General features: G+C 34.2%; 87 protein-coding genes, 1 tRNA gene and 2 pseudogenes. 54 read left to right on the top strand and 36 right to left on the bottom strand.

Going from position 1 to position 107750, the window contains the following annotated elements:
- Nucleotides 1-334 precede the first annotated feature (334 nt).
- From nirB to ACFSR1_RS23235, 5 genes are read left to right on the top strand one after another with little or no spacing between them, the layout of a single operon-like run.
- Nucleotides 335-2854, top strand: coding sequence for a nitrite reductase large subunit NirB (gene nirB / locus ACFSR1_RS23255; RefSeq protein ID WP_378295419.1), 2520 nt, complete (start codon nt 335-337; stop codon nt 2852-2854).
- A 26-nt stretch (nt 2855-2880) separates the two neighbouring features.
- Nucleotides 2881-3258, top strand: coding sequence for a nitrite reductase small subunit NirD (gene nirD / locus ACFSR1_RS23250; RefSeq protein ID WP_378295418.1), 378 nt, complete (start codon nt 2881-2883; stop codon nt 3256-3258).
- Between the two features lie 55 nt (nt 3259-3313).
- The gene (locus tag ACFSR1_RS23245; protein WP_378295417.1) at nt 3314-3898 is read left to right on the top strand and encodes a DUF4202 domain-containing protein; all 585 of its coding nucleotides are present in this window, start codon (nt 3314-3316) and stop codon (nt 3896-3898) included.
- Between the two features lie 10 nt (nt 3899-3908).
- Complete coding sequence (locus tag ACFSR1_RS23240; protein ID WP_378295416.1) at nt 3909-5729, top strand: PAS domain-containing sensor histidine kinase; 1821 nt, start codon at nt 3909-3911, stop codon at nt 5727-5729.
- Nucleotides 5730-5773: 44 nt separating this feature from the next.
- Complete coding sequence (locus ACFSR1_RS23235) at nt 5774-6148, top strand: hypothetical protein (RefSeq protein WP_378295415.1); 375 nt, start codon at nt 5774-5776, stop codon at nt 6146-6148.
- 20 nt (nt 6149-6168) lie between these two features.
- Here ACFSR1_RS23235 and ACFSR1_RS23230 read toward each other — a convergent pair whose 3' ends face one another.
- The 9 genes from ACFSR1_RS23230 to ACFSR1_RS23190 form a co-directional block, all read right to left on the bottom strand.
- Nucleotides 6169-7038, bottom strand: a complete 870-nt coding sequence (locus ACFSR1_RS23230) for a BadF/BadG/BcrA/BcrD ATPase family protein (RefSeq protein ID WP_378295414.1) — start codon at nt 7036-7038, stop codon at nt 6169-6171.
- Nucleotides 7039-7121: 83 nt separating this feature from the next.
- A complete protein-coding gene (gene gap, locus ACFSR1_RS23225; protein ID WP_378295413.1) occupies nt 7122-8123 on the bottom strand; it encodes a type I glyceraldehyde-3-phosphate dehydrogenase in 1002 nt (333 codons plus the stop codon).
- 43 nt (nt 8124-8166) lie between these two features.
- A complete protein-coding gene (pfkA, locus tag ACFSR1_RS23220) occupies nt 8167-9153 on the bottom strand; it encodes a 6-phosphofructokinase (protein ID WP_378295412.1) in 987 nt (328 codons plus the stop codon).
- A gap of 253 nt (nt 9154-9406) precedes the next feature.
- Nucleotides 9407-10792 (bottom strand): alpha-amylase family glycosyl hydrolase, encoded by a 1386-nt coding sequence (locus tag ACFSR1_RS23215; RefSeq protein WP_378295411.1) that lies wholly within the window; start codon nt 10790-10792, stop codon nt 9407-9409.
- A 24-nt stretch (nt 10793-10816) separates the two neighbouring features.
- The gene (locus ACFSR1_RS23210; protein WP_378295410.1) at nt 10817-12679 is read right to left on the bottom strand and encodes a glycoside hydrolase family 13 protein; all 1863 of its coding nucleotides are present in this window, start codon (nt 12677-12679) and stop codon (nt 10817-10819) included.
- A 113-nt stretch (nt 12680-12792) separates the two neighbouring features.
- Complete coding sequence (locus tag ACFSR1_RS23205) at nt 12793-15099, bottom strand: glycoside hydrolase family 65 protein (protein WP_378295409.1); 2307 nt, start codon at nt 15097-15099, stop codon at nt 12793-12795.
- Between the two features lie 80 nt (nt 15100-15179).
- Entirely contained in the window at nt 15180-15845 is a 666-nt protein-coding gene (gene pgmB / locus ACFSR1_RS23200) for a beta-phosphoglucomutase (protein WP_378295408.1), read from the bottom strand.
- 1 nt (nt 15846) lies between these two features.
- Nucleotides 15847-17223 carry an MFS transporter gene (locus ACFSR1_RS23195; RefSeq protein WP_378295407.1) on the bottom strand — a complete coding sequence of 459 codons (1377 nt, stop codon included), beginning with the start codon at nt 17221-17223 and terminating at the stop codon, nt 15847-15849.
- Between the two features lie 133 nt (nt 17224-17356).
- Entirely contained in the window at nt 17357-18379 is a 1023-nt protein-coding gene (locus ACFSR1_RS23190) for a LacI family DNA-binding transcriptional regulator (protein ID WP_378295406.1), read from the bottom strand.
- Nucleotides 18380-18605: 226 nt separating this feature from the next.
- On the opposite strand from ACFSR1_RS23190, the gene ACFSR1_RS23185 reads away from it, so the two are divergent.
- The 9 genes from ACFSR1_RS23185 to ACFSR1_RS23145 all read left to right on the top strand — a co-directional run bounded on the left by ACFSR1_RS23185 (nt 18606) and on the right by ACFSR1_RS23145 (nt 33401).
- A complete protein-coding gene (locus tag ACFSR1_RS23185; protein ID WP_378295405.1) occupies nt 18606-21557 on the top strand; it encodes a SusC/RagA family TonB-linked outer membrane protein in 2952 nt (983 codons plus the stop codon).
- 12 nt (nt 21558-21569) lie between these two features.
- On the top strand, nt 21570-23417 hold the full coding sequence (locus ACFSR1_RS23180; protein WP_378295404.1) for a RagB/SusD family nutrient uptake outer membrane protein: 1848 nt from the start codon (nt 21570-21572) through the stop codon (nt 23415-23417).
- 13 nt (nt 23418-23430) lie between these two features.
- Nucleotides 23431-24522, top strand: a complete 1092-nt coding sequence (locus ACFSR1_RS23175; protein WP_378176468.1) for a SusE domain-containing protein — start codon at nt 23431-23433, stop codon at nt 24520-24522.
- A 68-nt stretch (nt 24523-24590) separates the two neighbouring features.
- Nucleotides 24591-27374: an alpha-amylase family glycosyl hydrolase gene (locus tag ACFSR1_RS23170; protein ID WP_378295403.1), complete on the top strand. Its 2784-nt coding sequence runs from the start codon at nt 24591-24593 to the stop codon at nt 27372-27374.
- A gap of 360 nt (nt 27375-27734) precedes the next feature.
- The gene (locus tag ACFSR1_RS23165) at nt 27735-27938 is read left to right on the top strand and encodes a hypothetical protein (RefSeq protein ID WP_378295402.1); all 204 of its coding nucleotides are present in this window, start codon (nt 27735-27737) and stop codon (nt 27936-27938) included.
- 67 nt (nt 27939-28005) lie between these two features.
- Nucleotides 28006-29304 carry a DUF6734 family protein gene (locus ACFSR1_RS23160; protein WP_378295401.1) on the top strand — a complete coding sequence of 433 codons (1299 nt, stop codon included), beginning with the start codon at nt 28006-28008 and terminating at the stop codon, nt 29302-29304.
- Between the two features lie 179 nt (nt 29305-29483).
- A complete protein-coding gene (locus tag ACFSR1_RS23155) occupies nt 29484-31688 on the top strand; it encodes a peptidase domain-containing ABC transporter (RefSeq protein WP_378295400.1) in 2205 nt (734 codons plus the stop codon).
- Nucleotides 31689-31727: 39 nt separating this feature from the next.
- Entirely contained in the window at nt 31728-32093 is a 366-nt protein-coding gene (locus ACFSR1_RS23150; protein ID WP_378295399.1) for a four helix bundle protein, read from the top strand.
- 9 nt (nt 32094-32102) lie between these two features.
- Nucleotides 32103-33401 (top strand): HlyD family secretion protein, encoded by a 1299-nt coding sequence (locus tag ACFSR1_RS23145; RefSeq protein ID WP_378295398.1) that lies wholly within the window; start codon nt 32103-32105, stop codon nt 33399-33401.
- A 4-nt stretch (nt 33402-33405) separates the two neighbouring features.
- On the opposite strand, the gene ACFSR1_RS23140 is transcribed toward ACFSR1_RS23145, so the two are convergent.
- The 6 genes from ACFSR1_RS23140 to tilS form a co-directional block, all read right to left on the bottom strand.
- Nucleotides 33406-35382 carry a tetratricopeptide repeat-containing sensor histidine kinase gene (locus tag ACFSR1_RS23140; protein ID WP_378295397.1) on the bottom strand — a complete coding sequence of 659 codons (1977 nt, stop codon included), beginning with the start codon at nt 35380-35382 and terminating at the stop codon, nt 33406-33408.
- Between the two features lie 119 nt (nt 35383-35501).
- Nucleotides 35502-37475 (bottom strand): tetratricopeptide repeat-containing sensor histidine kinase, encoded by a 1974-nt coding sequence (locus ACFSR1_RS23135; protein ID WP_378295396.1) that lies wholly within the window; start codon nt 37473-37475, stop codon nt 35502-35504.
- A gap of 201 nt (nt 37476-37676) precedes the next feature.
- Complete coding sequence (locus ACFSR1_RS23130; protein ID WP_378295395.1) at nt 37677-39545, bottom strand: DUF885 domain-containing protein; 1869 nt, start codon at nt 39543-39545, stop codon at nt 37677-37679.
- A 34-nt stretch (nt 39546-39579) separates the two neighbouring features.
- Nucleotides 39580-41481: a CocE/NonD family hydrolase gene (locus tag ACFSR1_RS23125; protein WP_378295394.1), complete on the bottom strand. Its 1902-nt coding sequence runs from the start codon at nt 41479-41481 to the stop codon at nt 39580-39582.
- Between the two features lie 177 nt (nt 41482-41658).
- Complete coding sequence (locus tag ACFSR1_RS23120; protein ID WP_378295393.1) at nt 41659-43644, bottom strand: protein-disulfide reductase DsbD family protein; 1986 nt, start codon at nt 43642-43644, stop codon at nt 41659-41661.
- The gene (gene tilS, locus ACFSR1_RS23115; RefSeq protein ID WP_378295392.1) at nt 43644-44957 is read right to left on the bottom strand and encodes a tRNA lysidine(34) synthetase TilS; all 1314 of its coding nucleotides are present in this window, start codon (nt 44955-44957) and stop codon (nt 43644-43646) included. Before tilS ends, ACFSR1_RS23120 begins: the two co-directional genes overlap by 1 nt.
- Nucleotides 44958-45117: 160 nt before the next feature.
- On the opposite strand from tilS, the gene ACFSR1_RS23110 reads away from it, so the two are divergent.
- Nucleotides 45118-45822, top strand: a complete 705-nt coding sequence (locus ACFSR1_RS23110) for a hypothetical protein (protein WP_378295391.1) — start codon at nt 45118-45120, stop codon at nt 45820-45822.
- An 86-nt stretch (nt 45823-45908) separates the two neighbouring features.
- On the opposite strand, the gene pabB is transcribed toward ACFSR1_RS23110, so the two are convergent.
- Both pabB and ACFSR1_RS23100 read right to left on the bottom strand, forming a co-directional pair.
- The gene (gene pabB, locus ACFSR1_RS23105) at nt 45909-47219 is read right to left on the bottom strand and encodes an aminodeoxychorismate synthase component I (RefSeq protein WP_378295390.1); all 1311 of its coding nucleotides are present in this window, start codon (nt 47217-47219) and stop codon (nt 45909-45911) included.
- A gap of 3 nt (nt 47220-47222) precedes the next feature.
- Entirely contained in the window at nt 47223-47762 is a 540-nt protein-coding gene (locus tag ACFSR1_RS23100; protein ID WP_378295389.1) for an NADPH-dependent FMN reductase, read from the bottom strand.
- Between the two features lie 484 nt (nt 47763-48246).
- Here ACFSR1_RS23100 and ACFSR1_RS23095 point away from each other — a divergent pair, with 484 nt between their 5' ends.
- From ACFSR1_RS23095 to ACFSR1_RS23085, 3 genes are all read left to right on the top strand, one after another.
- On the top strand, nt 48247-50112 hold the full coding sequence (locus ACFSR1_RS23095) for a tetratricopeptide repeat protein (protein WP_378295388.1): 1866 nt from the start codon (nt 48247-48249) through the stop codon (nt 50110-50112).
- Between the two features lie 220 nt (nt 50113-50332).
- Nucleotides 50333-52021 carry a hypothetical protein gene (locus ACFSR1_RS23090; protein WP_378295387.1) on the top strand — a complete coding sequence of 563 codons (1689 nt, stop codon included), beginning with the start codon at nt 50333-50335 and terminating at the stop codon, nt 52019-52021.
- Nucleotides 52022-52080: 59 nt separating this feature from the next.
- Nucleotides 52081-53541: a BspA family leucine-rich repeat surface protein gene (locus tag ACFSR1_RS23085; RefSeq protein WP_378295386.1), complete on the top strand. Its 1461-nt coding sequence runs from the start codon at nt 52081-52083 to the stop codon at nt 53539-53541.
- A gap of 39 nt (nt 53542-53580) precedes the next feature.
- On the opposite strand, the pseudogene ACFSR1_RS23835 reads toward ACFSR1_RS23085, so the two are convergent.
- The 3 genes and pseudogenes from ACFSR1_RS23835 to ACFSR1_RS23075 all read right to left on the bottom strand — a co-directional run.
- Nucleotides 53581-53709, bottom strand: a pseudogene (locus ACFSR1_RS23835) (hypothetical protein); the annotation flags it as partial.
- Between the two features lie 320 nt (nt 53710-54029).
- Nucleotides 54030-54107: transfer RNA gene (locus tag ACFSR1_RS23080), tRNA-Pro, on the bottom strand.
- Nucleotides 54108-54182: 75 nt separating this feature from the next.
- Entirely contained in the window at nt 54183-54797 is a 615-nt protein-coding gene (locus tag ACFSR1_RS23075) for a hypothetical protein (protein WP_378295385.1), read from the bottom strand.
- 106 nt (nt 54798-54903) lie between these two features.
- Here ACFSR1_RS23075 and ACFSR1_RS23070 point away from each other — a divergent pair, with 106 nt between their 5' ends.
- From ACFSR1_RS23070 to ACFSR1_RS22960, 23 genes are all read left to right on the top strand, one after another.
- Nucleotides 54904-57186: a TonB-dependent receptor domain-containing protein gene (locus ACFSR1_RS23070; RefSeq protein ID WP_378295384.1), complete on the top strand. Its 2283-nt coding sequence runs from the start codon at nt 54904-54906 to the stop codon at nt 57184-57186.
- A gap of 44 nt (nt 57187-57230) precedes the next feature.
- The gene (locus ACFSR1_RS23065; protein WP_378295383.1) at nt 57231-58352 is read left to right on the top strand and encodes a PQQ-dependent sugar dehydrogenase; all 1122 of its coding nucleotides are present in this window, start codon (nt 57231-57233) and stop codon (nt 58350-58352) included.
- A gap of 21 nt (nt 58353-58373) precedes the next feature.
- Nucleotides 58374-58838: a c-type cytochrome gene (locus tag ACFSR1_RS23060; RefSeq protein WP_378295382.1), complete on the top strand. Its 465-nt coding sequence runs from the start codon at nt 58374-58376 to the stop codon at nt 58836-58838.
- Between the two features lie 127 nt (nt 58839-58965).
- A complete protein-coding gene (locus tag ACFSR1_RS23055; protein WP_378295381.1) occupies nt 58966-59718 on the top strand; it encodes a hypothetical protein in 753 nt (250 codons plus the stop codon).
- A gap of 43 nt (nt 59719-59761) precedes the next feature.
- Nucleotides 59762-60847, top strand: a complete 1086-nt coding sequence (locus ACFSR1_RS23050; protein WP_378295380.1) for an anhydro-N-acetylmuramic acid kinase — start codon at nt 59762-59764, stop codon at nt 60845-60847.
- A gap of 95 nt (nt 60848-60942) precedes the next feature.
- Nucleotides 60943-61551 carry a uridine kinase gene (gene udk / locus ACFSR1_RS23045; RefSeq protein ID WP_378295379.1) on the top strand — a complete coding sequence of 203 codons (609 nt, stop codon included), beginning with the start codon at nt 60943-60945 and terminating at the stop codon, nt 61549-61551.
- Nucleotides 61552-61587: 36 nt separating this feature from the next.
- Nucleotides 61588-61947 (top strand): FtsB family cell division protein, encoded by a 360-nt coding sequence (locus tag ACFSR1_RS23040; protein ID WP_378295378.1) that lies wholly within the window; start codon nt 61588-61590, stop codon nt 61945-61947.
- Nucleotides 61940-63307: a methylmalonyl-CoA mutase subunit beta gene (locus tag ACFSR1_RS23035; RefSeq protein ID WP_378295377.1), complete on the top strand. Its 1368-nt coding sequence runs from the start codon at nt 61940-61942 to the stop codon at nt 63305-63307. Before ACFSR1_RS23040 ends, ACFSR1_RS23035 begins: the two co-directional genes overlap by 8 nt.
- Before the next feature lie 93 nt (nt 63308-63400).
- Entirely contained in the window at nt 63401-64021 is a 621-nt protein-coding gene (locus ACFSR1_RS23030) for a hypothetical protein (RefSeq protein WP_378295376.1), read from the top strand.
- Nucleotides 64022-64124: 103 nt separating this feature from the next.
- Entirely contained in the window at nt 64125-64766 is a 642-nt protein-coding gene (locus ACFSR1_RS23025) for a hypothetical protein (protein WP_378295375.1), read from the top strand.
- 1 nt (nt 64767) lies between these two features.
- A complete protein-coding gene (scpA, locus tag ACFSR1_RS23020) occupies nt 64768-66897 on the top strand; it encodes a methylmalonyl-CoA mutase (RefSeq protein WP_378295374.1) in 2130 nt (709 codons plus the stop codon).
- An 85-nt stretch (nt 66898-66982) separates the two neighbouring features.
- Nucleotides 66983-67864: an SDR family oxidoreductase gene (locus ACFSR1_RS23015; protein ID WP_378295373.1), complete on the top strand. Its 882-nt coding sequence runs from the start codon at nt 66983-66985 to the stop codon at nt 67862-67864.
- A gap of 295 nt (nt 67865-68159) precedes the next feature.
- Nucleotides 68160-71027, top strand: coding sequence for a M16 family metallopeptidase (locus tag ACFSR1_RS23010; RefSeq protein WP_378295372.1), 2868 nt, complete (start codon nt 68160-68162; stop codon nt 71025-71027).
- 147 nt (nt 71028-71174) lie between these two features.
- Nucleotides 71175-72386 (top strand): hypothetical protein, encoded by a 1212-nt coding sequence (locus tag ACFSR1_RS23005; protein ID WP_378295371.1) that lies wholly within the window; start codon nt 71175-71177, stop codon nt 72384-72386.
- Between the two features lie 137 nt (nt 72387-72523).
- Nucleotides 72524-73288, top strand: coding sequence for a ParA family protein (locus ACFSR1_RS23000; RefSeq protein WP_378295370.1), 765 nt, complete (start codon nt 72524-72526; stop codon nt 73286-73288).
- Nucleotides 73289-73294: 6 nt separating this feature from the next.
- On the top strand, nt 73295-74200 hold the full coding sequence (locus ACFSR1_RS22995; RefSeq protein WP_378295369.1) for a ParB/RepB/Spo0J family partition protein: 906 nt from the start codon (nt 73295-73297) through the stop codon (nt 74198-74200).
- Nucleotides 74190-74792 carry a DUF5683 domain-containing protein gene (locus tag ACFSR1_RS22990; protein ID WP_378295368.1) on the top strand — a complete coding sequence of 201 codons (603 nt, stop codon included), beginning with the start codon at nt 74190-74192 and terminating at the stop codon, nt 74790-74792. Before ACFSR1_RS22995 ends, ACFSR1_RS22990 begins: the two co-directional genes overlap by 11 nt.
- A 28-nt stretch (nt 74793-74820) precedes the next feature.
- Complete coding sequence (dapB, locus tag ACFSR1_RS22985; RefSeq protein WP_378295367.1) at nt 74821-75519, top strand: 4-hydroxy-tetrahydrodipicolinate reductase; 699 nt, start codon at nt 74821-74823, stop codon at nt 75517-75519.
- A 63-nt stretch (nt 75520-75582) separates the two neighbouring features.
- Nucleotides 75583-77151, top strand: a complete 1569-nt coding sequence (lepB, locus tag ACFSR1_RS22980) for a signal peptidase I (protein WP_378295366.1) — start codon at nt 75583-75585, stop codon at nt 77149-77151.
- Between the two features lie 3 nt (nt 77152-77154).
- Nucleotides 77155-77841 carry a signal peptidase I gene (lepB, locus tag ACFSR1_RS22975; protein WP_378295365.1) on the top strand — a complete coding sequence of 229 codons (687 nt, stop codon included), beginning with the start codon at nt 77155-77157 and terminating at the stop codon, nt 77839-77841.
- Nucleotide 77842: 1 nt separating this feature from the next.
- Nucleotides 77843-78466, top strand: coding sequence for a WbqC family protein (locus ACFSR1_RS22970; protein WP_378295364.1), 624 nt, complete (start codon nt 77843-77845; stop codon nt 78464-78466).
- On the top strand, nt 78466-78774 hold the full coding sequence (locus tag ACFSR1_RS22965) for a DUF6122 family protein (protein WP_378295363.1): 309 nt from the start codon (nt 78466-78468) through the stop codon (nt 78772-78774). The genes ACFSR1_RS22970 and ACFSR1_RS22965 overlap by 1 nt, the downstream gene beginning before the upstream one ends.
- A gap of 77 nt (nt 78775-78851) precedes the next feature.
- Entirely contained in the window at nt 78852-79625 is a 774-nt protein-coding gene (locus tag ACFSR1_RS22960; RefSeq protein WP_378295362.1) for a M949_RS01915 family surface polysaccharide biosynthesis protein, read from the top strand.
- 61 nt (nt 79626-79686) lie between these two features.
- Here the strand turns inward: ACFSR1_RS22960 and ACFSR1_RS22955 are convergent, their stop codons facing one another.
- The 7 genes from ACFSR1_RS22955 to ACFSR1_RS22925 all read right to left on the bottom strand — a co-directional run bounded on the left by ACFSR1_RS22955 (nt 79687) and on the right by ACFSR1_RS22925 (nt 86012).
- Nucleotides 79687-80703: an endonuclease/exonuclease/phosphatase family protein gene (locus ACFSR1_RS22955; RefSeq protein WP_378295361.1), complete on the bottom strand. Its 1017-nt coding sequence runs from the start codon at nt 80701-80703 to the stop codon at nt 79687-79689.
- Between the two features lie 2 nt (nt 80704-80705).
- The gene (locus ACFSR1_RS22950) at nt 80706-81596 is read right to left on the bottom strand and encodes a rhomboid family intramembrane serine protease (RefSeq protein ID WP_378295360.1); all 891 of its coding nucleotides are present in this window, start codon (nt 81594-81596) and stop codon (nt 80706-80708) included.
- A complete protein-coding gene (locus tag ACFSR1_RS22945) occupies nt 81596-82348 on the bottom strand; it encodes a rhomboid family intramembrane serine protease (RefSeq protein WP_378295359.1) in 753 nt (250 codons plus the stop codon). The genes ACFSR1_RS22950 and ACFSR1_RS22945 overlap by 1 nt, the downstream gene beginning before the upstream one ends.
- A 6-nt stretch (nt 82349-82354) precedes the next feature.
- Nucleotides 82355-84232: a DNA mismatch repair endonuclease MutL gene (gene mutL / locus ACFSR1_RS22940; RefSeq protein WP_378295358.1), complete on the bottom strand. Its 1878-nt coding sequence runs from the start codon at nt 84230-84232 to the stop codon at nt 82355-82357.
- Entirely contained in the window at nt 84233-84526 is a 294-nt protein-coding gene (locus ACFSR1_RS22935) for a hypothetical protein (protein ID WP_378295357.1), read from the bottom strand.
- 165 nt (nt 84527-84691) lie between these two features.
- The gene (gene ribH / locus ACFSR1_RS22930) at nt 84692-85189 is read right to left on the bottom strand and encodes a 6,7-dimethyl-8-ribityllumazine synthase (protein WP_378295356.1); all 498 of its coding nucleotides are present in this window, start codon (nt 85187-85189) and stop codon (nt 84692-84694) included.
- 49 nt (nt 85190-85238) lie between these two features.
- The gene (locus tag ACFSR1_RS22925; RefSeq protein ID WP_378295355.1) at nt 85239-86012 is read right to left on the bottom strand and encodes a tetratricopeptide repeat protein; all 774 of its coding nucleotides are present in this window, start codon (nt 86010-86012) and stop codon (nt 85239-85241) included.
- A gap of 136 nt (nt 86013-86148) precedes the next feature.
- Between ACFSR1_RS22925 and recF the strand changes: the two genes are divergently transcribed.
- Genes recF through ACFSR1_RS22910 form a run of 3 tightly spaced genes read left to right on the top strand, consistent with a single transcriptional unit; the run spans nt 86149 to nt 87958 of the window.
- The gene (gene recF / locus ACFSR1_RS22920) at nt 86149-87237 is read left to right on the top strand and encodes a DNA replication/repair protein RecF (RefSeq protein ID WP_378295354.1); all 1089 of its coding nucleotides are present in this window, start codon (nt 86149-86151) and stop codon (nt 87235-87237) included.
- Between the two features lie 11 nt (nt 87238-87248).
- Entirely contained in the window at nt 87249-87662 is a 414-nt protein-coding gene (locus ACFSR1_RS22915; protein ID WP_378295353.1) for a lipocalin family protein, read from the top strand.
- Nucleotides 87662-87958 (top strand): DUF721 domain-containing protein, encoded by a 297-nt coding sequence (locus ACFSR1_RS22910; protein WP_378295352.1) that lies wholly within the window; start codon nt 87662-87664, stop codon nt 87956-87958. The genes ACFSR1_RS22915 and ACFSR1_RS22910 overlap by 1 nt, the downstream gene beginning before the upstream one ends.
- On the opposite strand, the gene ACFSR1_RS22905 is transcribed toward ACFSR1_RS22910, so the two are convergent.
- The 3 genes from ACFSR1_RS22905 to ACFSR1_RS22895 form a co-directional block, all read right to left on the bottom strand.
- Nucleotides 87944-88336 (bottom strand): acyl-CoA thioesterase, encoded by a 393-nt coding sequence (locus ACFSR1_RS22905; protein WP_378295351.1) that lies wholly within the window; start codon nt 88334-88336, stop codon nt 87944-87946. The two genes, ACFSR1_RS22910 and ACFSR1_RS22905, sit on opposite strands and share 15 nt — an antisense overlap.
- A 180-nt stretch (nt 88337-88516) precedes the next feature.
- Nucleotides 88517-89977, bottom strand: coding sequence for a hypothetical protein (locus ACFSR1_RS22900; RefSeq protein ID WP_378295350.1), 1461 nt, complete (start codon nt 89975-89977; stop codon nt 88517-88519).
- Between the two features lie 185 nt (nt 89978-90162).
- Entirely contained in the window at nt 90163-91860 is a 1698-nt protein-coding gene (locus tag ACFSR1_RS22895; protein WP_378295349.1) for a hypothetical protein, read from the bottom strand.
- Between the two features lie 174 nt (nt 91861-92034).
- Here ACFSR1_RS22895 and ACFSR1_RS22890 point away from each other — a divergent pair, with 174 nt between their 5' ends.
- The 4 genes and pseudogenes from ACFSR1_RS22890 to ACFSR1_RS22875 all read left to right on the top strand — a co-directional run bounded on the left by ACFSR1_RS22890 (nt 92035) and on the right by ACFSR1_RS22875 (nt 96611).
- Nucleotides 92035-92556 (top strand): RNA polymerase sigma factor, encoded by a 522-nt coding sequence (locus ACFSR1_RS22890; RefSeq protein ID WP_378295348.1) that lies wholly within the window; start codon nt 92035-92037, stop codon nt 92554-92556.
- An 80-nt stretch (nt 92557-92636) separates the two neighbouring features.
- A pseudogene (locus ACFSR1_RS22885) lies at nt 92637-92990 on the top strand (four helix bundle protein).
- 152 nt (nt 92991-93142) lie between these two features.
- Entirely contained in the window at nt 93143-94057 is a 915-nt protein-coding gene (locus ACFSR1_RS22880; protein ID WP_378295347.1) for a FecR family protein, read from the top strand.
- A 22-nt stretch (nt 94058-94079) separates the two neighbouring features.
- Entirely contained in the window at nt 94080-96611 is a 2532-nt protein-coding gene (locus ACFSR1_RS22875) for a TonB-dependent receptor domain-containing protein (RefSeq protein WP_378295346.1), read from the top strand.
- Nucleotides 96612-96697: 86 nt separating this feature from the next.
- On the opposite strand, the gene ACFSR1_RS22870 is transcribed toward ACFSR1_RS22875, so the two are convergent.
- Both ACFSR1_RS22870 and ACFSR1_RS22865 read right to left on the bottom strand, forming a co-directional pair.
- Nucleotides 96698-97117: a nucleoside-diphosphate kinase gene (locus ACFSR1_RS22870; RefSeq protein ID WP_027395629.1), complete on the bottom strand. Its 420-nt coding sequence runs from the start codon at nt 97115-97117 to the stop codon at nt 96698-96700.
- Nucleotides 97118-97258: 141 nt separating this feature from the next.
- A complete protein-coding gene (locus ACFSR1_RS22865; RefSeq protein ID WP_378295345.1) occupies nt 97259-98290 on the bottom strand; it encodes an alkaline phosphatase D family protein in 1032 nt (343 codons plus the stop codon).
- Nucleotides 98291-98370: 80 nt separating this feature from the next.
- Here ACFSR1_RS22865 and ACFSR1_RS22860 point away from each other — a divergent pair, with 80 nt between their 5' ends.
- Genes ACFSR1_RS22860 through ACFSR1_RS22850 form a run of 3 tightly spaced genes read left to right on the top strand, consistent with a single transcriptional unit; the run spans nt 98371 to nt 101120 of the window.
- A complete protein-coding gene (locus ACFSR1_RS22860) occupies nt 98371-99387 on the top strand; it encodes a DHH family phosphoesterase (protein WP_378295344.1) in 1017 nt (338 codons plus the stop codon).
- Nucleotides 99384-99935, top strand: a complete 552-nt coding sequence (gldI, locus tag ACFSR1_RS22855) for a gliding motility-associated peptidyl-prolyl isomerase GldI (protein WP_378295343.1) — start codon at nt 99384-99386, stop codon at nt 99933-99935. The genes ACFSR1_RS22860 and gldI overlap by 4 nt, the downstream gene beginning before the upstream one ends.
- A gap of 15 nt (nt 99936-99950) precedes the next feature.
- On the top strand, nt 99951-101120 hold the full coding sequence (locus ACFSR1_RS22850) for a peptidylprolyl isomerase (protein WP_378295342.1): 1170 nt from the start codon (nt 99951-99953) through the stop codon (nt 101118-101120).
- A 331-nt stretch (nt 101121-101451) separates the two neighbouring features.
- Here the strand turns inward: ACFSR1_RS22850 and ACFSR1_RS22845 are convergent, their stop codons facing one another.
- Nucleotides 101452-102912 (bottom strand): aminoacyl-histidine dipeptidase, encoded by a 1461-nt coding sequence (locus tag ACFSR1_RS22845; protein WP_378295341.1) that lies wholly within the window; start codon nt 102910-102912, stop codon nt 101452-101454.
- 93 nt (nt 102913-103005) lie between these two features.
- On the opposite strand from ACFSR1_RS22845, the gene ACFSR1_RS22840 reads away from it, so the two are divergent.
- Nucleotides 103006-104103 carry a DUF3810 domain-containing protein gene (locus ACFSR1_RS22840; protein WP_378295340.1) on the top strand — a complete coding sequence of 366 codons (1098 nt, stop codon included), beginning with the start codon at nt 103006-103008 and terminating at the stop codon, nt 104101-104103.
- Nucleotides 104104-104353: 250 nt separating this feature from the next.
- On the opposite strand, the gene ACFSR1_RS22835 is transcribed toward ACFSR1_RS22840, so the two are convergent.
- Nucleotides 104354-104779 carry a DUF2262 domain-containing protein gene (locus ACFSR1_RS22835; protein WP_378295339.1) on the bottom strand — a complete coding sequence of 142 codons (426 nt, stop codon included), beginning with the start codon at nt 104777-104779 and terminating at the stop codon, nt 104354-104356.
- A 126-nt stretch (nt 104780-104905) separates the two neighbouring features.
- On the bottom strand, nt 104906-105355 hold the full coding sequence (locus ACFSR1_RS22830; protein WP_378295338.1) for an SMI1/KNR4 family protein: 450 nt from the start codon (nt 105353-105355) through the stop codon (nt 104906-104908).
- Nucleotides 105356-105580: 225 nt separating this feature from the next.
- Between ACFSR1_RS22830 and ACFSR1_RS22825 the strand changes: the two genes are divergently transcribed.
- On the top strand, nt 105581-105703 hold the full coding sequence (locus tag ACFSR1_RS22825) for a hypothetical protein (protein WP_378295337.1): 123 nt from the start codon (nt 105581-105583) through the stop codon (nt 105701-105703).
- A gap of 144 nt (nt 105704-105847) precedes the next feature.
- A complete protein-coding gene (locus tag ACFSR1_RS22820) occupies nt 105848-106492 on the top strand; it encodes a hypothetical protein (protein WP_378295336.1) in 645 nt (214 codons plus the stop codon).
- A gap of 363 nt (nt 106493-106855) precedes the next feature.
- Here ACFSR1_RS22820 and ACFSR1_RS22815 read toward each other — a convergent pair whose 3' ends face one another.
- On the bottom strand, nt 106856-107581 hold the full coding sequence (locus ACFSR1_RS22815) for a hypothetical protein (protein ID WP_378295335.1): 726 nt from the start codon (nt 107579-107581) through the stop codon (nt 106856-106858).
- Between the last annotated feature and the right edge of the window lie 169 nt (nt 107582-107750).

The raw sequence follows: 107750 nt of genomic DNA, 5'->3' as shown, positions 1-107750 counted from the left end.
ACAAAAATTACTTCCTTATGCTTCTGTAAAAGTTGGATACTCACAAATGTTTGCCGGAGAAGGAATGGAGTTCCTAAAAAACCAGCCAAATCCAAGTGGATTACAAAACTGGGGATGGGTACAATTGGTAATCAAGCCCAACTTCCTAAAATGGAGCCCTACTAAGTCGTAAACAGAAACATTAATAACATATTTATAAAACCTGCGAAATAAATTTCGCAGGTTTTTTTATGAATTATTTTAGGATTCTCAATTTCCAATAGCCATAATTACGTAATTCTTATGAATTAAATACGTATTAATACTTAATTTTGAGTTCATAAATACGTAACTAATGAAGAAGGTAGTAGTAATAGGTAACGGAATGGTAGGTTATAAATTCTGTGAGAAGTTTGTAGCCTCAGAGAAGTTTACTGATTATAAGCTAATCGTTTTTGGCGAAGAACCAAGACGAGCTTATGACAGAGTACATTTAAGCGAATTTTATGACGGCAAAACTGCAGAAGACTTAAGTATGTCTACTGCTAGTTGGTATGAAGACAATAATATCGATCTTCATATTTCAGAAATGATTACTGAGATTAATCGAGAAAATAAAACTGTAGCAAATCATCGTGGTGATACGTATTCATATGATTATTTAGTGTTAGCAACAGGATCTTCTGCATTTGTGCCACCTATTCAAGGCGTTGATAAAGAAGGTGTTTTTGTTTATAGAACAATTGAAGATTTGGAAGCTACCGAAGCATACGCAAAAAAGCTAAAAGCCCAAGGAAAAACAGAAGCAGCAGTACTTGGAGGTGGATTGTTAGGTTTGGAAGCTGCAAACGCAGTTAAAAACTTAGGGTTAAACGCACATATCGTAGAATTCGCTCCGCGTTTAATGCCGAGACAGCTTGATAAAGGTGCTAGTGACATGCTTCAATCTAAAATTGAAAGTATGGGTTTAAAGGTTCATCTTTCAAAACAAACACAATTTATTCAGGGTGATAAAGCCATTGAAGGTTTACAATATATCGACAATACCGAATTAAAGATAGATATGCTGGTAGTTTCGGCTGGAATTCGTCCTCGTGATGAAGTAGCAAAAGAATGTGGATTAGACGTTGGAACTCGTGGAGGCATTCTAGTCAATCAACAAATGCAAACCTCTGATAAAAGTATTTATGCTATAGGAGAATGTGCTTTACTAAATAGCATGATTTATGGTTTAGTCGCTCCCGGATATGATATGGCCGAAGTTGCTGTACAACAAATTACCGGTGGTGATGCTGAAATGCCTGAGGCCATCGATATGTCAACGCAATTAAAACTAATTGGTACCGAAGTTGCAAGTTTTGGTGATGCACTGAATGAAGCCAAAAAAGAGATAGATGAAATCACCTATGAAAATAAGCGTAGTGGAATTTATAAAAAAATAAATGTTTCAAAAGATGGTAAAAAACTTTTAGGTGGAATTTTAATTGGTGACTCATCAGATTACAACTCTTTGTTCCAAATTTATATTAACGGAATGAAACTTCCTGAAGAGCCGGAAGACCTTATACTAGGTAGTCGAGGTGGTGATGGAGCCGGACTTCTCGGTGATGTGATGGATCTGCCCGATGGTGCTCAAATATGCTCTTGTGAAAGTGTTACCAAAGGACAAATTTGTGGTGCTATTGAAAACGGAGAAGCTACAGACGTGGCAGGAGTTATTGGTTGTACCAAAGCAGGCACCGGATGTGGTGGTTGTAAACCTATGGTTGCTGATTTAACAAATGCTACGCTAAAATCCTTGGGTATTGAAATTAAAGATGGGGTTTGTGAACATTTTGAACTAAGTAGACAAGATTTATATAAAATCATTCAGGTAAAAGGATACACAAAATTTGATGAAGTATTAGACAATCACGGAAATGGAGGTCATGGATGCGAATTGTGTAAACCGCTTATCGCTTCCTTAATGGCTACCATTCATGCTGATACTGCTAATAAAGAATATGCAATTCAGGATTCTAATGATCGCTTCTTAGCTAATATCCAGCGTAACGGAACTTATTCTGTAGTTCCTAGAGTTCCAGGAGGAGAAATTACACCTGATAAATTAATTGCACTTGGAGAAATTGCTAAAAAGTACGATTTATATACAAAGGTTACCGGTGGTGTACGTATCGATTTATTTGGTGCAACATTAAATCAATTGCCTTTAATTTGGAAAGATCTAATTGACCACGGTTTTGAAAGTGGTCACGCGTACGGTAAATCTTTACGTACTGTTAAAACCTGCGTAGGCTCTACCTGGTGTCGTTACGGAATGGATGAAAGTGTAAGCTTTGGTATTGAACTTGAAAATCGATACAGAGGAATTCGCGCACCCCATAAAATCAAAGGAGGAGTTTCAGGATGTATCCGTGAATGTGCCGAAGCCCGTGGAAAAGATTTTGGCTTAATTGCTGTCGAAGGCGGATGGAACTTATATGTTGGCGGAAACGGCGGGGCAACACCAAGGCACGCAGAATTATTTGCCGAACAAATTGATAATGAAACGGTAATTAAATACTTAGATCGTTATCTAATGTTCTACATGCGAACTGCAAAACCATTACAAAGAACGGCAGCTTGGCAAGAACGTTTAGAAGGCGGATTGGAATATTTAAAAGAAGTTATTATTGATGACAAATTAGATATTGCTGAAGATTTAGAAAAAGAAATGCAAACTTTAGTTAACAAGTTTGAGTGTGAGTGGACACAGGCTATCAATGACCCTGAAATAATGAAACGTTTTAATCATTTTGTTAACAGTGATGAAGAGGATGACAATATTGTTTTTGTTCCTATGAGGGAACAAAAAATGCCAGAACCGTGGAAATAATAAAACATCTTATAATTTAAATTAAAATGGAAGAAGTTCTAATAAAATATAAAACGACCAAATTAGAAGATGTAAAAGTTTGGTTTAAAGCTGCATCGGTTAATGCTTTCCCAAAAGATGGAGGAGCTTGCGTAAAATATAAAGAAAAGCAAATTGCTGTTTTTAATTTTGAAAGAAAAAACACCTGGTACGCTTGCCAAAATGTATGCCCTCATAAAATGGAAATGGTACTAAGTAGGGGAATGATCGGTGATCATAATGAAATACCCAAAGTTGCTTGTCCTCTACATAAAAAAACATTCTCCCTTTCAACTGGAGTAAACTTAAATGGAGACCTCGCTCCTATTGCTACCTATCCGGTTAAAATAGAAGATGGAATCGTGTTTATAGGATTTGAAGAGTGATGCTTTTTAACACTAAAAGCATTAAATTAGCAGGCATTATAACATCATTACTTTTATGCCAACCACAAAACTAACTGAAGCATTCTCTCTTTTCGACAAAGCCAATGGAAACGATCCCAACAAAGAAATCGTTAACGGACAACCTATTGCCAAAGAATTGATATACGGTCAGCGTATGACCCAAACCCTAAACAGTTTCATTTCTGACGCATCAGAAGCGTTACAGCTTGCAGCCCGAGCCCAACATATATGTCGTTGGGAAATTCCGAGAAATAGCTATCCAATGGATCGCGTAGGATATTTAAAATGGAGAGAAGAACTTAAAAAATTCCATGCTAAAAAAGCTGTAGAAATACTTGAAAAAGTAGGTTATGACAAGGAAACTATAGACAGAGTATCATTTTTAATACAAAAGAAAAAACTAAAAAAAGACGAAGACACCCAGATACTAGAAGACGTAATTTGTCTTGTTTTCCTTGAGTTTTATTACTCAGAATTTTACGAAAAACATACTTCAGAAAAAGTGATAGACATCCTACAAAAAACCTGGAAAAAAATGTCTGAAAAAGGTCATCAGGCTGCTCTAAATTTATCATATCCCGAAAAAGGGTTAGATTTGATTAAAGAAGCTATCGCATAATTCATTTATATTGAACAAATTAGAATCACTAGACCACCAAACATTTAATCGCCTAAGTAAAATTTATATCATTGCCTTAGGTGCTATCGCCCTATTTACCATCGGCGGACAATTTTTTATTCAACGGTATCTTAATTCCCAAATTGACGATTCTAAAATTATTAATATTTCGGGAAGACAGCGAATGCTTAGCCAGAAATTGAGCAAAGAGATTTTATTACTTTCCTATATTCGAAATAACAAATCAAAACAACAATACGTAGAAGAATTAGAAGCAACTATTCAGCTTTGGAAAATATCTCATGAAAGACTTAGGAGATATAATGATTCTATCCCCAAGGGAAAGAGTGATAGTACCGAAATAAAACGAATGTTTTTGGTTTTACAACCCTATTTCGAGACTATATATGAAAATAGTCTTAAGGCTTTAGAAATCGTAAAAAATGATTCTGCCGTTAATCCCGAAACACTAAAACCTTATCTGGATAGTGTAATCTTTAACGAACCTTTTTTTCTTAAACAAATGGATGCCATTGTATTTCGATATGAAAAGGAAGCTAAAGACAAAATATCCAGTCTTAAAAAAATCGAATACACGCTCTTTGGTCTCATCATTTTGATCTTGATTTTTGAGTTCTTCCTTTTATTCAGACCAGTTGCATTAAGCATAAAAAACACGATATCAGAGCTTCTTATATCCCAAAAAGATGCTACCGATATGGCAGAGAATGCTGAAAAATTAAGAAGAATCCAAAATGAGAATGTACAGGAACTGATATCCCTTACCAAAGCATTAGACCAAACTTTATTATATGCAAGAGTTAATGAAGTTGGCTTGATAAAAAGTCTGGGAGAACGATTTAGAAAAGTTTTAAATATCGATCAAGGTTATGAGCAAAAAAACCTCGCTGAACTTATGAATTTAAGCGAATTACAAGCAAACCGACTACTGCGGCTTATTGCTGATAACAAAGGGGGTGTTTTTAATGAGGAATTTGAATTTACCACTAATAATGACAAAAAAATATGGTTAGACATTTCAATACTAAATGTCTTTAAAGAATCAGGTACTACAGAAAGATTAGTGCTTTGTTCTGATATTTCTAAAAGAAAAGAAGCACAATTGGAGATAGAAAGGTTAAACGACTTAGAATACCAACAAAAAGAGGAATTACAAAAGTCTAATGCTAGCCAGATTGTAGAAGCACAGGAAGAAGAAAGAAAACGAATCGCAAAAGAAATCCACGATAGTATAGGGCAAATGTTAACTGCTCTGAAATTCAATATTGAATCTATAAATACTGACAATATTGAAAAGACAAATCAAAAAATTGAAGGACTTAAACAACTATCCAAAGATCTGATACTTGGTATTAGAACGGCTACGTTTAACCTTACGCCACCAGAATTAAAGGATTACGGGATTAGTATTGCGCTTCAGAAAATGGCAAATGAACTGTCTAAGTTAACAGGCAAAAACATTATTTTCGAAAACAAATCAAACGCAGAATTACGCTTTAATTCCCTCATAGAAACTAATCTGTATCGGGTTACGCAAGAAGCGGTAAACAATGCAATAAAATATGCAAAATCAGATTACATTCTTATTACTATTAACAACTCAGAATCCATACTAAGTATCACTATAGATGATAATGGTCAAGGGTTTGATCTTACTAAGATTCCTAAGAAACCAAAAAACAATGCAGAAGGAGGAATGGGTTTGTTTTTTATGAAAGAAAGAATGAACTATATAGATGGAAGAATCTTTATTAGTTCTACTCCCGGAAAAGGAACAAGAATTACCCTAAATTATAATTTTAATAAATAAAATTATATACTTTTGCCCGGTAAAATATTCCCCAAATAAAGAACGTGAAAGAAGAAAAGGAAAACACAAAATATCTAATGAACTGGGATTCCAAAAAAATCTGGAAAGAAGAGATCATTAGTAAAAAATTCATCAAATACTTAAAAGAACCAGAGGTCAAGGAGTTTATCAGCGAAGAAGGCTGTCAACTCGGAGTTATTTCGGAACGGGATATTATAGATTGGGTTGATAAGGAAGAAAACCTAAATTTCTGGAATAGCAAAATGAAGGATCACATCTGTGAAAAAATCATCAAAGATGATGATGATTATTTTGTAGGTTGTGACTACGAAGATTTCAAAAATGGCTACTTTTTTGTAGCCAGTTTATGGAAAACAAAAAAAGGAGAAAACCTGATCATACTAGAATATTACCATTAATTCCTCCTTTGTTATTGTATTCAAACGCTGTTTGGTTTCTTTTTTATTACATCATTTCTATAGTAATCAATAATACCATCTATTGGTCTTCTTACTATATTTCCAACCGTTAAATGATAAGGCCAAACGGCTGCTCTTATGATATCCTCGCTAAAATGTGCTATCGATCCTATAAAATGAACCGGAACATTTTGTGCTTCTGGAAAGCATAATACTCTGGTCTCCACAAACTCCTGAATACCTTCAGTAATGATTTTATAAAAGTACCCGTTACGCTCACTTGTAAAAATAAACTCCGCAAAAGAAGCTAAATATGTATTCGGGTTGTCTTTTTTGTATAAGTTCTCCTTAATTACATCAGAACTAAGATCAAAGCGTTTCTCAAATTCTGCTGCTACTTCCGGAGGCATTCTTTTATAATAGTAATCTCTAATTAGTCTTTTCCCAAAGTAATTACCACTTGCTTCATCCATAAGAATGTAACCCAAAGAATCTACGGCCATATGGATATCATCGCCATCAAAATAACAACTGTTAGACCCTGTACCTAAAATACATACGATTCCGGGTTCTGTAGTCGCTGCGTATACTGCTGCGACCATGTCTTCCCTAACAACCACATCTGCATTTGTAAAAAAGTCTTCAAATATTTTTTTAAGCATAGCTGCAGGTTTTGGTGTACCACATCCGGCTCCGTAAAAGTGTACTGCTCCAATTGACGCACTATATGAAGTTAGTTCGGCATTCGCTCGAACTCTTTTTTCCAGTAAGGACTTTTCAAATACAGCTGGATTTAATCCCTCTGTTCGGGTTTTAAACACGATTTCTCCAGATTCATCTAAGAGAATCCAATCGCATTTAGTAGAACCACCGTCAGCTATTAAAATCATTTAAAAGTTTATTTGTTGTGTGTGTTAGCTAAAGAAAAAAGCCTCAATATCATATTAATTGAGGCTATATTGTTTTATACCCCTTAAAGGTTTCCTACATAAGCTGACAAATCAACCAATTTTGTAGAATATCCATATTCATTGTCATACCAAGCGATTAACTTAAAGAAGTTGTCATTTAACGCAATACCAGCATTAGCATCAAAAGTAGAGGTATGAGATTCTCCAACAAAATCCTGTGATACTACAGCTTCTTCAGTATACGCAAGAACTCCTTTTAATTCATTCTCTGCAGCTTTCTTTACGGCCGCTTTAACCTCATCATAAGATACAGATTTTTTTGTTTTTACTGTTAAGTCAACAACAGAGACATCTGCAGTTGGCACTCTAAAAGCCATACCTGTAAGTTTACCATTCAATTTAGGAATCACTTTGCCAACTGCCTTAGCAGCTCCCGTGGACGATGGTATGATATTATTTAAAGCAGAACGCCCTAATCTATAATTTTTTCTTGAAGGTGAATCTACCACAGCTTGTGTAGCTGTTCCTGCATGGACTGTAGTCATAAGTCCTTCTTCGATTCCGAAGTTATCATCAATAACCTTCGCTAAAGGAGCTAAACAATTCGTAGTACAAGAAGCATTAGAGACGATAGTATCTGTCGCCTTAGCCTCAGTATGGTTAACTCCCATAACAAACATTGGAGCATCTGCAGAAGGCGCAGAGATCACTACTTTCTTAGCACCTGCTTTTAGGTGAGCATCCGCAGTTCCTAATGTTGTAAAGATACCTGTACAATCCATAACTACTTCTACTCCGGCATCATCCCACTTTAATTCTTCTGGGTTTCTTTCTGCAGTTACACGTATCTCTTTTCCGTTAACTATAAGATTTCCGTTTTTTACAGCTATGGTACCATCAAATTTTCCGTGTACGGAATCGTACTCTAATAGATAAGCTAAATGTTCTACATCCAATAAATCGTTGATTGCTACAATTTCCACATTATCACGCTTAGAAGCTATTCTAAAAGCAATTCTTCCAATTCTACCGAAACCGTTAATTCCAATTTTTAACGTACTCATATTTAATAATTTAGTTGTTTTTGATTTAAAAACGTGGTTATATTTATACTGAAGTTATATCAGCAACTTTAATTAATCGATCGTGTTTGTGGGTTCTTTTGCCTAGAGCTGTGGTTAAAGGAACAATAGTTACCGTTTTATGAACAATACCAATCATTACCTCACTTTTACCTTCTAGCAAAGTTTCTACCGCTCCCACTCCCAGTTTACTGGCCAACACTCTATCATAACAGCTTGGTGCTCCTCCTCTTTGTATGTGACCTAAAACAGATACTCTTACTTCATAATCCTCAAGGTGTTCTTCTACATACTCTCCTAATTCAAAAATATTCTTACCGGATTTATCACCTTCAGCAACCACAATAATACTAGAGGTTTTTCCTGTCTTTTTACTTTTCTTAAGAGACTCTATAAGTCGGTCAACTCCCATATCTTCTTCGGGAATCAAAATTTCTTCTGCTCCTGCCCCGATTCCTGCATTTAAAGCGATATCCCCAGCATCTCTTCCCATTACTTCTATAAGAAATAAGCGATTATGAGAACTAGCTGTATCTCTTATTTTATCTATAGCCTCGACTACTGTGTTTAATGCGGTATCATAGCCAATCGTATAATCAGTTCCATTAATATCGTTATCAATGGTCCCTGGGATTCCGACTACCGGAAAATCAAATTCTTCAGAAAGCTTTAATGCTCCTGTAAAACTTCCATCTCCCCCAATCACAATCAGTGCATCAATATTATTTTTGACTAAATTATCGTATGCTTTTTTTCTTCCTTCTTCAGTACGAAATTCTTTAGAACGAGCTGATTTAAGAAAAGTTCCTCCTTTATTTATGATATTTCTTACCGATCGCGCATTTAATTCTTCCATTTCATTGTGTATAAGGCCTTCATAGCCTTTATAAACACCAAAGCAATGTATCTGATAATAACTACATGCCCGAACTACTGCTCTTATTGCAGCATTCATTCCAGGAGCATCTCCTCCTGAGGTAAGTACGGCGATATTTTTAACTTTTTTTGTCATTGAAGTCAAATCTATTGTTATTGACCACAATAACCTAATTTACTCAAAATCTAAAACGTTTTCGGTTAATAAATTCAGTAATTACTGACAAAAAAGGTATGGTTTTAACACATTTTCATGGATTGTGTTAAGGAATAAGTAAAATTTCAAAACTCCTATGTAGATCATTTTATATTCTTTATAAAATTATATAAAATGCAAAAACGACTTATTTTCATAAGTCGTTTTTGTAAATTTTACTCTGAAATAATAACTATTCCTGAATCAATATCAAATACTGCCACGGATCCAGTTCATATTCTTGATCCTTGGTTCCTTCAATATATTCACCTGAAAGGTACTCCTTAAACTTTCCTTCATATTCTGCTGCGAACTTTACAGATTCTTTGGTCATATTAGCAACAAAAACTACTTTGTTACCTTCTTTCTCTCTTTTGAATACTAAAACTTTATCATCTTCTGATGTTTTAATTCTTGTATAAGACGCTGCATTCTTTCCTCCGTTTAATGCAGGATTTTCATTTTTAAGCTTTCCTAATTTCTCATATAATGGGTAGAATACTCCTTTCTTTTTGATAATTGTGTCTTTTTCGAAGAAAAGTAATCGCTTATCCATATCATATTCTTGTCCGGAATAGATTAATGGCATTCCCGGTGCTACATAGGATAACGCTGCAAACATTTCTTTAGCGTCTCCCATTCTTTCCTGAACCGTTCCATTCCAGGAGTTTTCATCGTGGTTAGAGGTAAAATTCATTAAGATATCATCATCAGCATACATAGAATCTACCTGAACCATTCTTTTATCCCAGGCCTCTACAGTATTTTCGCCTTTTGCAATATGATTCATCGCGTGATGCGTATCCCATCCATATCCCATATCAAAGGCATTTTCCATTAATTCTGGTTCCCAACCTTCAGCTAACATAAAAACAGGTTTTATCTTCTTCAACTCTGCAACTGTCGTATCCCAAAAATCAACCGGCACCATTCCAGCTACATCACAACGAAATCCATCCACTCCTTCTTCTTTTACCCAGTACTTCATTGCTTTAAGCATTTCTGCTCTCATCTCTTTATTATCATAATTAAGATCCGCTACATCTGTCCAGTCAGTTCCTACAGTGTGTGTGATTTCTCCTTTATCATTCTTAGTATAAAACTCAGGATGCTCTTTTAGCCAAACATGATCCCATCCTGTATGATTTGCCACCCAATCCAGCACTACATAAATTCCATTTTCGTGAGCTGTTTTTACTAAATCTCTAAAATCTTCTATAGTTCCGAATTCGGGGTTGACCTTGGTATAATCCGATATCGCGTAATAACTACCTAAGGACCCTTTACTTTTGGTCGTAGAAATAGGATATATCGGCATTACCCAAAGTACTTTTACTCCAAGATTCTTAAGTATTGGAATATCCTTTGTAAATGCTTTAAATGAACCTTCTTCAGAATACTGACGGATGTTTGCTTCATAAATGACCGCATTCTCCATCATAGCATCACTAACAGGAGCTAATTCTTTACTTACTTCTTCAGTAACTGCTTCTACCTTTGCTACTGTGTCTTCTTTTTTCGTCTTTCCGCAGGAAAATATAATACCTGCTATAGCAAGACCTAAAATTATTTTCTTCATATATAAATAATCTGTTTTTGGGTTTTATTTTAATGTGATAATCATTGACGTTCTGGCCGGAATCGATAGGTTTTCTGTTACATCAATAGTATTGTCTGTGATGATATCTTTTCCTGTTTTAAATTCCTTTAAACCTTCTTTAAAACGACCAACCTCAAGCTCCTGATTCTCCGAATTATTGTTGATGACAACCATCACGCTTTCTTTTTCTGTATATCTAAAAAATACATATACATTATTATAGGGGATGTACTGTAATAACTTTCCGTTATGAACCGCATCGCTATTCTTCCTCCAATTCAATACTTTTTTAGTAAATGCGTGAAAAGCTTCCTGATCCTGTGTTCTTCCAGCTACTTCACCAGAAGTCCCTTCTGCAATAAAAGCACTTCTTTTATCATCAGGCCATCCACCAGGAAAGTCTCTACGAATATCCCCATCGCCTTTTTTATCGCGATTTCCTAACATTCCGATTTCATCTCCATAATAGATTTGTGGAATCCCTCTGGTTGTAAATATCAAAGTCATTGCCATTTTATATTTATTGATATCGCTTTGATAAATTTCATTAATCCTATTTGTATCGTGATTACCGGCAAATAGCAATATATTATTGATATCCGGATATAAGAAGTCATTCGTAAAGTTTTCATAAGCTCTAATCATCCCTTTATCCCAGGAATTTCCTTCTTCAAGAAACATCACCATCACAGCATCATGAAGGGTGAAATCCATCACTGATGGCAAATGAGAGTTATAATTATCAATAGCACCAATTTTACTGTCTTTTTGCCAATATGCCATTTGTGCCTGATCATGCATCCATACTTCTCCAACTATATTAAAATTTGGATATTCATCCATAATAGCTTTTGTCCATTTTGCAATTCCTTCTTTATCATTATATGAATAGGTATCCACTCTGAAACCATCAAGATCCGCATATTCTATCCACCAGATTGCATTTTGGGTAATGTAGTTAAGTAATAAAGGATTGCTCTGGTTCATATCAGGCATGGTAGTATCAAACCATCCATCCATACATCCTTTTGCATCTACTGCTGATGCATTTGTATCGAACTGGGTTGTCATACGGTAGTTACTTCTTCTAAATCCCTCTGGCCACTGATGAATCCAATCTTTTGTTGGTAAATCCTCAATCATCCAATGTTTAGAACCCCAATGGTTGGTTACATAATCCATAATCAGCTTCATATCTAGCTTATGCATTTCTGAAGCTAATCTTTTATAATCCTCATTGGTACCGTATCTGGGGTCTATTTTATAAAGATCACTTTGTGCATAGGTGTGATACGAGTAGACAGGTTCATTATCTTCTAATAAAGGAGTACTCCAAAGTGCAGTTGCTCCTAAATCATTAAGGTAATCCAGATGATCAATGACACCTTGAATATCACCGCCGTGACGTCCACCAGGATTGGATCGATCGGCTTTTTCTAATGTATCCTTATGAGAATCATTAGTTGTATCGCCATTAGCAAAACGATCCGGCATAATTAAATATATAACATCACTGCTATCAAACCCTTTTCGTTGTGCAGAACCTTCTCTTCTTGCTTTAAATTCATACGGTTGTGAAAAGGCTACTTTATCATTTTCTTTGAAATTAATAACTACTTTTCCGGGTTGCACAGCCTTAGTGTCAATAGTAACAAAAACATAATTAGGGTTTTCAGTTTTGGTGATATCGATTATTGGTATACTATCCATTTCTATGTCATACTTGGCTATTTCTTTACCATAACACATCAATTGCAATTGACCAGATTGCATACCACTCCACCAAAATGGAGGTTCTATTTTTTCTATTTGCCCAAAGGTTAACGAAACGATTAACCCAAAAAGCACGGTTAATATATTTTTCATTGATTTAATTTTGATTTGTATAATTCGTGTATTGAATTCTGTTATCAGAATTGAACTAAATACCCCAAAAACAAAAGCTTTTGGGGTATTTGCATTTTCATTTAAATAATGAATTAAACGGTCATTAAACTATTTGGAGAAATGGTAAATTCTTTACCATCCACATAAATAACCAACTCATTCTCGCCTTCGAGAGTAAAAGTAGTTCCTTCTTGAGAAATATTCACTTTTAGGATACTGTCTCTAAAATTCACATTAAACGTATACCCTTTCCATTCTTTAGGAATTTTTGGAGTAAATGATAAGGTATCATTTTTAACGCGTAAACCTCCAAAACCTTCAACAATACTCATCCAGGTTCCGGCCATACTTGTTATATGAAGTCCTTCTTCTACTTCTTTATTGTAATCATCCAGATCTAATCTAGATGTTCTTAAATAGAACGTATATGCCTGATCCATTCTATCCAATGTTGCTGCTTGAATACTATGTACACAAGGAGAAAGCGAAGACTCGTGAACCGTGAATGGTTCATAAAAATCAAAATGACGTTCTAATTCTTCTTTGGTGAAGTGATCTTCGAACATATAGAATCCCTGAAGCGTATCTGCTTGTTTGATGTAAGGAGATCTTAGAATTCTATCCCAACTCCATTTTTGATTAATTGGGCGCTGAGATTTATCAAGGTTTTCTACAGTAATTAATTCTTTATCTAAGAAACCATCTTGCTGCAGATACACCTGATGTTTTTCGGAATATGGGAAATACATCTTTTCTGCAACCTCCAGCATGGCTTTAATTTCTTTTTGATCTAGTTTAGTCTTATCTATAATCCTATCGTAATCCGCTTTATACTCTGACTTAACTTTATCAATATTTTCAACACAATACTCAATACACCATTTTGCTAAGTAGTTAGTATACCAGTTATTATTGATATTATTTTCATATTCATTAGGCCCTGTAACTCCTAGAATCACGTACTTTTCTTTATCTGTAGAGAATGTAGCTCTTTGATGCCAGAAACGTGCTACAGCGATCATAACTTCTAATCCCATTTCAGGAATATAACTATAATCACCTGTGTAACGTAGATAATTATAAATAGCGAATGTCATGGCTCCATTTCGGTGAATTTCTTCGAAGGTAATCTCCCACTCGTTATGACATTCTTCTCCATTCATTGTTACCATCGGATATAATGCTGCTCCATTAGTAAATCCTAGTTTTTCAGCATTTTCTATTGCTTTATCCAGGTGATTATAACGATACTGAAGTAGATTTCTCGCTACATTTTGATCTTTGGTAGCCATGTAGAAAGGTATACAATAGGCTTCTGTATCCCAATAGGTGCTTCCTCCGTACTTTTCTCCGGTAAATCCTTTTGGCCCAATATTTAATCTGGCATCTTTACCTAAATAGGTTTGATTTAATTGGAAAATATTAAAACGAATACCTTGCTGTGCTTTCACGTCTCCGTCAATAGCAATGTCCGCCATTTCCCATATCTTTGACCAAGCTTTCTTCTGAAGATCTAATAGTGCGTCAAAACCAGAATCAGACGCCTGTTTTAGGACTGCAGCACTAGCAGATGCAATATCTTCTTCTTTATGGTTTAGAGAAACAGTATAGCCTCCAAATTTATGTAACGCTGCAGTTTTACCTTTTGCGACTTCTGCAGTATAACTTAGACCTGCGTATGTTTTGTTAGTTTCTACAGTAGGATAAACATCCTGTAACGTATTGTCTAAAAACAACTGATTGAGCATTCCGGTACACACATGAAATTCTGTTTTCATGGTTTTAGAAGAGATGTATGCTGAATTCCCTTTGTGTGATACTTCATAGGTATCCCAGAACTTATCATCCCAGTTGGTGTCTTCATTAGTAATACCAGAATCCAAATACGGTGTAAAACGAATAGTTACATCTTTATTTACTGGTGTTACTTCATACTTTATAGCTCCCACCTCATCTAAGTCCAGGCTTAGAAATCTGGTAGACATAACCTCTACTTCTATATTGTTTTGTAAAACTGCGTGAAAAGATCGCTGATACCAGCCTTCTTTCATGTTTAATTCTCTTCGGAAATTTGAAACCGTTTTGCATTTATACAGATTCAATTTTTCTCCATTGACCTCTACATTAATTCCGATCCAGTTAGGAGCATTCAATACCTTAGCGAAATATTCGGGATACCCATTTTTCCACCAACCTACTTTGGTTTTATCAGGATAATATACTCCTGCGATGTAACTCCCCTGAAAAGTCGGGCCTGTATAGGTCTCTTCAAAATTTGCACGCTGCCCCATAGCACCGTTCCCAATACTAAAAAGACTTTCTGAGGACTTAACTCGTTCAACATCAAACCCTTCTTCAATTATAGACCAGTTATCTGGTTTAATATAATCCTGATTCATCGTTCTCTTTTTTATTTTTAGTTGTAGGGAATTACCTAAGTATAAATATAACTTTTACTTAGGTTATCCCCATATTATTCTCAAACTTTTTCGGTTGTAACTAATTGGTTTATAAATTCTTCTTTAATTTCTGTAAAATCTTTAAAAATATAATCTGCTTCGTGTAATACTTTGGGATCACCAATTCCTATGCTTATCATATTAGCCACATTGGCTGCCTGAATACCAGCGACTGAATCTTCAAAAACCACACAATCTTTGGGATCTACTCCTAATTTTTGCGCTCCTATTAAAAAAACTTCAGGATCCGGTTTTGCCTTTGAGACATCAGTACCGTCCACAATGGCGTGAAACTTCTCTTTTAGTAAAACTTTATCTAAAATTATACGAGCATTTTTACTAGCCGATCCTAATGCAATAGCTTGTTCTTTGGTTATAAGATAGTCTAGTACTCTAGGAACATCGGGGAGAATCTCTGAAGTATCCATCGTCTCAATATAATTCAGATATTCCTCATTTTTTTTAGCCATTAAGGTTGTAAATTCTTCTTCTGAGATAGTTTTGTTCCCCCATTCCAAAATTTTCTCTAAAGATCGTACTCGGCTAACTCCTTTTAGTTGTTCATTTTGTGCTGAAGTAAAAGATATCCCAAGACTATTGGCTAAATTTTGCCACGCTAGAAAATGGTATTTTGCGGTGTCTACAATAACACCATCTAGATCAAATATGAATGCTTTTTTTGTCATTCTAAACTTCTTTTGGATTATAAGTAATAGCATCCTTGTTAGTTATCAACAAGTTACAGAAACCTGCTACAATTAAACTTATTCCGGCTACTATCATTGCATTAATTGTTTCTTCACCTATTAACTTATATGCAAAATTAACTCCTCCTATCGCTGCTATAATTTGAGGGATTACTATAAACATGTTAAAGATCCCCATAATAACGCCCATTTTTTTAGGATCTACAGAACTAGACAACATAGCATAAGGCATAGACAGAATGCTTCCCCAGGCAAAACCTACTAAGGTAAAAGAAAGCGCTAGCCATTCTGGAGAAGGAACATAATACATAGAAATAAATCCAATACCTCCTAAAATGAGTGATCCCATGTGCACAAACTTTCTGTTTATTCTCTTTCGAGATGTATAAAAAGTTAATATTAATGCAAAAGCCATTGATGATAGTCCATATGTTCCCATATACCTACCGACATCATTAGATGATTTTTGAAAAGCAGTACTCGCCAACTTAAAAGCTTCTTCTGATTCTGCTAACTCCATATCATAAGAAGCTTCAACAGGAACCGGAGTCTTAAATACATGCTCAGTAAGTGCAGGATTTGCCAAACTCCACATAGTAAAGAAAGCAAACCAGCTAAAAAATTGAATAAGACCCAATTTCTTCATAGTTAGAGGCATATTGCCAATATTATTTAGAATATCAGGAATAAATTGATTTTTCTTTTGTTTTTCTCTTTCAAACTCTTCCATATCCTCAGGAGGGTATTCTGTAGTTGTAAAAACGGTGTACAGAATACTTACTAAAAATACAAATGCCCCAATTGCAAAAGCTACTTTTACCGACATAGGTACTACTCCGCTTGGTGCAGCGTCACTAATCCCCATTTGAGAAACCATCCAAGGTAAATTACTCGCCACCCAAGTACCTATTCCAATAATTAGCGTTTGAGTAACAAATCCATATGATCTCTGAGATTCCGGTAATTTATCAGCTACCAATGCTCTAAAAGGTTCCATTGAAACGTTAATAGAAGCATCGAGAATCCATAAAAACCCAGCCGCAACCCACAAAGCAGGTGAATGCGGAACAATAAATAAAGCTATAGAACTAAGAATAGCTCCAATTAAAAAATACGGTCTTCTTCTTCCCCACCTAGTACTCCAAGTTCTATCACTTAGGTAACCAATGACAGGCTGTACTAATAACCCAGTAAGAGGAGCCGCAATCCACAATAAGGGAATCGCATCTTTTTCTGCTCCTAAAGTTTGAAATATTCTAGACATAAATCCGCCTTGCAATGCAAAACCGAATTGTATTCCCAGGAAACCGAAACTCATGTTCCAAATTTCCCAGAAACTTAGCTTACGCTTGTTCATTAAGTAAATCTTTAAATAATTACTATGATAAGCGCGTACACTTATCAAAACTTATGTTAGTAGAAAGTGAAAATATAAGTTCTGATAGGGATCAAATATATTATATTATTTCAAATAAAATAATATTACTATGTTATTTTTTTGTGGATTGCCTTTGAATCAGGCTTGTGTCAATAATAACGGTTTTATATTCTTCTGGAACATCTTCATCTCCTTCCAGCTTATCGATAAGTAACTTTGCCGCACGTATTCCCATTTCTTCTCCATGCTGGCTGATCGTTGTTAGACTTGGAATAAAATGTTTGGATAAAATACCATCTGTAAAACCAACAATTGACACATCATCAGGTACTTTTTTACCTTGTCCATTTAAGACTCTGGCCGCAGTTACCGCAAACAATTCATTTACTGCAAATATGGCATCTACATCTTTATCTTTCAGAAAATCCGCAATCTCAGACTCACAATTATCAATATCCTCTATTTTAAGAATATAATCTTCTCTTGCAGTAATATCATAAGCTCGTAACGCTCTTAGATACCCATTGGTTCTAAGCTTACCAACACTAATATAATCTACCGTTGTAAGAATAGCAATCTTTTTACAACCCAAAGATAACAAATGGTTTGTTGCTGTCTGAGCACCTTTTCCATCATCAATAATAACCTTATCACATACTAGTTCATCAATAATCCTATCAAAAAGAACCACCGGCATTCCCTGGCTCATGGTTTCTTCGATATGATGATAATCTTTTTTTTGCTGTGTTTCTTTCGCAACAGATAAAATAAAACCATCTGCACTGCCGCTAGCTAACATCTCTAGGTTAATTACCTCTTTATCAAAAGAATTATTAGAAGAACAGATAATAACATTATACCCTTTTTCATTAGCCACTTTCTCCACTCCTCCAATTACGGTGGTAAAAAAGTGATGCACAATCTCCGGAATAATCACCCCAATGGTCTTGGTTTTCCGGTTTTTAAGGCTAAGTGCAATATTGTTGGGTTTATAATTATACAACTTAGCGAAAGCTTTTACCTTTTGTCGAGTATCTAAACTAATCTCTACACTATCTTTCAATGCTTTGGACACTGTTGAGATCGATACATCTAATTCTTTTGCTATTTGTTTTAACGTAACTTTTTGCTTCATTTCCCTTTGAATTTTTATTAAAAGTTAAAGTTTGACGCGAAAATATGCGATATGATCACAATTTGCCTTAAAATTTTAACAGAATTTTAAAAGTTATCCACACGCAAACGTTTTCGTGAGGTTACGGCTACACCGTAGCTGAAATTTAACATAGAATTTACATACATTGGCTTTCAGAAAGTGAAAATATAAGGCTAAAAACAATTAAAAACTAATTTAAATTTGTATGAAAACATTTACTAAAAGCGCATTGTTTTTATTGTGGTTGATACCAATGAGCTTTTTCGCACAGTCTTCAGTCAATGGTACTGTAACTGATGCTACAAATGGTCAACCGATTCCCGGTGTCAATATCATTGTAAAAGGAACAACAAACGGAACTTCATCAGACTTTGATGGAAATTACACATTGAGCGGAATAAACAACGGAGATATTATTGAGTTTTCTTATGTAGGGTTTGTATCCCAGGAATTCACATATTCCGGGAATGCTAGAATCGACGTGGTGCTACAAGAAGATGCTGCAGAACTAGAACAAGTAGTAGTAATCGGTTATGGTTCTGTTCGAAAGAAGGATCTAACCGGATCTGTAAGTACAGTGACAGCAGACGACTTTAACCAGGGTGTTAACACTTCTCCTGATCAATTGATCAAAGGGCGTACTGCGGGGGTTACTGTAATTGATAATGGAGGAGCACCTGGGGAGGGTTCTACTATTAGAATTAGAGGGGGTTCATCTCTTAATGCTTCTAACAATCCATTGATTATTGTAGATGGTGTGCCTTTAGATCCAGGTCCAGGAGGTACGAGAAATAACCTAAACTCAATAAATCCTAATGATATAGAATCATTTACAGTACTAAAAGATGCTTCTGCCACGGCAATTTATGGTTTTAGAGCATCTAATGGTGTAATCATCATTACAACAAAAAAAGGATCTAACACTGACGGTAAGTTAAAATTTAACTATAACGGTAATGTTACTTTTTCTGAAATTGTAGACAAGATTGAAGCTTTAAATGGAGATCAATTCAGAGAGTATGTTACTGCTAATGGATCACAAGCTCAGATTGATTTATTAGGAACAGAAAATACGGATTGGCAAGATGAGATTCTACAAAATGCAGTTTCTACAAACCACAACATTAGTCTTTCTAGTGGATGGGACTGGATCAACTACAGAGTTTCTCTTGGATTATTAAGTGAAGAAGGATTGATTAAAACCGATCATTTGGACAGAACTTCTTTATCTGCTAATATAAGAACCAAATTCTTTGATAATCATTTACGAATTAACACCAATATTAAAACAGCAGTTGAGGATTATACATACGCAACTACAAATATTGGAGCAGCATTAGGATTTGATCCAACACAACCAGTTTTCCAGGAAAACAACTTCGGAAACTTTTTCCAATGGTTAGACGGCAGCGGTAATGCTATTGCATTGGCAGGACAAAATCCTGTTGCTGCATTAGAACAAAGTGATAGTAATGGACTTATATTTAGAAGTCTAGGTAATTTAGAGCTTGATTATAAATTCCACTTTTTACCGGAGCTAAGAGCTAATGTAAATGTTGGATATGAAATAGCTAGTGCAAAAACAGAAAACACTACTTCTGCAGAATCCGTTGCAAATGCAGCTAGAACTGGTAACGATAGTTTTAGTAGATCTTTACAAAAAAGAGAAAACTTATTGTTTGATTTCTATTTGAATTATAGAAACGATGTAGAAAGCCTTAATACCATATTTGATGTAACAGCTGGTTATTCTTATCAGAAATTTTTAGATAGTGGAAGTAATTTTAGCAGAGGATTTGATCTTGTAGAAATCGACAATCCATTTAACAATCCAAGAGAGGTATTGTTAGGATTCTTTGGTAGAGCAACAATTTCTATTGCGGATAAATATATTTTTACAGGAAGTTTTAGACGTGATGCTACTTCTCGATTTTCTGGCCTTGAAAATCAATGGACAAACAGTCCATCAGGTGCATTTTCTTGGAACGCGCACAACGAAAATTTCCTAAAAGATTCCAATTTAATTTCACAACTTAAGTTTAGAGCGAGTTATGGTGTAACACCACAACAAAGTATCGGTGATGCTACACCTTCTTTACCAAGAATATTAACAAGTGGACCAGGTTCTCAATATCAAATCGGTCAGGAACCGGATGGAACTCCGATCTTTATTTCTACAGGATTAGCACTTCCATACAATCCAGATTTAACTTGGGAAACAACTACGCAGTACAACGTTGGTTTAGACTTTGGACTTTATAATGGTAGAGTATCTGGTACGGTAGATTTATATAGAAAAGAAACTGATGACCTATTATTTGTTGCTTCACTTCCTAGTGGTAGTTTGGCAAATGCCGATGACGTGAATTTAGGAAACCTAACCAACGAAGGTTTAGAACTTTCGTTAAGCGTAGTTCCAGTTCAAACTGATGATCTAAAATGGACTGTAGGAGGTAATATCACTTTTCAAAGAGGAGAAGTTACAGAACTATTTGCTGTAGACAATCCTAATTTCGAAGGTTTCTTCGGGTCAGGATTTGTAGGTAGTAATATCAATATCCAAACGGTTGGTTTTGCACCTAGTTCATATTGGGTTTTTGAACAAATTTATGATGCGAATGGAAGACCTGTTGAAGGAGCCTATGTGGATAGAAATAACGATAACGTTATCAACGAAAAAGATAAGTATATCTACAGAAAACCAGCAGCGGACTTTTTCTATGGTTTTAATACCACTTTAGATTATAAGAACTGGAACTTTAGTATGTTCTGGAGAGGTAGTGTAGGAAACTATAATTATAATTTTGTAGATGCAGGAAGTAACGGTAGAAGAATTTTAAATTTCCAAAATACTTTATCTAATACGACAACAGACTTATTGGATACAGGATTTTTTGACGGTGGTGTAGATAGATTCTCTTCTGACTACTACATCCAGGATGCTTCATTCTTAAAATTAGACAATATCTCTTTAGGATACACCTTCAAAAATTTCTTAAATTATAAGAATATTGATATGAAATTGTACGGTACGGTAAATAATGTTCTAATCATCACTGATTACACGGGTATCGACCCTGAAATTAGTAGTGGTTTTGACAGCACTATTTATCCTAGACCGAGAACGTACCAGTTTGGAGTTAATTTAGACTTTTAAAAAATGAATGCAATGAAGATAAATTTTAAAAACTTAGCAAACATTGGTGTATGTGCACTCCTATTATCCATAGGATCTTGTACCGATGATTTAGACGTAGCGGTTAATGATGATCAGAATCAAACTACAGATGAATTCTACAGTTCTGATCAAGCATATTTACAGGCACTTGGTAAGCTATACTCAGGATTAGCTGTTAGTGGACAAGATGGTCCGGGAAGTAGTGATATTGATGGTATTGATGCCGGTTTTGGACAGTATCTAAGAGGTTTCTGGCAATTACAGGAATTGCCTACAGATGAAGCAGTAATTGCTTGGGGAGATCCGGATTTACCGGTATTAAACTTTGGTCAATGGACATCAAGTAATGCTTTTGTAAGAGCATTTTATGACAGAGCGAACTTTCAGGTTTCTTCTGCAAATGAATATTTGAGACAAACTTCTGATGCAAAACTAAATGACAGAGGAGTTTCTGCAGCTTTAAAAGCAGAGATTCAAGGATTCAGAGCTGAAGCCAGATTCTTAAGAGCTTTAAGTCATTATCATTTAATTGATATGTTCGGTAACATCGCTTTCTTTACAGAAGATGATCCGGTAGTTGGATATATTCCACCACAAGTCTCAAGAAAAGTAGCTTTTGATTTTGTAGTATCAGAATTACTGGCAATTGAGGATGCAATGCCTGATCCAAGAACTAACTCTTACCCAAGAGCAGATAAAGCAGCTGTCTGGATGTTATTATCTAAACTATATCTTAATGCGGAGGTATATACGGGTACAGCGATGTATACTGAGAGTTTGACATATACTAACAAAATACTTGATGCAGGTTTCAGTTTAGTGGATGATTATCAGAAACTTTTCTTGGCAGATAATAACTTTAACGGTTCTCAGAATGAAAGTATTTTTAGCATTGCATTCGACGGAATCAATACGCAATCTTTTGGTGGTACAACTTTCTTAACACACGCTCCTGTTGGTGGAAATATCCGCCCAAGAGCTTTTGGAATAGATGGTGGATGGTTCGGAATCAGAACCACAGAAGCTTTTGTAGATTTATTTGGAAGTAGCAACGGATCATTTACAATCTATGAGTACGATAATGACTTACGATTATTGGCTCAGGATGGAGATGTTTTAAAAGCATTTGATGCAGATGGTGATTTCGAATATTTAGGGTCTGATCAAAATAACACAAACCCAGCTTTCGATGCTGATCAAGTTTACCGCTATAACTTCTTAAACGGAGTGATCACGAACAATGGAACAGAAGTACCTGCTCCTGCAATGGCTGTGTCTATTGCTTCTCAACCTGTTTGGAATGATTCGAGAGGAAAATTCTATACAAATCAACAAACGCTAAAAATTGAAACACTATCTAATTACCAAGATGGGTATGCAATACAGAAATGGAGAAATGTTGGTGTTGACTTAGAGCCTGGTTCTGATGGAACTGGTACTCATGTAGATGCTGATTTTCATATGTTTAGACTTGGTGAAGTATTCTTAAATTATGCTGAAGCTGTAGTAAGAGGTGGAAATGGTGGTACTCCAACAGATGCCGTAGGATATATCAACCAACTTAGAGAACGTGCTTACGGAAATGCTAATGCTAACATCAATGCAGGAAACTTAACTCTGGATTTCTTACTAGATGAAAGAGGAAGAGAACTTTATTGGGAAGGACAAAGAAGAACAGATCTTATAAGATTTGACAAATTTACAGGAGGTAGCTATTTATGGCCATTTAAGAACGGAGCGACAAACGGTTCTCCATTGCCACCTCACGTAAGTCTTTTCCCAATTCCTTCTACTGAATTAGTAGCAAACCCTAACATTAATCAAAACTCAGGTTATTAAAAAATTATATAAAATGAAAAAAATATTTTTAACATTAGCTATACTTAGTACCCTATTTATTGGATGTACAGCAGACGACAACATAGAAGATAGACCAGTTTTTGAATTAGCAGAGGCTCCTGTAATCACTGCACCAGAGGCAGGTACTTCCTATGTATTTACTTTTGAAACCAAAGATCTTCTTGCAGAAAGATTCACGTTTACCGATGCAGATTTTAATTTTGATTCAGCTACCAATTATTCGGTAGAGGTAGATGTAGAAGGAAATAACTTTGCTGCTCCACAAGAACTTGGAAGCAGTAACTCTTTACAAATTCCTGTATCTGTAGATTCTTTCAACAATGCAGCTCTAGCATTAGGATTGACTCCTGGTGAGCCTGCAAATGTTGAAATTAGAATAGTTGCAAACGTAGGCGCTGGAGAACCTCAGTTTTCTGAGTCTAGAGTTGTTGCAGTAACTCCGTTTACAACAGAAGCTCCTAAGTTTTTTATTATAGGTAATTTCCTGAATGCAAGTGGATATGGCGATAACTGGACTCCTGCCGGTACCTTACCGACCATTGAGGCTGCTGAGTTTGGTGCTACGGCTTTTCAAGGATATGTTTTCTTAAACGATCCAAGTCCTGAATTCAAAGTTTTACCCACAAATACTAGTTTTGATGGAGATTACGGAGATGCAGACGGAAGCGGTTCTTCTGGAATTTTGGTACAAGACGGAGAATCAAATATGAGAGTTGCTGAAGCTGGATATTATAAGATTGATGCCGATTTTTCAGATCCTGAAAATATTACTTGGACAGCAAGAAAACAAGTATGGGGAATTATTGGAGCTGCTACACCAACTGGTTGGGATAGTGACACTGATTTAACATACGATCCGGCTTCTAAAACATGGATGATTACCATCGCATTAACTCCAGGAAGTTTTAAGTTTAGAGCTAACGATAGTTGGGATGATCCACAGGATAACTTTGGTACCGGAGCAGAAGATGGGCAATTAGCTTTTGGTGCTGGTGATCTTAGTGTTGATACTGCAGGAACTTACTTAGTGACTTTAGATCTAAGCAATCCTAACAATTATACATATACTTTGACTCCACAATAGTCAAAAATATACATAGAAAAGGCTGTTATTTCTGATAACAGCCTTTTTACTTTAAAAACAAAAGCGTCATGAAAAAATTTACTTTAACCTTAATTTGCTTTCTTAGTTTTATTTGGTCCCAAGCACAAGTACAGAATGCAACTTTTACTATAGATCCTCCCGCATTTAATGAGGATGATGAAATTACAATCACCGTCTCTGGAGTAGATCCTAGTATTTGGGGAGTAACCGATTTATACCTTTGGGCGTGGTATTTTAATAGTCCAACGGCTACAGCATCTATAAACTCCCCTAATAACGGTCAATGGACCGATTCATCTGATGCTACGAATCCACAAATTTTGACTAATAATGGTAATGGAACCTACTCTATAACATTAACTCCAACTACTTTTTACGGAGCTACCGGAATAGATCGCATAGGAATGTTGGTAAAAGCTGTAGACGGAACTGGAGATAAGAAGACACAGGACAATGTGGTTAATGTAGGAATCTTTCAGCTTTCGCTAGATGCGCCTACAGATGCAGTAAGTATCATAGATAGCGGAAATGACTTAACCATTACTGCCACCTCAACAGTAACCGCAGATTTTGAACTTTTTGCTAATAGTGTCTCTGTAAACACGCAGACCAACATCACTAGCTATACCTTTGATTACACCATTACTGAAGGAGTAAGTTTTGAACTGGTAGCGACAGAATCAGGAACAACCAACACTTTATCAGAAACTTTTTCTGCCATCACGACTCCTGTTAATACAGAAGTTCCGGTACCAGCAGGAATGAAAGACGGATTAAATCTAAATGGAACATCTGCTACTTTTGTACTATATGCTCCAGAGAAAGACTACGTGCATTTAAAGGGGAATTTTAACAACAACGACTGGACTCTTGACAACACCTACTTATTGAATAAGGACAGTGCTCAAGATCGTTTTTGGATTACCTTAAACAACCTGCCAAATAATGCCGATATCTTGTATCAATATGTTATTGATGCGTCTATCTCTGTAGCAGACCCCTACTCTACTTTAATATTATCAGAATTTAATGATGGATTTATTGATAATGTGACTTTTCCAAACCTTCCTAGTTATCCAACAGGAAAAACGAATGATGCCGTAACGTGGTTTAAAACCGGTGAAGCCGAATATGTTTGGCAAACCACCGATTTTCAAAGACCCGAAGTTACTGATTTAGTTATTTATGAATTATTAATTCGTGATTTTGATAACCTACATTCTTTTGATGCAGTAAAGGCAAGACTTGATTATTTACAAGATCTTGGAATCAATGCCATAGAACTGATGCCGGTTTCTGAGTTTGACGGAAACATTAGTTGGGGATACAACCCTTCTTTCCATATGGCGTTGGACAAATATTACGGAACTCCCACTGCATTTAAAGAATTTGTGGACGAATGTCATGCCAGGGGAATTGCGGTAATACTAGATGTAGTGTATAACCACGCTACAGGTCAAAATCCATATTATAGAATGTGGAACGATTGTAATGGTTGTTATAACGGACAAGCAACCGCAGAGAATCCAATATTCAGAGAAACTGATTCTAATCCTACTTTTTCATTCTTTAACGATATCGATCACGAATCTCCAGCTACAGAAGATTATATAGACCGATTAAATGAATACTGGCTAACTGAGTATAATATAGATGGGTTTAGATTTGATTTTACCAAAGGATTTACAAATACTCCAGGAGATGGAGGTGCTTTTGACCAAAGTCGTATCGATATTCTTACTCGAATGAATACAGCTATCAAAGCCGTTGACCCTAATGCCTATGTAATCTTAGAACATTTCGCTCCGAATTCTGAAGAAACTTTATTAATCAATGAAGGAATGCTTGTTTGGGGAAATAGCAACTACCATTATAATCAGGCTACTATGGGGTATGGAGATTCTAATTTCCAATCTGTATCTTACTTAACACGTGGTTGGACTACTCCTTCTAACATTAGTTATATGGAAAGCCACGATGAAGAGCGATTAATGTACAAAAATGTTCAATTTGGTAATGATACAAACTCGCCAGTTTATGATGTAACCGATTTATCCACTGCATTGGATAGGCAAGAATTGGCTGGAGCATTTTACTTTACCGTTCCAGGACCAAAAATGATTTGGCAATTCGGTGAATTAGGATATGGATTTAGTATCAATCGATGCGAAAACGGAACTGTTGAAGAATCTTGCAGAACAAGTCCCAAACCTATCCGTTGGGATTACCTAAATGTTACTGACAGAACTGACATATATGATGCGTATACTAAGTTAATTAGCTTAAAACTAAACGAAAAGATATTTAAAACAAATGATTTTACATTATCTGTATCTTCTGCAACATCTAAAAAAATTCAACTTACTGATGCTTCTGCCACTGGAGATGAAATTAAGTATGTAACCATCATAGGAAATTTTGGTGTTAACACTATTACTATTGATCCTGATTTTCAAGAAACAGGTACTTGGTATGATTTACTAAGTGATACCAATGAAACTATTACCGTAACCGATGTTAATGCTCCAATTAGCTTACAGCCCGGTGAATTTAAAGTATATGGAAACGAACAACGTAATTTAAGTACACAAGAGTTTATCAATGGCGCTAGCTTTAACGCGTACCCTAATCCGGCAAGAACGGCTTTTAGTATTGATGAGTCTGTACAAAAAGTATCTGTATATACGATCACTGGATTCTTGGCAAAAAAGTTTGAAGGTAACTTTGCTCCTGGAACCAATTTTGAAATAGGAGAATTGTCCAGAGGGTTATATCTGGTTCAGATTGAAAATGAAAAAGGAATAGCCACTACAAAGTTAAGTTTACGCTAAAGACTGAAACATAATTTTATCTTTAAAGGGAGTGTTTTTGAAACACTCCCTTTTTGTTTTAATAGTATATTGAATAATAAAGTATACAAAGATTCTCCTCTTCTTTTCATTATATGCACATCACTAAACTTTAGTTGAAATTTATTCACTTAGTTAAGACAAAGCCAATATAATTATCACTAAAAAAATAACATTTTAATACTATTTCATTTTGAAATTATGTTAAAAAACAAGGAGATAACACAACTTATTAACACTATAACGTTTAAGTATATTTTCCCATAGTAACATTTCTCCATTTGATCGTATTATATAGTAATAGTATACTATCAAATCATTATTAATTTAAATTCATTAAAGATGAAAAAATCAGAAATTTTAAAGAAAATCAAAGGTGAAATCTTAGACAGAAAAGAAGCTAAGCAGATTACCGGTGGTTATGAATATGGGTCTTTCCCTAATTGTCCATCTGGTAAATTATACCCTCCTCACGGATCTTGGATCAACGGTCAATACATGTATTATGATAGTGATATACAAAGTTGGTGTAAACCAAATTACTAAATCTCTTCATATTACATTATTTATAGAGGATGTTATCTAACATCCTCTATTTTAAACTTATATCATTATGAAAATAATTCAAAGTTTTTGGACCAAACCTACATATCATAATTCCGATGATGCTAATGCGAGGTTCAACGGAGGTTGGCCTAATCAAAAATACGCTTTTTATAGCTTCGCTTTGAGCGCACTTACCATAAACAGGTTTTATAATCAAAATGAACTACATACAGACGATAGAGGAAAAGAATTATTTAATAATCTATTAGAATTACCATACTCTGATATTCACACTAATCTGGAAAAAATCAACAATTATCATCCAAAATTATGGGCTTTTGGTAAACTGGTTAGTTGTGCAGATCAAAATGAGCCCTTTATGCACTTAGATAATGATATTTTCATTTGGAACAAAATTCCATATGACATCAACCAATATGATATAATTGCTCAAAATATTGAGGTAAACTTTCCAGGGTATGCAAAAACTTTTAAATACATGCTTACGAACTTTGACTCTGTTCCCAATGAACTTATCAAAAACTATTATAAAAATGGTAAAATCCTGGCTCATAATGCGGGCTGTATAGGCGGAAAAAACAATGATTTTTTTAAAGAATTATATAAAACTGCTCAAGACTTAATCGAAAATAATCAACACCATTTCCCAAATATAGATGTTGGAATTTTTAATACTATTTTCGAACAACAATTGGGATTCGCAATTGCAGAGAAAAACAATTTGAAAGTCCAATATCTATTCGAGAATATAGAACCAAATTTTGCAGAAATCATTGATTTAAGCACTGTACCTCTATTTTCTAAATTTATTCATTGTATTGGCTTTGCCAAAAAATCCATATTTGCCTGTGAACAAATAGAAGCCAGGCTCCAATATCACTTTCCAGAATATTTTAAGAACATAAATACTAAACTTCATAGGCTTTTTCCAGATCAGGGTTTCGACATAAAAATTGAGCCATCCAGATTACAAAATATATTTAATTTTTATGATTTTGTGGAAAACATAACCGTTGAGAAATTATTAAACACCAAATTCGTGATACAAAAAGACTGTATCATAGATTTTAACGCAGAGCCGGTTACAATTCAATTTACTATTCCTTACAATAGAAAAGTTGATAAAAAAGACCTCGTTGGATGGCATAGTATTTTGCTCTATTTCTTGGAACCTGTCTCTGTTCAGGAACTCTATGATGAATTATCACAAGATGAAGATTTCATAAAACGTTTTGGTGAAAACATTACAAATTTTAAGACAAAGATGTTGTCTTTTGTGCTTGAAAAAACACTACTGCTAGAAATACTACAACCAGAACCTATAAAGGTTTTACAATCAATATGAATACAAACATCTATAAAAATTTAAAAATGATTAAAAAACACTCCTTTTTTGGGTAACAAATCCATCTAAATATGAACTAATAAATACGAATCATATAGGATCTAATCAATAGGATAGTAAAATCGAAAAGAATTACTTTTCTTTGTAACTGATCACAAGACACAAAATTAAAACTCTTAATGCCAAAATTTCCTTTTTATAAACAAGCTGAATCTAAAGATTGCGGACCTACTTGTATTAAAATCATTGCCAAACATTACGGAAAAGTACTGAATACTCAAAAGCTTAGGTCTCTAAGTGAAACCACCAGAGAAGGAAGTTCTTTACTTGGTTTAAGTGAAGCAGTAGAAAGTATTGGATTCAGGTCTCTGGGTGTAAAATTATCCTTGGATCAGTTACTGGAGGTTCCACTTCCGTGTATTGTACATTGGAATAAGGTGCATTATGTTGTAGTTTACAAAATCAAAACCAACCGAAAAGGTGGGATGACGATTTATGTATCTGATCCTGCTCATGGTTTGATCACTTATACAAAAGAAGAATTTATTAAAGCCTGGATCGGTAACAATGCAGATCAAACCACAGAAGAAGGTGTTGCGTTATTAGTAGAGCCTACACCCAAATTCTATAACGATAACGTTGATGAAAAAGATGAAGAATTTGGTTTTAAATTTATTTCTAAGTATGTTTTTAAGTATAAGAAATTCATTTTTCAACTTATATTAGGTTTAACGGCTGGTAGTTTATTACAACTTATTACTCCATTCCTTACACAAAGTATTGTTGATGTAGGTATAGAAAATGAAGATATTGATTTTGTTTACCTTGTATTAATTGCACAATTATCCTTATTTGTGGGTCGAACATTGATTGATGTTTTAAGAAGCTGGATTTTATTACATCTAAGCACAAGGATTAATATTTCTTTGATTTCAGATTTCTTTATCAAACTCATGAACCTGCCTATCTCCTACTTTGATGTAAAAATGACAGGAGATTTATTACAGCGAATTAATGATCATAAGAGAATTGAGCAAATACTCACCATGTCTTCGCTAAACGTGTTATTTTCGATGGTTAATCTTATCGTATTTAGTATTGTTCTGATCTATTATAGCTTCTCTATATTCACAGTTTTTGCAATTGGTAGCGCATTCTACTTTGCCTGGATTTTGATATTCTTCAAAAAGCGTAAAAAATTAGATTATAAACGTTTCTCTCAAATCAGTGAGGAACAAAGTAAAGTGATCGAGTTGGTAAATGGTATGCAGGAGATTAAACTTCATAATGCCGAAAAAAGAAAAAGATGGAACTGGGAGTTTGTACAGGCAAAACTTTTCAAAATTTCAATAGAGAATCTGGCATTAGAGCAATATCAAAGTGTTGGTTCTGCATTTATCAATGAGTTAAAAAACATATTGATCACTGTTCTTTCTGCGGTATTAGTAATTGATGGAGAGATCACACTGGGTATGATGCTGGCAATCACCTCTATTGTTGGGCAGTTAAATGCACCGATTACCCAATTGATCAATTTCTTAAGAGAATTACAAGATGCACAGATTTCATTAGAACGTCTTGGAGAGATTCATAATAAAGAAGATGAAGAAAAAGCTGGTGATGAAAAACTTAGGGATGTCCCGGAAAATTCAGGTTTTGAGATCAAAAACCTAAGTTTTAGATACGTAGGGTCTGATAAACCAGTATTACAAAATCTGGATTTGTCTATTCCTGCTAACAAAATTACAGCTGTTGTAGGTGTTAGTGGTAGCGGAAAAACAACGCTGATGAAGCTTTTATTGAAGTTCTATGAGCCCGACGATGGTCAAATATTTATTGGTTCACACGATCTACAACATGTGTCTCAGAAAGCCTGGAGAGATCAGTTTGGTGTGGTAATGCAAGAAGGATATATTTTTAACGATACCATTGCTAATAATATTGCAGTTGGTGAAGACTATGTGGATAAGAAAAAATTAGCACATGCTGTTGACGTAGCTAACATAAAAGAATTTGTAGAGTCCTTACCTTTGTCTTATAATACCAAGATTGGAATGGAAGGTGTAGGATTAAGTACAGGGCAAAAACAGCGACTGTTCATTGCTAGAGCGGTATATAAAAACCCTAAGTTTTTATTCTTTGATGAAGCTACCTCTGCATTAGATGCCAATAATGAGAAAGTTATTATGGAGAAACTAGACACCTTCTTCAAAGACAAAACTGTAATGGTTATCGCTCATAGACTTAGTACTGTAAAAAATGCTGATCAGATTGTAGTATTAGATAAAGGAGAAATTATTGAAGTTGGGAATCACGAGTCTTTGATCAAAGAAAAAGGAAGCTATTATAATTTGGTTAAGAATCAATTAGAACTGGGTAAATAATGTTTAATGAAGAATTAGTAATTACGAATTATCGCCTAAATGAAAAAAGAGAATATTATTCAGACAAAAAGTTATGATTTTGCTTTATCGTGCATTAAATTATTTAAAAAATTAACACAAGAACAACACGAATATATTTTATCAAAACAAGTATTAAGAAGCGGTACTTCCATAGGTGCTAATATTGAAGAAGCTATTGGAGGACAAAGTACTAAAGATTTTTTATCAAAAATGGCTATTTCATATAAAGAAGCAAGAGAAACACATTACTGGTTAAGGCTATTAAGAGATAGTAATTACATTTGTAAAGAGGAAAGTGAAAGTTTAATAAAAAATTGTGAAGAATTGCTTAGGATTATTGGTTCAATACAAAAAACTACCAAATTAAAAATTCGTAATTCGTAATTAAAAAACATGCCAGATAATTTAGACGACATACAACTAAGAAGTGAAGAGGTTCAGGAAATTCTCACTCGTGTACCGCATTGGATGATTCGATGGGGGAATTTATTGATATTAGCACTGATATTGCTTTTATTATTTCTTTCCTGGATGCTAAAATATCCTGACACCATTCCCGCACAGGCTATCATAACTACTGAGCTTCCTCTACAGAAAGAACAAGCAAATGTTAGCGAAAAGATTGAAGCCATTTTAGTAAAAGAAGGAGATACAGTTCCAGAAGGAACTCCTTTAGCTATTTTAAGAAATACTGCAAATTATTTGGATGTCTTTACTTTAGAAAGAGTCATTGATACCATAACCATAAACAATAGACAAATTGATTTCCCTTTTGATCAATTGCCACCTATCTTAGAGCTTGGAGATATCCAAACAAGCTATGCAACTTTTGAAAACAGTTATATAGAATATAGTTTAAATAAGGAATTACAACCTTATTCTGATGAAAATTTGGCCAATCAAATATCCTTATCAGAACAGTATAGGAGGCAAGAAAGTATCCTAAGTCAAAAAAAGAGAGAAAAGAATGCGTTAAATTTTAAGAAAAAGGATTTTGACAGGCAACAAGAGTTATATGATAAAGGTAGTATTTCTCAGCAAGAATATGAACAAGCTAAAATTGAGTATATACAATTCGAAAATCAATATAAAAACTACGATACGCAACTTTCTCAAATTAAAGAGAATATAAGCAGTGCAAAAAAAACATCAAAAGGCGCAGAGTTTAATCAACAAAGAGAAGAAATTAGTTTACGTAATAAAGTGATTCAATCTTTTGATCAATTGAAAAAAAGTATCAAAGACTGGGAACTGAGATATTTGCTTCAATCCGATATAGAAGGACGGGTTTCTTTTTCTAATTATCGTTTTGAAAATCAAAATGTTACCGCCGGAGATATTGTTTTTATAGTAATCCCTATCCAGGAATCCTCTTCGTATGTGGCAAAAATTAAAGCACCTACTCAGAATTCCGGAAAAATAAAACTAGGCCAAAAAGCCAATATCAAATTAGAAAACTTTCCAGATGATGAATTTGGTATGCTTCAAGGTACAGTAGACTACATTTCTATGTTACCGGATAAAGACGGATTATATCTTGTTGATGTAAAATTACCAAAAAAATTAATTACAACTTATAACAAAGAAATACCCTTTAAGCAAGAAATGCGAGGCTCTGTAGAGATTATAACGGAAGATCTAAGGCTTATAGAGCGATTCTTTTATCAGTTTAGAAGTTTAATGGACAAGTAAAAAGTTAAGCCGCCTTTGGTAAGGATACTGAAAAAACACTTCCCTTTCCAGGTTCGCTTTCTACGCTTATTCTACCCTGATTAAGTTCTATTAGCTCTTTGCAAATTTTAAGCCCAAGACCGGTTCCCGTTTCATTTTCTGTACCATTGGTAGTAAATGTGTCTTCTGCAAACAATTTCTGAAGATTGGCAGGATCAATACCAATACCGGTATCTTCGAAACAGATCTCGTAATGGTCTTCTTTTTCTTTAGATACTAATGCAATAGAATCTCCGGGATTACAAAATTTAATGGCATTGGCAATCAGATTTTGCGCTACGATCCCAAACATATCTTTGTCTGCAAAGATTATGGTAGAGTCCAACTTGTTAATCAGTTTAATATCTTTTTTGTCGGCTTTTGGTTTAAAGAAAGTAAACTTGTTACCGATTACTTCTGCTATATCAAAAGTAGTTGGATTCGCATTTAATTCTTTCATTTGTGATTTTGACCAGTTTAGCAAGTTATTTAGTAAAATCGAAGTTTGATGTGTTCTATTAGCTAATAATGGAACTATTTCTCTAAACTCTTCAGTAGAAATAATATCTTCCTTCATTAGATTCAAACTACCTTCTAGTCCGTGTATTTCATTTTTTAGATCGTGAGAGATGATAGAAAATAATTTATTTTTTACCTCATTTGACTCGTTTAGTTCTTTTATATATCTTTTTCTTTCTCTTCTTGTTTTTATAAAAAGAACTAAAAAAACTAATATAACAGCGATGACACCCAAACTAATAAAAGTAAACACCCTATATCTAAACAATTCTTCTTTTGTTCTTTGCTCTCTTTCCTCCTGTTCATCAATTAGCTTTAGTTGTTTCAATTCTGCTTCATAACGTGACTTTGCATTTTCAACTTTCTGAGCGGTACTTTCATACATTCTTTTATCAGATAGTTGTTGATACTCTTTCTGCCATTTTATGGCTTCCAGAAGATTACCTCTTGTAGAATCCAACTTAAAGGAGTATTTATAATTTTTCAATATCAAAGATGTCACATTGGACTTTATAAGATCTTCTCTAGCAGTTTTTAATAACTCATCCGCTTTTCGATACTCACCTTCTTCTAATGCAATAATTCCGAGTTGCTGTTTAGCGTTTACCACAATTAGCTTATAATTTGCTTGTGTACCCACGCACGTTGTCGTATCATAATATTTTTTTGCTGCCTCGTATTCTTTACCATACATAGACGCCTTGGCCATAATACTATACGATTGAGCGGTATGTCTTAGATCATTTTCGGCTTTGTTAATTTTTAACGCTTCAGGTAAAAGTTTCTTTGCTTCAGAGAGCTTGCCACCTTCTGTATATAACAAAGCAAGATTATTCATTACCATACCCACACCTTTAATATTTAAGTTTTTACGGGTGTTAATGGATTTTAAATAGAATTTTTCGGCGTTTGGAATATCTTTAAGCTCTTTATAGATAATAGCTAAATTGTTGTAAACTCCTGATAGCCCAATACTATCTTTTAATTGTTCTCTATACAATTTAGCTTCCATTAGATAATCTGCGGCTTTTTCCAGATTTCCTTTATTTTGTTCGACAATAAATCGATCATTGCTTACAGTTGCTAATCCATCTTTATCATTGACTTTCTTAAAATAGTGAATCGCTTTTTCAAAATTTTTATCGGATTCTATATTTCTTTTAGCTTCATTATAAATAATTGCTTTTAGTCGATAGGCAAGTCCAGCTCCTCTTTCATACTTTATCTCCTTTGCTAAACTAATCAATTGGTCAGCCAAAGGTTCTGCCCTATCAAATTGATCTTCGTTCACAAACTGTTGTACATCTCTAACCGATTTATTAAACAATGTTGAGTCTTTTAAGGTCCTTATTTGGGAAAGGTCAACTCCGGTTAGTTGGTTTTGGGAAAAACCATAAAAGTTGGTTATATAGAGCGCTAACACTATAAAGATTGTTTTATTCATACTGTTTATTTTGGGGCTAAAATCAAATAAAAAGACAAGTATACATCCTTATCTAGTATCTGATTTTCAAAACATTAACCATATTTTATTTTTTGATCTCTCTTTAACTCCTAACAAGATCAAGCTGCTTTAGGCAACGTAACATAAAAAGTACTTCCTTTTCCGGGAATACTTTCTACCTTTATATTACCTTTATTAAGTTCTATTAATTCTTTACAAATTCTTAGTCCAAGGCCTGTACCAGTTTCGTTTTGAGTTCCAGTAGTAGTAAAAGTATCTTCTGCAAACAATTTCTTAAGATTAGAAGGCTCTATACCGATGCCCGTGTCTTCAAAACAGATCTCGTAATGATCTTCTTTTTCTCTGGATACTAATGCAATAGAATCCCCCGGATTACAAAATTTAATAGCATTTGCAATTAAATTTTGAGCTACAATACTTACCATATCCTTATCTGCGAATATATTTGTAGCATCCAATTTATTGATCAGTTTAATATTTTTCTGGATAGCTTTGGGCATAAAAAAAGCAAATTTATTAGATATAACTTCTGTTATATCAAAGGTGACAGGTCTGGCATTTAGTTCTTTCATTTGTGATTTTGACCAGTTCAATAAGTTATTTAACAAAATTGAAGTTTGATGTGTTCTGTTTGCCAATAGGGGTATAATCTCTTGAAACTCTTCTGTAGAAATTTCATTCTCCTTCATTAAATTCAGGCTTCCTTCTAAACCGTGAATCTCATTTTTGAGGTCATGTGATATGATAGAGAATAATTTGTTTTTAACCTGATTAGATTCATTTAGCTTAGTGATCAGTCTTTTTCTCTCCTTTCTTGTTCGTACAATCATAAGTATGAATACCAAAAAGATTACTAACAATCCTAACGCAATAAAAGTTAAAACTCGATATCTAAACAATTCTTCTTTAGTTCTTTGTTCTCTTTTTTCTTGAGCATCAATCATTCTTAAGTTTTCAAGTTCGGCTTTATATCTTGTCGCTGCCCTCTCCATCTTCTTCGTAGACAATTCGGTCATTCTCTTATCCGAAAGCTTTTGATGTTCTTTTTGCCAAGTCAAAGCTCCTGACAGATTACCTCGTGCGGAATCTAATTTGGAGGAAAATTGATAATTTTTTAGTAATAATTGCACCGCTCCCAGATCTGTAGATTCGTTTCGGGCCATCTCCAACAATTTTTCTGCTTCTTTGTAATTCTTTGATATAATTGCCAAATATCCGAGTTGTTGTTTGTTGTCTACCGTAAGAAGTTCATAATTGGTGTTAACAGAGATGGATAATGATGTTTCATAGTATTCTTTGGCTTTTTCGTAATTTTTTTCATACAATTCAACTTCGGCCATAATACTATAAGAATGCGCGATAGAAGCATTAATACTATCTTTTTTATTAATCGATAAAGCTTCCGGTAACATAGCTCTAGCTTTATCCGGTTTACCATTTTGCAAATAAATGAATGCTAAATTATTCATCACCATTCCAATATTGCGAAGCATTCCTATTTTTTTTCGAGTCGTAATCGCTTTATCAAAGTATCTTTCTGACTCATCCAGGTTATCCAAACCTGCATAATGACTAGCTAGATTATTATATGTAATTACCAAACCTGCGCTGTCTCTTAATTTTTCATTATACATTTTTGCCTCCAACAAATAGTCGATACTCTTTTCTACATTACCACGATGACTTTCTAGTATAGACCAAGTATTAAAAACATTTGCTAATCCTTTTAAGTTATTGCTCTTTCTATAACTTTTCTCCGCATTTTCATAGCTTCTAATGGCCTTCAGATATTTTTTATTTCTCTTAAAAAACCTACCTTGAATTACATATAATTCCCCGAGGCCATTATGATAGTTTAGTTCTTTTCCTTTTTTAATCAAGATGTTGGAAAAATTTTCAGCCTTATCTGTATGATTATCTTTGATAAGTTCTTTAAGTGAAAGTAATTGCTGTTTAAATTGCAGTGTATCCGTAATATGGTCAAAACTTTGAGATGTCACTAAAACTTTATCTTGAGCAAAAGTTTGCCCTAATAACAGCATTGCGGTGATACATAAAAATACTCTTCTCATATTTATGAATTTTGGGGATAATCAGATAAAAAATCTAATTTAATCCACAAAATACATAATTTAACCTAAACCAAACACAAAAAGTAGTCCTATTCTTACAATTATTTATGGATTTACCATAAAAGTTATCTATTAAAGATAAAAAATGCCTTTCAGGTGATGAAAGGCATTTAGTTTATTACTACTTAATTGAAGTTATATTTAAGAACTCTCGTCTAACTCGGTGGACTTACTCTTCAACACCACCCATTCATTTACCAAGTCCTCTAACACTGTAAGCGGAACAGCTCCGTTTGTTAATATCACGTCGTGGAATTCTTTAATATCGAACAATTCATTACCAAGTTTCAATCTCGCTTTTTCTCTCAATTCAAGAATCTTATTCATTCCTATTTTATAAGCTGTAGCCTGACCTGGCATTACAATATGTCTTTCTACCATTTTAATAGCATCACTTTCTGCGTTTGGTGTATTGTCAGTATAATATTTAATTCCTTCTTCTCTGGTCCATTTTTTAGCGTGTATTCCGGTATCAACAACAAGTCTGCATGCTCTCCATAATTCCATGGCTAATCGCCCAAAATCAGAATACGGATCGTTATATAATCCGATTTCTTTTGGTAAAAACTCGTTATACAATCCCCAACCTTCTACATAAGCTTGATATCCGCCAAATTTTCTAAACTTTGGAATATCCTCTAACTCCTGCGCAATAGAAATCTGCATATGATGTCCGGGAATGCCTTCGTGATACGCCAAAGCTTCCATTTGGTATTTTGGCATAGCTTCCATATCATACAAATTAGCATAATAGGTTCCCGGTCTGGAACCATCAGGAGTTCCTTGTTGATAAAAAGCTTTTCCTGCACTCTTTTCTCTAAAAGGCTCTACAGCTTTTACCACGATATCTGCTTTAGGTTTTGTGATAAAAAGCTCATCCAGTCTTGATTTCATATTATCAATTAAACCTATCGCTCTTTTTAGATACCCAGCTCTTCCTTCTTCATCATTACTGTAATAGAATCTCTCATCCTCTTTCATGAATTTAAAAAAATCCTGCAATGTACCTTCATACTTAAGCTGCGTCATGATGTCCTTCATTTCTTTATGAATTCTGGCTACCTCATCCAACCCTAATTGATGAATTTCTTCTGCAGTCATATTGGTAGTGGTAGTACGCTTTAAAGCATTCTCATAAAATGCTTTTCCTTTAGGGAATTTCCAGGCTCCGTCATCTACTGTGGCCCGTTGCTGCTGATCTTCCAGCATAGTAACAAGCTCTACATATGCCGGCTTAACATTATCCAATAAAGCTTTTTCGACTGTAGTTATTAATGAATCTTTTTCTTCTTCAGAAAGTTCCAATTTTTCAATTTTTCCTTTAAAATCAGAAAGTAGTGTACTTTCCTCATTAGATGCATCAAAAGGTTTTCCTGTTATTAAATTTCTACTATCATTCAATACTTTAGCAAATACAAATTTTGGAGGAATGATACCATTTTTCTCTCTGATTTTTATATTATCAATCAGTTGAGTAAACAATTCATCCATTTCTGATAATCTAGATATATATGCCTCTGCATCACTCTTATCTTCGATACGATGCATATTGATCAAAAATGCAGGAATCTCTGCTTGCATTCCGTGCAATTGGTTTACAGGATAATTATAAAAACGATATTGAAAATCCTCTATCGTTTTCTCCAAATCCATTTTCATCAATTTGTAACTTAGTAATGTTTCTTTATTAAGTATAGAAACATCTACAGAATCCTTTAGATACTTCAGTCTGTTTTTAGCCTTCTCCAGGTCTTCTACTTCTTTTTTGGATGAAATATTATCCCATTTGGCATAATCTTCTGTCTTTATCCCTAAATAGGTCTGCATCATAGGAGAGTCTGCAACTTCTTCCTGAAACTGACTTTCGAACCAAGCATTAAGTTTCTTTGAATGTTCTTCTATTTGCTCTTCTGTATTTACAATAACTTCGGTTTCTTTATTTTCCTCTTTACAGCTAAAAGTTAAAAACAAAAAAGAAGCAATTATGAGATAGAATTTTGACTTATTCATCTTTTTCAGGGTATTAATGGTTCGTTAGTTTAGTTTACTTTAAAACAGAAAATTCGATGGAAGAGTCCCCAAATACTGTATGCGTCTGCTTTTTAAAATCAGAGGCCTTTGCTTTGAAAATATTAGGGACAAAAGTTTGTGGGTTCAAATCTATATAAGGAAACCAGGTACTCTGCACCTGAATTTGAATTTTATGCCCTTTCATGAATGTATGATGTACATCCTGCAGTTTTATGTTTACCGCTGTTTTCTGATTTGGTACGAAAGGCTCAGGTTTACTAAAGCTATTTCTAAATCTTCCACGTATCACCTCGCTCCGAACCATCATATGGTAATTAGACATTTTAAGATATGCTTGGGTTTCTTCTGTATCTTCTGCATCGGGAGGATATACATCAATTAACTTTACCACCCAATCTGCAGCAGTTCCGGTTGTAGCAACTTTTAATTGAGCCAAAACTTCACCAGAAAGTGTCATATCCTCTGTGAGTACCGGAGTTTCATAAACCAGTACATCTGGACGTCTCGCAGCAAAACGCTGATCATCGGTCATATATTTTCTCGGAGTAAACACCATTTTAATATCCTCAGAATACGGAACCGGCTTTTTAGGATCGCTAATAAACTCTGAAAACTCTTTGCCTGCAGTTTCAGCTAGTGCACCATCTGACAAATACATCGTTTTTTTCTTTGTATTCTTTGGTGGCCAACTATCATATGTATTCCATTCTTTTTTCCCGGTATCAAAAATCTGAATTTCGGATAAACCTGTGGACTGGTCCCCTTCCCCTTTTAGAAAATGATTGAAGAATTTTGTTTCTACGTTTTTTTGAAAATTGAGTGAAATGTCATCTCCAAAATATACGTTACCAATAGCCTGACGCTTTTTATTTCTCGCCCAATCACCGTGACTCCAAGGACCGAAAACCATGATATTATAATTATCGCTATTATCTTCGATTTTCTCGTATGTCTCAAAAGGACCATACAGATCTTCTGCATCAAACAATCCTCCCACTACCATTACCGCAGGTTTAATATCTTTAAGATGTTGAATAATTCCTCTTTTCTGCCAGAAATCATCATAATTAGGATGCTCCTTTAGCTGAGTCCAAAAAACATTATCTTCCTTATAATATTGATCCAATGTACTAAGCGGACCAGCATCTAGGAAAAACTGATATTGATCTTTAGTTTTCAACTCCGGAAAGGTATACCAACTTTCTTTTACTGGTTCTGTTTTTTCATAACCAAATACTGCTGTAGCTCTCCAATAACTTAACAAATATGCTCCGTTGTGATGAAAATCATCAAAAAAGAAATCTCCAATACACGCTTGTGGAGAGACAGCTTTTAATGCAGGATGTGAATCTAGTAAAGAGTAGGTTGCATAAAAACCTGGATACGAAATACCCCAAACCCCAACTTTTCCGTTATTATTTTCTACATTATTCACCAGCCATTCGATTGTATCGTAAGTATCACTTGCCTCATCAAACTGCTTATCCTTTTTGTTAGGAATATAAGCGCGCATATTGTCATACACTCCTTCACTCATCCATCGCCCTCTTACATCTTGATAAACTATTATATTACCTTCTTTCATCAGAAATTCGTTAGGTCCTATCTTCGATCTAAATTCTGTTTCGCCATAAGGTCTGGAACTGTATGGAGTTCTTTGCATTAAAATTGGATACTTTTTACTGGTATCTTTAGGAGAATATATAGTGGTATGGAGTTTAGCCCCATCTCTCATGACAATATCTACTTCTTGTTTAGAATAATACTCTTTTACATCGTACGCATCTTTTTCTTCAGTAGTTTTAATTTCTTTTTGTACGTCCGTTTCATTTATATTATCCGTCTTTTTGTTACAGGATGAAATAAAAAGTAAAAAACCTAGTAAAGATAATAGTGTTAATTTAGTGAATCGCATTGGTGTTAGTTTAGTTGAGTGCTGAAGATAAAAAATGGAATGCTGACAAGCTTCCTTTTAAGGAGATTTTAACAATCTTATAATCTACAACAAAAACAAAAAAATAACCTTCAGGATGAACTGAAGGTTACTAGAATGTATTCGATTATTAGTATGTAAAATATTTACTATCTATTACTATAATTGCTTTTTAGTAAAATTCTTTAAGCCTTTTTTTAACCATTTTAGATACTCATTCTCATTAGGCGTATAGGCTGTGGTTGTATTCAAAAGATTCATTTCAGAATCTATCAGGACATAATATGGTTGAGAATTATTTTCAAAATTTAATGTTTGAAAAGTAGCCCATTTGTCACCAACAGTTTTGATGGATTTTATTGTACCCGAAGACTTCAGGAATTTAAATTGATCTTCTTCTTTAAGCTTTTCTCGATCATCCACATAAAGTGAGATCAAAATGTAATCGTTTTTTAAAATTTTAGTAATGTCTGGATTACTCCAAACTTGTTCTTCCATCTTTCTACAATTGACACAAGCCCAACCAGTAAAATCGATCATTATTGGTTTGTTTTCCTTCTTTGCCGCTTTTACACCTTTCTCAAAATCGGTGTACGCATTTAGTCCTAATGGTCCGTGTGTTTCTTTTTCGTAAATACTATAAAATAATGGAGGTGGAAAACCACTTAACAACTTTAGATTTGCGTATGCTGTATTGGTAAGGCCCGGAATTAAGTAGATCACAAAAGCAAGTGTCAGAACTCCAGTAGTGATTCTTACTTTACCCAACTTTTTAATCGGGCTATCGTGTGGAAAACGAATTTTTCCAAAGAGATACAGCGTTAATCCTATTCCAATAACAATCCAAATTCCAATAAATATTTCACGTTTCAGAACTCCCCAATGCTCGACTAAATCTGCATTAGATAAGAATTTAAACGCCAATGCTAATTCAATAAATCCTAAAACAACTTTTACCGTATTCAGCCATCCACCACTTTTAGGTAGGTTATTTAACCAATTAGGAAATAAAGCAAAAAGCCCAAAAGGTAATGCTAATGCCAAACCAAATCCTCCCATACCAAAACTTAATTGCATTGCTCCACCATCGCTACTTAGTGAACCTCCCAGTAAAGAACCCAAAATCGGACCTGTACAGGAAAATGAAACTAGAGCTAAGGTCAATGCCATAAAAAAGACTCCTAAAATTCCTCCTACACTTGTTGCTTTACTATCCATTTTATTGCTCCAGGAAGCAGGTAAAGTGATCTCAAAATATCCAAAAAAGGATATTGCAAATACTATAAATACAACAAAAAAGATGATATTCAGTGTTACATTAGTCGATATATTATTAAGAATTTCGGGATCCAAAGAATCCAATAGGTGAAAAGGAAGACTTAACAACAAATAAATCACAAAAATGAAAAAGCCATAAAGTATGGCATTCATCATTCCTTTTTTACGATCCTTGACGCCTTTAGTAAAAAAAGATACTGTAAGTGGGATCATTGGGAATACACAAGGTGTTAACAATGCTATTAAACCACCTAAAAAGCCTAACACAAATATTTTTAGATAGCTTTGATCTTTTACATCTTCCTTCGGAAATTCATCCCAACCTTTAATTCCAGCATTCAAAGTTTTAGACTTATTAATATCTTCTGGAGTAACCCCTAAGTCAGCTGTTTGATTTACATTTCCACCGGATAATTTTAAATTAAACTCAACAATATCCGGTGCTAAGCATTTTTCATCGTCACATACTCCAAAAAACACCTCAGCTTTAATAGTCTCGAGAGAAGAATTTAATCGCTTTACTTTTTGTGTAAATACCACATTATCCTCAAAATATTTGATATCCATTTCAAATACTTTATCGAACTTCTGGATCCCTTCTGGTTCTGTAGTTTGACCTACAAGTTCATACGCCTTATCTTCATTATAAAAAGTAAATTCTGTAGCCGTTGGTGCTATCTCATCTGTCTCCACCTCCTGCTGAGAATAAATGTGCCAACCTTTTTCTAAGGTTGCCTCAAAATATAGTGTATATACATTTTCGGACTCCTCTTTAACGCTACTTTTCCATTTTATGGGCTCAAATATCTGCGAAAACAGTGTTGTAGAAAACAATAACGTTGTTGCTAGTACTAGAATATTCCTCATTAGGTAATCGTTACTTTTAATATGTTTTTTGTTTCGGGGCTTATCTTAAACCTATTATCTGCTCTATAATTTATGATCCATACAATTTCATCACCAGAACATAAGAGCCAGACTCTTTCTTTGGCCAGCAAAGATAGCTTTTCATCCTTAAAATACTTACTCAACTTCTTTTTGCCTTTCATGCCTAAAGGATAAAAATAGTCGCCTTCTTTCCATTTTCTTACAATTAATGGATACTTTAACTTTTCTTTATCTAGGTATATTGTTTTTAGATCCGTGTTGGACACATCTGAAACTTCTTTCAGTTTAATCATCCCAGACGGAATTATAATCATATTCTCTTCTTCCGGAATTTTGTAAATACGATCAGAAACATCTTCAATAATTGGGCATAATAATAAATATCCCCTATTCTTTACCAGTCTATGGGTCGGAGAAAAAACCTGCTTACCGGATTGTGCAGTTAGTATTTGAAAAATGTCATCCCAGGCAGTAAAACCAAAATCTTTTAACAAAAAGTATAAGTACGTTTTGGGATCATCATATTGTTGTAGTTTATGGATTGGAATCCTGATCGTACCTAACTCTGAATATTCAAACACATCATTTCTTACACGATCAACCTGGTTTTTGACAAACGTATTGGTTTGTTTTAAATTATTAAGAGTCGTTTCGAAATTCTGTAAAAAATTAGGATTTATCGCCAAAAGCTCAGGAATTACTTGATGTCTGAGTTTATTTCTTAGATATTTTGTATTCTGATTGCTACTATCTTCTCGCCAGGTAATCTTATTTTTCTTTGCAAATTCTAAAATCTGATTTCTGGAAAAAGGCAATAGTGGACGAACATATGGTTTATTGATTTCAGGAATACCTGTAAGTCCGTCAATTCCGGTTCCTCTTGAAAGATTTATCAAAAAAGTCTCTAAGTTATCATCCTTGTGATGCGCTGTTAAGACATAATCATATTGATACTCCATTACGATCTCCTGAAACCAATTATACCTAAGTTCTCTCGCTGCCATTTGGATAGAAAGTTTATGATCTTTGGCATATTTCTCCGTTTCAAAATTTGTAACAAAATAAGGAACTCTTAATCTGTTTGCTATTTCTAAAACAAATTTTTCATCTTCATCACTTTCTTTTCCTCGTAATTTAAAATTGCAATGTGCAATCCCAATTTCTAAATCAAGTACATCACAGATATGGGTTAGTACTATACTATCTAATCCTCCACTGCAGGCAATCAGTAATTTCCTTTCTTTAAGAAATGATAAATGACCCTCAATATGAGCTTTAAATTTCTGTACCAATGTGTTTTATTATTTGTCTTCAGATAGATTTCAAATATACGATTTTGTGTACGTAGATCAACTTTTCCTTTAGCAGTCTTTATGTTTTGATTTTCAGGTTTTTAACACAAAAATCCAATCCTTTTTGTTATTTTTAAGCAACTCTTAAAATTTTGATATTATGAATAGGATAGATGAAATACCAAAATATTATGAAAATAATCATAAAAAAGAGTTCAGTAAAAAACTACTCTCTGTAGTTCCACATCTACATCCTTATGTAAAGCATCGAATATATATTGCAGAGAGCACAGGTATTCTACCAAGAAATATGTATTGCTCTAACGGTATTATAGATGATGCTATTGTAAAGTTATATAATGAAGAGCCATTAGATATTAGTATGGATACGCTTTCATTAGAATTAAAACTTTTTAGAATCGCAGATCACTTGATAGATGAGTTGTACATTAGTGAAGGCTGGCATCAACGATCTATCAGTACAAATTATTTTTTAAGAGAAGAACTTAATAAGTTGGAAGAAAACTATACTTCTGAAGCGGATAATGAATTGATTATGAATGAAGATTTAAATGATATCTCTTATCATCAAAACTCAGAAAACAAGCAGTTATTTATTTACGATGATGCCGATTCTGCTATTCTTAAAGTGATTGAATCAGAAGAATCATCAGAAAACAAAAAACAGAAATTATTAGGTAAATTTTATAGTTGGCTACCTCTGGAAACTTCTAAAATCATTGATTTATTTGTTTTTGGCAAGTTAAATTTTGAAGAGATTGCCAGAATTAAAGATATTACCGCCCAAGAAGTAAAAGAAACCATTATAGATGTAAGAAAGAGTTTTAGAAAGAATCTGATTTAATTGAATAGTGATTAGTTAGTAGTGAGTAATGAAAAAATTGATTTTACAGTTAAAAAATGAAAACCTAACACAATAAACTAAAACTTCTACTGGGCTCCTTCTAGCACTTCTCGCATTGCTTTTGCTTTAATCAAACATTCTTCATATTCTTTATCCGGATCTGATTTGGCTGTAATAGCGCCACCTACAGTATATGATATGTACTGTTTGATTTCATTATACAAAATGCTTCTAATCACTACATTAAAATCAAAATCTCCTGCTGGAGTAAAATACCCAACTGCTCCGCTATACAAACCTCTTTTAGACGCTTCTAAATCTTCTATAATCTCCATAGCAGAAATTTTAGGAGCACCAGTCATACTTCCCATTGGAAAAGTGGTTCTAACAATATCAACCGGCGAAGTTTCTGGATCAATCTTAGACGTCACTGTCGAAATCATCTGATGAACCTGTTTAAAAGTATAGACTTTACACAATTCTTCTACCTTAACAGAACCTTTTACGGCAGTTTTTGAAAGATCATTTCTAACCAAGTCCACAATCATTACATTCTCTGAGCGTTCTTTTGGGTCTAGTCTTAGAGTAGTAACCAATTCTTCGTCATCTTTCTTAACCTCTGATCGTTTCGCTGTTCCTTTTATGGGTTGAGAGATGATTTTATTTCCTTCTTTTCGTAAATACCTTTCTGGAGAAGCTGATAGTAAATAATGTTGATTACTTCTAAAAAAAGCTGCAAATGGTGTTTCAGATATTTGATTAAGATGATGATAAGTTTCTAAAGGTGCAAGACAACTATTTTCTGCAAAAAACTCCTGACAAAAATTTGCTTCATAGATATCTCCTCGATGTATATGAGAAAGCATTTGCTCGATTTTTTGCTTATATACATCTTTAGTGATTCGTAAACTTATCTTTACTTTACCACAAGGAGAATCTTCACTAGAAACCTCTATTGAAGACGGAAAAGTTCCAATCAACCGGTAATCTTCTTCTATTTCATCATCTACCATTCTTAGATACTGAACTTCTACTATGTTATCCTTAAGAAGAAATATTTTCTTTGGCTGAAAAAAATACAAATCCGGAAAATCAAGATGATCAGGATTTCTAGAAACCAATTTTTCAGTATCGTTTTTAAGGTCATACGATAAATATCCAAAAATCCAGTCTGCTGTCTGTTGCTGATATTCTTTTAGCTTGTCAAAACCAGAATGATAATCCGTTTTTATAGAAGTAAAAGCATCCACTGCTAAGATTGCATCGTAGCTAGAATATTGTTGAGAATATTCATTAGAATCCAGCCACATAATATCCTCAAATTGCTGTGCCCATTGCAATAATCTGATTTTAAATTCTGAAGAATTATCTATAGTGTATGTTTCGGTACTCCGCACTGCTTATTTAATCTGATGGGCAAAAGTACTCAGAACTTCTTTCAATCCCAACAAAAGAGTTTCGTCAGTAACCTCATTATTTTCTACAGAAAAATTTGCGTGAAATGAAGGGAAACTAAAACTTTCTATAATCTCTCCTCCGAATCTTGGTAGTACATTTTTTGCAAATTCTAAAGAGCTTATACCACCTCTCTGACCAGGAGAAGTACTCATCAATAATATTTTTTTTCCTTCAAGAAAATTACGATCTAATCTAGATAGCCAATCAATTACATTTTTAAAAAAAGCACCCCAGCTACCGTTATGCTCATTAACCGAAATAATCAGAGCATCTGCTTCAGATATTTCCTGTTTTAGGCCCAAAGTCATGCCAGAAAATCCATTATTTTTTTCTTCATCCTCACTATACATTGGCATTGGGTAATTCACCAATTTTAGAATTTTTATTTTATGATCTTCTATTTCTGAAGCTACATATTCTACTAGTTTGTGATTAATGGATGTACTGCTATTAGAACCTGCAAAGGCAAGAATGTTTTTCATTATCGATCTGGTTTATCTCCAAAAGTAGGTAAAATCAATACGAAGACAAAAACAAAGGATAATCGAATTCGAATGTTTTTCATAGAAAGAAAAAAACTAAATAAATACATCACAAGATTTTCTTGGCGGGGGCGAGAAGATTAACTAAAATTACGCAACTCCAAGTTTTTTAACATCTCTTAAATTCAAAAATCTCTTTTGGCTATGATTTCTGTGGAGTTGTTACCTTCAGTATAATTAACATTGAAGAAATGATTAATCTAGCTAGTGCAAAAACCGATAGTTATAACTAAATTATATATTAAAAAAATTACTAAAAGAAGCGAAATACAGACGTAAATAATGACTTGATTATTTGATTTAACAAAAAAAAGCAAATCCTGAGACCTTCTTTTCTGTTGTACCCCTTTTGTCCTAGCCTTAAAATTCGAATCTTTTTTTTAATTGGTATATTTATATTACTAACTAAACACCGTCCGAATTCATGTTTCTAAAACAAGCTCTATTAGTTACTACTTGGCTCTTTAGCCTTAATGCGTCTTCTCAAAATTTTGCGAAAAACCCAAAAAAAGTTGATAGCATCGTTTCATTACTTAAAACTCAGCCTAATGATTCTGTTAAAGTAGCCAATATCCATTTTCTATTCGATTATTTTGTCTACAAAGATGCAGAAAAAGGAAAGTATTATGCCGATGAGGAAATAAGAATTTCAAAACTCATAAATAATGAAACTGGTCTTGCAAACGGCTATTACAATTATGGTGTTTACTACAACACAATAGATAAAGAAGATTCAGCAAGAATCTATTATAAAAAAGCCTATAACTTATTTGATAAGTTGAATAATGACAATGGTAAGCATAGTGCGAGTTACGGCCTAGCTATATTAGAATACGATTATGGTAACCACGATGAAGCACTAGAAATTACCAAAAAAAATATTGATTTATACGAAAACAAAATTAATGACTCTATCAGGTTAGCCATAGACTACGATTTCATCGCACTTATCTATGCTGCCAAAGGTAATTTTAAGCTTGCCATAGCTAACAGCTTAAAAGCTGTTAGAATTTTAGAAAAATCCAATAAACCTATCCGACTTGCTGACGCTCTTTCTCATTTAGCAGACCACGAATTGTCTTTAGAAGATTTCACAAAATCATTGGAGCATAAAAAGAAAGCATTATCCATTTATAGAGAAAATGACGATAAATATTATGTAACCGTTGCACTTAACGATATTGGTAACACCTATTATTACTTAAAAGATTATGACAACGCACTAGAATATTTAAAGAAAGGACTAGATACTGCTAATGCCTTAAATTTAGTAGATATCAAAAGAAATTTGTTGGATAATTTAGGAAAAACTTATACAGCAACTAAAGATTATCAGAAAGCTCTTGAAAACCTTAATCAGGCACTAAAAATCGCTGAAGAGACCAAACAAAATTACCGAAAATCTGAAATACTGAATAATCTAGGCACACTTTATAATGAAACAAACAAGCCCTTAAAAGCTTTAAGTACTTTTAATGAAGCCATAGATCTAGGCAAAAAATTCAAAAATTCTGAAGCTCTCGGAAATAGCTTCTATAACAGATCAGATACTTACCTGAATTTAAAGCAACCTCAACTAGCTTTAACTGACTATAAACAATACACAACAATAAAAGACTCAATTTTCAGTAAAGAAAAAACACAGCAGATAGAAGAACTTCGTACCATTTACGAAACAGAGAAAAAAGAACAGCAGATACAAATTCAAAAAAATGAAATTGAGTTGCTCGGCGCAAAAAATAAAGTCAGTAATCTTCAGCGGATATTACTTGCATTAGCTTTAGCTTTAGCGCTAATTGCCGTTTACGCCTTTTATCAAAGAAATAAACGCAATAAATTGGCTAAAGAAAAAGCAGAAAGTGATTTAGAATTTAAAACTAAAGAACTAACCACCCACGCGTTACATCTTGCTAAAAAGAACGAAGTCCTTAACGACTTAAAACAAAAGGCCAAGATTTTAAAAGCTGATGCCAATGCAGATCCCGGTTACCAAATGCTAATACAGACGATCAATTTCGATTTACAAGATGACAATAATTGGGAGAATTTTAGCAAGTATTTTGAGCAAGTGCATAAAGGTTTTAATAACAAAGCACAAAAACTTTATCCTAATGTTACAAAAAACGATTTACGTTTGATGGCTCTATTAAAAATGAATCTCTCTTCAAAAGAGATTGCCAATATCCTTAACATCTCTAACGATGGTATAAAAAAAGCCAGACAAAGACTTCGCAAAAAGATGGGATTGGATTCTAATGAGTCTTTAGAAGTTGTTGTTATAGCTATTTAACAACATAACAACCTCTCCAAACACCTTTAAATAAAGGTGTTTTCTTATGTACCCCTTTTGTACCCATCCATTTTTTTTTATCTAAAAATCAAGCCTATATGTTTGTCTTGTCATTAAGTTGACAACTACCGTTTTTGTGGTGTCTTGTTCAAAAGGGCTGCAGACCATTTTTGGACAAGTCGCACAAAACGATTACTACAAACCACAAAAATCTTTAATTATGAAAACGTTATTTAAAATAACAATTTTTAATATTTTCCTATCTCTATTTTTTATCTCTTGCTCTAAAGACGATAGTGCATCCATTCCGGAAGACCCAAATTCTGGAGAACTTATTGAAACGCCCGGACAAATTAGCGAAGATGATTTTGAATCTTTTGAAGGCGAACTAGGATTTGTAATAGATGCCAGACCACTAGCCCGCAAGGGATATAAGCCAACACAAGTGATCATTAATGTGGAGGCTGACAATGGCAATTTTACAGAAACAGTTCCGGTAGATAAATATACACTTATGGGGCAGCTTAAAATTCCTTTAGAAAGTTTAAGTGAAGCCGCTAAGACCGAATTAGCCAGTGGCGTGCGAATAACACCAGAATACCAAGATGCCACTGGCACTACGATTTTTACAGAACCAACATTTATACAGTCGTTTCGACCTAACCCAAGTCCAAGAATTGCCAATACGGGAATGTTGGAAGAAACAGAAGAAAATCAGACATTAAGTTTTAGATCTGGTACTTCCTACTATATTCAGCGAATGAATGCTGATGGTAGTCCAGATACAGGCTCATTCACAACAACATCTAACTCTGATTTAGATGATGTTATTTCTGCCTCTAGCAATGCAGCGTTTAATGGAAATGAGCCAAATAGAAGCTTCACGTTTGATTCTGTACCTAACAAACCTAATACTTTTTTAATAAGACACACAGAGTCAGGGCGTTTCATAAGATATGCAACGATCACTGCAACAGCACCAAATAATAGCGCCTCTTTCTTTGGGATGAAGTTAACACCAAACACAAGTTTAACACAAATTGAAAATGCCAGCGATTACCATAATTATCAATTCACGTTCGAGAAGCAAGATAATGGCACATACATCATAAAAAACACTGTAGGTGATGCTTTAAAACAAGCACCTGCTTTCGGACTGTCTTTTGACGATACTATTAATAACACAGCCAATGGAGGTTCTACCGTTACGGCCGAAGCCAGACGATGGAGAATCGTTACGGCAAGTGTCAATTGGAGTGTTGCTAGCATTGGTACAACCATTTTACCACCAGTACTACCTAAACCAGAAACTGCGTTCGAATTTAATAGTGTACTTACCAATTGCGGTAGCGGCACATTGAGCCAAACAGTTGACTCGAGGGTAACGGAAAATGTCTCAAGAACTGTTGGTTGGGAAGAAACCTTATCGATGAGTACCGCAAATTCATTTAGTGTTACCGCAGGTGTAGACGTAGAGTTTTCGGCAGAATTGTTTGGGGTAGGCACCAACGTAACTGCTAGCTTAGAAACCACATACCAGCATGACTGGTCTTCAACAGAAACCAATAGCAATTGGGAGTCTAGTAGTTTAGACGATACAGTAGCCTTATATTCATCACGTACGGTTACAGTTCCTCCTGGAAATGGCTCCTTAGTGTATGATGTACAACAATTCTATCCAGAAACTAAAGTCAACTTTGTACAACGTTTACGCATTGAAGCTACAGATAACCAAGGGCTGTTGTCAGGTCAGGCGATACGAACTTTATTCTACCTTACCAATTTTACTGGCGTCATTACCGAGGTAGAAGATACTTCCATTGTAGTTACACTTAAAGGCACTATGGTTTTAGATAAAATTGTTGATTTTGAAAGTAATGTCCAAGACGTACCAGCTAACTGCAACTAATAATCTAAAAGGAAGCGTGTTTTAAAATACGCTTCCTTTTTCTTTAAATCCACAAGAACATGAAAGCAACTTTAACATATATAACTATAGTTTGTCTGGCATTTTTGAGCACTGCGCAAAATTCAGATTTTATAACCACCTGGCAAACAACGGCCAATAATGAAACTATTACCATACCAACATTTGCAGACGAAACCTATAATTATACGGTAGATTGGGGCGATGGCACGACAAATAGTAACCTAACAGCTGAAGCCAGTCATACCTATACTAGTGCTGGTACTTACGATATTAGTATTACAGGGCTATTCCCCCAGATTTATTTTCAAGCTGCGACTCAGGACAATCGCGATAAGATTATTGATGTAAAACAATGGGGTAATAATTCCTGGGGTTCGATGTTGTATGCATTTTTCAACTGTAGCAATATAGAAGTTTCTGCCACAGATGCTCCAGACTTAACCAATGTAACGAATTTATATGGTATGTTTCGAGGAGCGACTACATTCAATCAACCTATAAACCATTGGGATGTTAGTAATGTGACTGAAATGTCCGAAATGTTTAGTAGTTCATCTACTTTTAATCAACCTCTAGATAATTGGGATATTAGCAATCTACAAGATATGAGGGCAATGTTTTTTGGCGCATCTTCTTTTAATCAACCGCTAGATAATTGGGATGTTAGTAATGTACATGATTTAAGAGGAATGTTTTTTGGTGCATCTTCTTTTAATCAACCCCTTAACAATTGGAATGTTAGTAATGTACAATATATATCTTCAATGTTTGATGGTGCATCTGCTTTTAATCAACCTCTAGATAGTTGGGATGTAAGCGGTGTCGTTTCTTTGGCTTTTTTATTTAGAAATGCAAGAGCTTTTAATCAACCGCTCGATAGTTGGGATGTTAATAATATTGAATATATGAATTCTATGTTTGATGGTGCATCTACTTTTAATCAACCCCTAAACAGCTGGGATGTTGGTAATGTACGTTTTATGACCGAGATGTTTGATGGAGCAACTGCATTTAATCAACCTTTAAATAATTGGAATATTAGTTCTGTAACACAAATGGACAATATGCTTAGAAGAAGTTATCTTTCGATAGAAAACTATGACACCACCTTACAAGGCTGGGCAACCTTGACTAACTTACAAAATAACGTAACACTAGGTGCAAATAATCTAAATTATTGTAATGGTGAAGCACCAAGAAATTTATTAATTAACAACTTTGGCTGGACCATTATCGATGCTGGCTTGGATTGCTCAAACCTGAGCATAAATGATGAATCCTTACGGTTTGCAACATTATATCCTAATCCCGCCACAGATTATATCAGTATTTCTAACTCAAATACTCAAGACAACTATACCATTTATAATATATTGGGTAAAAAAGTAAACTCTGACCTACTTTTACCAGAATCTAAGATTTCGGTTACTCATTTAGAAAAAGGTATATATTTCTTGAAACTTGGAAATTTGAAAGCCCTACGGTTTGTAAAAAACTGAAATTGAATTCATTGAATAAAAAGCAAATCACTCTAATACTTAAAGGAAAGGGTTGCTTTTTTTTATAGTGTAACGCAGAAATTCAAATTGTAAAAGATCCGTGTATTGTTTTAATGCTTTAATGAGTTCTTCTCCATAATCTAAATAATACTCAGAAAAATTACGTTGGCGTTCTTCTTGAGATCAATTAGGGAATAATTCATCTTGTAATTTTTTGATACGATCAGTAAGCTCTTGAAGTTCCACTTTACAAAACTTCGTTTTGAAATTGCACCAACTAAAAAATCCAACCACTTAATGTGATTGGATTTTCTTGGTCGGGGTGGCAGGATTAATGTTATTGATCCTGGTTTTGGTTTTGTTGCTCAAGAATATCCAATCTCAAGCTATCGCTTGTTTGTATTTTTTAGTTAGTTTCATTTTACAAAACTTCGTTTTGAAATTGCACCAACTAAAAAATCCAACCACTTAATGTGATTGGATTTTCTTGGTCGGGGTGGCAGGATTCGAACCTGCGACCTCCGCGTCCCAAACGCGGCGCGATAACCGGGCTACGCTACACCCCGAAAAAGGTTATCCTTTTTGCGGGTGCAAATATAAGTAAACTCTTTGATTAAAACCTATTATTTATTTAAAGATTTTTATTTCAATATTCGCTTTAGCTGAAGCTCTAACAAATACCCTAGTTTATTGTAGCATTCTTTTATTCTTTCGATATCTCCAAATTCTCCGTAAGCATAGTTACCAATCACTTTTGGAGTTTGTGTACTATACAAATACGAATCTGGAGCATCTGTCTTTACAAATCTCAACGTCGTTTCGAGCTTTCCTTCTTCTCTACCAACACTTGCGCTACCTCCATAACCAGTATAGAACCAGTCTGCTTCAACTATTAGCGTATACTTCGTATCCTCTTCTGTAGCAACAAACTTTAAATCACTATACTTTTTTAATTTTTCACTGACCCCCTTGATAAAAGCGGCTCGCCAAGTTTCTTTTTTAGCCAACTCATAGGTTTCAAACCATTTCTCACCTTTGCTTTTATCAATCTTACCATACTTACTCTTCATGTTGTCGATAAACTCTTTCTCAGGATGGAGACTATAAATAATAAGATCTTCAGGAAAAGTAAGTTTTACTGCAATTTTTGATTCATCTTCTAAGAAAGCTAGTTTTTTCTTATCTATTTTAATTCTTTGTGCAAAAGAAATGGTACTAATGGACACTAGAAAAAGGAAAATTATTTTTCTAAACATATGATAACACTATTACTTGATTTCGTTTTTGATTAGGATACAATTATAAGTTATTTTTAAGAATCAATCCTCAATTAGTTTCCGATATTTGATGAAAAAATCCCTTTTGAACAAAACGCTAACATTCCTTTTTTTCTTTCTCAGTTATATGTTGAATGCCCAATTTAATATTTCGGGATCTATCATAGACCACACCTCTTTAACACCTCTGGAAAATGTTACTATATTGGATATAGAGACTGGTAGTAAAGTAGTATCTGACAGTTATGGTAGTTTTAAAATTACATGTAGTGGAACTCTTCAAATTTCCTTTACAGGATATGTGACTAAAAAAATTAGGGTTACCAAAGACCGAAACATAACTATATCACTAATTCCTGAAATCAACGAATTACAGGAAGTGTTTATCAATAGTCAATCAATTCCCGTTCTGGAAAAATATGCAACAGATGCCGTAACAATTCTAAACACCACAGAAATTAACAGAGGAAATACTATAGAATTACACCCTGTTTTAAATAAAGTTCCAGGGGTTTTTATGCAAAACGGAACGCTCAATACCAATCGGATTACCATAAGAGGAATTGGTGCCAGAAATTTATTTGGTACAGCAAATATCAGAACGTATTTTGGAGATATACCACTAACTGATGGTAATGGAGAATCCTCTATTGAAGATCTTGAATTGGCTTCGCTTTCTGGAATTGAAATTCATAAAGGGCCTTCTTCCAGCTCTTACGGTGTTGGATTGGGAGGAACCATCTTACTAAAGCCCGAATTTGTAAGTCGTCCAATTACGGAAGCCTCTTTCTCCAGTGTTTTAGGAAGCTATGGTTTGAGCAGAAATCTTGGAAAAATTATGTTAGGTGGAAAAAAATCAAGTCTTAACATTGTCTATAGCAATAACCATTCTGAAGGATATCGTGATAACAACACCTACAACAGAAATACCATTACTGCCACATCTAGCATAAAGATTGGAGAAAAAGACAACATATCTATGATAGCTAGCTATATTGATTTAAAAGCTGGAATCCCCAGTTCCTTAGATCAGGAGGATTTTGAAAATAATCCACAGCAAGCAGCTTTTACCTGGGGAAGGTCTCAGGCATTTGAAGATGTCGATTATGGAATTCTTGGAGTTACCTGGAAACATGATTACAATCCTAATTTTTCTCAACATACAAGTTTGTTTACCTCTTTCAGAAACAATTATGAACCACGACCGTTTAATATTCTCAAAGAAAAATCAAATACAATAGGTATACGAAGTAGGATTATTGGCAATTCGAGTATTTTTCAAAAAAAATGGAACTGGACAGTTGGCGGTGAACTTTTCTTTGATTTTTATAATAGTAGAACTTTTGAAAATCTATATGAAGATTTTCCTATTGGAACAGGTAGTGTTTTAGGCAACCAGTTATCACATCTTGATGAAAAAAGAAATTATTACAATCTTTTTGCAGAATCCAATTTAAAAGCAAACGACAGACTTCAATTCAATTTTGGATTACATCTTAATCAGACATTCTTCACTATTGAAGATGCATTCTTAATTGATGGTGAGGACAGTTCAGGAAAATTTAATTATGATCCTATTCTATCACCTAAAGTTGGTGTAAACTATGTCTTGAATACTAGTTTTGTCTTATTCGGAAATATAGCTCACGGTTTTTCTACACCGACTACCTCAGAGACATTATTACCGGATGGAGAATTTAATCCAGATTTACGACCAGAAATTGGATGGAATTATGAGATAGGTACTCGATATACATTATTACAAAACAGGCTATATGGTTCTCTTTCGGTATACTCATTAAGAGTGCGAGATCTATTAGTAGCCAGGAGAACCGAGGAAGATAATTTCTTTGCGGTCAATGCCGGTAAAACGATTCATAATGGAATAGAAGCCAGCATTAATTACAACCTCTTTAAAACAAAACATGGGCAGTTGAATTTTTTCATCAATACAACGGTTAATGATTATAAATTTGATGATTTTGTAAATCTGGAAACAGATTACTCTGGTAATGACCTCACGGGAGTACCTTCTTATATCCTAAATACAGGAATCGATTGGATTACACAAAAAGGGATCTACGGAAATATTAATTTTCAGTCGGTTAGTAAAATCCCTGCAAATGATCTTAATACTGTTTTTAGTGATCATTATGAACTATTACATGCTAAAACCGGATATAAAAATAGACTTGGTGAACATATTTTTCTGGATTTATTTTTAGGAGCAAATAATATTCTTGACACTAAATATGCTTCTCAGCTACAGGTTAATGCTAGAGGTTTTGGCAATAATGCTCCAAGATATTTTTATCCGGGTTTACCTTTTAATATGTATGGAGGCATTAACATAAAATATAGATTATAGACAATTTTTATTTGTAATTTTCAGGTGTAAACTCAATGATCATAATGAAGAATTTTGTATTTCTTAAAGTAATATTATTAACTACGCTATTTTCCTGTGCTCAGGAAAAGAAAAATGATATTCCAATTCAACCAGACCCAAAAAATTATACCACAGAAATTATAGTTCCTGATTTACAAATTCCGTGGGGTATGGTTTGGCTTCCTGATGGTAGTATGTTGATTACAGAAAAAAGTGGTGAATTGATCCATTTCAAAGATGGAACTAAAACCCAGATTGGTAATGTTCCCGAAGTATACAATCGTAATCAAGGAGGACTCCTAGATATAGAACTACATCCGAAATATAGCGAAAACGGATGGATTTACTTGACATACTCCTCCAAAGAAGGATCAGAAAAGGGAGGACATACAGCCTTAATTAGAGCAAAACTGGAGAACAATCAATTGACTTCTATAGAGAATCTGTACAAAGGAACTCCTAATACAACCCGTGGACACCATTTTGGATCAAGAATAGAATTTGATAACGAAGGATTTCTATATTTCTGTATTGGCGATCGAGGAAATAGAGATGAAAACCCACAAGATGTCACTAGAGATGGAGGAAAAGTATATAGATTAAATGATGATGGAACTATCCCAAAAGATAATCCTTTCGTTAATAAAAGTGAAGCCAAAAAAGCTGTCTTTTCTTATGGCCATAGAAATCCACAAGGAATGGCGATCAATCCTATTGACGGAAAAATATGGATTCACGAGCACGGTCCAAGAGGAGGCGATGAAATCAATGTTATTAAAAAAGGTGTAAACTATGGATGGCCAGTAATAACCTACGGAATTAATTATAGTGGATCTTCTATCACAGATATGACCGAAAAGGAAGGAATGGAGCAACCACTATATTACTGGGTTCCTTCAATTGCTCCTAGCGGAATGGATTTTGTGACTAGTGATATATATCCTGATTGGAAAAATGATCTATTAGTAGGTTCATTAAAATTTCAATATCTAGAACTCGTCGAGTTAGATGGTAATGAAGTTACAGGTAGAAAAAAAATAGTAGAAGATATTGGCAGGGTTCGCAATGTACGTCAAGGTCCAGATGGATATATCTATGTCGCCGTAGAAAACAAAGGAATTATAAAAATCATCCCAAAATCATAATTGATGTTTGTTAAATTAAAAATGAGGAAGCGCTTAAAACAAATATTGATTTTAGAAATAGCCGCTATACTATTTTGTATATCCGTGATTGCAAAACAAGGAAATTCTAACAACAGATATGTTTCCAGCCTTGATGTAAATATCCAGGAGACAGCACTTTCTAAAAGTATAGCTCGTGGTGAAGAAATTTATATAGATTTCTGTATGCAATGTCATTTAGCCGACGGAAAAGGAACACCTAACGTCTTTCCTCCTCTAGCAGGATCAGATTGGTTAACTGACAAACGCAAAGAAAGTATTCATTCTATAAAATATGGTTTAAATGGCCCTATAAAAGTCAATGGCAAACCCTATAACAGTGCAATGACCTCATTAGGATTAGAAGATGAAGAAATTGCCGATGTTATGAATTACATTATGAATAGTTGGGGTAACGAACAAAAGAAAATGGTTACCATAGAAGAAGTGGCTGCCATCAAAAAGTAAAGCAAGTTGTATCTTTTTTTAATAATTTTAAAGGAATAAAAAATATAACAATCTACGTATGCTTTGCGTTAACATTCTTGATGTGACTGCAAAAACAACTTCAGAAAAATTGTTTTAATTACGATTTATGAGATTTCTTCTGTTTATTATCTTATTTTCTCTAGGCTATACTGCTTACAATCAAGAAATAGATGATATATCGCCTAACAAATATCGATTTAGATATAAATCTGAAGTCTTTAAAGGTACGAGGCTAGAAATCACCGCAAAACTTAGAAGTATTAAAAACAGCCCAAAATTTTCCGGAATACCAGAAGAAATACAAATTGGACTTAATAAACTTTTTAAAGATGCCAAAAGTCAGGCATTACCTAGAAGATATCGTAAAAAAGCAATTGTATTCCTTGACGCACTATACCATTACGAGGAATTCGTAATCATGTATAATGGTGCTCTGTATGAAGTAATTGAAAAACTAAAAAGAGATATGAAACGTATTGATTTTAAGCTAGAAAGACAATATATTAAATCCAGAACCTCATTAGATCGTGCAAAAAAACAAGACTCTTTAAATACCAAACAAATAAATTATTTAACAAAAGAGCGCAGAAAAAGCTTAATTCGATTAGCATGTCATCGCTGGATGAAGAAAAAATTCGACTCTTATAAAGGTATTGATATGGTCAAAAATCCTGATCAACTTATTAATGAATTTAAAAGAGCTGAAGCTGCCTATATCTTTTCCTTATTTGGAAAAAAAGAGGTGGACGAAATTAAAAGATACCTGGAAAACGAAATCATAGACTTTTACTATAAAAAAGCAATTACCGAAATCAATCCTGAAAAACTGGAGCTTCAATACATCAATAAATATAACTAGATAAAAGAATTTTGTTAAGAATATTTTACTAGTTTGCGCATACATGTCTTCCTATACTAAAACATACAGAGTCATTGGATTAATGTCAGGAACATCTTTAGATGGTCTGGACATCGCCTATTGCGAAATAAAAAAACAGCAAGATTCTTGGTCATTTTCTATTCAGAAAACTAAAAGCATTGATTATGAGAAGAAACTTAAGAACCAATTAAAAAATACTGTAAATATAGACAGTGCTAGCCTATTAGCCTTCCATAACGACTACGGATCCTGGTTAGGAGAACAAGTCAAAACATTTATTGATCAGCATAAATTGCAAATAGATTTCGTTTCGAGTCATGGTCATACTGTATTTCATCAACCAGAGATTGGATTAACGTATCAAATTGGTTCAGGTCAGCATATTGCTAATGCCTGCCATCAAAAAGTAATTTGTGATTTCAGAACCAATGATGTAGCGCTAGGTGGTCAGGGAGCACCACTGGTTCCCATCGGGGACAAGCTATTATTTAGTGATTATGATTTCTGTCTTAATTTAGGAGGTATTAGTAATATCTCTTATGACCTGAATGAAAAAAGAATTGCCTACGATATTTCTCCTGCCAATATGCTATTAAATCTTATTTGTACCAAAATAAATCTTGAATTTGATGACAGAGGAAAGCTTTCCAGAAATGGAATATTGAATAAAAAAGTATTAGCAGCTTTAAACAATCTGGAATTTTATGATCAACCATATCCAAAATCACTGGGGTATGAATGGTTTTTAGAAAATGTGGCACCAATAATCAACAATGCCAAAGATTCTGCTGAAAATTTATTACACACCTCCGTTCATCATATAGCAGAACAAATTGCTAGAGCGATAAAAAAAACCGGGAAGCAAAACTCATCACTTTTAATTACTGGTGGAGGTGCAAAAAATGATTTTTTAATAGAAACGTTGGAACAGAAACTAAAAGGTTTCTCTAAGATTGTGATCCCCGAAACCAATATCATTGACTACAAAGAAGCCTTGATTTTTGCATTTATGGGAACTTTAAGAGATCGAAATGAGGTCAATTGTCTTCATACTGTTACCGGTGCTAAAAGTGATTCTTCCTCTGGAGTGATATACTATCCAAGTTAATTTTCACTTCCTTAACATCATCTATAAAAAAACTATATCACTCAAAACCCGATAACTCAATAACTATTTCTAAATTTGCCTAAAAATTATTGGGAATGCTTATTATTGGTATCGCTGGAGGAACAGGTTGTGGAAAAACAACGGTTGTTAATCAAATAGTAAATGAATTACCTCAAAACGAAGTGTGCGTCATTTCGCAGGATTCATATTATAAAGACACTAGCCATCTTCGATATGAGGAAAGGACCAAAATTAACTTTGATCATCCTCAATCCATCGATTTTGAATTATTAGGAGAACACCTTAAAGCTTTAAGGAAAGGAGAAACTATTGAGCAACCGGTATACTCATTCGTAGAGCACAATAGAACTAAAGAAACCGTTCAAACCAAACCTAGTAAAGTAATTATTGTAGAAGGAATATTAATTCTTACGAACCCTGCTATTCGTGATATGTTTGACATTAAAATATATGTGCAAACCGATAGTGACGAACGATTAATACGTCGTTTAAAACGTGATATAGCAGAAAGAGGTCGAGATATGGAAGAAGTCTTAGATCGTTATCAAAATACTCTGAAACCTATGCATCAGCAATTTATTGATCCTACAAAAGAGTTTGCTGATCTCATAATACCTAACAATAACTATAATAACGTAGCTATAGACATTGTTCGTACTATTGTAAAGGAACGCTTGAATTAACTTTTGTACCTTTATAATCTAAAAAATTGATCTAAATTGAAGCTAAAACGCTATTTCGAAAAGCTGAAAAACACTCCTGCGCTGATACCGGTTTTTGCCATATTTTTTAATAAATATGTCTTAATCATTCTGGTGTTCGTTATATGGATTCTCTTTTTGGATACAAATTCCTGGCTTATTCATAGAGAATTAGATCAAGAAATTAAAGAGCTAAAAGACAATAAAGAATATTACAAAAAAGAAATTGTCAAAGATCAAAAGGATATTAAAATTCTGAAAGATAGTAATGAACTGGAAAAATTTGCCAGAGAGGAATATTTTATGAAACGAGATGATGAAGAAATTTATATAATTGAGTACGAAGACAGCATCCCTAAAAAAGAAAAAGATGACTAAAACGTTGTTTGAAGGTTTTGATAAAGTTTCTGCCAAAGAATGGAAACAAAAAATTCAGTTCGATTTAAAAGGAGCTGATTACAATGAAGCATTAATTTATAAATCATTCGAGGGAATTGACATCAAGCCCTTCTATAATGAAGAAGATATTGTTGATCTTAAAGAAAATATCTCCCACCCTTCTTCCTGGAAAAATTCAATTAAAATTGAAGTCGAGGATGCAGTTTCCGGTAATGCAAAAGCTTTAGACGCCATTAAAAAAGGAGCCGAAAGCATCTATTTCACAATTACCAAAGAAAACATTGATCCATCAGTACTTTTATCCAATATCCCCAATGAAACAACCTTGTATGTTGAAACTTTGTTTCTTTCACCTGACTATATCAGTAAATTAAATCTGCTTGCCGTTGGATCGAACCTTTCAATTCATCTGCTTACTGATATCGTTGGTAACTTAGCAAAAACCGGTAATTGGTTCAAAAATTTAAAAGATGATCATGTTGCCATAGAAAACATTATTGACAAAAGCACGAATCTAAAGAGCGTTATTAGCGTAAATATAGATCTACTTCAGAATGCCGGCGCTACCATGATCCAGCAATTAGCTTATGGACTGGCTCACGCAAATGAGTATCTTAATCATTTTCAAAATCAAGAGAATAATCCCTTTTCAGATAAAGCAATAATATTCAATGTTGCCATTGGAGGTAATTACTTCTTTGAGATTGCTAAATTAAGAGCTTTAAGACTCTTGTGGAATTCTTTGGCAGGAGAATATAATATGTTAAAAAAATGTTATATATTCGCGCTTCCTTCACACAGAAATAAAACTATTTTAGATTATAATGTAAACATGCTTCGCACAACAACAGAGTGTATGAGTGCTATCTTAGGTGGTGCAGATACGATTCATAATTTGCGATATGATGATATATATAATTTAGAAAACGATTTTGGGACAAGAATATCATTGAATCAATTATTGATCCTAAAAAATGAAAGCTATTTTGATATTGTGAACAATCCTGCTTCAGGATCTTATTATATTGAAAGTTTAACAAATCAGTTAGCTAGTAAAGCTTTAACGCTATTTAAAAATATCGAGGAAGCTGGAGGTTATCTGAAACAACTGAAATCTGGAACAATCCAGAAAAAAATAAAAGAAAGTGCTGAGAAAGAACAAGAGCTTTTTGACAATGAAGAGATTATTTTAACAGGTACCAATAAGTACCAGAATACTAATGAAATAAATCCCGAAATGCAGAAAAATCCCTTTCCGGAAAAGATGAAAAGAAAAACTTTAGTGAACCCAATTATAAGAAGAAGATTGTGTGAAAAACTTGAGAAAAACATCTTATAACGCAATTAATTAATAATTTATTGTTAACTTTCGTGAAAATTAACAATTAATCAACATATAATTAACAAAACTAAATCTTAATCGATGCCCCTAATGATTAGATCTAGAATTAGATTAATAACATTCTTACTACTAACGTCAATTTGTTACTCCCAAAACAGTATCAACTGTCTTAGCGTTGATAGCAGTGGACTTTATTCCAAAGCTTTTGATTCATTTGAAAAGGATTTATTTGCTCATTACAAATTTGGAAATGATTCCATAAAAACCTATCGTACATTTTTAGCCGAGGTAGCTAGTTTATCATTGGATTTAAGAAAATTACCTTCTGATAATTCTATCCAACTCGCGAGAGTTTTTAAAAAGAAAGCAAATGATCCCAATTCAATTTGGGTAAAGCTTAGCGAGTATGAAAATCAAGAAGCAACAAAAAAACCATCTCCATATACACCTTCTTCAAAAAAAGAAGAAGAAATTTTGATATTTAATTACAGAGGAGGACTGATTCAATGTCTCAAAAACAATAGTGATAGTGATGATTTTCAAAACATCATTAGTACGCTAGAAGAAGATGGAAATGTTAGTACATCACTTATCGCACAGAGAATTTATTACATTCCGGATAAGAAGTTTTGTGCATCAGAAATAAAAAAGTTTATTGCCTTTGATATTTATTACTCCATTCTTATGGTAATTGAAAAAGCCTTTGGATAATAAATATTAGAGTATTCTTTAAAAACTATTAACATAATTCGTATTTTCTAAAATAGATCATTAATAAAACCGTAATTTTACGTTTTTATTAATGATTTTTTCAATGAGAATAAGACTATATCTTCTTATTGGTTCTATACTAATCCTAATTTCTTGTAATACAGTAATACAGGAAACTCAAAATTGGATCGAAAAATCAAATTCCAACAATACCAAAATATTAGAAGGCAATTATTTTCATCTTGAAAATGAATTGATCAAAACATTTCTTCCTGAAGGTTTTAAACGACTTTCGTTAGAAACCTACAAGACTATTCTCGATTCTTCTCTTACCAAGACTCAGTTAGATAATGAAATGAAAAGATTAGAAACTATGAGAGCTATGCAGGGCTCCTTCTATCTGTTCTTTGATCCATACACAAGATCTACCTATACCTTGAACACCATGCCTTACATCAATTTTAGCAAACAAGATGCTACAATGTTACTATCTATGGTTAAGCAAAGAAACAATCAAGTAAGTCTTAACACCGGTCTGGATTTCAAAAAACTAACAGCTGCTTACGCTAAAAATAAAGATTTCACTATGTTTAGATCTATATTTCAGGTGGATAATCCAAAAGAAAATATTAGAATATTTAGTAATTTTTATATCATCACAGCAGATAAGAAAACGTTTATGATCAATCTTACAACTCCATTTGAAGTAAATTTTGATAGATATATTGAAAAAATGAAATTTTGAAATGACCAGAAAAAATATTCAACATATAACACTTAATTCAGAATTCAGAATTCAGAATTCAGAATTAAATACATTCACTACTTCAGAAGGCATTGAAATAAAGTCTGAATACGATTATGAGGATATAAAAAACCTTGATCATCTTAACTTTGTAGCAGGAATTCCTCCTTATTTACGCGGTCCCTACTCTACTATGTACGTAAGAAGACCCTGGACAATCAGGCAATATGCCGGATTTTCCACAGCAGAAGAAAGTAATGCATTTTACAGAAGAAACCTGGCTGCCGGTCAAAAAGGATTGTCTGTAGCTTTTGACCTTGCGACTCATCGTGGATATGATAGTGATCACGAAAGAGTTTTTGGTGATGTAGGAATGGCCGGAGTTGCCATCGACACTGTAGAAGATATGAAAGTGCTCTTTGACCAAATACCATTAGATAAGATGTCAGTTTCTATGACCATGAATGGTGCTGTACTGCCCATAATGGCTTTCTATATTGTAGCAGCAGAAGAACAAGGAGTAGATCAAAAATTACTATCAGGAACTATCCAGAATGATATTTTAAAGGAATTTATGGTGCGTAATACATACATCTACCCACCTACTCCGTCTATGCGAATTATCAGTGATATTTTTAAATATTGCTCTAAAAACATGCCAAAATTCAATCCGATAAGTATTTCAGGATACCACATGCAAGAAGCAGGAGCTACTTGTGATATTGAATTGGCATATACACTGGCAGATGGACTTGAATATATCAGAAAAGGAATTGAAGCAGGTTTAGATGTGGATTCGTTTGCTCCTCGTTTATCATTTTTCTGGGCAATAGGAATGAATCATTTTATGGAAATTGCCAAAATGCGTGCTGCTCGTATGCTTTGGGCAAAATTGATCAAACAGTTCAATCCTAAAAATCCAAAATCCCTGATGCTCCGAACACACTGTCAAACCAGCGGATGGAGCCTAACCGCCCAAGACCCTTTTAACAATGTAGCAAGAACCTGCATAGAAGCCAGTGCCGCGGCTTTTGGAGGAACACAAAGTTTACATACCAATGCATTAGATGAAGCTATTGCGCTACCCACAGATTTCTCTGCTAGAATAGCCAGAAATACGCAAATATACCTTCAGGAAGAAACACAAATCACACGCACTGTAGACCCATGGGCAGGAAGTTATTATGTTGAATCTTTGACTAACGAAATTGCAGAAAAAGCCTGGAAACTTATAGAGGAAGTCGAAGAATTAGGAGGAATGACCAAAGCCATTGAGGCCGGAATTCCAAAAATGCGTATCGAAGAAGCAGCTGCACGTAAACAAGCTAGAATCGATAGTCAACAAGATCTAATCATTGGAGTTAATAAATTTCAGCTGGAAGAGGAAGAACATATTACTACCTTAAAAGTCGATAACGAAGCCGTAAGAAACCAGCAAATCGACGGTCTAAAAAGAGTAAAAGATTCGAGGGATGAAGAAGCCGTACAAAAAGCTTTACTTGATTTAACCGAAGCCGCCAAAGATGATGAGAAAAATTTGTTAGCTTTAGCTATAGATGCTGCTAGATTGAGAGCAACCTTAGGAGAAATTAGTGACGCTCTAGAAAAAGAGTTTGGAAGATATAAAGCAGAAATCAAAACATTTACAGGAGTGTATGCAAAAGAAATAAAAAATGACGAGTCTTTTAATAAAGCTAGAGAACTGGCCAACCGATTTGCTGAACTCGAAGGCCGAAGACCAAGAATAATGATTGCAAAAATGGGACAAGATGGGCATGATCGTGGCGCAAAAGTTGTTGCGACCAGCTATGCAGATGTTGGTTTTGATGTAGACATAGGGCCGCTGTTCCAAACTCCGGCAGAAGCTGCTAAACAAGCGGTAGAAAATGACGTACATATCGTAGGAGTTTCCTCATTAGCCGGAGGACATAAAACATTGGTCCCCCAAATCATAGGAGAGTTAAAAAAGTACGGAAGAGAAGATATCATGGTGATTGTAGGTGGAGTTATTCCGCCGGATGATTATGATTTCTTATTTCAGGAAGGTGCCGTAGCTATATTTGGTCCCGGAACCAAAATTAGTGATGCAGCTATCACCATACTTGATATATTAATTTCAACATTAGAATAATTTTAAAATACTATGCGTGCATAGTATTTTAAATATAAATTGTAACTTTCACCTTAAAATAATGATATAATAATATATAAAACATATGAGCTATACTGATAAAATGCTTCGAGATGGAGCGCTGGAAGGAAAAAACATTGTAGTTACCGGAGGTGGTAGCGGACTCGGAAAGTCTATGACCAAGTATTTTATGGAGCTTGGTGCAAAAGTGGCTATTACATCTCGTAACCTCGAAAAACTACAAGGCACCGCAAAAGAGCTAGAAGCAGAAACCGGAGGTACTTGCCTACCACTCCAGTGTGATGTAAGACATTATGATCAGGTAGAAGCTATGAGAGATCAGGTTTTAGAAGCGTTTGGATCTGTAGATGTATTATTAAATAATGCAGCTGGAAACTTCATTTCTCCTACAGAACGTTTATCGGCAAATGCTTTTGATACCATCATCGATATTGTACTTAAAGGAACAAAAAACTGTACCCTCGCTTTTGGAAAACATTGGATTGACACAAAATATCAAAACACAAATGTATTAAACATTGTAACTACGTATGCTTGGACAGGTTCTGCTTATGTTGTTCCAAGTGCAACCGCAAAAGCTGGAGTGTTAGCAATGACCAGATCACTAGCTGTAGAATGGGCAAAATACGGAATGCGATTTAACGCGATTGCACCCGGACCTTTTCCTACCAAAGGTGCCTGGGACCGATTGCTGCCTGGTGATATGAAAGATAAGTTCGACCTCTCTAAAAAAGTACCTTTACAGCGTTTGGGAGAGCATCAAGAATTAGCAAATCTGGCCGCCTATCTTGTTTCCGACTTCTCTGCATATGTCAATGGTGAAGTAATCACTCTAGATGGTGGAGAATGGTTAAAAGGAGCCGGACAGTTTAATTTATTAGATCAAGTTCCTGAACAAATGTGGGATATGCTAGAAGCTGCGATTCGCGCAAAAAAGAATAAATAAAATACACTTAAAAAATAAAATTTAAATTGACTGAATATCAGTGTTTTCAACTGATGTTCAGTTTTTTTTTGAAAAAACTACGATTTTAGAGGGTAACATTTACTAGCTGTTAAACACTTACTAGTAGATAATCGTCTACTGAAATACTCTTAAAGAGAGTATTAAGGGTAACAAAAACCTAATTGGTTATGCCTTTTTCCAGAATAAGGATGTTTGTTTTACATTCAACTAAAAAAATAGTTGAATGTTATAAGTTTTACCTATTTTTGAAATCATTAACAATAATAATTCATCAATGAACAGAAAAATAATTTTCAACACATTTATTGGGGCCTTTTTATGTAGTATTCCACTTTCTGGAATTGCACAATCAGCTACTGCTAAGGAATTAGGAACAACTACAGACGTAAAAAAGGAAGATAAAATCCCGGTAGACCCTAATGTTAAAGTAGGTAAATTAGATAACGGTCTTACCTATTATATCCGTAATAATGGAAAACCAGAAGATAAAGTAGAATTAAGGTTAGTTGTGAATGCCGGATCCATTCTGGAAAACGAAAATCAATTAGGTCTTGCTCACTTCATGGAACACATGAACTTTAATGGAACCAAGAACTTTAAAAAGAATGATCTTGTTGATTATTTACAAACCATTGGTGTGAAATTTGGTGCAGACCTTAATGCATATACAAGTTTTGACCAAACCGTCTATATTCTTCCTATTCCAAGTGATGATCCTGAAAAACTAGAAAAAGGATTTCAGATTATTGAAGATTGGGCGCACAACGCAGAGTTGACAGAAGAAGGAATTGATGGAGAAAGAGGTGTTGTTCTAGAAGAATATCGACTTGGTAAAGGAGCTAACGAGCGTATGTTGCAAAAATACTTACCAATTATTGCTTATAATTCTAAATATTCTGAACGTTTACCAATAGGTACAAAAGAAATATTAGAAAATTTCAAGTATGAGGATGTAAGAAGCTATTACAAAGATTGGTACAGACCCGATTTAATGGCTGTTGTTGCTGTGGGTGATCTTGATGTTGCCACTTTAGAGCAAAAAATAAAAGACCATTTTGGTAGTATTAAAATGCCTGAAAACCCAAAAAAAAGAGAGTCTTTTGACACTCCAAACCATCAAGAAACACTTATCGCAATAGTATCAGATAAAGAAGCTTCTAATTCTATTGTGAGGCTTATGTATAAGGATAAAGAGATTTCTAAACCAATGGAAACTACTAACGATTATAGAAAAGCCATTGTAGAAAGAGTATTCACTCAAATGATGAACAGTCGTTTAAACGAATTACGAAATAAGCCTAATCCACCATTTGTATTTGCAGGAAGTAGTCACAGCGGAACTTTTGCTAGAAATCGAGATGCATACCAATCCTTTGCACTTACCTCAGAAACAGGCCAATTAAAAGCTTTAAAGGTCATTCTTCAAGAAAACAAAAGAGTACAACAGTATGGTTTTAAAGCGAGTGAATTGGAACGTGCAAAAAAGGAAATTTCTGCTAATTGGGAAAAACAATATAAAGATAAAGACAAAAGAGAATCTGCCCGTATTGTCGGAGAGTATATCAATAATTATCTAGAGCAAGAACCCATACCCGGAATCGAATGGGAATACCAATATACCATGACGCAATTACCAACGATCAGTCTTGAAGAGGTGAATGCATTGATAAAAGATTTCTTGCATGATGACAATAGAGCTGTTGTAATGACGGGACCAGAAAAGGAAGGGTTAAAACAAGTAACAAAAGAAGAGATTCTTGCGCTACTAAAAGATGTAGAAACTTCAGCAATCGAAGACTATAAAGATGAAGAAGTTCGAGAAAACCTTATAGAAAACGCACCTAAACCAGGCAAAATTATTGCTTCTAAAACTAATGATAAACTAGGCTACACCGTTCTAGAACTAAGTAATGGAGCGAAAATCACCTATAAGAAAACTGACTTCAAAAACGATGAAATTCTATTTTCTGCATATAGTTACGGGGGGAGTTCGTTGTTTTCTATTGAAGATTACAAACAAGTTTCTTTTGGCTTAGGTAGCATCGCACAAACCGGATTAGGAGGATTATCACTCAACGATATGAGCAAAGTTATGGCGGGTAAAATTGCAAATGTCCGTCCATATATTAATAATGTATCAGAAGGATTCAACGGTTTTGCAACTCCTAAAGACTTGGAAGTTCTATTCCAGCAAGTACACCTCTATTTCACTGATGTTAACAAAGATGAAAAAGCTTTCAGATCAGACCAAGAAAAAACGAAAGGTTTTTTAGCGAACTATTTATCGAATCCCCAGAATTATTTCAGAGAAGAATTTAATAAATTCCAGTTCGGAAAAAACCCGAGATACACCGGATTCCCAACGCCTGAAAAACTTGATGCTGTCAATTATGATCTCGCGTATGAAAAATACAGAGAAAGATTTGCAGGAGCTGGTGATTTCAATTTTTATTTTGTCGGTAATATTGATGAAGAGAAATTAAAAGCTTTTGCAGAAAAATATATAGGTAGCTTACCGGAAGCCGGAAGAAAAGAAACTTACAAAACAAACGATTTTAGACCAATATCTGGTGCACACGAAAAAACCGTATATAAAGGTAAGGACCCTAAAAGTTCAGTAAATATTATTTGGAGAGGTGAAACTGCATTTGACAAAAATGAAGCGCTTCAATTAGAAGCTTTAGGCGAAATTTTAAGCATTAAGTTAATAGAAAAACTTAGAGAAGAAGAAGGCGGTGTATACGGTGTAGGAGCTAGAGGAAACATGTATAAAATTGCCCCTTCGGGTGGTTATAGCGGATATCGATTTGCAATATCTTTCCCTTGTGGACCAGAAAATGTAAAAAAACTAACGGATGCCGCCATTAACGAAGTGAAAACAATTATAAGCGAAGGTCCTACAGACAAAGATCTAAATAAGATTAAAGAGTCTAGATTGTTAGATTACAAGGAAAAAAGTAAGCAAAATTCGTTTTGGTTAGGAAGCCTTCAAAATGCAGATTATAATCGAATTCCTTTAGAAGATGGAGAAAGCTATACCGAAACCATTAAAAAATTATCGAAGGAAGATATCCAAAAAATTGCTAAAAAATATGTAGATACCGGATATGTTTTAGGTATATTAATGCCAGAAAAACAATAAAAGGTTTTACAAAAGCTGCTCTTACAAATCTGAAATACAGGGTGTTTTAAAACACCCTGTATTTTTTTTATAAATTTTTAAAGGTTTTCTGGTAACATATCTTTGATTTGGACACTTACTAAAAAGGACATTTAACAAATAACAACTATGAAGAATACGATTACTTTCCTAATTACCTTATTAGTAAGTACCATCATTTTAGCTCAAAACGAATTTGAACCAGGCATTATACGTTTAAAAAACGGTGAAGAGCAAAAAGGATTGATTCAATTTTTTAACAAAAAAGATTATAACACAATTCTTTTTAAGGAATCAAAGAATAGCCAAGTCAACTCAATTACATCTAATCAGATTTCATATTACTTGTTCGATGCGATTGACAAAAAAGTAATTACTGAGACAATTAACTTCAAACCTGTTTTCATGGAAGTCATAGTTGAGGGAAAAGCAAATCTACTTCTATACAACGATGAAAACGGTAATAAAAGGTATTTTCTAAAATCTGAAAAGTCAGGCTTGAAGGAATTAGATGTAATTATCAAGAATCAAGGAGATTTAAGTAAAGGACAATTCAAACTAAAAAGATACCTTGGAATATTAAATCTTGAATTTAATGATTGCCAAATCATGAAATCTAATATCAATAACATCAAATTAACTTTAACCAGCTTATCCAAGGCTTTCCTCGCATATAATGATTGCGTGGAAAATACTACTTTTAAATCCGAAAGATTAAGTAGAAAAGATTCTCATATCATAACTATTGAAGCTGGATTAAACGCTACAGGAATAGCTGAAAAAGGAGAACGGGTAAGAGGAAAAGGATTTAGTAATTCATTAACCCCTACTTTTGGGGCAACCTATTTATACACACCAACTTTATTTAATTCAAAAACCTCCCTTTCAATTGGCGCATCATACAATCAAATAAACTCCGAAACTGCATATTTCAGAAATGACGAGGTACTAATAGGAAATTATAGGATTACCAAAATAAACCCTAAAACTATAAATATGAAATTTGGTATCCACTATAATTTTAACCAATCTAAAAGAAAAATAAATACCAGTTTAGGCATTTTTTATATTAATAGTCGCTTGTTAAACGTAGACTCCGCTTATCTAAGAATTGACGACGTAGGAAATGAAGAGTATTTATATGAGGATTTTAATGTGCCGATAGAAAAAAGTTCTTCAGGTTTTGCAATTGAGCTAGGCATTCAATACAGGATTCTTGAGCATAATGATCTTACCCTAAAACTAGCTTACGAGAGAATAGGTGATTTCTTAGACTATGTTGGTGCAACCTATGCAAGTAATACTTTCTCATTAAAGCTAGGATATAATTTTAAATTATAATTTTAATTTCGAAATAAAGATTGCTTAGAGACCGTCAACACTGATGGTCTCTTTTTTATTAAGCACTGTTGATATTTTTCATTTTTATAATGTATAATTAATTGTATTTTTATCGCTTAAAATCCAAATCTCCCCCAATGGGTAAAATAATAGCGATTGCCAATCAAAAAGGTGGTGTTGGTAAAACAACCACTTCTGTAAATTTAGCAGCTTCTCTAGGTGTATTAGAGAAAAAAGTATTACTAATAGATGCTGATCCACAAGCCAATGCGACTTCTGGATTGGGTTTAGATGTAGAAAGTATTGAAAAAGGAACCTATCAGATTCTGGAACACACTATTAAACCTGCAGAAGCAATTTTAGAAACTAACTCTCCCAATGTAGATATCATACCTGCTCACATCGATCTGGTAGCTATCGAGATTGAACTTGTTGATAAAGATGAACGGGAGTATATGCTGAAGAAAGCAATAGAGGGACTTAAATCTGATTACGATTATATTTTAATAGACTGTGCACCTTCACTCGGATTACTGACCTTAAACGCACTAACAGCATCAGATTCCGTAATTATTCCGATTCAGTGTGAATATTTTGCCTTAGAAGGATTAGGTAAGTTATTAAATACAATTAAAAGTGTTCAGAAAATCCATAACCAACATCTTGATATTGAAGGTTTATTACTAACCATGTACGATTCGAGATTGCGATTATCGAATCAAGTAGTTGAAGAGGTACAGAAACACTTTAATGAAATGGTTTTTAAAACAATCATTCAGCGTAATATACGTTTAAGTGAAGCACCAAGTTATGGTGAAAGCATAATAAATTATGACGCTGCTAGTAAAGGTGCGAGTAATTACTTAAGTTTGGCGCACGAGATTATAAAGAAAAATAGTTAAGGATTCATGGCGAAGGCAACTAAAAAACAAGCTTTAGGTAGAGGACTATCGGCTTTACTTAAAGATCCGGAAAATGACATAAAATCAGCAGATGATAAAAACGCTGATAAAGTAGTTGGAAATATAATTGAATTGGATCTCAATAGTATTGAGGTGAACCCTTTTCAACCACGTACAAGTTTTAATGACGAAACACTTCAGGAACTTGCTACTTCTATTAAAGAGATAGGTGTAATACAGCCAATTACAGTAAGAAAATTAGATTTTGACAAATATCAGTTAGTAAGTGGGGAAAGACGTTTTCGTGCTTCAAAATTAGTTGGATTAAAAACGATCCCTGCCTATATTCGTATTGCAGACGATCAGGAATCCTTAACGATGGCACTGGTAGAAAACATACAGCGTCAGGATTTAGACCCTATCGAGATTTCTTTATCATATCAAAGATTGATCGATGAGATTAAATTAACTCAGGAACAATTAAGTGATCGAGTAGGTAAAAAAAGATCTACTATTGCTAATTATTTGAGATTATTAAAATTAGACCCTATTGTACAAACCGGAATACGGGATGGGTTTATTTCGATGGGACACGGTAGAGCATTGATCAATATAGAAGATCAGCAACAACAGCTGGATATTTATGAAAAAATTATTGGAGATTCTTTATCCGTTCGTAACACTGAGAAATTAGTTAGGTCTTTAAATAATAAAGAAGAAAAAACTGAAACTGAGAAAACCGAAAGTAAAGCTCCTCAATATATCTTAAAAGGAATCAAAGATTTTTCTGAATATTTTGGAGCGAAGATTGACGTGAAGGTTTCCAGTAACGGACGAGGGAAGTTAATAATCCCATTTTCTTCAGAAGAAGATTTTAAACGCCTAAAGAAACTTATTGATAGTGAAAACTAAGTCTTTTTATATTATTCTATTCCTGTTTTTTTGTGTTCATACTTGCTTTTCTCAAGAAGAAAATGAGAGTGAAGAACTAAAAGTTGTTACAGAAGAAGTAGCCGTGAAAAAAAAGAAAAAAAGAAATAAGAAAATAAGACCCTACGAACCTTTGGCTCCTGCCCGAGCGGCTTTTTATTCTGCTATCTTACCGGGATTAGGACAAGCGTATACTGGAAAATACTGGAAAATACCGATTGTATATGGTGCTTTAGGTGCCGGAATATACTTTTACCTTGATAATAATGCCATTTACAATGACTTGAGAGATGTTTATAAAGCAAGGTTATCCGGTGAGGACCCTAGTTCTTTGCAGTTTCCCGATTTTTCAGATGATCAATTAATTGATTTGCAAAGACGATTTAGAAAAGATCAGGAATTATCGTTGCTAATTACCGTAGGGTTGTATGTTCTCAATATTATCGACGCAAATGTAACCGCTCACCTTCAGCAATTTAACGTTTCAAAAGATCTATCTTTCAAACCTAAAATAAATTTCAACCAATTTGATGTAAGACCTAGTTATGGGATGTCATTAAATTATAGTTTTTAGACTTATAACCAACAACCACCAAAAAAATATGAATATTGCTCTTTTAGGATATGGAAGAATGGGTAAAACCATAGAAAAAATTGCAACCGACAGAGGACATACTATCGTACTCAAAGTAGACAAGGATGACAAAGAGTATGATCTATCTGCCGCTGATGTAGCTATAGATTTTAGTATTCCTTCTGCAGCAGTTGAAAATATTACAAACTGCTTTAATGCAGGAGTTCCTATTGTTTCGGGAACAACAGGTTGGCTGGATCATTATGATCACATCATATCATTATGTAATGCAAAAAAAGGTGGTTTCATTTATGCATCGAATTATAGCTTAGGAGTTAATTTGTTTTTTGAATTAAATAAAAAATTAGCTAAAATGATGAGTCCCATAGAAGGATACGACATCCATATCGAAGAAATTCATCACACTCAAAAATTAGACGCACCTAGCGGTACGGCTATTACATTGGCAGAAGGCATTATAGAAAACACAGATAAAAATGGCTGGCAACTAGATAAAGGAGACGAAAAAAACATCCCTATTGTAGCTAAAAGAATCGAAAACATTCCCGGTACTCATACCGTTACTTATACATCCCAAGTGGATGATATAGAAATTAAACATACTGCACATAATCGTCAGGGGTTTGCGCTTGGGGCAGTAGTTGCTGCAGAATGGTTATGCGGTAAAACAGGAGTTTTTGACATGAAAGACGTTCTGGGATTATAATCAACAAATTAAAAAGTGTAACACTTTTATAGTTATATACACTTATACTTAAAACATAGAATAATGACACTATCAGAATGGTTTATTTTTTTCCTGGCAATACAGGTAGTACATTTCTTAGGAACCTGGAAATTATATATTAAAGCAGGAAGAAAAGCCTGGGAAGCAGCAGTACCCGTGTACAATGCTGTAATATTAATGAAAATAATCAATCGCCCTTGGTGGTGGGTTATTTTGTTATTTATTCCTGTGATCAACGTAATTATGCTTCCTGTTGTATGGGTAGAAACCATCAGAAGTTTTGGCAAAAATTCTACCACTGATACCATCTTAGTGATCGTAACCTTAGGCCTATATATTTATTATGTAAATTATATGCTGGATGTTACTTATGTCCAGGATAGAGATCTAAAACCAAGAACCGGGACAGGAGAATGGATCAGCTCTATTCTTTTTGCTGTGGTCGCAGCAACCTTGGTACACACCTATTTTATGCAGCCATATACTATACCAACAGGATCCTTAGAAAGAACCTTATTGGTTGGTGATTTCTTGTTTGTAAGTAAGTTTCATTACGGTGCCAGAACCCCGATGACCGCAATCTCTTTTCCTATGGTTCACGATACCATACCTTTGGTAAAAACCAAATCGTACAATAGCGATATACAATATCCATATTTTAGACTACCTGGTTTCCAAAACATTAAGCGTAATGATATTGTAGTATTTAGCTGGCCCGTAGATACTGTACGTTTCTTTAGAGATCCTTCCGGAATTCATGTGTATAAACCAATCGACAAAAAATCGAATTATGTAAAACGTTGTGTAGGTATACCGGGCGACTCTTTATCTGTAGTAGATGGGTATGTATATATCAACGGAAAACAAACCGAATTACCGGATAGAGCCCAGTTACAGTTTTCATATGAGGGGCGTACAAAAGGTAAAAGTTTTAATATGGACAACCTGTACAAGCGCTACAGGATCAAACAAAATGAATTTGGCTATAACAACGAAATATTTCAGTCTGGTGGTTTAACCAATGAAGCTGCTGCCAAATTTAAAAATCATCCTAATGTAGCTAGTCTTGATAGAGCTATTAAACCTCAAGGCATAAAGGAGCCTGGTATATTTCCTAACAACGGAAAAGTAAATTGGAACAGAGATAATTTTGGAGCTATTTATATTCCGGAAGCTGGTAAAACGGTAAAAATGGACCTAAAAAGCTTTTCTTTATATAGAAGAATTATAGAAGTATACGAAGGTTCTGAAATGGGTATTGACAATAAATTATCTGTTAATGGAACTCAAGTGTTATTGAATGGAAACCCTATCGACAGCTACACGTTTAAACAAGATTATTATTGGATGATGGGTGACAATCGTCATAATAGTGAAGATAGCAGAGCCTGGGGTTACGTTCCCGCAAATCATATCGTAGGAAAACCTGTTTTTATCTGGATGAGCTGGGATAGTGATGCCAAAGGACTTTTTAATAAAATAAGATGGGAACGTCTATTTACTACAGTAGGAGGTAATGGAAAACCTGTATCCTATTTTTACTATTTCCTGATTGTATTAGCTGGTTGGATCATTTTCAGTAAGTATAGAAAAAAGAAGAAGGCAAGTTAGTATATGAACAGAAATAGCAAAATACTTGTTGGTTTAAGTGTTCTGGTAATTAGTATTTTTCTATTTATTGCGTACGGCACAGATGTGTGCAGATATTATAGAAATGCAAGTACTGCAAATGCTCCAACATTACCTGTCGGAAGTAGAATGCTTGTTTCTTCTCTTATTAAGCCTAATCGATTAGACTTTGTAACATTCAAAGTGGGAGATTCTCTGTTCGGTAAAGGTAAAATAATCCAAAGATTAGTAGGTATCCCTGGTGACACTTTGGAAATTAAAAACGGAAAACTGTTTATCAATGAGCATCTTGTGGATAGTTCCCTTAATTTAGCTCATAAGTATAGAGTTCCATTTAAGATGGCAGAAGTAATTAAACAAGATCTATTGAATATGTATGACGGAATGCCTTATTACTTTCAAAATAAAGATTCTGTTACTTTATTTATTCCAAAAAATATCGCAAACATTAATGATCTAGGAAATTATCGCATCATTGAGAATAAAAAGAAATTTGATGAGCTTATTTTTTCAATATTTAATAAAAAATGGAATAAGGATCATTTTGGACCATTAATATTAAAAGAAAAAGAATATTTTGTAATGGGGGATAATAGAGACAATTCTCACGATTCTAGATACCTAGGGCCAATTCTACAGGGACAAATTATTGGCAAAGCGATTAGATTTTAAAATGAAAACCACCCTACTCCACCCTATGTACTTTGGATCTATTGCACAATATGCTGCAATAGCGCAATCCAATGCCATCGTTTTCGAAAATCAGGATAATTACCAAAAACAGACCTATCGAAACAGAACCTATATCTATGGTGCCAATGGCAAGCTTTTATTAACCATACCCATAAAACATTTAGGTAACGGAAGTAAACAATTATATAAAGATGTACGAATAGAAAATGAATTTCAATGGCAAATGCTTCATTGGAAATCGATGCAATCTGCCTATCGTACTTCTCCATTTTTTGAGTATTATGAAGATGAGCTGGTTCATCTATTCGAAAAAAGAAAAGAGTTCCTCCTGGACTTTAATTATGAATGCATGGAGGTGATGTTAGATTGCTTGCAATTAGACATCCCTTATACAAAAACAAAAACCTATCAAAAAGACCCCAAAGATCTGACTGATCTAAGAATCTTAGTGAACTCCAAAAAAGAAAAACAGCACAAACTCGCCGAGTATATTCAAGTGTTTTCTGACAAACTTGAGTTTCTTCCTAATCTTTCTATTTTAGATTTACTATTCAATGAAGGAACGAGTGCGTTGTCCTATCTGGAGAATCAATCGATTTTCTAATGTTACGAACTGTCATTCACTACGGCTTTCATTTTGTGGTCCCTCTGTTCATTGCGCTTATTTTCTTTCCTAGACAATGGAAAAAAGTGTACCTTGTATTCTTGGGAACGATGTTCATAGATTTAGATCATTTATTTGCCAATCCAATTTTTAATCCCAACCGGTGTAGTATTGGCTTTCATTTTTTGCATAGCGTTTATGCGATTATTGGTTATGGTTTATTACTAGTTCCGAAAAAGACAAGAATTATAGGGTTAGCGTTATTATGGCATATTCTAACTGATCAATTAGATTGTTGGATGATGTAAGTATAGGTATTTAAAAAATATTTTTATATTTATTACAAAACTAATACAACCCATTTCTTTTTTAATCCTTCTGATGTATGCGAAAAATTATACTTTACAGCTCTTTTTTAGTTATTCTTTCCTGTGGAAAACAAACTAAAGAACCAAAAGAAAACTCTGAAACTACCAAACCAGAAGTTGTTACTGCATTACCAATACAAAGGCATGCCACAATCCTAATGGACACAACACTGGCTCGGAGACTTTCTAAAAAGGAAATGAATACTATTTTTAGTGACAGGAGACAAATTCAATTAGGTATCTCTAACTCTGTATATCAAGCGTATACATATAAAGATAATTCTAATGAATATTATTTATTATTAACGGATCATAAAAAAGCCGTTACTGAAGAGAAAGACACCTTGTATGATAACGTATATGCCCTGAATTTAATCAACAATAATAATAAATTTAAAAAAAGGTCGACAATCAAAGGTGAAATAGATCAAGATTGGGAAACTTCGATTGGTTTCTGGAATCAATATTCAGAACTATCAGATCTTGATAAAGATGGTATGATAGATCCAATAATAGTGTATGGTACTACCGGTCAAAATGGATATAAAGATGGTCGAGTAAGAATTGTGACCTATTATCAGAAAAAAAGAGTAACCATCAAACATCAGAATAGTGAAATTGCCGATGGAAGAATCACCAAAATCGGCAAGAATTTTTACAATTTTCCTGTACCAATACAAGAAGCTGTCAAAGAAAAAATGAAGCTTATGATCAAAAATGGACACGCATTTTTTGCTGAAGGTTGGGAAAAAGATATGCAAAACAAAGCTACACGTTTAGAGAAAATGTAATAACCAGACGGTCGTTCTCTTGTAATAATTACATCTTGGTTATAATTGTAGGAAACAAAAATTAGAGCTTGATTCTGGAAAATATTGGATAATGATCAGAAAGTTCTAAATCAAAACTTTTAAAAGCAACCACCTCTGTATCGTCCGGGACTAATATAAAATCAATCCTGGCTGGAAATAATTCAAAATTAAAAGTCTTTCCGAACCCTTTTCCTGCTTCTTTAAACGTATCCTGTAGGTTTTCTGACTTTATTTTATCGTAGATATATGAGTATGCGGTGTTATTAAAGTCACCCATTACAATATTTTTATAAGGTGATGATTTCATATGGGCAATGAGTTGTTCTGCCTGACTTTGTTGCTTTTTAAAAGAGGTCTGTATTCGTTTAAATAACTTTTGGGAATCTGCCTTTGCCAAATCATTAGTTTTGGTACTAATACCGTGGGATTGCAGATGAACATTATATACTCTGATCGTATCGGAAGGCAAAAGAATATCCGCAAAAATTACATTATTTGCTGTTTTTTTAAAATTTAGTGAGCCCTTATTTAGAAAAGGGTATTTAGAAAAAATCACCAAGGCTAATTCTTGACTCTTATGATGAAAATGATCATACTTGTAATCATACTGGCTAAAATCAATATCAGGATTATGATAAAATTCCTGAGCACAAAATATATCTGGATTTTCTTGTCTTATCAGAGAGGAAATGTCTTTAGGTATCTCTTCAGAATCGATCCATTTAAACCGATTAAACGCATGAACATTAAAGCTAAGGAGTGAAAGTGTATTATCAATTTCATCAGAGGATTTCCCTCTTAATTTATATAAAGAAGATACATGAGAGATTCCCAAAATCAATACAATTAAAGACAATAACATCTTACGTTTTAAGAGTATAGCCCAGTACAAAAAGAATAAAACGTTAATCACTATTAAAATTGGAACAGCCAGACTCAATACCGATAATAGTGGGAACGTTTGCGGAGACACATAGGGTAATAGATAGGACATCAATAAGGCAAAAGCAACCAAGGAATTGACAAAGAATATGACCTTATTAACTACTTTTCTCATAACTAATCTTTACCCGCTTTAAACAAAAAATCTTTTTCCTGTTTGGTTAAGCTATCATAGCCGCTTTTACTGATTTTATCAAGTATAGCATCTATTTGCGCTTGATTGGGGTTATTAGTCTTTGTAGTGGTAGCTTTTCTAGCTGTTTTGGTTTTCTTAGCCTTATGCACTGTTTTTAATGGACTTTTCTTTCTGGGTTTAAAAAGACTTGCTATAGAATCCATAAGCTTCTCAAACCAGCTACCTATGTCCTTTCCTTTTTTGAGCTGACTTGCATACAAATATCCAAACAACGCTCCACCAAGATGAGCTATATGACCTCCGGCATTACCTGCCGGAATTTGGATAATGTCTAATATTACAAAAAAAGCAGCGATCCACCAGAATTTAACACTACCAATAAACATTAAACGTACACTCATATAAGGTATATACGTTGCTGTTGCAATGAGTATTGCCATAACAGAAGCAGAAGCCCCTAATAAAACAGAATTCCCTATTTCCGAAAACGCGGGAAACAAATTATAAGACACCATATACAACAAAGCACCAAAAATTGCCCCTAGAAAATAAACAGTCAATACTCTCTTTCCCGTAAGATATGTTACAAAATATCTGCCGGAAAAGTAAAGAATAATCATATTAGATGCTATATGCCAGAAACCACTGTGTAAAAAGGCGTAGGTAATTATCGACCAAGGTTGTGTTAAGAAACTATCGAACTCCTTTGGAAAAACAAACCAGTCCAACAAAAAACCACTTGATGCATTGAATAAAAAGGCAAATGTATTTATAAGGTAAAAGGACACGAATACAACTACATTGATAACGATCAATTTCTCAATGATCGTAAACCTCTTAAACTTTAGTTTTAAATCGTCTATCTGTGACATTAATTCCAACGATTTTGATTAAACGAATTCTTTTTCCAGTACCACATAGTAATAAACCCTATAACTGCTCCTCCAATATGTGCCCAATGAGCAACATTAGATGGACCTAAAACCGCTTCACCCATTATTCCGGAGTACAAATCAAATAAGAAGTATCCGCCAATTAAGTATTTCGCTTTAATAGGAACTGGTATAAACATCAAATATAATGGAAGGTTTGGATAAACAACCGCAAACGCTGCTAACACTCCAAAAATAGCCCCAGAAGCACCAACCATTGGAGTATGATAAGCGTCTTTAAAATTTTCAATAACTTTTTCAGAAGCATCAATATCATAACTAGAAAGATTAATAGTGGAAGTCCCTCTAAATAAATCAAGAATCTGGTCGTTTGCTAATCCTGCATCAATAAAAGCCTGATAACCAGGCATAAATTGGAAATATGTGAACAATAATTGAAATGCAACTGCTCCTAACCCAGCGGAAAAATAAATAAATAGAAATTTCTTTTGTCCAATCGAATTCTCCATATGGCTTCCGAACATGTACAAAGCAAACATATTGAAAAAAATATGTGTTGTATTACCGTGCATAAACATGTGCGTAATAATTTGCCATATCTGGAAATTCTCATTCTTTGGAAACCATAATGCAAATAATCGAAAAGCCGTATCTCCCAAAGTCAACGTCCCAACGAAAAAGATCACATTGATTATTAATAAAGTCTTTACTGTATCTGTAATTCTCCCCATCTACTTTTAAAATTTTTTATCTATATCATCTACTGTTAACGTGATGAAAGTTGGCTTATTATCCGGTGTTACTGTTGGTTCTGTACAAGCAAAAAGACTGTTCACAATATGCTGCTGTTGTTCTTTTGCCAAATCTGCACCGGTTCTTACCGCAATACTACCTGAAATTGATCTTGCTAATAAATCTGTTAACGAAAATCCACTATCAGGTACTTCCTGTTCTATATCACTAATTAATTTCTCCAAAAGCACAGAAACTTCACTCTCTGTGGTCACTGTAGGAATTCCAGAAATCGAAACTTCTTCTCCCCCAATCTCTCCAAAAACAAAACCGGTATTTTCTAAATGTTCCTGAACAGTTTTTAATAGTTGAATTTCTTGCTTGGAGAAAGACAACTTTAAAGGAAACAACAATTGTTGACTCACAGCACTAGCCATCGTGATATTACGTAATACCTCTTCATACAATATTCTCTGATGCGCTCTATGTTGATGGATAATCACCATACCACTTTTAATAGTAGTCACTATATACTTTCTTCTTAATTGATACGTTGTATTGTGCTCTAATTCTGCATTCTGATTCTTATCGAATAGAGAACCCGTCACCTCAGAACTTTCAAATTCTATCGAAGAAAAATTGTTCTCGGTTGGTTTAGACGGTATTTCTGAAGTATCTAAACCTGCATACAAATTTTCCCAGCTTCCGGCGGATTCTTTCTTAAAATTGGCATAACTCTTTGTAGAAGAAAATGAAGAATTATCCTGCTTATCTTCTTTAAACGGATTAAAACTTCGATCCACTTCTATAGTTGGAGTTTTAACAGCTTTACTCTTATACTCATAAGGAGTATCCATAGATGCATCTCTGTTAAAATCAAGCACTGGTGCTACATTAAATTGCCCCAAACTATGTTTTATTGTTGAACGAAGCATTGCATATAACGCATGCTCATCATCAAATTTAATTTCAGTTTTGGTAGGATGAATATTAATATCGATTGATGTAGGGTCTACTGTGAGGTAAATGAAATAGCTAGGATGTGTTTTTTCTTTCAATAATCCTTCAAAAGCAGAATTCACTCCGTGATTGAGGTATGCACTTTTAATAAATCTGTTATTAACAAAGAAAAATTGTTCTCCGCGAGTTCGCTTTGCAAATTCAGGTTTACACACAAATCCTGTAATACTTACTAAATCTGTTTCTTCATCAACTGGAACTAATTTTTCGTTGGTTTTTCCTCCAAAAATGTGCACGATACGTTGACGATAATTACCAACCGGTAAACTAAAAACTTCACTACCGTTATGATACATATCAAATTTTATATCCGGATGCACCATAGCAACCCGATGAAATTCATCAATAATATGTCGCAGTTCTACCGCATTTGATTTTAGAAAATTACGTCGTGCCGGGATGTTATAAAACAAATTCTTTACACAGATGGAAGTTCCTTTTGGAGTAACACAAACTTCTTGTGAAGTCACCTCACTTCCTTCAATTTTTATTTCTGTTCCAACTTCATCTTCTTCCTGTTTCGTCTTCAATTCTACATGAGCAATCGCAGCGATAGAAGCTAGTGCTTCTCCTCGAAATCCTTTGGTATTCAATTGAAAAAGATCTTCTGCTGATTTTATTTTGGAAGTAGCGTGTCTTTCAAAACTAAGTCTTGCATCGGTAACACTCATACCTACGCCATCATCTATCACCTGGATAAGTGTTTTCCCAGCTTCTTTCGCAATTAATTTAATATGTGTAGCTTTTGCATCGATGGCATTCTCTAATAGTTCTTTGACTACAGATGCTGGTCTTTGCACTACCTCTCCGGCAGCTATTTGGTTGGCTACGTGATCCGGTAATAATTGGATGATATCTGACATTTAACGTCCGGCAGTAAATATGGATAAATCAAAATCTATTAAATATAAAAAGATAAAAATGAGTACGATTGCTATATAAACTACTCTTTTGTTTATTTCACGGTTTCCTCTATTACGGCTTGATTTTCGATCTTCGCTCCATTGAGAACCAAAGTCAATTGCATTTCGGGTTTCACGATATTTAGTAATTCTATTTTCAAAATCGTAGATATTCCCTTCACTCTTTCCTTTATAATACCTTGGAGTATAGTTATATCTTCGGTTTGTTTTTCTCTTAGGGATACTTAATTTCACGTGCTACTCCTTTCTTTTTATATGATTCAAATATACTTAAAATGCATAGTAATCTAAAGCTTTTAGCATTACAATAACATTGAGATATTAACAGCAAGGATCATGCCGTTTCTGATATTCAGAAAAAATAGCGTATAAGAGCGAGTACTGATTAATGTAGTAATATTAAAACTTAGCGTCTTTGCGAAGTTGTGCCATTTTTATAGCTGCAATGGCAGCTTCTGTACCTTTATTACCGTGTTTACCGCCGGAACGATCTATTGATTGTTGCATCGTATTATCTGTAAGAACACAGAAAATAACCGGAATATCGCTTTGGATATTTAAATCCTTAATTCCTTGTGTAACGCCCTCGCAAACAAAATCAAAATGCTTTGTTTCACCTTGAATCACACTACCAATAGCAATCACAGCATCCAGCATGTCATAAGCTTGTTGCATTTTTTTACAACCATAAATCAACTCAAAACTTCCGGGGACATTCCATCTTACAATGTTCTCCTTGATAGCACCGCAGTCAATCAAAGCATCAAAAGCTCCTTGAAAAAGGCCTTCGGTAATTGTGTCATTCCATTCTGAAACAACAATCCCAAACCGAAAATTTTTCGAGTTTGGGATTGTAGCTTTATCGTATTGAGATAAATTTTTATTTTCTGTAGCCATATTTAAAATTCAGAATTCAGAATTCAGAGTTCTGAATTTATTATTCAAACTATTTAAGCATCGCCTGAGCTCTTCCTAAATGTACATCTGCCTGATTAGCTTCTGTACTTTTAGAAAACTCTTCTTTTATTCTTTCTAAGTAAGTAATCGCTACTTCTGGTTTTCCAAGAGAAATTGCAGTAATCGCAGACTTTAATAAGAATTTTGGTGTCGTAAAATCATTAGTCTTAGCTTTTGCAGCTTTTTCATAATATGCTAATGCTTCACTCATTTGGTCTAATTGAGCAAAAGCATCTCCAATTCCTCCTAAAGCCAAAGGCCCAAGCATTTCATCATCACTCTTAAACTTATCTAAATGATCAATAGCTTCTTGATATTTTTTCATGTTAAGGTAAGAAAAACCTGCATAATAATTTGAAAGATTAGCCGCCTTCGTACCACCGTAATTTTCGATGATCTCTAAAAACCCATATTTACCTTCTCCTCCGTTAAGGGCTAAAGTATATAAAGAATCACTTAAGGTAGTGTTACCATTTACTGCATCATCAAAATATTGTTGCGCTTTGAACATCTCATTAGACGCTTCAATCTCTTTTGGTTCTTGTATATATTTTTGATATCCAAGGTATCCCAAAACTACGACAGCAATAGCACCAACAATAATGAATATATATTTTTGATTAGCCGCAACCCATTCTTCAGTTCGGGAAGCACCTTCATCTAACGTATTAAATACCTCAGCGGTTGTAGATTGATCTTCTATCTGTTCAACCTCTTCTGCTTTATTTTTTGGTTTATATCCTCGTTTCTTATAAGTTGCCATAAATTATATTTAATGAACGGCAAAAATAAAATTTTTATTCATAATTAAAAGCGAAAATATTTGTTATTTTTCAATAATTTGCACTTCTTATTTGAGAATTTCTAAAAAGCCAATACTAGCTGATGATCAGTAGTTTATGATTCTAAAAACACTTTCTTTAATCAATTACAAAAATTTTGAATCCGTTAATTTCGAATTTGACAATAAGATTAATTGCCTTGTTGGACATAATGGAGTGGGAAAAACCAATATACTAGATGCTATATATCATTTGTCTTTTGGAAAAAGTTATTTCAACCCAATTACAGGACAAAATATTAAACACGCAACAGATTTCTTTGTAATAGAAGGATTATATGAAAAACTGGATCGAGATGAAAAAGTGATCGTTAGCGCCAAAAGAGGACAGAAAAAAGTAATCAAAAGAAACGGTAAGGCTTATGATACTTTTAGTGAGCACATCGGTTTCCTTCCATTAGTGATTATCTCTCCTGCAGATAGAGATCTAATTACGGACGGAAGCGATACGCGTCGTAAATTTATAGATGGAGTGATCTCTCAAAGTGACACCGCTTATCTTTCGACATTACTAAAATATTCTAAAGTAGTCTCTCAGCGTAATTCACTATTAAAATATTTTGCAGCCAACAATACATTTGATCCTACTACTTTAGAAATTTATAACCACCAAATGAATGAACTTGGTAGTATCATTCACGAAAAAAGAACTAACTTCCTTGAAATATTTACACCCATTTTCATAAATCGTTATGAGGCTATAAGCTCGGGTAAAGAATCTGTAGCTCTAAGCTATCAAAGTAAATTAGCCGAAAATAACTTGCTAACACTGTTAGAGCAAAACCTGGCAAAAGACAGAATGCTGCAATACACTAGCGTTGGTGTTCATAAAGATGATTTATCTTTTGAAATCGAAGGGCATCCAATAAAAAAATTCGGAAGTCAGGGACAGCAGAAATCATTTTTGATAGCATTAAAACTAGCGCAATTTGATTTTATTAAAAAGCAAAGTAAAGTCAATCCTTTGTTGTTATTAGATGATATTTTTGATAAGCTAGATGAAAAACGTGTAGAACATATCATACAGCTTGTAGATGACCAGAATTTTGGCCAGCTTTTTATAAGCGATACCCACGCAGATCGCACAGAAAATGTGGTAAAAAAAATATCTCAATCTTATAAGATTATTAAGCTTGGACTTGATTAAAAATTGAACGTATGTCAAAACATGTTATACATATTGTAGTTTTCCTGCTAGTATCCTGTTCAAAACCAAATCCTGAAGAATTTATTAAACATATTGATGGATATTGGGAAATCGAAAAAGTTATTACTGCTGATGGTATTGAAAAGCAATACAATTTTAATCAAAGCATCGACTTCTTTGAAGTAAATGAAATGAAGGGCATTCGTAAAAAAGTACAGCCTCAACTCAACGGTAGTTTTATTACAACAAAGGACCAGGAAATATTTACGTTAGCGATTGAAAATGACAGTCTAAGAATGTTTTATAAAACTCCATTAGCTACCTGGAAAGAAACCCTTATTTCTGCAAAAGAAAACCAGCTGATTATAAGAAATGAGGTAGGAAATCTGTACTTTTACAAACCCTATACAAAGATTGAATTATAATGGCTCGACGACAAAATGATCATCTTAGCATCAGCGACGTTCTTAAAGAATTTGTGAGCGAAAACAAACTCCAGAAAGGTCTGGATAAGGTAGAAGTGCGTGATGTTTGGGAACAAATTATGGGACCGGCCATTAACAAATACACCAGAAATATTAAATTAGACAGGGAAACCTTATTCATAGAACTTACTTCTTCTGTACTTAGAGAAGAACTAAGCTATGGGAAAGAGAAAATCATCACCAATCTTAATGAGGCGCTGGGAAGAGAGCTAATCAAAAAATTAGTTTTGCGCTAATCTATCTTTTACAAATTCGATCTTCGTTTTACCGTGAGGAGCGGGTTTCCCATTCTCATCTAGATTAACCATCGTTATCTTTTCGACTTTAATGATAGTTTTTCGGGTTAGTTTATTTCTAACTTCACAAGTTAAAATTAAAGATGATCTTCCAAAATTTACTACATCCATTCCGATTTCTACTATATCACCCTGAACGGCAGAACTCACAAAATTTATTTCAGACATAAACTTGGTCACCACCCTTTTACTTTCTAACTGAATAACTGCATATAATGCAGCTTCTTCATCAATCCATTCCAATAACCTGCCTCCAAATAATGTTTCATTTGGGTTAAGATCACCCGGTTTTACAATCTTTCTTGTATGATATCGCATTTCCTTTACTTTTTTACAAAATTAAAGAAATAAAGCTCTGAATATACTTGTTTAACATACCGGAAAGAAGAATTATCTTTTTCTGAATTTAAGAAGAATGATACTATCAGATCACAAGTTTTGATCCTGTAATTTTATAACTTTACTAAGCTCTGTAAAAAATGTTCTATCGAATACTTTCTATTCAACTATTAATTCTTCACAAAATTGAGTTCCTTCAGGACAAGTTTCGGTTTCTGTAATAATACAAATTTCGTAGGTTCCTGGATCAAATTGAAAAAACAAAATATTATCGGCTCCCGGTCCGCCATCTTGTTCGATAATATCTCCGTTAATTGTCCATTCATAGGTTGTATTATCTATTTCCGGGAATTCTGCAGTAAAAGTATAGCTAGGAGTATTTCCCTCCTGTTCTAAAGTAAAGAACAAATCCGGACAAATTGGCTCTACCACAACTTCTTTACAAAATTCTATACCATCAGGACAAGATGGAGTCGTTGTTTGGATACATACTTGATGTACTCCAGGTGATAGCTCAGAGAACAGTATATTATCTCCATTGGCACCTCCGTCTTCTTCTATGCGTTGGTTATCGATGAACCATTCATAGGTTAATTCATCTATTCCTGTAAAATTGGAAATAAAAGTATACCCTAATGTTCCCGGTTCCTGTTCAAATTCGAAAAATAACTCTGGACAGAAGGAAGCAACCTCAATTCTTTTACAAAATTCTATCCCTTCTGGACAGGAATCCGTTTCGGTTTTAATACAAACTTCATATACTCCCGGAGCATCAAAATCACGCAATAACAAATTATCACCTTGATTGTTTGGGCCATCATCTTCAATAAATTCTCCATTGATAAACCAACTATAGGATCCAATTATCTCTAAATCCGGGAATGCTGCCTCAAACCTATATCCTAAATTAAAAACATCTGTTTGCTCAAAAGTGAAATTTAACTCAGGACAACGGCGCTCGCATGATGTTACAATTCTGAAAAAACCAAAATAAGTGTTTATGGTTGTACTTTCGAAATTTGGTGCTACTAATATGTTTACAGGAAATTTAAATTCTGGTTGATATAAAGCTCCTTGGTTTTGATAAAAAACCTGAAATTCCTCATCTGAGGTAACCATTACTTCTCTTGCATCTTCACTTACTAAAGTAACTGGATAATCAAATTTAAAACAGCTATTAAAAAAGCGATCAAATTCATCTCTGACAGTATCAAATTCACATTCAAGTAAAATATCTAGTAAAGCAGTTTCATTAGCAATAGAAACTACGGTATCGCTATCTCTGAAAACAATTTGAATCGGAAATTGTAATCCCGTAATATTAAAATTTACTCCTTGACTGGAAATTACATCTACCAATCCATCATAACTATCAATCCTAATAGTTGAATCTGTATTATATCCTAAAGTAATCGGATATACAAATCTAAAACATTGTTCGTTCTCTGCGGGAAAAATCACATCCGCATTAAAATTATTAAGAACCGTAACCATAGCAGCACTAGAAACTACATCATCTCTATTTTCTTCAGGAAAAAAAGAATCATCATTAACACAACTACCAAAGAGTATCACTAATAGGAGCATTAATAATTGTGTATATGTATTAAAATTCTTCAAAATAATTTGTCTTTATATAAGTAAAACGTCTCAAAATCAGTCTACCCTACCCTAATTTAAAATAAATTTTCAAAATCTATTTTACATCACAATCTAACACATCTTACCCGTATAAACAAAATTCCCTGGAAGAATGGCAATGCTCCCAAGGAATCAACCTAATTAATCTAACCTAACTAAACTTTTTATTCGATCACTAATGTTTTACAAAATATTACTCCATTAGGACAATCCGGTGTTTCTGCCATGATACAGATTTCATATGTACCTGCTCCAAATTGGTAGTATAAGTAATCATCTCTATCACTGCTATTCATCATTTCAGAATCAACTACGTCTCCATTAATTGTCCATTCGTACGAAATATCACTCATTCCTTCGAATTCTGCCCAGAAGTTATATCCGGGAGTATCTCCTTCTTGCTCAATTTGGAAATATAGATTTGGGCAATTAGATACCGGCTCATCTATTTCGATTACTTTACAAAATGTTACTCCCTCTGGGCAATCCGGTGTTTCTACAGAAAGACACACCTCATATCTACCTGGGTTAAACTGAAAGTAGAAAGGATCATTGTGCCCTGAACTTGTACCTACATAATCTCCATTTACAGACCACTCTAAGGTTACATTATCTATACCATCAAAAGCATTTGGGTAAAAATAGTACGCAGGATTATCACCATCTTGTTCTGCTTCAAAGAATAACTCTGGACAAGCGTTAGTTTCAGGTATCTCTATTATTTTACAATAAGATGTTCCTGCCGGACATTCTGGAGTTTCAGTCACCAAACATACCTCATATCTACCAGGCTCGAATTGATAGTAGAATCTGTTATTATCTCCGTTATTAGAATCTTCTACAAACTCTCCGTTAATAGTCCATCCTAACCATTCAACTTGATCCGCTCCTTCGAATTCTACCTGAAAGTAGTAGGCAGGATTATTTCCATCTTGCTCTGCTATAAAAAACAGATCAGGACATGCATCTTCTCCTACTCTTATTTCTTTACAATAGATAGCTCCTTCAGTACAATCTTCTGTAAATACTTTTAAGCAAACTTCGTATACACCCGATTCAAATTGATATGTTAACACTCTAGCTCCATCTTGTGCATCTGTTTGGTTTTCTACACGATCTCCATTGATATACCAATGTATTTCGGTTACAGGATCGATTTCTTCAATTTGGGCTTCGAACACATAAACTCCCACTGTTCCCGGTTCCATTTCTTTTACAAAAGAAACTTCAGGACATCTTTCTGCTACTTCTTCTACTTCAATGACTTTACAATAGGAAGCTCCATTAGGACATTCTTCACTTTCTGACTTGATACATACCTCATATCTTCCTGGCTCAGCAAACTCCCAGAATAAGTAGTTATCATCATTTTGATTATCATTTTCTACTACTTCTCCATTGATAAACCACTCATAACGAGTTTCTTCAATCCCAGGGAAATCTGCGATAAACTTATATTTATTTGGCCTCTCGTACTGTCTTGCTTCAAAGAAAAGATCTGGACATGGATCAGTTTCATCCCGATCTACTTCAATTTCTTTACATACTTCTAATGGACAGGTATCACTAGCTACTTTTACACAAATCGTATGCGTACCTTCTTCGAATTGATAATCAAAAATCTGACTTGCGATATCATTAAGATTTCCTGTATCGATTTCTTCTCCATCTATAGACCAAGTAAACCTTACGTCTTCTATACCATCTAATTGGGCTACAAAACGATATACTGTACTACCAGGTACGTTATCTATATTAATGGTGATATCAGGACAGGTTTCAAATTCTTCATTTTCATCGCAAGAAGTAAATCCTACTAAAAGTGTAAAGATCATTACACACCAAATACTAAGTTTTTTCATCGTTATAATTTTTTAGGGGTTGTCAATAATTAATTTCAAGAAGCATTTTATTCGCTCCACAATAATGAAACGCAGCTTAAAAAGAATACCCTACCCCTAAATTTTAAATTTTATTTTTTTTGCTTTTGATCTCAATAAAAAAACTTCTAGATTTGAGAATCTAATCAACCCCAAATGCCTGATAGTAAAAACTCTACTTGTAACGAACAAGCCTTTGACCAATTTTTTAAAAGCCACGCGAAGCTTTTAAGAAGTTATTTGTATTATAAGTTCGGAGACCTTGACCAAGCAGAAGATATTGTACAGGACTCCTTTATTAAATTATGGAATAACTGTGCTAAGGTTCCTTTAGATAAGGCAAAAAGCTATGTCTATACCATTGCTACCAATCTCGGGATTAGTATCGCACGTCATCAACAAGTAAAGTTCAGACATCAAAATTATATTACGCAACGTAAAAGTGATGTAACTAATGAATCTCCAGAATTTGTAATGCTTGAAAAAGAATATATGGAGAAACTAAAAAATGCGATAGCTGATTTGCCGGATAGACAGAGAGAAGTTTTTCTTTTAAGTAGAATAGATAAAAAAACGTACAGAGAAATTGCAGAATTATCAAACGTATCCGTAAAAGCAATAGAAAAATTAATGCATAAAGCACTTTTAAGCTTAAGAAAAAAAATAGGTAATATTTAGAATAGTTGATGGTTAATAGTTAATAGTCAATGGACGATAGACGATAGACGATAGACGATTGTAAAATCTTAGTTTAATTTATGGCATTTAAATTCGAAAAATTAAAAGTATGGCAAAAATCCTTGGATCTCTCAGAAGACATACACGTACTAACTCTTAAATTTCCAAAAGATGAGCTATATGTATTAACAAGTCAAATTAAAAGAGCATCCGATTCTATAGCCTTAAATATTGCCGAAGGTTCAACGGAACAAACAAATAAAGAATTTAACCGATTCCTTGGGATTGCTTTACGTTCATGAATTGAAGTAGTTAGTTGTCTATTTATTGCAAAAAGACGTAATTTAATCGATCAAAATGAGTTTAATAGTTTTTATGAAAAGCTCACTGAGATTATTAAAATAATTCAAGCATTAAGAAACACACTAAAGTGAATCTTTATCTATAATTATGAAAAGACTATTGACAATATACATTTGACTATAGACTGCTAATAATGACTGATTACTGATGGAAAATAAAAAAACTAAAAAACAGGGGTAGGGTTATTAAATAATGAAACGTTTCTATATTATATACGCAAGTTATGTTAGACGATAAAAAAGATGATATATTCTTATCCAGATGGATAAATGGAGAACTCTCTCCAGAGGAACTTCGTGAGTTCCAATCCGATCCGGAGTATGATCATTACAAGAAGATAAAGGAAGGTGCCGATGCTTTGGATCTAACAGAGTACGATATAGATACAGCTTTGCATCAGGTAAAATCCAAAAGTAGTATCACTGTCAAAAAGAAAACAAAACCTGTTATTCAGCTTTGGCCTTATCTGGCTGCAGCCGCTTCAATTGCTCTTATATTTGGACTATTCTTTTTTAATTCTAATGACTCATTCATCACCTCTTACGGAGAACAGTTAGCAGTAACATTACCCGATGGCTCTGAAATGATTCTAAATGCAAAATCCGAAGTAAGTTTCGATAAGAAAGATTGGGAGACTAATAGAACAGTATCCCTAGATGGTGAAGCATATTTCAAAGTAAAGAAAGGAAGTAAGTTTACCGTGACTACTGCAAACGGAGAAGTCACTGTATTAGGAACCCAATTTAATGTTCAATCAAATGATTCATTTTTTGAAGCAGTTTGTTATGAAGGCAAAGTAAGTGTTAACAGCGGTCAAGAAAACACGATTCTTGTAGCAGGAAAAGGTTTTAGAAAAATTGCTCGTACCGCTTCTGAGAACTGGACGTTTGAAGCACTAGAACCATCCTGGATCACAAATACAAGTTCGTTTAGAAGTGTACCGCTTCGTTTTGTCTTTGATGAGTTAGAGGATCAATACAATATAAATATTAATGCCAAAGGCGTTGATACCAGCATCATATATACCGGAACTTTTCCTAATAATGATATAGAGGTGGCTCTTAAAACAGTTTTTAGTACCTTAGGTTTGCAATACCAACTATTGCAAGACGGTAAGACCGTGGTAGTAGAAAATTAAGAGAATGACAAGACTTTTATGTATGTGCATACTTTTTTGGAGTGTAGCTGTTTTTTCTCAAGAAAAAGCACAAATCATTAATGCAGATAATAAACCTCTTTCTCAAATAATTCCAGCCTTAGAAAAACAATTCGATGTTAAGTTTTCGTTTATTGATGCAACGATTGTAAATAAGCTTGTTTCTATACAAACAAATAGTACGAGCAACATACAAGATGTTATCGATAGTCTACAACGACAGTCGCAACTAAAATTCGAAATTACCGGAGAAAACTTCATCACCATTAGAGAATACTCTAAAAAAGATACGCTTACGGTTTGTGGTACTATTTTTAATGAAAACTTAGAACCTCTCGAAAAAATAAGAGTATTCTTCAAAGCTTCAAGAACAAATATCACTACCAATGAATCGGGATATTTTGAGAATAAAGAGGTGCCTTTCAATTCGGTGATTTTGATAAGTGCTCCGGGATTTAGGCAAAAAGTATTGAATGCTTCTGAATTTCTTAATGGTAACTGCATTGAGATTTATCTCTCTAATACCATAGAAACTCTAGACGAAGTTATTATCCAGGAATACCTTACCAAAGGAATTACTCAAAATAAAAAAGTAGTTAATATCAATCTACAAGATATCGAAATACTACCTGGACTTACAGAACCTGATATCTTGCAAAGCATCCAATTAACTCCCGGTGTTAATAGTCCGTTCGAAACAGCATCCGGACTATACGTACGTGGTAGTGCTCCTAATCAAAACTTAGTTCTTTGGAATGGTATTAAAACCTATCACCAAGGGCATTTTTTTGGTATGTTATCTGCTTTTAATCCATATGTGGTCAAAGAAGTAGATTTTTCTAAAAGTGGAGTCAGTGCAAAATATGGAGATAGAATTTCTGGAGTCATTGATATTAAAACGGAGAATGAGGTTGCCAAGCGTTTTACAGGAGGCGCCGGTTTTAATATGATCAATGCAGATGCCGTTGTTCATACCCCAATTATAAAAGATAAAGTATCACTGCAAGTATCCGGAAGGAGATCCTATACAGATATACTGGAAACATTTACCTACGAACAGTTTGCGGATCGTGTTTTTCAGAATACTACCATTGCAGAAACCAATCCACTTAATGAAGCCAAAAATGATTTTTTCTATGCCGATTTTAATGCAAATTTAATTGCTGAAATTTCGGATTTTGATAAAATTGAAGCTAATGCCTTATATAGCAAAAACGATCTTGATTTTAGAAGAAGTGATGACCAAACATCATTAAACGATGATTTGGTCACCGAAAATGAAGGATATAATGTAAGCTGGAATCATCACTGGAATCATAAATTAAATATTAAAACCAGCGGATATTACACACGATACTTACTAAATTACCAATTCATTACATCAGAATCCGGAACAACGACTGAAATCGAAAGTAAAAAAAATAGCGTTAAGGATTTTGGAGCGGCTTTAGACCTTCAATATTCCTTATCCGAGCATCAAAGGATTCTTGGTGGGTATCAATTTTCTAACAATAATATCAAATATGCCTTTGTAACCACTACTCCAACCTATGAATTAATTTTGGATCAGGACGACCGTTTTTTAAACACCCATTCTGCGTATGGTGAATACAAATATGAAACTCCTCAGAACTTTTATTTCTCTGCAGGATTACGATTAAACCATTACACAGAACTAGACAAATCATTTGTAGAACCCCGAATTTTTATACAAAAAAATCTATCCAAGTATTGGGAAATAAATGCCACAGGAGAATATCGAAGTCAGGCCGTTAGTCAGATCAGAGAATCGGTGGTTAGTGATCTTTCTTTAGAAAACCAGGTATGGACACTGTCGAACAAAGAACAATTTCCTGTAATTACCAGTTATCAGTTTACTTTGGGAAGTAGTTTTAAGAAAAATAAATGGTATTTTGATGTAGACACCTATTATAAACAAATAGATGATATCACTTCTCTAACGGCAGGTTTTATCAATCCAATCGACAACACCTACCACAATGGAGAAAGTAGAGTGTATGGAATCGATTTTTTCTTAAAGAAACGTTTTAAAAACTACAAAACCTGGGTCAGCTATTCTTATATCAACACTCAAAACAAATTTGAAGACATCAATAACAATGAGTCTTTTCCCGGCAACTGGAATATTGAACATACTGTAAAATGGTCACACTTTTACAAAATCAATAATTTTCAGTTCTCTTTAGGCTGGCTTTGGCATACCGGTAAAGCCTATACCAATGTTGCTGGAGTTGATGAAAGTGGTGATTTGGTACTATTAGATTTTGGGGAGATAAATGGGAACAATCTTCCCGTATATCATCGCCTTGATTTTTCTGCAATTTATGATTTCAAAATAAGATCCAATCCTTATATCAAATATCGATTAGGGCTTTCTGTTTTGAATCTATATGATAGAGAAAACTTACTGAACAGAGAATTCAGAACTACTAATTCTTTAGATAACCGATTTATAAATTCGGATATTATGGCACTGGGTATTACTCCTAACCTAAGTTTTAGAGTGTTTTGGTAGCGTATCACTATGTATCTACCTCTTAAAACAACAAAACCATCCTGAAAAATCAGAATGGTTTTGAACACTAAAATAGTATAACTTTTCTAGAACTGCTCTCTTCCTGAGAAATGAAAAGCACCTTCGATAGCAGCATTATCATCACTATCACTACCGTGAACAGCATTTTCGCTAATCGAAGTAGCAAACTTTTTACGGATAGTTCCTTCTGCAGCTTCTTCTGGATTAGTAGCGCCAATTAAAGTTCTAAAATCTTCAACAGCATTTTCTTTTTCAAGAATAGCTGCTACGATTGGACCACTAGTCATATATTCTACTAATTCTCCGTAGAAAGGACGCTCGCTATGTACAGCATAAAAAGCCTTTGCATCATCAGTAGTCAATTGTGTTAATTTCATTGCTACAATTCTAAAACCTGAAGCAGTGATTTGTTCAAGGATCGCACCAATGTATCCTTTTCTAACCGCATCCGGTTTAAGCATTGTAAAAGTTCTATTTGTTGCCATTTTCAAAATTTAATTTTATATCCATTGTTCTGACCGTATCAGTCAAACCCAAAAATTTTGTGCAAAAGTATAGATAAAAGTATCAAAAACAAGAAATATCCTCAGAAAGTACTGACATTCCAGAAATCATGTTAAGAAATCCTATTTTTTAGCGTATTCTTCCGTTATTTCCTGAAGTATGCTATTATTTTGTCCACGTATCTGCATACTGACTTCATTTGCATCAAAATTGAAGTTTAAAATACCAAAACTTGGAACAGAAATTACCTCACCAATTCTATATTTGTTAGGTTCTCCGATATATTTAGTATACGCATGCGTTAACCCGCTAGATGTAAAATCTACCAATGGATATGAAAGTCCAGGTAAATTTATTTTTGAAAATTCAGAAATATGACGATCTCCACTCAGGATGATTACATTCTTTACATTTTCGTTTATAACCAACTGCTTTAGTCGTTCTACCTCTGTAGGAAAGTTAGCCCAACATTCCCAACCATGTTCTCCGGATAAAAATTGGATACTACTCACTATGATATGAAAATCAGCCGTACTTGACTTCAATTCATCTTCTAACCATAACCATTGCTTTTTACCCAGAACCGTTCCTTTTCCATTTTGATGAGGAACATACCGTTTGTTGCCTGTACTATCTTTTAAGAGCGGTGACCTAAAATAACGAGTATCCAATATGATTACTTTAATACTTCCTTTAGTGTGCTTAAAAACCTTAGAAGTATATATTCCTTCCTGAGCTCTTCTCACATCTTCTTTTGCGACTCCCAGAAAATCCAAAAACGACTGTTGGCTTTCTTTTTTCATCTCCCACTCTGCTCCTCTATCATTCTTACCATAATCGTGATCATCCCAAGTAGCCATAACAGGAACTTGTTCCTTTAGTTTTTGGTAGTCTGCATTGTTATTTTGAGTTTGATAGTCCCTTGCGAGTTTAGACATATCTGCAGAGTCGCCATAAATATTATCACCACCCCAAACAAATACGTCCGGATTGTTTTTTAAAATTTCTTTCCAAAAAGGCTGATTATTATCTTGTTTATTACAGCTTCCAAAAGCAATCGTAAAATCAACACTGTTACTTTTCGATATCGTTTGACCGAAAGAGAAGTACACCGTAAAGAATACCAATAGAACTATAGTTTTTCTTATTTTCATTTTTTCTATCAATTAGAACTGCATAAAATTAAGAATTCCTTTATTACCATATTATTAATAAATAGTATATTCGCTGATCTATGAATTCGAGTGAGATTAAAGAAATAAAAGTGCTGTTAAGCACTCCAAAAAATATTGTTATTATTCCTCATAAAAATCCAGATGGAGATGCTATTGGCTCTACTTTAGCCCTACATCATTATCTATCCGGATTAGGACATCATTCTACTGTTGTTACACCAAATGATTATCCGGAATTCCTAAAATGGATTCCTGGAGAAAAATCCATTATAAAATATGATAGTGATACTGATGTGGCAACCTCTAAAATAAAAGGCGCCGATATCATTTTTACTTTAGATTTTAATCATTTTTCCAGAACAGGAAATATGGAAAGTCTCTTGTCCGAAACTGACGCTACTTTTATTATGATCGATCATCACCAGCAACCGGATACATATGCCAAATATACCTATAGTGATGTGAGCATGAGTTCTACTTGCCAGATGGTGTATCATTTTATAGAAAAGTTACACGATCTGGACAAAATAAATGCAGATATTGCTACGTGTATTTATGTTGGTATTATGACAGACACAGGTTCTTTTAGATTTAGATCCACTACCAGTACAACACATAGAGTTATTGCAGATCTGATTGACAGAGGTGCGGATAATACGGGTATCCATGAAAATATTTATGACACAAATTCTTATTCAAAATTACAATTAAAGGGTGTTGCACTCAAGAATCTAAGAATTCTCCCTGAATATAAAACTGCATATATAACAATGTCTCAAAAGGAACTAGATGATCATAATTTTAAAAAAGGAGATACCGAAGGTTTTGTCAATATGGGATTATCAGTGGATGGTATTGTTTTCGCATTAATTTTTATTGAAAATAAAGGTGAAGATATTATCAAAATTTCTTTACGTTCCAAAGGTGATTTTTCGGTCAATGAATTCTCCAGAAATCATTTTGAAGGAGGCGGTCATCACAACGCTGCAGGCGGAAAAAGTAATCTTTCTCTCACCGAAACTGTTGAGAAATTTATTAGTATCTTACCTGCCTATAAAAATGCCCTAAATTCATGAGACATTTTCTTCTATTCTTAAGCTTTTTTACATTGTTTTTTTCCTGCAAAGCACCCGAAGCACGAAAACCTGTAAGCATTTCGTCCGGATCTTTTATTAATGAGTCTATTAATAGAAATAAGGAGCTTAGTGCAAGAGAAGAAGCTCGTATTCAAAAAATCATTAAGGAAGATACATTAAACAATTATATTGCATCAGATGGTGGGTTTTGGTATTATTATGAAAAAAAAGATACCCTAGCCACCACAACAGCAAAATTCGGAGATATCGTAAATTTCAATTACGATATTAAAAACCTTAATGGTGATCTTATATACAATCAAAAGGAGTTAGATACCGTAAATTATGCCATTGACCAGGAAGACCTGTTTTTTGGATTGAGAGAAGGATTAAAACTCATGAAGGAAGGAGAAATAGTTACATTTTTGTTCCCTTCATATCAGGCTTATGGTTATTATGGAGACGATCATAAGATTGGGACAAATATTCCGTTAATATCTAGAGTAACACTTAATAAAATTACCAAACAATCAACAAAAGAAAATTAAAACTTAACAAACAAAATGAAAAAATTAAATTTTTTATTCTTGGCTCTTATTGCTTTAACCTTTAGCAGTTGTGAAGAAAAATATCCTGAACTTGGAGATGGAATCTATGCAGAAATCATTACAAATAAAGGAACTGCCGTTGCTAAATTGTATCACGAAGCTACACCACTAACCGTAGCTAATTTTGTTTCTCTTGCAGAAGGAACCAATACGATGGTAGACAGTTTATATAAAGGAAAAAAATATTATAACGGAATCATCTTTCATAGAGTCATTAAGGATTTTATGATACAAACAGGAGATCCCCTTGGTAAAGGAACAGGAGATCCAGGATATAAGTTCCCTGATGAAATTGTAGATTCATTAACTCATAAATCTAAAGGTATCTTATCAATGGCTAATTCTGGTCCGGCTACAAACGGAAGCCAATTTTTTATTACGCTTAAAGAAACGCCTTGGTTAAACGGTAAACACACAGTATTTGGAGAAATTGTTTTCGGACAAGATGTTGTAGACAGCATTGGTGTTGTAGAAACAAAAAAACCAGGAGACAAACCGGTTTCGGAAGTAAGAATGGAGCAAGTGAACATTATCAGAAAAGGTAAAGACGCTAAAGCTTTTGATGCCAAAGTAGCTTTTGAAGATAAACTAAAAGTTATGGAAGAGGAGAAGTTAGAAAAAGAACGTCTGGTTCTAGAAAGAAATAAAAAACAAGCTGCTAAATATGCAGAATTAAAAGAAAAAGCGACCAAACTTGAAAGTGGTTTAGAGATTTACTTTATCAATAAAGGGGATGGAGCACAGCCAAATCTTGGGGATATGGTTAGCTTAAATTATCAGGGATATTTTACTGATGGAAGGTTGTTTGACACCAATATTGAAGAAATTGCAAAAGAAACAAACACCTGGGATCAACGTAGAGCTAGTCACCCACAAGGGTACAAACCGATGCAAATGCCTTATTCTCCAGAAGCTCAAATGATTTCTGGATTCAAAGAAGGAGTGCAGCAAATGAAAGTGGGTGATAAAGCCATTATTTTCATTCCTTCTCATTTAGGATACGGAGAAAGAGGTAGAAGACCAATTCCACCTAATACCGATTTGATTTTCGAACTTGAATTGGTAAGTATTGTAGATCAATCAACTCCTGAAGGACACTCTAAAGATGACGGTCACGGACATTAATTAAAATATAATTAAAAAAAAGCGCATCTCATTACATATGAGATGCGCTTTTTTTTAATATGAGTTCTATATAATACAATTGTTATTCAGCGTTTTAGGGGCGAGTCAAGTCCCTTCTCCTCGGACGACATTGTAATAGCAATGGGCGAGATTGCGCTTAGGGGTTAGGATGAGGGGTTTTTATATCAAAATCCCTCACCTTAATCCTCTCCCAGAGGGAGAGGAAACTAAAAAGAACTAATTTTTAAATACTTATTTCGATTCTTATATTTTCTTATCAAGATTTACGCTAAATACGTTTCAGACAGCCTCTTTTTTGTCTTTACTTAAACTATTTCAACGGAATATTCTTTAAAATTTCTTTTACAAAACCCCAATATTTCTGAGCAGAAGAAATGCTGGCTCTTTCATCAGGAGAATGTGCTCCTAAGATCGTTGGACCAAAAGAAATCATATCCATATCAGGATAATTTTGTCCCAAAATACCACATTCTAATCCTGCGTGACAAGCAGCAACGTGAGCTTTTTCTCCATTAATTTTTTGGTACAACTCATCTAATACTTTTAATATAGGAGAATTCATGTTTGGTGCCCAACCCGGATAATCCCCATCTGTTGTCACCTCACAACCAATCAATTCGAAAGTGGCTCGTAATTTATTGACCAAATCCAATTTTGTAGACTCTACGCTACTTCTGGTCAAACATTCTATTTTTATCTGACCATTACCAACAGTTACTTTGGCAATATTATTAGAAGTTTCTACCAAATCAGGAATAGAAGCACTCATTACATATACCCCATTATGAGCTGCATACAAAGATTTTAGAACACCTTCCTGAACTCCCAGTTCCATAACCTTATTTGGTAAATCGACAGCATTTAATTCTATAGTCAAGTTTGGATCTACTACAGAAAGTTCTTTTTTAATAGTAAAAATCAGTTCGGCCATTTCAAACTCAAAAGCTTCAGATTGTATCGAATCCACCACTACGGTGGCAAAACTTTCTCTTGGAATCGCATTACGTAAACTTCCACCTTTGATTTCGTGAATACGAAGACCATAATTCTCAAAACCATCAAACAACAGTCTATTCATAATTTTGTTAGCATTACCCAATCCTTTATGAATATCCATTCCAGAATGCCCTCCGTTAAGACCTGTTACCGAGATGGTATACGCTGTTTTTCCTTCTGCAACTTCTTCTTCTCTATAGGTTCTTTCTGCAGTTACATCTACTCCACCTGCACATCCTACCCCGATTTCATCATCTTCTTCAGTATCTAAGTTTAACAGGATATCTCCTTGTAGCCAATTTGGTTTTAATCCCATTGCTCCGGTCATTCCTGTTTCTTCATCAATGGTAAACAATGCTTCAATCGCCGGATGAGCGATATCATTTGATTCCAATATAGCCATAATGGTAGCCACACCTAATCCATTATCAGCTCCCAACGTAGTTCCTTTAGCTCGCACCCAGTCACCATCTACATACATTTCGATGCCTTGTTTATCGAAATCAAAAGTTGTATCTGCATTTTTTTGATGGACCATATCCAAATGAGATTGCATCACCACTGTTTTTCGATCTTCCATTCCGGTGGTTGCCGGTTTTTTAATCAAAACATTACCAACTTCATCGATTTCTACAGGCAGCCCCAGTGATTCTCCAAACTCTTTCATAAAAGCAATCACACGTTCTTCTTTTTTTGAAGGTCTGGGAACAGCATTAAGGTCTGCAAATTTATTCCAGAGTTCTTTAGGCTCCAGGTTTCTTATTTCTGAATTCATGTATATCGTGTTTTTGACAAATGTACATTATGCAAATCTTAATTCAAATGATATATTAAATGTTGTAGATTTACACTTTGTTACAACTATTTTATGCAATCCAAAACAAAATTATACCTAACCATTCTTTTACCGGTTCAAATTCTGGCGCTACAGATCCTGGCTTTTTTTCCGGAAGTGGTAGAACAATGGTACAGCAATGGGGTATATCGCTATATCTCCAAGGCATTTCGATATGCGCTGGGTTGGATTCCTTTTTCGTTTGGAGATATCAGTTACGCCATTCTGATTATTTTATTGATTCGATATATTTTTACCAAAATTCTGAAACGTAACATACAATGGAAAACCGTACTCCTGGATATTGGCGCTACGCTTTCTATTGTATATGCGACCTTTCATTTGCTTTGGGGTATTAATTATTACCGCTTACCGCTACATCAGGTGTTAGAAATTAATGATCAGTATACACAGGAAGAATTGATTGCTGTAAGCGAAAAGTTGATTAAAAGAGCTAACGAACTACACCTGCAATTAGAAAAAGACGACTCTACCTCTGTACAATTACCGTACGACAAAGACGAAGTCTTTAAAAAAACGATTCCGGCCTATGATCAGTTGGATACTATCTTTCCGGAGCTCAAATACGAACCCAGAAGTATCAAGGTATCCCTACTCACCTTACCTTTAACCTATATGGGATTTAGTGGGTATCTCAATCCGGTGACCAATGAAGCACAAGTAAATGGATTGATCCTCAATTACAAAGCCCCTACCACCAGTTGCCACGAAGTAGCGCACCAGTTGGGTTTTGCCAAAGAGAATGAAGCCAATTTTATTGCGGCTCTCACTACAATGAACTATGACGATCCGTATTTTCAGTATAGCGGAGTGACCTTTGCGCTAAAATTTTGCTTAAACGATTTGTATTTACGAGATGATCAAAAAGCGATTTGTATGATCGAAGAAGACCTGCGACCCGGTATCCGTAAAAACTATCAAGAGGTGAACGAATTTTGGCTAAGTTATGAAAACCCCTTAGAACCTTTCTTTAAATCTACCTACGACAGTTACCTAAAAGCCAACAACCAACCGGATGGTATGGAAACCTATAGTTATGTCGTAGCCTTATTGGTTAATTATCTGAAGGATCGAGAGGTTGGGAATAGTGATCTAGGGTCTACATTCTGAATTATCAAACTGAACTGTTATGTATAGCCCTTCGACTACGCTCAGGGCACAGTAAGCTGTCACATCAAGCCCTTCGACTCCGCTCAGGGCACAATAAATTGTCATTCTGAACCTGCCTTGTCGGCAGATCTACCTCGTCGGTAGACAGGCAGCCTTGTTTCAGGATCTCACGAAACGCTCTTATAGTTGTAGATTATTCTTGCTGTCCTTGTCACCACTAACGAGACATTAGCGGGAACGAGGTGGTATTTTATCCATACATGGTTGAATCTTCAAAGTTTTCACCATCAAATGATTGGGCAATCAATGAATGATTACCGAACATTCCGTTTTCATTAAAGAATACATCAACACAATCGTTTGACAAGAAATTAATTCCATGTAATTCAAGATTACTTCTAAACTCCAATTCATTCAGTTTCGGATATCCATTTTCGCTATCGGACCAATTTTCATTGTAATTATCAAGAAAATCTTTTACAATGACATCTTCAGCTTTTTTTAAATAAATTTCAAAATCTCCAATTATCTTATTTGCTAATAGTAAGGTTTCGTTTATTGAAACATCATCTGGGTCAAGCCGCAAATCAAATTTTTTATCATTCCAGATAAATTCAACAATAAATGCACCTTCAATATCAGGATCTTTTTTAAGTATTTCTTTCGTTATTATCATTTCGGTTTATCTGATAGATAATGTCTAATCATAGGAAAAGTTAGGCTTATACTAAGTCATACATTTAGAATTGGTACTAACCAGACGCTAGCGGGATATCTGGGATATACTTGTTATAACCAGTTTTTATAGTTTATTAAATTCATTAATCCATTCAGAGAACGAATCCGCAATTTTATCCACAGTATTAAAGTCGTGGTCAAAAAAATAAACAGAACTACTCTCTTTTTCCGTTTTCAAGTCCGCCGATAAAAACCCGAAAATATTTCCCATACTGTCAGAAGCAAAGGGAATTAAGTCAGTCGAAATTTGAGAAGTCCATTCATTTTTTTTGTCAAAACTTATTGTTTCAATATCCCAAAAATTCTGGACGTCATTTAATTCAATTTCATTATCCACAATAATGTCTAAAATGTCAGGTGTCCAAATATTACCATATTCAGCAATGAACTTTTTAAAGTCATTTGGCAATACTATTCCAAACTCTGATTCAAAATTTTTAATTTCGGATTCAGATGCTTTTTTGACATCATCTCTTTTATTAAATCTTTTTGAAAATTTATTTAATATTTCCATTATTCCAATTGGTTACAAAACAAAAATCAATGCAACATCGCATGCATACTTTTCATAAAAGTACACAGAAATAATACATTTCTTCTAACATCGCCATTACAAAAAACCAAAACCCTTGCAAAGCTCTATCAAAGTGCTGCAAAGACCTCTCGGTCTGTAACCACGTCAGGTCCGAGGGCTGCAATGGCTGATCAGAGTGTTGCAAAGAACATTTGATGTGCTACAATGTCAGCTCAGATCGCTGCAAAGCCTGCTCAAGTCGCTGCAATGTACAATCAGACTGCTGCAATGTACAATCAAAGTACTGCAAAGCTCACTCAGGGTGCTGCAGCCTTATTTTGCCTTTAGAAATAACTTGTACGATACGTACCCAAATAAAAAGTAGCGTGTATGTGGTAACATTTTATCTGCTCATGACACTTAATTACGGTGCTTGGTATCAAGCAGTTGATAAGCAAGCCATAATTAGTATAATTTTTAAACTTTTACACGATGAACAAAGACCAGAACAACAAACTGGATATGTATGAAGCCGTACAAACCTATCTGGATGCGAACACCGATAAATGGAATGGTGTACCGGTATTAATTACTTTTAAAAATCAATTTAGCGAACTGTTATCAAACATCCGTGAGCATCAGGAAAATCAGGAAGCTGCCCGAGTATATCTAGGTGCTAACAAAACAACGCAAAAACGTTTTGTATCAGAAAAAGCAGATATCCTTAACGATGCATTAGAGGCCTATGCTGCGATCGAAGAAAATATAGAACTAGAGCAAAAAGCCGCAAAATCCTTTTCTGATTTGAACCGCTTACGCAATCAGGATTTTGTAACGGTGATTACCGAAACGATTACCTTATTAGAACAACATCTGGAAGCCTTAGCAGATTATGGAGTAACGGCGGATCAGATCACGGATCTAAAAAACAGCTTTGATCAATTCTTAACCTTGCAAGGACAACCGCGACAGTATCGTATTGCCGGCAAACAGGCAACACTAAACCTTGCAGAGCTTTTTGACAATACCTCATCCCTACTCTCTAATAAAATGGACAAGGTGATGAAACGTTTTAAACGTACCGATGCTAATTTCTTTAACGGATACCAAACCGCCAGGATCATTGTGAATAACTAATTATAGTTGTTTTTATGATGTTAATGGGAATGAAAAAAGAGACTGTAGGGTCTCTTTTTTTTGTTGTAAAGAATATTCTTTGATGTTATACTTGTTTGTCGGTGGCAGAAACTTTCAACAGGATATTTCATATAAACTTTTACCAATCTTATACGCCACTAGTCACAGACTAGCGGGAGCGGGGGAATAAAAAAAGAGACTGTAGGGTCTCTTTTTTTTTATATATAAATATGCTTCGAAGTTGCACCTGTCTGCATGTGGCAGAAACTTTGAGGAGCTGGTTTGCTAAATAACTTGTCAAAACGTCTAATAAGATTCCCGCTCTACAGCGGAAGCTGATTACATTCTTCCAGTTGTTTAATTCTAAAATGGTGATATGTATCCGGAGAAAAAATATTTATTTATCAACCACAATGCAATGGCTAAACCGATCATAAGGATAAAGGATTGAAATAAATAATATTTCCAAGTTGCTCTCTTGAAGTCTTTAAAAACAATAAAGACCAAGTAAATATTGACAATCAAAGCAAAAATTCCAAAATACTTATTAAAGGCTCCCTTTGGTCGTAGAGCCACTTTTTTCACTTTAGCTCCAATTATGTATCCTTCCATTTCTATTTGCGTTTCTTCTGTTCCAGAATATATTACTTGAAATTCAAAACCGAACTTTGGGTCAAAATAGTCCCAATCAACAATTAATTCATTTTCAAACTGTTTCAGTTTAAAATTAGATATTTCAGGATTAGTCTGTTTGGTAATTTTGTATTCAAGAATTTCATTTTGATCTGAAACTGTTACTTTAATTTTCTTTCTAACGTCTCCTTTACTGATTTCTAAATCACCATTATTCCAAGCAACAATCGTTGTAACGTAAACATTTTGCTGAATTATAGTTGAATCTTTTGATAATAGTTTAAAATTTGAAGTAGCGTTTTCCTTATCAAAAATTAAGGATGGCTCCTTAACAATAGAATATACAGGCTCTTTCATCTTATTAGAAAATTCATAGAAAATTATAGTAATAACAACACCAACTATTCCCACTATAACTGTCCAGAATATTCCCGAGTTTAAAAGTTTTTTTACCATTGAAATCTTAATTGTCTTGTATTAGTTTTAAAGTTACTATACTGGCATCTGCTCTAGCAAGAAGATAAAGGTCGTTTCCTACACCTACAGTTTGAATTGTCGAATAATTGCTAATATCTTTCCATCCACTACTGTCTGACCAAGCAGGGTCGTTATTTCCTAACAAAAC

The organism is Aquimarina rubra (assembly GCF_042684305.1).
GTDB lineage: Bacteria > Bacteroidota > Bacteroidia > Flavobacteriales > Flavobacteriaceae > Aquimarina > Aquimarina rubra.
Note: the sequence above shows the minus strand (reverse complement) of the source record. Positions and strands in the feature narration are given on the sequence as shown.

Bases quoted from the DNA above. Each gene is read 5' to 3' on its own strand.
- nirB (WP_378295419.1), top strand. From the start codon at position 335: ATGAAGAAGGTAGTAGTAATAGGTAACGGAATGGTAGGTTATAAATTC.
- nirD (WP_378295418.1), top strand. From the start codon at position 2,881: ATGGAAGAAGTTCTAATAAAATATAAAACGACCAAATTAGAAGATGTA.
- ACFSR1_RS23245 (WP_378295417.1), top strand. From the start codon at position 3,314: ATGCCAACCACAAAACTAACTGAAGCATTCTCTCTTTTCGACAAAGCC.
- ACFSR1_RS23230 (WP_378295414.1), bottom strand. From the start codon at position 7,038: ATGATTTTAATAGCTGACGGTGGTTCTACTAAATGCGATTGGATTCTC.
- gap (WP_378295413.1), bottom strand. From the start codon at position 8,123: ATGAGTACGTTAAAAATTGGAATTAACGGTTTCGGTAGAATTGGAAGA.
- pfkA (WP_378295412.1), bottom strand. From the start codon at position 9,153: ATGACAAAAAAAGTTAAAAATATCGCCGTACTTACCTCAGGAGGAGAT.
- ACFSR1_RS23215 (WP_378295411.1), bottom strand. From the start codon at position 10,792: ATGAAGAAAATAATTTTAGGTCTTGCTATAGCAGGTATTATATTTTCC.
- ACFSR1_RS23210 (WP_378295410.1), bottom strand. From the start codon at position 12,679: ATGAAAAATATATTAACCGTGCTTTTTGGGTTAATCGTTTCGTTAACC.
- ACFSR1_RS23205 (WP_378295409.1), bottom strand. From the start codon at position 15,099: ATGAATCAGGATTATATTAAACCAGATAACTGGTCTATAATTGAAGAA.
- pgmB (WP_378295408.1), bottom strand. From the start codon at position 15,845: ATGACAAAAAAAGCATTCATATTTGATCTAGATGGTGTTATTGTAGAC.
- ACFSR1_RS23195 (WP_378295407.1), bottom strand. From the start codon at position 17,223: ATGAACAAGCGTAAGCTAAGTTTCTGGGAAATTTGGAACATGAGTTTC.
- ACFSR1_RS23190 (WP_378295406.1), bottom strand. From the start codon at position 18,379: ATGAAGCAAAAAGTTACGTTAAAACAAATAGCAAAAGAATTAGATGTA.
- ACFSR1_RS23185 (WP_378295405.1), top strand. From the start codon at position 18,606: ATGAAAACATTTACTAAAAGCGCATTGTTTTTATTGTGGTTGATACCA.
- ACFSR1_RS23180 (WP_378295404.1), top strand. From the start codon at position 21,570: ATGAAGATAAATTTTAAAAACTTAGCAAACATTGGTGTATGTGCACTC.
- ACFSR1_RS23175 (WP_378176468.1), top strand. From the start codon at position 23,431: ATGAAAAAAATATTTTTAACATTAGCTATACTTAGTACCCTATTTATT.
- ACFSR1_RS23170 (WP_378295403.1), top strand. From the start codon at position 24,591: ATGAAAAAATTTACTTTAACCTTAATTTGCTTTCTTAGTTTTATTTGG.
- ACFSR1_RS23165 (WP_378295402.1), top strand. From the start codon at position 27,735: ATGAAAAAATCAGAAATTTTAAAGAAAATCAAAGGTGAAATCTTAGAC.
- ACFSR1_RS23160 (WP_378295401.1), top strand. From the start codon at position 28,006: ATGAAAATAATTCAAAGTTTTTGGACCAAACCTACATATCATAATTCC.
- ACFSR1_RS23155 (WP_378295400.1), top strand. From the start codon at position 29,484: ATGCCAAAATTTCCTTTTTATAAACAAGCTGAATCTAAAGATTGCGGA.
- ACFSR1_RS23150 (WP_378295399.1), top strand. From the start codon at position 31,728: ATGAAAAAAGAGAATATTATTCAGACAAAAAGTTATGATTTTGCTTTA.
- ACFSR1_RS23145 (WP_378295398.1), top strand. From the start codon at position 32,103: ATGCCAGATAATTTAGACGACATACAACTAAGAAGTGAAGAGGTTCAG.
- ACFSR1_RS23140 (WP_378295397.1), bottom strand. From the start codon at position 35,382: ATGAATAAAACAATCTTTATAGTGTTAGCGCTCTATATAACCAACTTT.
- ACFSR1_RS23135 (WP_378295396.1), bottom strand. From the start codon at position 37,475: ATGAGAAGAGTATTTTTATGTATCACCGCAATGCTGTTATTAGGGCAA.
- ACFSR1_RS23130 (WP_378295395.1), bottom strand. From the start codon at position 39,545: ATGAATAAGTCAAAATTCTATCTCATAATTGCTTCTTTTTTGTTTTTA.
- ACFSR1_RS23125 (WP_378295394.1), bottom strand. From the start codon at position 41,481: ATGCGATTCACTAAATTAACACTATTATCTTTACTAGGTTTTTTACTT.
- ACFSR1_RS23120 (WP_378295393.1), bottom strand. From the start codon at position 43,644: ATGAGGAATATTCTAGTACTAGCAACAACGTTATTGTTTTCTACAACA.
- ACFSR1_RS23110 (WP_378295391.1), top strand. From the start codon at position 45,118: ATGAATAGGATAGATGAAATACCAAAATATTATGAAAATAATCATAAA.
- ACFSR1_RS23100 (WP_378295389.1), bottom strand. From the start codon at position 47,762: ATGAAAAACATTCTTGCCTTTGCAGGTTCTAATAGCAGTACATCCATT.
- ACFSR1_RS23095 (WP_378295388.1), top strand. From the start codon at position 48,247: ATGTTTCTAAAACAAGCTCTATTAGTTACTACTTGGCTCTTTAGCCTT.
- ACFSR1_RS23090 (WP_378295387.1), top strand. From the start codon at position 50,333: ATGAAAACGTTATTTAAAATAACAATTTTTAATATTTTCCTATCTCTA.
- ACFSR1_RS23085 (WP_378295386.1), top strand. From the start codon at position 52,081: ATGAAAGCAACTTTAACATATATAACTATAGTTTGTCTGGCATTTTTG.
- ACFSR1_RS23075 (WP_378295385.1), bottom strand. From the start codon at position 54,797: ATGTTTAGAAAAATAATTTTCCTTTTTCTAGTGTCCATTAGTACCATT.
- ACFSR1_RS23065 (WP_378295383.1), top strand. From the start codon at position 57,231: ATGAAGAATTTTGTATTTCTTAAAGTAATATTATTAACTACGCTATTT.
- ACFSR1_RS23060 (WP_378295382.1), top strand. From the start codon at position 58,374: ATGAGGAAGCGCTTAAAACAAATATTGATTTTAGAAATAGCCGCTATA.
- ACFSR1_RS23055 (WP_378295381.1), top strand. From the start codon at position 58,966: ATGAGATTTCTTCTGTTTATTATCTTATTTTCTCTAGGCTATACTGCT.
- ACFSR1_RS23050 (WP_378295380.1), top strand. From the start codon at position 59,762: ATGTCTTCCTATACTAAAACATACAGAGTCATTGGATTAATGTCAGGA.
- udk (WP_378295379.1), top strand. From the start codon at position 60,943: ATGCTTATTATTGGTATCGCTGGAGGAACAGGTTGTGGAAAAACAACG.
- ACFSR1_RS23035 (WP_378295377.1), top strand. From the start codon at position 61,940: ATGACTAAAACGTTGTTTGAAGGTTTTGATAAAGTTTCTGCCAAAGAA.
- ACFSR1_RS23030 (WP_378295376.1), top strand. From the start codon at position 63,401: ATGATTAGATCTAGAATTAGATTAATAACATTCTTACTACTAACGTCA.
- ACFSR1_RS23025 (WP_378295375.1), top strand. From the start codon at position 64,125: ATGAGAATAAGACTATATCTTCTTATTGGTTCTATACTAATCCTAATT.
- scpA (WP_378295374.1), top strand. From the start codon at position 64,768: ATGACCAGAAAAAATATTCAACATATAACACTTAATTCAGAATTCAGA.
- ACFSR1_RS23015 (WP_378295373.1), top strand. From the start codon at position 66,983: ATGAGCTATACTGATAAAATGCTTCGAGATGGAGCGCTGGAAGGAAAA.
- ACFSR1_RS23010 (WP_378295372.1), top strand. From the start codon at position 68,160: ATGAACAGAAAAATAATTTTCAACACATTTATTGGGGCCTTTTTATGT.
- ACFSR1_RS23005 (WP_378295371.1), top strand. From the start codon at position 71,175: ATGAAGAATACGATTACTTTCCTAATTACCTTATTAGTAAGTACCATC.
- ACFSR1_RS23000 (WP_378295370.1), top strand. From the start codon at position 72,524: ATGGGTAAAATAATAGCGATTGCCAATCAAAAAGGTGGTGTTGGTAAA.
- ACFSR1_RS22995 (WP_378295369.1), top strand. From the start codon at position 73,295: ATGGCGAAGGCAACTAAAAAACAAGCTTTAGGTAGAGGACTATCGGCT.
- dapB (WP_378295367.1), top strand. From the start codon at position 74,821: ATGAATATTGCTCTTTTAGGATATGGAAGAATGGGTAAAACCATAGAA.
- lepB (WP_378295366.1), top strand. From the start codon at position 75,583: ATGACACTATCAGAATGGTTTATTTTTTTCCTGGCAATACAGGTAGTA.
- lepB (WP_378295365.1), top strand. From the start codon at position 77,155: ATGAACAGAAATAGCAAAATACTTGTTGGTTTAAGTGTTCTGGTAATT.
- ACFSR1_RS22970 (WP_378295364.1), top strand. From the start codon at position 77,843: ATGAAAACCACCCTACTCCACCCTATGTACTTTGGATCTATTGCACAA.
- ACFSR1_RS22965 (WP_378295363.1), top strand. From the start codon at position 78,466: ATGTTACGAACTGTCATTCACTACGGCTTTCATTTTGTGGTCCCTCTG.
- ACFSR1_RS22960 (WP_378295362.1), top strand. From the start codon at position 78,852: ATGCGAAAAATTATACTTTACAGCTCTTTTTTAGTTATTCTTTCCTGT.
- ACFSR1_RS22955 (WP_378295361.1), bottom strand. From the start codon at position 80,703: ATGAGAAAAGTAGTTAATAAGGTCATATTCTTTGTCAATTCCTTGGTT.
- ACFSR1_RS22950 (WP_378295360.1), bottom strand. From the start codon at position 81,596: ATGTCACAGATAGACGATTTAAAACTAAAGTTTAAGAGGTTTACGATC.
- ACFSR1_RS22945 (WP_378295359.1), bottom strand. From the start codon at position 82,348: ATGGGGAGAATTACAGATACAGTAAAGACTTTATTAATAATCAATGTG.
- mutL (WP_378295358.1), bottom strand. From the start codon at position 84,232: ATGTCAGATATCATCCAATTATTACCGGATCACGTAGCCAACCAAATA.
- ribH (WP_378295356.1), bottom strand. From the start codon at position 85,189: ATGGCTACAGAAAATAAAAATTTATCTCAATACGATAAAGCTACAATC.
- ACFSR1_RS22925 (WP_378295355.1), bottom strand. From the start codon at position 86,012: ATGGCAACTTATAAGAAACGAGGATATAAACCAAAAAATAAAGCAGAA.
- recF (WP_378295354.1), top strand. From the start codon at position 86,149: ATGATTCTAAAAACACTTTCTTTAATCAATTACAAAAATTTTGAATCC.
- ACFSR1_RS22915 (WP_378295353.1), top strand. From the start codon at position 87,249: ATGTCAAAACATGTTATACATATTGTAGTTTTCCTGCTAGTATCCTGT.
- ACFSR1_RS22910 (WP_378295352.1), top strand. From the start codon at position 87,662: ATGGCTCGACGACAAAATGATCATCTTAGCATCAGCGACGTTCTTAAA.
- ACFSR1_RS22905 (WP_378295351.1), bottom strand. From the start codon at position 88,336: ATGCGATATCATACAAGAAAGATTGTAAAACCGGGTGATCTTAACCCA.
- ACFSR1_RS22895 (WP_378295349.1), bottom strand. From the start codon at position 91,860: ATGAAAAAACTTAGTATTTGGTGTGTAATGATCTTTACACTTTTAGTA.
- ACFSR1_RS22890 (WP_378295348.1), top strand. From the start codon at position 92,035: ATGCCTGATAGTAAAAACTCTACTTGTAACGAACAAGCCTTTGACCAA.
- ACFSR1_RS22880 (WP_378295347.1), top strand. From the start codon at position 93,143: ATGTTAGACGATAAAAAAGATGATATATTCTTATCCAGATGGATAAAT.
- ACFSR1_RS22875 (WP_378295346.1), top strand. From the start codon at position 94,080: ATGTGCATACTTTTTTGGAGTGTAGCTGTTTTTTCTCAAGAAAAAGCA.
- ACFSR1_RS22870 (WP_027395629.1), bottom strand. From the start codon at position 97,117: ATGGCAACAAATAGAACTTTTACAATGCTTAAACCGGATGCGGTTAGA.
- ACFSR1_RS22865 (WP_378295345.1), bottom strand. From the start codon at position 98,290: ATGAAAATAAGAAAAACTATAGTTCTATTGGTATTCTTTACGGTGTAC.
- ACFSR1_RS22860 (WP_378295344.1), top strand. From the start codon at position 98,371: ATGAATTCGAGTGAGATTAAAGAAATAAAAGTGCTGTTAAGCACTCCA.
- gldI (WP_378295343.1), top strand. From the start codon at position 99,384: ATGAGACATTTTCTTCTATTCTTAAGCTTTTTTACATTGTTTTTTTCC.
- ACFSR1_RS22850 (WP_378295342.1), top strand. From the start codon at position 99,951: ATGAAAAAATTAAATTTTTTATTCTTGGCTCTTATTGCTTTAACCTTT.
- ACFSR1_RS22845 (WP_378295341.1), bottom strand. From the start codon at position 102,912: ATGAATTCAGAAATAAGAAACCTGGAGCCTAAAGAACTCTGGAATAAA.
- ACFSR1_RS22840 (WP_378295340.1), top strand. From the start codon at position 103,006: ATGCAATCCAAAACAAAATTATACCTAACCATTCTTTTACCGGTTCAA.
- ACFSR1_RS22835 (WP_378295339.1), bottom strand. From the start codon at position 104,779: ATGATAATAACGAAAGAAATACTTAAAAAAGATCCTGATATTGAAGGT.
- ACFSR1_RS22830 (WP_378295338.1), bottom strand. From the start codon at position 105,355: ATGGAAATATTAAATAAATTTTCAAAAAGATTTAATAAAAGAGATGAT.
- ACFSR1_RS22825 (WP_378295337.1), top strand. From the start codon at position 105,581: ATGTCAGCTCAGATCGCTGCAAAGCCTGCTCAAGTCGCTGCAATGTAC.
- ACFSR1_RS22820 (WP_378295336.1), top strand. From the start codon at position 105,848: ATGAACAAAGACCAGAACAACAAACTGGATATGTATGAAGCCGTACAA.
- ACFSR1_RS22815 (WP_378295335.1), bottom strand. From the start codon at position 107,581: ATGGTAAAAAAACTTTTAAACTCGGGAATATTCTGGACAGTTATAGTG.